90 protein-coding genes, 3 tRNA genes, 1 other RNA gene and 2 pseudogenes (2 of these 96 cut by a window edge) are annotated in these 115,343 nt (G+C 58.3%); 56 read left to right on the forward strand and 40 right to left on the reverse strand.

Features of this window, described 5'->3' with window-relative positions:
* From ACA074_RS03775 to ACA074_RS03795, 5 genes are all read left to right on the forward strand, one after another.
* Nucleotides 1–467 carry the 3' portion of a DEAD/DEAH box helicase gene (locus ACA074_RS03775; RefSeq protein WP_497678473.1) on the forward strand. 3,187 nt of this gene lie to the left of the window's left edge, so only the last 467 of its 3,654 coding nucleotides appear in the window; its start codon lies beyond the left edge, outside the window; its stop codon occupies nucleotides 465–467.
* Between the two features lie 219 nt (nucleotides 468–686).
* A complete protein-coding gene (locus tag ACA074_RS03780) occupies nucleotides 687–2,171 on the forward strand; it encodes a type I restriction-modification system subunit M (RefSeq protein ID WP_497678474.1) in 1,485 nt (494 codons plus the stop codon).
* Entirely contained in the window at nucleotides 2,171–3,373 is a 1,203-nt protein-coding gene (locus tag ACA074_RS03785; protein ID WP_497678475.1) for a restriction endonuclease subunit S, read from the forward strand. The genes ACA074_RS03780 and ACA074_RS03785 overlap by 1 nt, the downstream gene beginning before the upstream one ends.
* Nucleotides 3,374–3,511: 138 nt before the next feature.
* Nucleotides 3,512–3,847, forward strand: coding sequence for a 3'-5' exonuclease (locus ACA074_RS03790; RefSeq protein ID WP_497678476.1), 336 nt, complete (start codon nucleotides 3,512–3,514; stop codon nucleotides 3,845–3,847).
* 1 nt (nucleotide 3,848) lies between these two features.
* Entirely contained in the window at nucleotides 3,849–7,325 is a 3,477-nt protein-coding gene (locus tag ACA074_RS03795; RefSeq protein WP_497678477.1) for a DEAD/DEAH box helicase family protein, read from the forward strand.
* A gap of 361 nt (nucleotides 7,326–7,686) precedes the next feature.
* On the opposite strand, the gene ACA074_RS03800 is transcribed toward ACA074_RS03795, so the two are convergent.
* The 5 genes and pseudogenes from ACA074_RS03800 to ACA074_RS03820 all read right to left on the reverse strand — a co-directional run bounded on the left by ACA074_RS03800 (nucleotide 7,687) and on the right by ACA074_RS03820 (nucleotide 11,369).
* Complete coding sequence (locus ACA074_RS03800; RefSeq protein ID WP_497678478.1) at nucleotides 7,687–7,866, reverse strand: hypothetical protein; 180 nt, start codon at nucleotides 7,864–7,866, stop codon at nucleotides 7,687–7,689.
* A gap of 43 nt (nucleotides 7,867–7,909) precedes the next feature.
* Nucleotides 7,910–8,806 carry a recombination directionality factor gene (locus ACA074_RS03805; protein ID WP_497678479.1) on the reverse strand — a complete coding sequence of 299 codons (897 nt, stop codon included), beginning with the start codon at nucleotides 8,804–8,806 and terminating at the stop codon, nucleotides 7,910–7,912.
* 90 nt (nucleotides 8,807–8,896) lie between these two features.
* Nucleotides 8,897–9,898, reverse strand: a pseudogene (locus tag ACA074_RS03810) (YqaJ viral recombinase family nuclease).
* A 79-nt stretch (nucleotides 9,899–9,977) separates the two neighbouring features.
* Nucleotides 9,978–10,946, reverse strand: a complete 969-nt coding sequence (locus tag ACA074_RS03815; protein ID WP_497678480.1) for a DUF932 domain-containing protein — start codon at nucleotides 10,944–10,946, stop codon at nucleotides 9,978–9,980.
* 72 nt (nucleotides 10,947–11,018) lie between these two features.
* Nucleotides 11,019–11,369, reverse strand: coding sequence for a hypothetical protein (locus ACA074_RS03820; protein WP_497678481.1), 351 nt, complete (start codon nucleotides 11,367–11,369; stop codon nucleotides 11,019–11,021).
* A gap of 258 nt (nucleotides 11,370–11,627) precedes the next feature.
* On the opposite strand from ACA074_RS03820, the gene ACA074_RS03825 reads away from it, so the two are divergent.
* The gene (locus tag ACA074_RS03825; protein WP_497678482.1) at nucleotides 11,628–13,607 is read left to right on the forward strand and encodes an ATP-binding protein; all 1,980 of its coding nucleotides are present in this window, start codon (nucleotides 11,628–11,630) and stop codon (nucleotides 13,605–13,607) included.
* Between the two features lie 240 nt (nucleotides 13,608–13,847).
* Nucleotides 13,848–15,665 carry a hypothetical protein gene (locus tag ACA074_RS03830; RefSeq protein ID WP_497678483.1) on the forward strand — a complete coding sequence of 606 codons (1,818 nt, stop codon included), beginning with the start codon at nucleotides 13,848–13,850 and terminating at the stop codon, nucleotides 15,663–15,665.
* A gap of 380 nt (nucleotides 15,666–16,045) precedes the next feature.
* Here ACA074_RS03830 and ACA074_RS03835 read toward each other — a convergent pair whose 3' ends face one another.
* The 9 genes from ACA074_RS03835 to ACA074_RS03875 form a co-directional block, all read right to left on the reverse strand.
* Complete coding sequence (locus ACA074_RS03835) at nucleotides 16,046–17,302, reverse strand: integrase domain-containing protein (protein WP_497678484.1); 1,257 nt, start codon at nucleotides 17,300–17,302, stop codon at nucleotides 16,046–16,048.
* A gap of 184 nt (nucleotides 17,303–17,486) precedes the next feature.
* Nucleotides 17,487–17,879, reverse strand: a transfer-messenger RNA (tmRNA) gene (gene ssrA, locus ACA074_RS03840).
* 96 nt (nucleotides 17,880–17,975) lie between these two features.
* Nucleotides 17,976–18,251, reverse strand: a complete 276-nt coding sequence (locus ACA074_RS03845) for a PA2433 domain-containing protein (RefSeq protein ID WP_489879272.1) — start codon at nucleotides 18,249–18,251, stop codon at nucleotides 17,976–17,978.
* A gap of 204 nt (nucleotides 18,252–18,455) precedes the next feature.
* Nucleotides 18,456–18,737 (reverse strand): PA2433 domain-containing protein, encoded by a 282-nt coding sequence (locus ACA074_RS03850; protein ID WP_489879271.1) that lies wholly within the window; start codon nucleotides 18,735–18,737, stop codon nucleotides 18,456–18,458.
* Between the two features lie 130 nt (nucleotides 18,738–18,867).
* Complete coding sequence (locus ACA074_RS03855; protein ID WP_497678485.1) at nucleotides 18,868–21,678, reverse strand: FAD-binding and (Fe-S)-binding domain-containing protein; 2,811 nt, start codon at nucleotides 21,676–21,678, stop codon at nucleotides 18,868–18,870.
* Nucleotides 21,675–22,346 carry a LutC/YkgG family protein gene (locus ACA074_RS03860; RefSeq protein WP_497678486.1) on the reverse strand — a complete coding sequence of 224 codons (672 nt, stop codon included), beginning with the start codon at nucleotides 22,344–22,346 and terminating at the stop codon, nucleotides 21,675–21,677. The genes ACA074_RS03855 and ACA074_RS03860 overlap by 4 nt, the downstream gene beginning before the upstream one ends.
* Nucleotides 22,346–23,800, reverse strand: coding sequence for a LutB/LldF family L-lactate oxidation iron-sulfur protein (locus tag ACA074_RS03865; RefSeq protein WP_489879268.1), 1,455 nt, complete (start codon nucleotides 23,798–23,800; stop codon nucleotides 22,346–22,348). Before ACA074_RS03865 ends, ACA074_RS03860 begins: the two co-directional genes overlap by 1 nt.
* Nucleotides 23,797–24,621: a (Fe-S)-binding protein gene (locus tag ACA074_RS03870; RefSeq protein WP_497678487.1), complete on the reverse strand. Its 825-nt coding sequence runs from the start codon at nucleotides 24,619–24,621 to the stop codon at nucleotides 23,797–23,799. The genes ACA074_RS03865 and ACA074_RS03870 overlap by 4 nt, the downstream gene beginning before the upstream one ends.
* A gap of 150 nt (nucleotides 24,622–24,771) precedes the next feature.
* Nucleotides 24,772–26,466: a lactate permease LctP family transporter gene (locus tag ACA074_RS03875; protein ID WP_489879266.1), complete on the reverse strand. Its 1,695-nt coding sequence runs from the start codon at nucleotides 26,464–26,466 to the stop codon at nucleotides 24,772–24,774.
* Between the two features lie 262 nt (nucleotides 26,467–26,728).
* On the opposite strand from ACA074_RS03875, the gene ACA074_RS03880 reads away from it, so the two are divergent.
* Nucleotides 26,729–27,496: an FCD domain-containing protein gene (locus ACA074_RS03880; RefSeq protein WP_187676701.1), complete on the forward strand. Its 768-nt coding sequence runs from the start codon at nucleotides 26,729–26,731 to the stop codon at nucleotides 27,494–27,496.
* A 98-nt stretch (nucleotides 27,497–27,594) separates the two neighbouring features.
* On the opposite strand, the gene smpB is transcribed toward ACA074_RS03880, so the two are convergent.
* Nucleotides 27,595–28,077 carry an SsrA-binding protein SmpB gene (gene smpB / locus ACA074_RS03885; protein WP_007915208.1) on the reverse strand — a complete coding sequence of 161 codons (483 nt, stop codon included), beginning with the start codon at nucleotides 28,075–28,077 and terminating at the stop codon, nucleotides 27,595–27,597.
* A 119-nt stretch (nucleotides 28,078–28,196) separates the two neighbouring features.
* On the opposite strand from smpB, the gene ACA074_RS03890 reads away from it, so the two are divergent.
* From ACA074_RS03890 to ACA074_RS03900, 3 genes are read left to right on the forward strand one after another with little or no spacing between them, the layout of a single operon-like run.
* Nucleotides 28,197–29,600 carry a sodium-dependent transporter gene (locus tag ACA074_RS03890; protein ID WP_401272163.1) on the forward strand — a complete coding sequence of 468 codons (1,404 nt, stop codon included), beginning with the start codon at nucleotides 28,197–28,199 and terminating at the stop codon, nucleotides 29,598–29,600.
* Between the two features lie 7 nt (nucleotides 29,601–29,607).
* Nucleotides 29,608–30,042, forward strand: a complete 435-nt coding sequence (locus ACA074_RS03895) for a type II toxin-antitoxin system RatA family toxin (RefSeq protein ID WP_016986510.1) — start codon at nucleotides 29,608–29,610, stop codon at nucleotides 30,040–30,042.
* Entirely contained in the window at nucleotides 30,035–30,349 is a 315-nt protein-coding gene (locus ACA074_RS03900) for an RnfH family protein (protein ID WP_187676703.1), read from the forward strand. The genes ACA074_RS03895 and ACA074_RS03900 overlap by 8 nt, the downstream gene beginning before the upstream one ends.
* A gap of 60 nt (nucleotides 30,350–30,409) precedes the next feature.
* Here the strand turns inward: ACA074_RS03900 and ACA074_RS03905 are convergent, their stop codons facing one another.
* On the reverse strand, nucleotides 30,410–30,937 hold the full coding sequence (locus ACA074_RS03905; RefSeq protein ID WP_187676704.1) for an outer membrane protein assembly factor BamE: 528 nt from the start codon (nucleotides 30,935–30,937) through the stop codon (nucleotides 30,410–30,412).
* 97 nt (nucleotides 30,938–31,034) lie between these two features.
* Between ACA074_RS03905 and fur the strand changes: the two genes are divergently transcribed.
* Complete coding sequence (gene fur / locus ACA074_RS03910; protein WP_187676705.1) at nucleotides 31,035–31,439, forward strand: ferric iron uptake transcriptional regulator; 405 nt, start codon at nucleotides 31,035–31,037, stop codon at nucleotides 31,437–31,439.
* Between the two features lie 82 nt (nucleotides 31,440–31,521).
* Here the strand turns inward: fur and recN are convergent, their stop codons facing one another.
* On the reverse strand, nucleotides 31,522–33,195 hold the full coding sequence (gene recN / locus ACA074_RS03915; protein ID WP_187676706.1) for a DNA repair protein RecN: 1,674 nt from the start codon (nucleotides 33,193–33,195) through the stop codon (nucleotides 31,522–31,524).
* A gap of 240 nt (nucleotides 33,196–33,435) precedes the next feature.
* Between recN and grpE the strand changes: the two genes are divergently transcribed.
* The 8 genes from grpE to ACA074_RS03955 all read left to right on the forward strand — a co-directional run bounded on the left by grpE (nucleotide 33,436) and on the right by ACA074_RS03955 (nucleotide 43,906).
* Complete coding sequence (grpE, locus tag ACA074_RS03920) at nucleotides 33,436–34,002, forward strand: nucleotide exchange factor GrpE (RefSeq protein ID WP_103303213.1); 567 nt, start codon at nucleotides 33,436–33,438, stop codon at nucleotides 34,000–34,002.
* 102 nt (nucleotides 34,003–34,104) lie between these two features.
* Entirely contained in the window at nucleotides 34,105–36,021 is a 1,917-nt protein-coding gene (dnaK, locus tag ACA074_RS03925; protein WP_497678488.1) for a molecular chaperone DnaK, read from the forward strand.
* 296 nt (nucleotides 36,022–36,317) lie between these two features.
* Nucleotides 36,318–37,442 (forward strand): molecular chaperone DnaJ, encoded by a 1,125-nt coding sequence (dnaJ, locus tag ACA074_RS03930; protein ID WP_038357478.1) that lies wholly within the window; start codon nucleotides 36,318–36,320, stop codon nucleotides 37,440–37,442.
* A 9-nt stretch (nucleotides 37,443–37,451) separates the two neighbouring features.
* Nucleotides 37,452–38,258 (forward strand): 4-hydroxy-tetrahydrodipicolinate reductase, encoded by an 807-nt coding sequence (gene dapB, locus ACA074_RS03935; RefSeq protein WP_497678489.1) that lies wholly within the window; start codon nucleotides 37,452–37,454, stop codon nucleotides 38,256–38,258.
* A 257-nt stretch (nucleotides 38,259–38,515) separates the two neighbouring features.
* The gene (gene carA, locus ACA074_RS03940; RefSeq protein ID WP_187676710.1) at nucleotides 38,516–39,652 is read left to right on the forward strand and encodes a glutamine-hydrolyzing carbamoyl-phosphate synthase small subunit; all 1,137 of its coding nucleotides are present in this window, start codon (nucleotides 38,516–38,518) and stop codon (nucleotides 39,650–39,652) included.
* A 126-nt stretch (nucleotides 39,653–39,778) separates the two neighbouring features.
* Nucleotides 39,779–43,000, forward strand: a complete 3,222-nt coding sequence (gene carB, locus ACA074_RS03945; RefSeq protein WP_497678490.1) for a carbamoyl-phosphate synthase large subunit — start codon at nucleotides 39,779–39,781, stop codon at nucleotides 42,998–43,000.
* Nucleotides 42,997–43,473 carry a transcription elongation factor GreA gene (gene greA / locus ACA074_RS03950; protein WP_187676712.1) on the forward strand — a complete coding sequence of 159 codons (477 nt, stop codon included), beginning with the start codon at nucleotides 42,997–42,999 and terminating at the stop codon, nucleotides 43,471–43,473. The genes carB and greA overlap by 4 nt, the downstream gene beginning before the upstream one ends.
* 28 nt (nucleotides 43,474–43,501) lie before the next feature.
* Nucleotides 43,502–43,906, forward strand: a complete 405-nt coding sequence (locus ACA074_RS03955; RefSeq protein WP_489879263.1) for an MFS transporter — start codon at nucleotides 43,502–43,504, stop codon at nucleotides 43,904–43,906.
* Nucleotides 43,907–43,915: 9 nt separating this feature from the next.
* On the opposite strand, the gene ACA074_RS03960 is transcribed toward ACA074_RS03955, so the two are convergent.
* Nucleotides 43,916–44,224 (reverse strand): YhbY family RNA-binding protein, encoded by a 309-nt coding sequence (locus tag ACA074_RS03960; RefSeq protein WP_016771761.1) that lies wholly within the window; start codon nucleotides 44,222–44,224, stop codon nucleotides 43,916–43,918.
* Between the two features lie 101 nt (nucleotides 44,225–44,325).
* On the opposite strand from ACA074_RS03960, the gene rlmE reads away from it, so the two are divergent.
* The 17 genes from rlmE (at nucleotide 44,326) to ACA074_RS04045 (ending at nucleotide 60,393) form a co-directional block, all read left to right on the forward strand.
* Nucleotides 44,326–44,955, forward strand: coding sequence for a 23S rRNA (uridine(2552)-2'-O)-methyltransferase RlmE (gene rlmE, locus ACA074_RS03965; RefSeq protein WP_401272055.1), 630 nt, complete (start codon nucleotides 44,326–44,328; stop codon nucleotides 44,953–44,955).
* 202 nt (nucleotides 44,956–45,157) lie between these two features.
* Nucleotides 45,158–47,065 carry an ATP-dependent zinc metalloprotease FtsH gene (gene ftsH, locus ACA074_RS03970; protein ID WP_489879283.1) on the forward strand — a complete coding sequence of 636 codons (1,908 nt, stop codon included), beginning with the start codon at nucleotides 45,158–45,160 and terminating at the stop codon, nucleotides 47,063–47,065.
* A gap of 8 nt (nucleotides 47,066–47,073) precedes the next feature.
* Nucleotides 47,074–47,925 (forward strand): dihydropteroate synthase, encoded by an 852-nt coding sequence (folP, locus tag ACA074_RS03975; protein WP_401272057.1) that lies wholly within the window; start codon nucleotides 47,074–47,076, stop codon nucleotides 47,923–47,925.
* A gap of 16 nt (nucleotides 47,926–47,941) precedes the next feature.
* A complete protein-coding gene (gene glmM, locus ACA074_RS03980) occupies nucleotides 47,942–49,279 on the forward strand; it encodes a phosphoglucosamine mutase (protein ID WP_401272058.1) in 1,338 nt (445 codons plus the stop codon).
* A 65-nt stretch (nucleotides 49,280–49,344) separates the two neighbouring features.
* The gene (gene tpiA / locus ACA074_RS03985; protein WP_187676717.1) at nucleotides 49,345–50,100 is read left to right on the forward strand and encodes a triose-phosphate isomerase; all 756 of its coding nucleotides are present in this window, start codon (nucleotides 49,345–49,347) and stop codon (nucleotides 50,098–50,100) included.
* A gap of 4 nt (nucleotides 50,101–50,104) precedes the next feature.
* On the forward strand, nucleotides 50,105–50,491 hold the full coding sequence (gene secG / locus ACA074_RS03990; RefSeq protein WP_027610782.1) for a preprotein translocase subunit SecG: 387 nt from the start codon (nucleotides 50,105–50,107) through the stop codon (nucleotides 50,489–50,491).
* A 22-nt stretch (nucleotides 50,492–50,513) separates the two neighbouring features.
* Nucleotides 50,514–50,599, forward strand: a tRNA-Leu gene (locus tag ACA074_RS03995).
* A 97-nt stretch (nucleotides 50,600–50,696) separates the two neighbouring features.
* Nucleotides 50,697–50,773, forward strand: a tRNA-Met gene (locus ACA074_RS04000).
* Between the two features lie 139 nt (nucleotides 50,774–50,912).
* Nucleotides 50,913–51,371 carry a ribosome maturation factor RimP gene (gene rimP / locus ACA074_RS04005; RefSeq protein WP_305441326.1) on the forward strand — a complete coding sequence of 153 codons (459 nt, stop codon included), beginning with the start codon at nucleotides 50,913–50,915 and terminating at the stop codon, nucleotides 51,369–51,371.
* Between the two features lie 47 nt (nucleotides 51,372–51,418).
* Nucleotides 51,419–52,900 carry a transcription termination factor NusA gene (nusA, locus tag ACA074_RS04010; RefSeq protein ID WP_187676719.1) on the forward strand — a complete coding sequence of 494 codons (1,482 nt, stop codon included), beginning with the start codon at nucleotides 51,419–51,421 and terminating at the stop codon, nucleotides 52,898–52,900.
* Between the two features lie 27 nt (nucleotides 52,901–52,927).
* Nucleotides 52,928–55,456, forward strand: coding sequence for a translation initiation factor IF-2 (gene infB, locus ACA074_RS04015; protein ID WP_187676720.1), 2,529 nt, complete (start codon nucleotides 52,928–52,930; stop codon nucleotides 55,454–55,456).
* A gap of 159 nt (nucleotides 55,457–55,615) precedes the next feature.
* Nucleotides 55,616–56,017, forward strand: coding sequence for a 30S ribosome-binding factor RbfA (gene rbfA / locus ACA074_RS04020; RefSeq protein WP_095191053.1), 402 nt, complete (start codon nucleotides 55,616–55,618; stop codon nucleotides 56,015–56,017).
* A 4-nt stretch (nucleotides 56,018–56,021) separates the two neighbouring features.
* Entirely contained in the window at nucleotides 56,022–56,939 is a 918-nt protein-coding gene (truB, locus tag ACA074_RS04025; RefSeq protein WP_187676721.1) for a tRNA pseudouridine(55) synthase TruB, read from the forward strand.
* Between the two features lie 142 nt (nucleotides 56,940–57,081).
* Nucleotides 57,082–57,351, forward strand: a complete 270-nt coding sequence (rpsO, locus tag ACA074_RS04030) for a 30S ribosomal protein S15 (protein WP_003177875.1) — start codon at nucleotides 57,082–57,084, stop codon at nucleotides 57,349–57,351.
* 194 nt (nucleotides 57,352–57,545) lie between these two features.
* Nucleotides 57,546–59,651, forward strand: a complete 2,106-nt coding sequence (gene pnp / locus ACA074_RS04035; protein ID WP_187676722.1) for a polyribonucleotide nucleotidyltransferase — start codon at nucleotides 57,546–57,548, stop codon at nucleotides 59,649–59,651.
* A 131-nt stretch (nucleotides 59,652–59,782) separates the two neighbouring features.
* Nucleotides 59,783–59,858 (forward strand) — tRNA-Thr (locus tag ACA074_RS04040).
* A 229-nt stretch (nucleotides 59,859–60,087) separates the two neighbouring features.
* Complete coding sequence (locus tag ACA074_RS04045) at nucleotides 60,088–60,393, forward strand: DUF6388 family protein (RefSeq protein ID WP_497616396.1); 306 nt, start codon at nucleotides 60,088–60,090, stop codon at nucleotides 60,391–60,393.
* A 51-nt stretch (nucleotides 60,394–60,444) separates the two neighbouring features.
* On the opposite strand, the gene nadC is transcribed toward ACA074_RS04045, so the two are convergent.
* Complete coding sequence (nadC, locus tag ACA074_RS04050; RefSeq protein WP_489879259.1) at nucleotides 60,445–61,293, reverse strand: carboxylating nicotinate-nucleotide diphosphorylase; 849 nt, start codon at nucleotides 61,291–61,293, stop codon at nucleotides 60,445–60,447.
* Between the two features lie 279 nt (nucleotides 61,294–61,572).
* Between nadC and ACA074_RS04055 the strand changes: the two are divergent.
* The 4 genes and pseudogenes from ACA074_RS04055 (at nucleotide 61,573) to ACA074_RS04070 (ending at nucleotide 67,413) form a co-directional block, all read left to right on the forward strand.
* Nucleotides 61,573–63,756 (forward strand): annotated as a pseudogene (locus ACA074_RS04055) (DUF1631 domain-containing protein).
* Nucleotides 63,757–63,820: 64 nt separating this feature from the next.
* Entirely contained in the window at nucleotides 63,821–64,381 is a 561-nt protein-coding gene (gene ampD / locus ACA074_RS04060) for a 1,6-anhydro-N-acetylmuramyl-L-alanine amidase AmpD (RefSeq protein ID WP_187676726.1), read from the forward strand.
* Nucleotides 64,378–65,217, forward strand: a complete 840-nt coding sequence (gene ampE / locus ACA074_RS04065; RefSeq protein ID WP_489879257.1) for a regulatory signaling modulator protein AmpE — start codon at nucleotides 64,378–64,380, stop codon at nucleotides 65,215–65,217. Before ampD ends, ampE begins: the two co-directional genes overlap by 4 nt.
* Before the next feature lie 1,491 nt (nucleotides 65,218–66,708).
* Nucleotides 66,709–67,413, forward strand: a complete 705-nt coding sequence (locus ACA074_RS04070; RefSeq protein WP_410457990.1) for a methyl-accepting chemotaxis protein — start codon at nucleotides 66,709–66,711, stop codon at nucleotides 67,411–67,413.
* Between the two features lie 16 nt (nucleotides 67,414–67,429).
* Here ACA074_RS04070 and ACA074_RS04075 read toward each other — a convergent pair whose 3' ends face one another.
* Both ACA074_RS04075 and cra read right to left on the reverse strand, forming a co-directional pair.
* Nucleotides 67,430–68,206: a TatD family hydrolase gene (locus ACA074_RS04075; protein WP_497616399.1), complete on the reverse strand. Its 777-nt coding sequence runs from the start codon at nucleotides 68,204–68,206 to the stop codon at nucleotides 67,430–67,432.
* 3 nt (nucleotides 68,207–68,209) lie between these two features.
* Nucleotides 68,210–69,205, reverse strand: coding sequence for a catabolite repressor/activator (gene cra, locus ACA074_RS04080; RefSeq protein WP_497616400.1), 996 nt, complete (start codon nucleotides 69,203–69,205; stop codon nucleotides 68,210–68,212).
* Between the two features lie 305 nt (nucleotides 69,206–69,510).
* Here cra and ptsP point away from each other — a divergent pair, with 305 nt between their 5' ends.
* The 4 genes from ptsP (at nucleotide 69,511) to ACA074_RS04100 (ending at nucleotide 76,769) form a co-directional block, all read left to right on the forward strand.
* Entirely contained in the window at nucleotides 69,511–72,372 is a 2,862-nt protein-coding gene (gene ptsP / locus ACA074_RS04085) for a phosphoenolpyruvate--protein phosphotransferase (protein ID WP_497678491.1), read from the forward strand.
* Nucleotides 72,372–73,313 (forward strand): 1-phosphofructokinase, encoded by a 942-nt coding sequence (pfkB, locus tag ACA074_RS04090; protein WP_187676732.1) that lies wholly within the window; start codon nucleotides 72,372–72,374, stop codon nucleotides 73,311–73,313. Before ptsP ends, pfkB begins: the two co-directional genes overlap by 1 nt.
* 11 nt (nucleotides 73,314–73,324) lie before the next feature.
* Complete coding sequence (locus tag ACA074_RS04095) at nucleotides 73,325–75,058, forward strand: PTS fructose-like transporter subunit IIB (protein WP_497678492.1); 1,734 nt, start codon at nucleotides 73,325–73,327, stop codon at nucleotides 75,056–75,058.
* Nucleotides 75,059–75,227: 169 nt separating this feature from the next.
* On the forward strand, nucleotides 75,228–76,769 hold the full coding sequence (locus ACA074_RS04100) for an alkaline phosphatase D family protein (RefSeq protein ID WP_497678493.1): 1,542 nt from the start codon (nucleotides 75,228–75,230) through the stop codon (nucleotides 76,767–76,769).
* A 263-nt stretch (nucleotides 76,770–77,032) separates the two neighbouring features.
* On the opposite strand, the gene ACA074_RS04105 is transcribed toward ACA074_RS04100, so the two are convergent.
* The 3 genes from ACA074_RS04105 to ACA074_RS04115 all read right to left on the reverse strand — a co-directional run bounded on the left by ACA074_RS04105 (nucleotide 77,033) and on the right by ACA074_RS04115 (nucleotide 82,747).
* On the reverse strand, nucleotides 77,033–77,401 hold the full coding sequence (locus ACA074_RS04105) for an endonuclease domain-containing protein (protein WP_497678494.1): 369 nt from the start codon (nucleotides 77,399–77,401) through the stop codon (nucleotides 77,033–77,035).
* Nucleotides 77,402–77,697: 296 nt separating this feature from the next.
* A complete protein-coding gene (locus ACA074_RS04110) occupies nucleotides 77,698–80,226 on the reverse strand; it encodes a PepSY domain-containing protein (RefSeq protein WP_497679308.1) in 2,529 nt (842 codons plus the stop codon).
* A 217-nt stretch (nucleotides 80,227–80,443) separates the two neighbouring features.
* Nucleotides 80,444–82,747, reverse strand: coding sequence for a TonB-dependent receptor (locus tag ACA074_RS04115; protein WP_497678495.1), 2,304 nt, complete (start codon nucleotides 82,745–82,747; stop codon nucleotides 80,444–80,446).
* Nucleotides 82,748–82,954: 207 nt separating this feature from the next.
* Between ACA074_RS04115 and ACA074_RS04120 the strand changes: the two genes are divergently transcribed.
* Both ACA074_RS04120 and ACA074_RS04125 read left to right on the forward strand, forming a co-directional pair.
* Nucleotides 82,955–83,635: a Fe2+-dependent dioxygenase gene (locus tag ACA074_RS04120; protein WP_497678496.1), complete on the forward strand. Its 681-nt coding sequence runs from the start codon at nucleotides 82,955–82,957 to the stop codon at nucleotides 83,633–83,635.
* A complete protein-coding gene (locus ACA074_RS04125; RefSeq protein WP_497616412.1) occupies nucleotides 83,632–84,381 on the forward strand; it encodes a tetratricopeptide repeat protein in 750 nt (249 codons plus the stop codon). The genes ACA074_RS04120 and ACA074_RS04125 overlap by 4 nt, the downstream gene beginning before the upstream one ends.
* Nucleotides 84,382–84,446: 65 nt before the next feature.
* Here the strand turns inward: ACA074_RS04125 and ACA074_RS04130 are convergent, their stop codons facing one another.
* Nucleotides 84,447–85,610, reverse strand: coding sequence for a type III PLP-dependent enzyme (locus ACA074_RS04130; protein ID WP_010213203.1), 1,164 nt, complete (start codon nucleotides 85,608–85,610; stop codon nucleotides 84,447–84,449).
* 506 nt (nucleotides 85,611–86,116) lie between these two features.
* On the opposite strand from ACA074_RS04130, the gene ACA074_RS04135 reads away from it, so the two are divergent.
* Nucleotides 86,117–87,037 (forward strand): hypothetical protein, encoded by a 921-nt coding sequence (locus tag ACA074_RS04135; protein ID WP_497678497.1) that lies wholly within the window; start codon nucleotides 86,117–86,119, stop codon nucleotides 87,035–87,037.
* A gap of 49 nt (nucleotides 87,038–87,086) precedes the next feature.
* Here ACA074_RS04135 and ACA074_RS04140 read toward each other — a convergent pair whose 3' ends face one another.
* The 4 genes from ACA074_RS04140 to ACA074_RS04155 are packed head-to-tail and all read right to left on the reverse strand — an operon-like array spanning nucleotide 87,087 to nucleotide 90,524.
* Nucleotides 87,087–88,244 (reverse strand): osmoprotectant ABC transporter ATP-binding protein OsmV, encoded by a 1,158-nt coding sequence (locus ACA074_RS04140; RefSeq protein WP_489879249.1) that lies wholly within the window; start codon nucleotides 88,242–88,244, stop codon nucleotides 87,087–87,089.
* Entirely contained in the window at nucleotides 88,241–88,894 is a 654-nt protein-coding gene (locus ACA074_RS04145) for an ABC transporter permease (protein WP_007915307.1), read from the reverse strand. The genes ACA074_RS04140 and ACA074_RS04145 overlap by 4 nt, the downstream gene beginning before the upstream one ends.
* A gap of 13 nt (nucleotides 88,895–88,907) precedes the next feature.
* Nucleotides 88,908–89,813 (reverse strand): glycine betaine ABC transporter substrate-binding protein, encoded by a 906-nt coding sequence (locus tag ACA074_RS04150; RefSeq protein ID WP_497678498.1) that lies wholly within the window; start codon nucleotides 89,811–89,813, stop codon nucleotides 88,908–88,910.
* 21 nt (nucleotides 89,814–89,834) lie between these two features.
* The gene (locus ACA074_RS04155) at nucleotides 89,835–90,524 is read right to left on the reverse strand and encodes an ABC transporter permease (protein ID WP_178120922.1); all 690 of its coding nucleotides are present in this window, start codon (nucleotides 90,522–90,524) and stop codon (nucleotides 89,835–89,837) included.
* Between the two features lie 357 nt (nucleotides 90,525–90,881).
* On the opposite strand from ACA074_RS04155, the gene ACA074_RS04160 reads away from it, so the two are divergent.
* The 3 genes from ACA074_RS04160 (at nucleotide 90,882) to ACA074_RS04170 (ending at nucleotide 94,761) form a co-directional block, all read left to right on the forward strand.
* Complete coding sequence (locus ACA074_RS04160; RefSeq protein WP_187676741.1) at nucleotides 90,882–92,465, forward strand: peptide chain release factor 3; 1,584 nt, start codon at nucleotides 90,882–90,884, stop codon at nucleotides 92,463–92,465.
* 667 nt (nucleotides 92,466–93,132) lie between these two features.
* Complete coding sequence (locus ACA074_RS04165) at nucleotides 93,133–94,326, forward strand: MFS transporter (protein WP_497678499.1); 1,194 nt, start codon at nucleotides 93,133–93,135, stop codon at nucleotides 94,324–94,326.
* Between the two features lie 180 nt (nucleotides 94,327–94,506).
* Nucleotides 94,507–94,761 carry a hypothetical protein gene (locus ACA074_RS04170; RefSeq protein ID WP_497616417.1) on the forward strand — a complete coding sequence of 85 codons (255 nt, stop codon included), beginning with the start codon at nucleotides 94,507–94,509 and terminating at the stop codon, nucleotides 94,759–94,761.
* A gap of 189 nt (nucleotides 94,762–94,950) precedes the next feature.
* Here the strand turns inward: ACA074_RS04170 and ACA074_RS04175 are convergent, their stop codons facing one another.
* From ACA074_RS04175 to ACA074_RS04220, 10 genes are all read right to left on the reverse strand, one after another.
* Complete coding sequence (locus tag ACA074_RS04175) at nucleotides 94,951–95,931, reverse strand: peptide ABC transporter ATP-binding protein (protein ID WP_053117064.1); 981 nt, start codon at nucleotides 95,929–95,931, stop codon at nucleotides 94,951–94,953.
* A complete protein-coding gene (locus tag ACA074_RS04180) occupies nucleotides 95,931–96,899 on the reverse strand; it encodes an ABC transporter ATP-binding protein (protein ID WP_187676744.1) in 969 nt (322 codons plus the stop codon). The genes ACA074_RS04175 and ACA074_RS04180 overlap by 1 nt, the downstream gene beginning before the upstream one ends.
* 10 nt (nucleotides 96,900–96,909) lie before the next feature.
* Nucleotides 96,910–97,821 carry an ABC transporter permease subunit gene (locus ACA074_RS04185; protein WP_187676745.1) on the reverse strand — a complete coding sequence of 304 codons (912 nt, stop codon included), beginning with the start codon at nucleotides 97,819–97,821 and terminating at the stop codon, nucleotides 96,910–96,912.
* A 10-nt stretch (nucleotides 97,822–97,831) separates the two neighbouring features.
* Entirely contained in the window at nucleotides 97,832–98,842 is a 1,011-nt protein-coding gene (locus ACA074_RS04190) for an ABC transporter permease subunit (RefSeq protein ID WP_008085273.1), read from the reverse strand.
* Between the two features lie 73 nt (nucleotides 98,843–98,915).
* The gene (locus tag ACA074_RS04195) at nucleotides 98,916–100,511 is read right to left on the reverse strand and encodes an ABC transporter substrate-binding protein (protein ID WP_497616420.1); all 1,596 of its coding nucleotides are present in this window, start codon (nucleotides 100,509–100,511) and stop codon (nucleotides 98,916–98,918) included.
* Nucleotides 100,512–100,589: 78 nt separating this feature from the next.
* Entirely contained in the window at nucleotides 100,590–102,011 is a 1,422-nt protein-coding gene (locus tag ACA074_RS04200) for an OprD family porin (protein ID WP_187676747.1), read from the reverse strand.
* A 176-nt stretch (nucleotides 102,012–102,187) separates the two neighbouring features.
* Nucleotides 102,188–103,786, reverse strand: coding sequence for an ABC transporter substrate-binding protein (locus ACA074_RS04205; protein ID WP_401268833.1), 1,599 nt, complete (start codon nucleotides 103,784–103,786; stop codon nucleotides 102,188–102,190).
* A gap of 302 nt (nucleotides 103,787–104,088) precedes the next feature.
* Nucleotides 104,089–105,714 (reverse strand): ABC transporter substrate-binding protein, encoded by a 1,626-nt coding sequence (locus ACA074_RS04210; RefSeq protein ID WP_497678500.1) that lies wholly within the window; start codon nucleotides 105,712–105,714, stop codon nucleotides 104,089–104,091.
* Nucleotides 105,715–105,973: 259 nt separating this feature from the next.
* Nucleotides 105,974–107,575 (reverse strand): ABC transporter substrate-binding protein, encoded by a 1,602-nt coding sequence (locus ACA074_RS04215; protein WP_497678501.1) that lies wholly within the window; start codon nucleotides 107,573–107,575, stop codon nucleotides 105,974–105,976.
* Nucleotides 107,576–107,833: 258 nt separating this feature from the next.
* Nucleotides 107,834–108,996 (reverse strand): IS3 family transposase gene (locus ACA074_RS04220; protein ID WP_497677316.1). Its coding sequence is split into 2 segments (ribosomal slippage): nucleotides 107,834–108,741 and nucleotides 108,741–108,996, totalling 1,164 coding nucleotides; the frame shifts between segments, so codons are not numbered across the junction.
* Nucleotides 108,997–109,793: 797 nt separating this feature from the next.
* Between ACA074_RS04220 and ACA074_RS04225 the strand changes: the two genes are divergently transcribed.
* Nucleotides 109,794–110,150 (forward strand): DUF6124 family protein, encoded by a 357-nt coding sequence (locus ACA074_RS04225; RefSeq protein ID WP_489879244.1) that lies wholly within the window; start codon nucleotides 109,794–109,796, stop codon nucleotides 110,148–110,150.
* A gap of 179 nt (nucleotides 110,151–110,329) precedes the next feature.
* Here the strand turns inward: ACA074_RS04225 and ACA074_RS04230 are convergent, their stop codons facing one another.
* The gene (locus tag ACA074_RS04230) at nucleotides 110,330–111,046 is read right to left on the reverse strand and encodes an SIMPL domain-containing protein (protein ID WP_187676752.1); all 717 of its coding nucleotides are present in this window, start codon (nucleotides 111,044–111,046) and stop codon (nucleotides 110,330–110,332) included.
* 410 nt (nucleotides 111,047–111,456) lie between these two features.
* Here ACA074_RS04230 and ACA074_RS04235 point away from each other — a divergent pair, with 410 nt between their 5' ends.
* The 4 genes from ACA074_RS04235 to ACA074_RS04250 all read left to right on the forward strand — a co-directional run.
* Nucleotides 111,457–112,719: an ATP-binding protein gene (locus ACA074_RS04235; protein WP_187676753.1), complete on the forward strand. Its 1,263-nt coding sequence runs from the start codon at nucleotides 111,457–111,459 to the stop codon at nucleotides 112,717–112,719.
* A complete protein-coding gene (locus ACA074_RS04240) occupies nucleotides 112,712–113,272 on the forward strand; it encodes a response regulator transcription factor (protein WP_007942792.1) in 561 nt (186 codons plus the stop codon). Before ACA074_RS04235 ends, ACA074_RS04240 begins: the two co-directional genes overlap by 8 nt.
* A gap of 96 nt (nucleotides 113,273–113,368) precedes the next feature.
* A complete protein-coding gene (locus ACA074_RS04245) occupies nucleotides 113,369–115,096 on the forward strand; it encodes an ABC transporter ATP-binding protein/permease (RefSeq protein WP_497616430.1) in 1,728 nt (575 codons plus the stop codon).
* A 104-nt stretch (nucleotides 115,097–115,200) separates the two neighbouring features.
* On the forward strand, nucleotides 115,201–115,343 hold the 5' portion of the coding sequence (locus ACA074_RS04250; protein WP_187676755.1) for a FadR/GntR family transcriptional regulator. The gene runs 607 nt beyond the window's last position; the window shows 143 of its 750 coding nt (coding positions 1–143); the start codon lies at nucleotides 115,201–115,203; its stop codon lies beyond the right edge, outside the window.

The following is a 115,343-nucleotide window of genomic DNA, read 5'->3' on the forward strand; positions in this document are numbered from 1 at the left end:
TACTTTCCCTGCATGAGGTTGAGATGGCCTTCAATGACCTCAAGCACTTTGCGGACGACCTTGAGACGGCGCTCTATGGTGCCAGCCAGGATCTGAGCCGGAATGATCTGCAGTCTGAGCGTCGGACGGTTGCGGGCGCGCGGTTGTTCAGCGCCGCCGGCAAGCAAGTTCTCGATGAGCTTATCTGGTGCGATGCAGGCAGTGTTCACGGCGGTGTGTCTTCTCTGTCAGAGGTGCTGCCAGCTGGTGCGCTAGAAAAGGCCGCCCGCTCTGCGGCGCTGGAGTTTGTCACGGCGTCTCAGTTTTTCCGTCTGCTGCAGCTCAATCACCACTTCCCCTTTGTCACCTTCCTGAAAGAAGGGGATGCGTTCCGACTGGTACTGAACTTCCCTAAAGATGACTTGCAGCCAGAAGAGCGGCAGCTGCTGGAGCGTTGGTTCCGCTATATGTTGGCTGTTTGTCGATGAGCTGAGGGGCAGGTAGTGGTCAGCACAAAGTGATAGTGCGGGGCTGTTGTCTTGCTCACGAATGCATAACGATGGCCTGTCGGATAAGTAACTCTATTTAGTGCTATTCGTTACACTGCACATACCTTGCCAGGCCGGTATTTTCCCGCTTGGCATACTGCCCGCAACGTAACGAAGCCGGGCAGTAACCCCATTATTCAATTCAGGCAGTCATACACAGTGATCACAGGCGCTATAAAATCCCAAGTTGACCAGATCTGGAATGCGTTCTGGAGCGGCGGTATTTCCAACCCTATGGAAGTCATCGAACAGATGACCTACCTGCTGTTTATCAAGCGCCTCGACGAGTTGCAGACGGTTAAAGAGCGCAAGGCGGCGCGTACCGGGCAGCCGATTGATAAGCCGATTTTCAGCCCCTACCAGGCGCATTTGCGTTGGGCGGCGTTCAAGGTTCTGGGTGATCCGGTCAGCCTGTACGCGCTGATTGCCGACAAAGTGTTCCCCTTTATCAAAACCCTTGGTGGCGAGGATGGCGAGTCCACCTATGCCGGGCATATGAAGGATGCGCGTTTCACCATTCCTAACCCGGCGCTGCTGGTCAAGGTAGTGGACATGCTCGACGCCATCCCCATGGAAGACCGCGACACCAAGGGCGACCTCTACGAATACATGCTCGGCAAAATCGCCAGTGCCGGGCAGAACGGTCAGTTCCGCACGCCCCGGCACATCATCAAACTGATGGTCGAGATGATGGCGCCTAAACCGTCGGACACCATTTGCGATCCAGCCTGCGGCACTGCTGGTTTTCTGGTGACAGCTGCCGAATACCTCAACACCCACCACAGCCACGAGTTGTACCAAGACGCCGCCAGCGCCAAGCGCTTTAACCACGACACCTTCCACGGCTTCGACTTCGACAGCACCATGCTCCGCGTCGGCTCGATGAACATGCTGCTGCACGGCGTGGAAAACCCGGCGATTGAAAACCGCGATTCCCTTAGCGAAGGCCATGCTGGCGTCGAAGGCCAGTTCAGTTTGATTTTGGCCAACCCGCCCTTTGCCGGCAGCCTGGATTACGAGGCTTGCGCCAAAGACTTGCAGCAAATCGTTAAAACAAAAAAAACCGAGTTGCTCTTTCTCGCCCTGTTCCTGCGTCTGATGAAGGCCGGTGGCCGCGCGGCGGTGATCGTCCCGGACGGCGTGCTGTTTGGCGCCAGCAAGGCGCACAAGGCGCTACGGCAGATGCTGGTGGAAGAGCACAAGCTGGACGGCATCGTCTCCATGCCCTCCGGGGTGTTCCGCCCTTATGCCGGGGTGTCCACCGCCATTTTGCTGTTTACCAAAACCAATTCCGGCGGCACCGATAACGTCTGGTTCTACAACATGCAGGCCGACGGTTTCTCGTTGGACGACAAACGTACCGAGCTGGACGCCGGCAAACACGAAACCAACAACCTGCCCGACATCATCAAGCGCTGGCACAACCGCAACACCAGCGTTGACCTGGACCGCACCGCCCAGAGCTTTCTGGTGCCCAAGGCCGAGATCGTCGGCAACGACTACGACCTGTCGATCAACCGCTACAAGCAAGTGGTATACGAGGAGGTGCAGCACGAGTCGCCGCTGAAAATTCTGGTCGAGTTAAAGGTGCTGGAAGCGGAGATTATGCGGGGGATGGATGAGTTGGAGGGGATGTTGAAGTGATGGCTCGTATGGAACATGTCACGCGGCTCGGTGACTTGACGACGCTTATTTCTAGTGGATCAACACCGAAAGGTGGCTCGGAAATCTATCTGAGCGAAGGTCCAGTTATGCTCATCCGAAGTCAGAACGTCAGGATGAATGCGCTTACCCTAAATGACGTGGCCTATGTCACTCATGCGATTGACGCTAAAATGAAGCGCTCTCGCGTCAGGTATGGCGATGTGCTTTTGAATATCACGGGGGCATCAATTGGACGAGTGGCAGCATTCGAGCTGGAGGATGTCAGCGCAAATGTAAATCAGCACGTCTGCATCATTCGGCCTAAATCTGAGAAGCTATTTACCCGCTATCTCACGCACCTCATCAGCAGCCAGGCTTTTCAAGTCGAGATTGATCGGCTCCAGCGTGGCGGGACACGGCAGGCGCTCACATTCAGTCAAATATCTGACTTCAAAATCCCGCTCCCGCCACTCCCCGAACAATGCCGTATCGCGGCGATTCTGGACAAGGCCGACACGCTGCGCGCCAAGCGTCGCGAAGCCATCGCCAAGCTCAATCAACTGCTGCAGTCAGTGTTTCTTGAAATGTTCGGCGACCCGGTGACGAATCCGAAGGGTTGGCCGGAAAAAACCTTATCTGAAGTGGTCAATGAAGGAACGATTGTTACGTATGGGATCGTTCAGGCGGGTGAGGAATATTCTGGTGGCATTCCATATATCCGCACAGGTGATATCACTGCTGGAAAAATAGTTGAATCTGGAATGCGGCGAACCTCTCCAGAAATTGCAAAAAAATTCGGTCGGTCTCGGGTTGAAACAGGCGACATCGTCATGAGTATTCGAGCAACTGTGGGAACAACAGCACTTGTGCCGGCATCCTTGGACGGCGCAAATTTAACGCAGGGAACTGCCCGGATTGCTGTAGGTGAAAAAAACGACAGAAATTTTGTTTTGCATCACCTTCGCACTGCTGGAACTCAACGCTGGATTCAACGACAGGTTAAGGGCGCGACATTTCAAGAAATAACGCTTGGGCGACTGAGAGAGCTGCCTATGGTGATTCCACCGAGAGACCTACAGGATAAATTCGGGTTGATATGCGAACGCTTCAATTGGAGCTCCATCGCCTCCCAATCAAGTTTGGAGAAATTAGATAAGCTGTTTGGCTCTCTGCAATATCGGGCATTTACAGGAACCCTATAAGTCGTGACCCACGAAACCAAAGCTCGGTAGGGTGTATCACGCTTCACCGATCCACCGGCGGCCGATGGTGGATGAAACGCGTCATCCACCCTACAAATTAATCAGTGCCCCTGGCACGCCAAGGAACAGGCAAACCAAATGGCTCAATTCTTCCCCTCTCGCTCCACCTGCCGCTTCGACAAGGGCCATGGCAAGTTGTATGGCCGCGAGGATGCAGTCAAGATCGTCAGCATGCATTCGAGCAAGGGCTTGGAATTCGGCCTGGTGCTGATCACTAACCTGGGTGAAATGCCGAAGAAGGGTGAGGATGAGGCCGAGGAGGCGCCCCTGCTGTATGTGGCCATGACTCGCGCGATCGATCGGCTGGTGATGACTTATCGCGAGCCCTCCAGCTTTACCCGCAGAATTCAGGACTCAATCGGCAGCGTGCGCCAGCACCTAACCGAGATGGACTCACAGAAGGCAGCCGGCTGATATGAGCAACTTTGAATTTCTTATCCCCGAGTTCAAAACCCTGTTTGAGCCGGCCAAGGGCGCAGAGCAGTTGGTGTATTCCGACCCACGTGCCTGCTGCATGCGTACCCGTCATGCCCTGGAGCAAGCCGTACATTGGCTGTACGAGCATGACCGCGACCTGCGCATGCCTTACGACAATGGCCTTAATCTGCTGCTGACTCAGGTTGAGTTCGTGCGCCTGTTGCCGCCGCAGATCCATCAGAAGGCGCGGCTGATTCAAAAATTTGGCAATCAGGCCGTGCACGCCAATCAACCGATTGGCTACAGCGATGCGTTGAAGCTGTTGCGCGAGCTGTTCCATCTGCTGTTCTGGCTGGCGCGCACCTACACTCGCGCCAGCGACCCGAAAAGCATCGACGCCGCGTTCGACGAAAAACGCGTGCCGCATCTGGTCAGCGTCAGCGATGCGGCAGCCTTTACCCGCGATGAGTTGAAAAAGCAGGAAGCCAAATTCCAGCAACAAATTGCCGCCCAGCACGGCACCCTTGAAGCCCGCGAGGCGGCGATTGCTGTGCAGGCCGCAAGCCTGAGCGAGCGCGAGGAGTTGCTGGCGAAGCTGGATGCCGAACTGGTTGCCACCCGTGCGGCGCTGGCCCAGGCCAAGGCAGCCAATATTGCGGTGCCGGACAGTCATGATTACGACGAGGCCGACACCCGCCGTTTGTTTATAGACGTGCTGCTACGCGAGGCCGGTTGGGAGTTGGGCAAGAACGCTGATGTCGAAGTGCCGGTCAGCGGCATGCCTAACACGCAGGGCGAGGGTTTTGTCGATTACGTACTGTGGGGTGCCAACGGCAAACCGCTGGCGGTGGTGGAAGCCAAACGCAGTCTGAAAGACATCACTGCGGGACAGCAACAAGCCAAGTTGTATGCCGATTGCCTGGAGGCCGAGAAGGGCCAGCGCCCGCTGATTTTCTACAGCAACGGCACGCACACCGAGCTGTGGGACGACCGCCGTGCGGGGCCTCGTGAAGTACAGGGCTTTTATTCCCGCGAAGAACTGGAGCTGGCGATTCAGCGGCGCAGCCTGCAAACCGACTTGCGCGAACTGCCGATCAATAGCGAGATTGTTGAACGGGCTTATCAGCACCGGGCGATTCGTGCGATGACTGAATCACTGAGCCAGGGCCATCGCGCAGGTTTGCTGACCATGGCCACCGGTACCGGCAAGACGCGGATGTCGATTGCCTTGATCGAGCTGCTGATGCGTGGCAACTGGGTCAAGCGTGTGCTGTTTTTGGCTGACCGGGTGGCCTTGGTCAAACAAGCTACTAGTGCCTTCAAGGAATTCCTGACGGACTCCAGTCCGGTCAATCTGGTCACCGACAAGAAAGGCCAGGGCCGGGTGTATCTGTGTACCTATCCGACCATGATGGGTTTGATTGAACAGATGGAGGGCGATCGGCGCAAGTACGGTGTTGGCCACTTCGACCTGATCGTCATCGACGAGGCGCACCGCAGCGTGTACCAGAAGTACGGCGCGATTTTCCGTTACTTCGACAGTTATCTAGTCGGCCTAACCGCCACCCCGCGTGACGAAGTGGATCGCGATACTTATCACCTGTTCGGCCTGGAAACCGGCGTGCCAACCGATGCCTACGGCCTGAATGAGGCTGTGGAAGACGGGTATCTGGTGCCGCCCAAGGCGTATTCGGTGCCGATCAAGTTTGTTCGCGAAGGCATTCGCTACGACCAGCTCAGCGATGATGAAAAAGAGCACTGGGAATCGCTGGATTGGGGCGACTACAGCGCCGAGGGCGATGCGCCCACCGAGGTGCTGGCGTCTGAGGTCAACAAGCAGCTGTTCAACGAGCCAACTGTTGACCTGATGCTCAAGCACCTGATGCAGAACGGCCTTAAGGTTGAGGGCGGTGACAAGCTTGGCAAGACCATTATTTTTGCGGTTAACCAAAAACACGCCGAATTTATCGCCCGGCGCTTTAATCATCACTACCCGCATTTTAATGGTGAGTTTGCGCGGGTTATTACCCATGCAGTGAGTTATGCGCAGAGCCTGATCGATGACTTCAGTAGCAAGCTCAACAAGCTGCCACAGATCGCCATTTCGGTGGACATGCTCGACACCGGCATCGACGTGCCGCAGGTGCTGAACCTGGTGTTCTTCAAAGCCGTGCGCTCGAAAGTGAAGTTCTTGCAGATGATCGGGCGTGGCACGCGCCTGTGTCCGGACTTGTTTGCGCCAGGCGAAGATAAGCGCGAGTTCGCCATCTTCGATTTCTGCGCCAACTTTGAATACTTCAACGAAAACCCCAAGGGCGCGTTGGGCGGCATGGCCGAGCCGTTGGGTAAGCGGTTGTTCAAAGCGCGGTTGGATTTGCTGTCGCTGTTGTCTGCCAAGGCGGCCCCTGTGCAGGGCAATCAGGCTGAAACCAGTGGCCAGTACGATGCCTTTGTCGAACTGCGCACGGAGTTGACCAACGAACTGCACGACGAAGTCGCGGCGATGAACCAGGACAACTTCATTGTGCGCACTGAGCTTGAGCACGTGAGCCGCTTTGCCGAGCGTGAAGTGTGGAATGCGCTGGATGAGTCGGCGCTGGGCGATCTGCGCAGCCATGTCGCGGGTCTGCCGAGTGAACGCGCTGCTGAGCACATCACCGCCAAGCTGTTTGATCTGGTCTGCCTGAACCTGCAACTGGCATTGCTGCGTTCAACCAGCGACTTCGTAACCTATCGCGACAAGGTGGTCGAGCTGGCCAGTCAGTTGGAAGTGATGGAGAGTATTCCGGCGGTGCATGCCGAGCTGGCGTTGCTCCAGGACGTGCAAACCGACGAATACTGGCAGGACATCCGCTTGCCGATGCTTGAACAGCTGCGCCACAGGATGCGTGAGCTGATCAAGTTTATTGAGCGCCGCCCAAGTAATCCGGTGTACAGCGTGTTGAGTGATGAGATTGGCGAGCCGACGGTGGTCAACCTGAAAGACTTCAACACTGGTATCAACCTTGGGCAGTACAAGAAAAAAGTCGAAGCTTATATCCGCGCCAACGAAAACCACGTAGCCATCGCCAAGCTCAAATTCAATCGACCACTGACACCGAGCGACCTGAGCGAGCTGGAGCATTTCGTCTACGAATCGGAGCCGGTACAGAGCCGCGAACAGTTCGAACAGTGCTATGGCGCTGACCAGCCGCTGACCTTGCTGATCCGCTCATTGGTAGGCTTGGACCGCAACGCTGCCAAAGAAGCTTTCGGCCAATTCCTCGACGAGAAACGCTACAGCAGCCAGCAAATCCGCTTTGTCGAAATGATCATCGAACGTCTCACCCGGCAGGGCGTGATGGAGGCAGGACAACTCTACGAACCGCCGTTTACCGCACTGCACCACGAGGGATTAGACGGTGCGTTTGGCGACGCTGATGCCAACGCGATTGTTGCGGTGATCGAGGCAATCAAACGTAGTGCGGCGGCGTGATGGTGGGCCAGGCGCACTATCAGCGGCCCTTTACGCTTAACGGCAGCATTCTGTCGTTGGTGGCGGAGATTGCTCAAAGTGTCGGCCGGTTAAGCGGCCAGGCTCTGGGGTAGTTCACGTGGTAGTGCCTGTGTGTACGGTCAGCGAGCATTTGCGCAACATTTATGACTCGGGGGGGGGATTTGCAGCGGGAGGCAACTCTCCGGAAATTCCCGTCGGTTCAAGCGGAGGGTGATATCCGCAAAATCATCATCGAAGAAGACCCTGTTCGCGTGGCAACGGACAAAGCTTATTCAAAAAAATATATGGCTGAACAGCCAGCGTGAGCAAGATTTCGGCTGCTCTCGCTGGTCTGTGCCATTTACCGGGGAGGCTTGCCGGCCTTGTTCAGCAGCCAGCAGAGAAACCAGCACGCCAGCGCCACGACTATCAGCAGCGGTGGAAAGCGCAGCATCAGCACGATACTCACAACCAGCGCCCCGGCTGCCGCAAGCGCGCCGATGAACGCCAACAGACAGAGCAGAAATCGCAATAGCATCATCTCGGTTCACCAAAAAACTGCCTGAAGCCAGGCAGGCGATAGGTCAGTGGGTTTGGGCGGCAAGCACTTCCAGCTTGCCGGCTAGTGAATTGAGGTTGGGTTGTGGCGTTTCGCTTTGAGCGTTGGTGGATACCGCATCTGGGCTGGAAAAGAGCTCCTCGATCACAGCGCCGCTGTCTTCCTCGCTGTCTTCAAAAGCGCCGTTACCAAAGCCACGTCGTGCGGCCTCATCCAGTGCTACCTGATCGAATCCAGCTCCTTGCCGTTGTGCATCAAGATCGTTGGCAGCCTGCAGCGCTTGGGCCATATCCATGCCGCTACGCACGGTGATGTCGACATAGAAGATCGGTGTGCCATGGCTCTGCCGAGTTGACTTGCCACGTAGACGCAGCTCCAGCGGTAGGCAGGCTAGCCGGTTGCCCGAAATAGCCTGGAAGTAATGCAGGCGTGCGGCCAAGGTGCGGATGCTGTTGAAACCGGTGGTGCGGAACACAAAGCTGCCGAGCGGATCGTCATCGCCAATCAGTACATTCAGCCGGCCGTAAGGTTTGCAGGCACCGCTTTTAGCCAGCGGGCAGGCATCCGGCGAGGGGCAGGGCAGCGACTGCATGCCATCCTGGGTAACACGCTTGCAAGTCTCTCCATTGCCCACGCACAGCGGCCTGCCAGTCTGCCGATCAAACAGGGTGTAATCGGCGCGGAAGTTCAACTCGGGCTCGTTGAACAGCAGGCGTACTGGGATGGTGCGCAGCTTGTCCTCCTGTTTTTTGCGCAGTTCCTCATTGAGCGGGTGCAGTAGCCAACCGTCCCGCCCTTGTACCTGCGAAGTAATGGTGAACTGATCATCTTTCTCCGGCAGGCGCTTGCCGTTTTTCTCGATGACCTTACCTATTGAGATTCTGCCCAATACGGGCGGAGTTATTGCCAAACCTTTGAGCATGGTGGTTCTCCTGGAAATGAAAAAAGGCCAGCCATGCAGAACGAACTGCATGGGCTGGCCAAGGGGAGGGAATGGTTAGGTGTGTTGGGATTAACCGACCAGGAAGCGCCTGCTGCCTTCCTTGAGCTTGGTGTAGCGAACCTGCAGGTAGGGTTTGTCCTTCAGCATGCGTTCAACATCGAGCACGTTGCTGTCTTTGGATTTCTTCCAGCTGATAAAGCCGTGGCTGAACTCCGCGCGGGTGGTATCACCCATGGCCTGCTGCAGCAACTGCTTTAGCTGGGCTTCGCGCGTTTCCTTCTCGCTGATGGATTGGCGCACAGCCTTGAGCTCTAGGTAGGCCGCTGCCAAACCAGCGCGGCCACTGAAATCAGCGGTCTGGCCGTTGTCCTCCGGATAGAGCGCGCGCAGTGCCATTTCAGCCGAGGCGGAGCCATCAGCAGGCGGTGGCCTGTCGGTCTCGACGTAGTGCCAGAACTTACGCTCCAGCTCGATCAGGCGGGCAATCATCTGCTCGTCCCGTTCGATGCGGTGAATCTCCAGCGTCTGGCCGCCCAGCAATACAGCGACATCCGCAGCTTGCTTGCCGGTGACTGCAAGCTGATGCATTACCTGCAGTTGCACATACTCGGGCACGCCTTCTTTCCAGAGGCGTGCGCCGTTTATGCCGGCTGTCTTGCATTCGAGGATTTGCACATCGTCAGCCCCGATCACCTCGCGGTCGATGTTGGCGAGCATCCAGGACAACTCAGGGTTTGGGTGCTGCAGTACGGCGTTGATGCGCCGTACGCGTTTGCTGGTGCGCTTGCTGTAATGCCAAGCCACGATCGGCTCCAGCACATTGCCCCAGTACATCGGGCTTTCCTCATCGTGCGGATCGGCCTTAGGCAGGGTGGTATCGCGACCTGTTTTCTCCAGCCACAGCTCTAGCTGCGACTTTTAGGGATTTAGGCCAACTGCAGCGCCAGCATCCGAGCTGCCGATGCCCTGTTTACGCACCATCAACCAATCTTCACGAGGCAGTTCCTTGGTACTGATTAAACGCAGCGCCGGGCGCGGCTTGCTGGCGCGGCTCAACGAAGTAGCTTTCATAGCGTTCACCTTGTGGGCATAGAAACGCCCGATCAGCAACCAGGCTGATCGGGCGTTATGTGGTGGAGGAGGTTAGCGGTCAGGCGACCAGTTGCAGAGCGGTGTCCAGGGCGCGTTGCTTGATCTGCGCGCCTTGGCCGAACCAGGCCGAGTCCATGCGGTACTCGTTGCTGCGGGCGCGGCGCTCGTGATCGACAAACTCGGTCACGGCATTGAGCAGGCCCCAGGCTGTGCCGCGCGCCGAGTCAAGCTGGTTGCCACGTCCACGTCCCTCATACAACTCCTGGACCTTGCGCAGCGCACGCTCGTTAGGCAGCACCTCAGGCAGTGCGCCGGTCGGATTGGTCTCGCACAACACGTTCATAAAGAAACCCAGAGCCTCATGCCACTGCACCTTGCGCTCGGCCAGCGCCCGCATGCGGTACATAAAGTCGTTCCATTGCGAGACGGCGATGCCAAGCTGCTTCTTTACTGCCTTCGGATCGAAGCGCGTGTTGTGCGGAACCTTGATCGCGTGGCTGGTGCCGTCTAAGGCGATGGTCAGTGTGTTATTGCAGACCACGCGAACAGTGGTGGGTGTCGCGGTAGTCGCCAGGGTGCCGTCGCAGGATGTTGCCAGCAGCAGGTAGCCGTTAACCTGGTCGTTACCCTTGAGCGCTGCACCTTGCCCGGTACGCGCCAGCGCCCAGAACTTGCGTCCACCTTTGAGCACGCCGGCTGTTTCCAACTCGTAGCCAGAGACCTCGGTCAGGTCTCGGTAGAACTCCAAAACTTCCCTTGGCTGCACGGTGTGATAGCGATTGGAGACCACCGATAGCGGTGCCTTGGTGTCCGAGCGGAACAGCACCTTCTGTTCGGGGAACGAGTGGATAGCGCCCAGATGGCCGACGGCATCCGACTTGAAATGCACGGGGCTTTCCTGGATTTTCCAGTCCATGCCGGCTTCGCGTTGCCAGACCTCGATGGGTTGTTTCTGAGTGAGCGGATTGCCCAGGCCATGCCATGGGGTTGCGCCAGCGTAGGCCATTGTTTCGACGAGATGAGCCATGGTTGAGATTCCTTTAGGTGCACGCCGGCCTAAAGCGCTGAGCATGCGCAGTCCCGGCAATGATTGATGGGGTTAGAAGTTAGGAGGCTGTTTGGATGTAGGCAGGTTGAAGCGATGACCACAGAGCAGGCAGAGGTTGTGGGCCAGGACGTGGCGGTCGAGCGATTCGCCCAGCTGCGCGCCGAGCGCACAACCACCAACCCCACCGGCCAGACCGCCGAGGATGGCTCCTGACACGGAACCGAGCGTGATACCGACAGGACCGGCAAAAGCGCCAATAAGCGCACCAGCCTGACCGCCAGCCAGTGCAGCACTGACGCCACGCGCAGCACCACCTACGGTACCGATGGCCGCGCCGACTTTCATGGCGTGATGGAAGGATGCAACTTTGGGGGAGTGACAGCGAGGGCACTGCAATGACATGGGATGAACCTTCTTGGTGGTGATGTCATAGCAGTAATGTGTGGTTGAGATTTTTTTGAATCGAATGACTTTGACGCTAGCTAATCGCCCGAGCGTGCGGCAGGCTGCTGTCACCCATAGCTGCCTGTGACGACCGGTTGAATCGGCAGCCCAAAGCAGCCTGTCAGCACATTTTGTTGACTGCCCACTTCGGCTGAAATCGGCCTCCCCTACATTCAAGGAGTTGTGCAAGAATCGTCGCAAAGGGAGAGGGATCGTATGACAAAAAAACTAGTATTCAAGGGCAGTGCTGCCATCGGTAATTCCGGAATTAAAAGGCACTTCAAGAATGCGGTGCCTTGGCAACCTCTGTTCGAGCTGGTTTGGAATGGCTTCGATGCTGCTGCGAGTTTTGTATCGGTCGATGTAGCCGAGAACGAGATGCATGGCCTGGAGCGGGTTGTTGTGTTGGACGATGGTGATGGCATTGAGTTCGACGCACTGACCGACACATTCGGTAGCTTTAACGACTCGGCGAAGAGAACGAACCTCTCGCTGAAGGGCGAGCATGGCCGCGGACGCCTCGCGTTCCATATGATTTGCCGCAACGCATCATGGTTCACTAGATGCAACGGCGTCGACGCAGTTATCTACGTTGCCGAGCCGACCATCAAAGACTTCGAAGGTCGGCTTCTGGAGGGGGCTGAGCAGAACGCGGATCTGTTGAGACAGGGAAAAGGCACTCTAGTAGAGCTCACGGACTTCACGGGCGCTCTACCAGAGTTGGACGCGCTACGCGAAAAGTTCTCCGTTGAGTTCGGTTGGTACCTTGCCGTACATCCCGAGAAACAAGTAGTGCTAAACGGCGTCACTATTCAGATTCCGGAGCATGAAGCCTTCCAGAAAGAGATCGCGACCGACGACGCTATCTTCCAGGCTCAGGTGATTCGCTGGGAGCAACGGCCCACCTCGGAGAAGTCGTACCTATACCTGCTCAATTCTAGCGGCGCGCCAGTCTACAAGGTGTTGAGCTCGCTTAACCAGAAGCCTAACTTCTTCACCAGCGTGTGCGTAACGTCGGCATGGGCTGATACCTTCTCGAGCGAGCAAGATCTGCTGAATCCAGAGGCACATACACTGGCATCGCCAACCTGGAAGAAGTTCAAGTCCGAGTTGGACCGCCTGAGCCAGTCCATCTATGACAAATTCCTGCGCATGCGAGCCGAAGAGGTGGTGCAGGGCTATGAGGATGAAGGCTACTTCCCGAGCTATGTAGGACTGGATGACGCGGAGAAGGCATGGCGACATCAGCACACTCGCGGCTTGGTGCGGAACCTCTACATTGCCGAGCCTCGTGTGTTCAGCAACGCCACCAAGAAGCAGGCAAAGCTCATTATTCGCCTGTTGGACCGGCTCGCTGTTTCAAACGAGAACGACGCGCTGTTTGAGGTGCTAGAAGGTGCGCTCGACCTCGATGCGAAGTCGATGCAAGTCCTCGCGAAGCAGCTGCATCGTACGACCTTAGAGAGCATCGTCGCGAGCATCGAGGTGCTGCAGCGACGAGCCGCTGCAGTGCAGCAGCTGCGACACGTCATGAACGAGCACTACCGCGAAGTTCGTGAGACTCCTGATCTGCAGAAGGTCATCGAGAACAACACGTGGTTGTTCGGAGCACGCTACGAGACTATTGGTGCGGAAGAAGACACCTTTGCAAAGGTTGCTCGTCGAATGCGCGACGAGGTCATGGCTCGAACCTCCCTGAGCATGGATGACGTAGACGATGAGGAAGACCTGCCGGGGGCAAGGCGGCAAGCAGACCTCTTTCTGGCACGTAAGTTTCCCTCTACTGATTCCCTGGGGAATAAGGTCTACAGATGTATCGTGGTGGAGATAAAGCGACCGGCGATTTCCCTGAACAAGAAGCACCTTCGACAGCTGGAAGACTATGCAGACATCATCAAGCGTCAGCCGGAGTTCAAGTCAGAAAAAATGCATTTCGAGCTCATCTTACTCGGGCGCCAAATATCGTCAGCAGACACCATCATTCCTAGTCGCTTGAACAACCTGATTGCACGTAGCGATCCCGGGTTGGTGGCAGACGACCCACGCATGAAGCTATACGTCATGAACTGGTACACGTTGCTCGATGGGTTTGAGTTGACGCACGGTTTCATGCTCGACAACCTCAAGCTCAAGCGAGATGACTACACCGCAGCGTCCAAGGATGACCTAGTTGCGGAGTTGCAGGCAGAACACTGAAAAAAGAGCGCCACACCGAACGAGCGTGACGAGATGGGAGGGTAAACGTCTGCTTCTGGCCGGGAGTACGTGTGGCCTCTGACAGAAAACGGCCAGTAGCGATCCTTCACGACAGCCTGCTATTGCTCGCAAGAAGCCATGCCCTGTTGAGGCGTATTCATCTGGACAGCCTAATGGCACTGGGCTATCGTCCCAGCCTGACGGACTCCACGTTTCACCCCTTGCCGTAGGGAAACGGACATGATCGATGAGCTTCAAGCCAGCAAATCCTGCTACTTCTATCGCCAAAAAGCTCCGATCACAACGGTCGCGATCACGACTTTGTTCCGGGCGGTCAGAGGGGCCCAAACGTCCCCCTCGAACAACCTTTTCTCTTTCATACGGCAGTCCCATGGGGCGTCAATCTGGTCTGCTCTGTGCTTTCAATTCGACAAGACACCAGCTTTTCTGCCTGGCACTGACGATGTCATCGACCGGGTAACCGGATATTTGCTGATAGTCGAGCACCGTGATCATGTCGCCATTTTTAAATCTCAGATCGACGTTCCTGCTGATTTCTCCAAGCGGCACCTGCAGCGCATCGGCGCGCAGGATGTCGACCGTGGACTGACCAGCAAGGACTCGATATTCGCCCGAGTTCGGCTGAGGCATATGACGCTGTCCCACTTTGCTTTGCGCAGCAAGACACTTGAGGGAGAGAACCTACAGAACAACGTGGGCATGGCATCCTCGGCTCGATTTGCCCCACTGGGTTACAGCTTCACTGAGGCGGACGAACACTTTTCAACGACGCCGCGAACTGGACGGATTTCGCTTCGTGCGGATCGTGCTGGCTATCTGGAGCTGGTTGATTATGCCTGCAATATGATTGACCGCTTGCACCCTCGACCCGGAAGGCCATCGTCCTCCCCTTTTCTTGCAGCTTTCGCGCGAGCGCTAGAGCTAGCTGATCTGACGGCTAGCCCTACCCAACTTGCGGTTGATACCGCAATCCTCGGACAGGCCATTTTTGACGATAAAATCATCCGCTTGGTCAAGCGTGACGGAGGGGGCTATCGAGAGCTGCCAAAGCTAGAGGTCGATCCAATACTCGCAGAGCTAACAGATGTCTTGGGGGTCGCCAAAAACGTCGCCGGTAAGCTGCTGGTGTCCCAGCCTGCGACAGGCGTTGAGGTAGGTGAGATAGCGATAAACAAAACGCGAATCGCCTTGAAGCGCCTTACGTTACCTCTGCTCGCCGATGTCTATGTCGAGGATACTGAGTTTGCTCTCGGGGCGGACAATGATCGCATCCCGCTAAAGCAGTTCATCGACAAACAGGACACGTTCATTGTCCTCTTCGACCAGCCGCGCTTTGCCTACTTGGACGGAAGTCTTTATCAGGACGATTCTTTGGTCAACGGTGGCACTCAGTTCCTGGGCTACCTATTCGGCAATGCAGAGCTGGCAACCGTCACGGATGAGAAAGGTGCCTTTACCGCTGCCCATCGTACGTTCGACCCAGACTCAACGTTCGGCGCGGTACTGTCGACAATTGCCCCCGAGGACGATGTCATAGTCTGCGATGATCTCGGTGATGAATGGGCTGATTTCATTGGTTTTCGAACGGATCCAGCCTCCCCGAGAGTTACCTTCTACCATGCCAAGCACGGAGAACTGACTCTCGGCGCCAGCGCGTTTCACGTTTCTGTCAGCCAGGCTATCAAGAACCTGGGTAACCTCACATTGCCTGCTCCGGCCATGACCAAAAAGTTCGCTCGGTGGGGTCGGCTTTATACCAACAACAGGGTAAGGACTGGTATTCATCGCACATGTCGTGGCACACCCGCTGATTCCAGAACTGCGGTGGAGTTTTGCAGGAATGCCCCTCACACCTTCAAGCGGGTGGCCATCGTGACCTCATCACTGAGCAAGGCTGCAGTCGAGCAAGCCTTTCAGAACATCGAAGCGGGCCACACTGCCAGCCCCTACTTCGTCCAGCTCTATTGGTTACTGTCGTCCTTCTTTGCTGCCTGTTCCGAGGTCGGAGCCTTCGGATGCGTGATATGTCAGGAATGATGGAGTAGGCTCAAAGGTACGGACTCATTGCGTCATCCAGTCCCAATCGCTGGCCTTATTCCAGTTCACCGCTTCGAATTACCTGACTTCCCCTCAGCGTGCACAGTTGCTCAGGCGGCGCCTCATTTTTTTGCCTGGTAGGATCTGAGTTCACTATTTACTGGCTAATCTAACGTGTCCACTAGAAGTGTCTTTGCACGACTAAGATATAGGCTTTGCCAGATTCTCAAACCATCGTCCGCTACTGGCAAAAGGTGGACTCTATGGCGTTTTAGACATGTGCTATCCATGAAAGTCGGAGCCATCGCGCACTGCTGAATGGAATCCTGCTCAACGCACGAGCCCGCCAGCGTAGCGATGGGGTGAGTGAGGCCCTTGGATCAACGTATCGAGACGACTTTTCGGTCCCGGTTTTCGGCCAAAGCTGACACAGAGAGGTTGCCGGTGGCAGCCTCCTGGATGTGCTCGCTCCACCAAGCCATCATCGGACGCCTGCGTTCGATATAGTCTGCCCGGTTATAGGCACTGCGAACTTCGTCCTTGTCGACATGGGCAAGCGCCACCTCGATCAACTCCGGCTCCCAACCGTGCTCGTTGAGGATGGTGCTGGCCATTGAGCGCATGCCATGGCTTACCAAGCGTCCCGCGAAGCCCATTCGCTTCAGTGCCATGTTGGCGGTCTGGCTGTTGCAGTGGCTGCGAGGGTTACGGTCGGCAGGAAACACGTATTCCCGATGTCCGCTATAGGGTTTGATCGCCTCCAAAAGCGCCAGTGCTTGATCGGTGAGCGGCACGATATGTATGCGTCGTTTCTTCATGCGCTCAGCAGGGATCATCCAGGTACGCTTTTCGAAGTCGATGTCGGCCCAGCGCACGGTGGCTGCTTCTGCTGGGCGGGTCATGGTGTTGAGCTGCCATTCGATCAGGCAGCGCGTGGTCCTTTTTATGCTGGCATTGGCAATTGCCACCATGAGCTCTTTCAGCTCATCGGGAGCAAGCGCCGCCATATTCTTCTTTTTCGGTTTCTTGAAGACGGAACGAATCCCGCTAAGCGGGTTTGCGTGAATCAGTCCCGAGTTGACCCCGTGAATCATGATCTCGTTGAGTCGCTGACTCAGTCGCTTGACTGTTTCCAGGCTGCCTTTGGTTTCAAGTGGTCGGAGTAAGTTGATGACTTGAGGGGCGCTGATGGCTGCAATCGGTGTGCTGGCCAAGTCCGGGAAAACGTGCAGCGTAAGGGAGCGCCAGATGTCCTCGGCGTAGGCTGGCGTCACTTCATCTTTTTTCAGTTCATGCCAAGCCGTCGCCACGTTTTGAAACGTGTGCTCTGTTGCGGCTTTTTTCACTTGGCGATCAGCATTTCGCTGCTCTTTCGGATCTAGTCCCTGAGCGACAAGCTCCCTAGCTTCAACAGTCCGTTTACGTGCTTGGGCCAGGCTGACTTCGGGAAAGGTACCTAATCCCATGTTGATCCGTTTTTTGGTCACGGGATGTATATAGTTGAAATTCCACAGCCTTGAGCCATTGATTCTCACTCGCATTTGTAGGCCGTTGCCATCCGTGAGCGTGTAGTCCTTTTCCTTAGGCTTGGCGGCTTTGACTTTCATGTCTGAAAGGCGAGTGGCTTGGGCGCACATGGTGTATTCCAATACTGTTTGTGTATTCCAAAAATTACCATCTGGGGGCTTGGAATACCACTTGGAATACACGTTTGCATGGATGTCTATGGACGCTGATGGATCCTGGTGGCGCTGAAAGCCCCGTATTTACTGGATTTAAGGCACAAAAAAAGACGTCCTTGGACGTCTTTAGATGTTGAAGTGGTGGAGCCGGGGGGATTTGAACCCCCGTCCGCCAGTACTCCGCTGTCGGTACTACATGCGTAGCCGTGTCTATTAAGTTAACCCTCAGCGACCCGACGGGCAGGGTGCTTTGGGCGAGTTGTGTAAGTTTTAGCCGCTTCGTCCACAACGTACTGCACGGCGATTCTGTTCTATATGACAATCATTTTGGGTTTACAGACATCCCCTGATGATTGCTGGACCCGAAGGTACCAGAAGGGAAGGCTAAGGCTGCTTACGCAGCGAGAGCGTATTCCCCGTAGGTTTCGTCATTGGCAACTATAAGAAGTTGCAACAGTGGATTTACGAGTTCTGTTACCAACTCGGCATGCACCTAAAGTTTCGCAACCGGCGTCGAATCCTAAACGGCCCCGAACTCATTGCTCAGTACATCTTGGTGAGCAACAAGCCTGCGCAGTGTACGCCAATCGGCGAGCAAGGCCAACCCGAAGGTTGGCCTTGTGGTGGGTCAGTTACGTGTTGGATTGCGAATCTGCATTTTGGTGATCAGGGCAGAGGTGACCTCTACGCAATCTTTGTCATTGCCGGCCGCCTGCGACGCTTGGGCCTTCTCCTGTGCTTCCTTGACGTTGTTCATGGACGATTCAGGAATGGATGGCTGACTGGTCACGAAGTCTTTTATGGTTTGAAGATTCCCGGCACAAAGGTCTTTGTCTGCCGCAAACACCGGCGACGTCAGCAGGGCACCAGCGATGAACAATCCAGCAATTGCAGAAAGCTTCATGGGTATCTCCTTGAACGGTTGGGCTCGGTGCTGCCGGATGATCTGGCGGCGATGCCGAGTTCGTAACAGGCCGCGTTTCGTAGCGGACCTGTTCAATCGACCGCGACGGCACGCAGGAATTCGGTTTTTTTGTAGCGGGTATGAAAAAGTAGGATCACCCCTTCAAACCGATCAGGCCGACTCGAATGTTAGTCGGCTCTTGGGTTATTTGTTGGTGTTCCCCGTCGATTTCTGGATTTCCAGAAGGGTTTGCTGGGTTTCGGCAAGACATTCGTCGGTTTTGCCTTGGGCCCTGAGGGCCTGGGCTTTACTAACACTGGCCGAGACGCGTGCATTCAGATCGGGCGACGTCTGGTATTGCGTCTTGGCACTTTCGATTTGATTCAAATTGGCATCGCACAGGCTTTCTGGCTTGCCTGCGGCGAACGAAATGGAAGCCATCATCGAGGCAGTAACGAACAGACCTAACAGTACAGAACGCTTCATGAGTATCTCCTTGCACTGAAGAATCCAGACTTCGCTGACCGTCAAAGCGGGCCACCGAAAAGAGGACAAGCCCCGAGTGTTCGGGGCTTGTTCTGTGGACTGTCGTCTTGCTCAAGGGTTCTGTTTTTCTTCAACAGGCCTTTGCCTGAGTCACCCGATCGACCAGGTAAACCAATCCGTGATAGTCGATCCCGCCATGCTGCGTCAGGCCGATTTCGCACGTACGGCTGGTGGAAACTCCTTCGCTGCAATGCTGCACCGCGTCCTTGAGTGTGCGCAGCGAGTGGCTGTTCAGCTCTGGAGTGGTAAAGCCCTTGTCGCCTGCAAAACCACAGCAGTGAATGCCCTCCGGAATCACCACGTTTTTACTGCACTTGCGCGCCAGATCAATCAGCGCCTGGCTTTCGCCAAGGTGCTGAGTGCTGCAGGTGACGTGTACGGCAATCGGCGCTTCCTGTGGGGTGAAGTCCAATCGATCAAGAAGATGCGTACGGATGAAACGCACCGGGTCGTACAGGTCCAGGCGAACATCTCCCACATCCTGCACCAGTCGCAACGTGCACGGGCTGGTGTCGCAATAGATCGGATCAAGCCCGCCGCGACTCGCGTGCAGCAGTGCGCTGATCAACTCCTGACGCTTGTGTTCGGCTTGTTCGGCATAGCCTTTGGAAGCGAAGGGTTGGCCGCAGCAAAGGTTGTCCTGATTGTCCGGGAAGATCACTTGATAACCAGCCTTTTCCAGCAATCCACGGGTTTTGTCGTACAGCGACATCTGCTCTTTATCACCCGCCGCCGGGCCCATGACCCGCGATACACAAGCGGCCAGATAGACCACACGCGGGCGCTCATCCGACACGCTCGGGCTGAAGCGAATGGCTTTCTCCGGCTGCGGCATGGCATTCGTCCAAAGCGGTACCTGACCTTTGGACAGGCGAGTCAGTGTTGCCGAAAGTTTCGCCAGACGCGGCGCACCCAGCAACATCCGCGCACCGTTGGCCACGTGCAGGGTGAAGCGCGCCCCTTGCAGGGTCTTGGCGAAATTTCCTTCAATCCAGTCAGCGGTTTTCTGATGCGTCGCGTGTCGGCCACGGAGCTTTTTCACCAGGTCTCCGGTGTTGATGCCTACAGGACAACGTTGTGCGCACAACCCGGTCGCCGCGCAGGTCTCGATGCCTTGATACTCGTAGGCTTTTTCCAGTTCAGTGGTATCGACGCCTGAACGTTTTTTCGCCTGAATGTCGCGCCAGATCACGATGCGCTGGCGTGGGCTGAGGGTCAGGCCTTTCGACGGGCAGACCGGTTCGCAAAAACCGCACTCGATGCACTTATCCACAATCTCGTCGGCTGCCGGCAGCGGCTTCAGGTGCTTGAGGTGGATCTGCGGATCTTCGCTGAGCACCACGTCCGGGTTAAGAATGCCGCTCGGGTCGAGCAGGCGTTTGAGTTGCCACATCAATTGGTAGGCATCGCTGCCCCATTCCAGCTCCACGAACGGCGCCATGTTGCGCCCGGTGCCGTGTTCAGCCTTCAGCGAACCTCCGAATTCCACCGCTACCAGTTGCGCGACGTCGTCCATGAACGCTTGATAGCGTGCGACTTCTTCCGGGCTGTTGAAGCCTTGGGTGAAGACGAAATGCAGATTGCCTTCCAGGGCGTGCCCGAAAAGGATCGCTTCGTCGTAGGAATGTTTGTCGAACAGCTCGATCAAGCGGTTTACACCGATGGCCAGTTGCTCGATCGGGAAGGTCACGTCCTCAATGATCACCGTGGTCCCGGTTTTACGCACGGCACCGACGGCGGGGAAGGTGTCCTTGCGGATTGCCCAGAGTCGGGCGTTCTCGACCGGGTCTTCGGTGAAGTCGACCTGTTTTTCCACCGGGAAGCCGATGAGCGACGTCATGATCTGCGCCAGTTGTTCCTGTAGCAACGTGGAAGACGCCGCGCGGGATTCGATCAGTAACGCACAGGCATTATTCGACAGCTGTTGTACGAAAGAGGGCATGCCCGGTTTGTCCTGCACCGAGCGAAGACTCCGCCGATCCAGCAACTCCACCGCCGACACCGGTTGGCTTTTCAGTACGGTGACGGCGTTGCAGCAGGTCTCCACATCCGGGAATACGATCAGCGCCGAAGCCTTGTTCGGATGATCGATCACCGTGTCGTAAGTCACCGCACTGATGAAGCCAAGGATGCCTTCGGAACCCACCAGCAAGTGGCTCAAGATATCCACAGGGTCGTCGAAATCCACCAAGGCGTTGAGCGACAGGCCGGTGGTATTTTTCAGACGATACTTTTGGCGAATTCTTGCAGCCAGTTCGGCATTGGCGCGGGTCTCGCGGCCCAAAGTCGCCAAGCGTTCCAGCAGATCCGCATGGCTTGCGTGAAACGCCGCAACACTGGCGGCATCTTCCGTATCAAGGCGCGTGCCGTCTGCCAGTACCAGACGAATCCCGGCCAGCGTGTGATAAGTGTTTTGCGCGGTGCCGCAGCACATGCCGCTGGCGTTATTGGCGACGATTCCGCCGATTTTGCAGGCGTTGATCGACGCCGGATCCGGGCCGATCTTGCGCCCGAACGGAGCCAGCCAGGCGTTGGCTTGTGCGCCGATCACTCCCGGTTGCAGACGGATTTGCGTGCCTTCGCCGCGTATCTCGCGAGCGTTCCAGTTATCCCCAAGCACAATCAAAACGGAGTCGCTGATTGCCTGCCCGGACAGGCTGGTGCCTGCGGCGCGGAAGGTCACCGGGACACGGTCGCGCTGGGCCAGTTGCAGCAGCGCCACCACTTCGTCTTCAGACTCGACGCGGATCACCAGTTGCGGAATCAGTCGATAGAAACTGGCGTCGGTGCCGAAGGCCAATGTCGACAGCGGATCATCGAAGCGGCGATCTGCCGGAATCAGTTGTTGCACATCGCGCAGGAAATTCGCCGGTAACGTCATTGGTCCTCCAGAATCAGAACCACCAGGTCTTTCGGGCCGTGGGCACCGTAGGCCAGCACTTGCTCGATGTCAGCGGTTTTCGACGGGCCCGACACCAGCAAGGCATTGGTCGGCATGCCTTGCGCCCATTCGAATTCCTGCTGCACCTGATAGAAATTGTCGCGGGTTTCGCTGGCCTTGAGCAGGGCGAAATGCACTGGCGGCACCAGGCTCATCAGCCGTGGTTCTTCGCGGGTCGGCCAGAGAATCAGGCTGCCAGTGGCGGCAATGGCGCCGAGGGTGCCAGTGAGGCTGGCCGGCGTGTCGTTGAACAACTCGGCTTTCCATTCTTCCATCGGCCGGTCGTAGGATTTCAGTGCCGGCAGATCGGGATTGTTCGCCCAGTGTTGTGTGATGCGTCGCCCGTGGGGTGTTGTCGGTGCGATCAACAGACTCGGCAACTGGCGGTCGCGCAGCAATTGCGCGAGCAGCGCTGGCCACTCTTCGCCAGTGCTCAGGTGAATCTCGGTGTGTACCGATTCCATCAATTTGCGCAGTTGTGGAATGCGTTGTTCGGCGCTGTAGGTGTAAGGCTGGGTCACCAGTTCGATATCGAAGTTGTCGGCTATCGGCGTGGCGCCGATCAGGCTTTTACGTAGCTTGCCGAGGATATTTTGCTTGGCGCTCATCAGCGGTCTCCCTGTTTGGCCAGGTGCTCGCGGGCCATGTCATGCAGTGATCGGGCGGCGGGTTTCGGCGCGCTGTGGTTCTGCGTCCATGGACCGACGTTGCTCGGAGTGAGGGCGCGCAGGCGCGTGGCGAAGAAGCCGAATAGCCGATACAGCGTTGGCGAGCTGTTGAGCTTGGCCCAGGCGTTCCAGATGAAGCGCTCCTTGCGCGAATACTTGCTGCCCTGGCCGCGCATCACTTGATGTGGGCTGTCCGGGGCTTTGACGTTCTCTTCGCGTAGGCGACGCAACAAAGCAGGGATAGGGATTTTTACCGGACACACTTCGCCGCAGGCGCCGCACAAGGAGGAGGCGCTCGGGTGATCCGGGACTTTCGCCAGACCGACCATGTGCGGGGTGATGATTTTGCCGATAGGCCCGGGGTAAACCTCGCCATAGGCGTGGCCACCGATTCGGGTGTAGACCGGGCAATGATTCATGCACGCGCCGCAGCGTATGCAGTTCAGGGTCTGACGCAATTCGCTGTCGGCGAAGGCCTGGGTGCGCCCGTTGTCGAGCAGGACCAGATGCACTTCTTGCGGGCCGTCGAGTTCATGATCCTTGCGTGGTCCGGAGATCATGTTGACGTAGGTGGTGATCGGGATACCCAGCGCCGAACGGGTCAGCAGCGACAGCAGCGGCACCACGTCGCGCAGGTTTTCCACGACTTTTTCGATACCGGTGACAGCGATGTGCACCGGCGGCACGGTGGTGGTCATGCGGCCGTTGCCTTCGTTTTCCACCAGCAGCAGGGTGCCGGTTTCGGCCACGGCGAAGTTGACGCCGGAGACGCCGATGTCCGCTTCGAAGAATTTCTGCCGCAGGACTCTGCGACCGATCTGAATGAGTTGGTCAACGTCCTTGGTGTATTCCACGCCAAGTTTGTCGTGGAACAAGGACGCGACCTGACCGGCATTCTTGTGGATCGCCGGCATAATGATGTGTGAAGGCTTCTCGTGGTCGAGCTGGACGATGTATTCCCCCATGTCGGACTCCAGACATTCAATGTCTTGAGCCTCGAGGAAATGGTTCATCTCCATCTCTTCGCTGACCATCGATTTGCCCTTGATCACTTGCCGCGCCTCGTGAGCGCGGATGATCGATAAGACGATGCCATTGGCTTCGTCCACCGTTTCCGCCCAGTGCACTGTCACACCGTTGCGGGTCAGGTTCTGTTCCAGTTGCTCGAGCAGGTCGGGCAACTTGGAGAGCGCGCGGGCTTTGATCGAGTTGCCCAAAGCACGCAAATGTTCTCTTTCGTGGGCATCGCTGAAAGACGCTGCCCGTTTGGTCATCAGTGAATCCATCGCGGTACGGAAGTTATTCCGTAGCTGCGCATCACCCAAGGCGTTGTGCGCCCGGGTGCGGAAATCTTCTTCTACGGCGACCGTAGGAATAATCGTCGAGGTGCTCATTTCGCACCTCCGGTTCGCTGCCAAAGGAAACTGGCCAGATGTTGGCCGCGCAACGCTTCCTGCTGTTTCTCCAGCGAGCCGTTGATGTTCATCAAACAGCCACAGTCGGCACTCAGCACCTTGTGCGCGCCGGATTCCTTCAACGCGCGGGTCTTGTCAGCCACCATCGCGCCGGAAATGTCTGGCATACGGACGCTGAATGTCCCACCGAAGCCACAGCATTCGCTTTCGTGATCGTGATTGACCCGTTCCACGTTGCTCAGCTGCGCCAACAACTCGCGGCCGTGCAGGTGGGTGTTCATCTCGCGACGTGCCGAACACGACGTGTGCAGCGCCACTTTCACCGGTTCGCCGCTGTCCTTGAGCTGCACCTTGCAGACAAACAGCAGGAACTCGGCCAATTCATAGGTCCGCGCCGCAAGGGCCTGAATCTGTTTCAAGGTTTGCGGCTCGTCCTTGAACAAGTCGGCGTAATGCTCGCGCAACATGCCCGCGCATGAACCCGACGGCACCACCACCGGATAATCCCCGGCAAACAGCGCCAGTTGCGAGCGCGCCACGGTCCGCGCCTGCTCGGTGTAACCCGAGGTGTAGGCCGGTTGTCCGCAACAACTCTGCCCTTGCGGGTATTCAACCCGAATGCCTTCGCGCTCCAGCAAGTGAATCGCGTCCATCCCGGCTTCGGGGTAGAACAGGTCAACCACGCACGTGCCGAACAGATAGACCCGCGACGGTTTCTCGCTGGGGTATTGCCGAGGTTCGGGCAGTGGCGGTGCAACGCGGGTCGCGTTCGGCACAGCGTTGTAATAAAGCTCGCTCATCAGGCGTGTCTCCGGGTGGGCCCGGTTATCCGTCTGTTGCGGCTGCTGAATATAAAGAGCGTTGCTTTCAGCAGCCTTACAGACCGGGTTGTGAATTGCTGACGCCGGAATCACGAACCGGCGTCGGTTATTTCCGTGTTGCCTGTAGGGTTAGTGCACCAGCATGCCGGTGAACCAGTAGGCCTGAGCCAAAGTGATCAGGCCGACAATCGTTGCAAAGAATAGGCTGTGCTTGAGTGTGAAGCGGAACAGATCCGATTCTTTGCCCACCAGACCGGTCGCAGCGCAGGCCACTGCGATCGATTGTGGCGAGATCATCTTGCCGGTCACGCCGCCGCTGGTGTTCGCGGCGACCAATAGAGTGTCGCTGACGCCAATCTGGTGTGCAGTGGTGGCTTGCAAGGAGCTGAACAGGGCGTTGGACGAGGTGTCGGAACCGGTCAGGAAGACGCCGAGCCAACCGAGGAACGGCGAGAAGAACGGGAAGGCTGCGCCGGTTCCCGCCAACACCAGGGCCATGGTCGAAGACATGCCGGAATAGTTGGTGACGAAGGCGAACGCCAACACCATGCCAATCGACAAAATCGGCCAGCGCAGTTCGTAAAAGGTTTCTTTAAAAGTGGTAAGACCAGTTTTGAAATTGATCTTCAGTACCAGCATCGAGATCAGTGCCGAGAAGAAAATCGCGGTGCCGGTCGCGGAAATCGGGTCGAGTTTGAACACCGCCGGGATCGCGGTTGGCGCGGCCACGATCGGTGCGGTTTTGATCACCAGTTGATCAAGGTGTGGGATCGCGAAGTTAAATACCCACGCATACATCGACCCGCCGGCGGCGAACATGGCTTTGAAAGGCTTCAGCGTCCAGATCGTCACCAGCACGGTGAGGATCAGGAACGGCGACCAGGCTTTGAAAATTTCCCCGAGGCTGTAAGGCGACGCCACGGTGGTGCGTTTCTGCCCGAAACCACCGACGCTCGCGGTAATCGCTGCACTGGATGTGGCGCCGGCGATTTGCGCGCCTGCGGTGCGTTTCGGCTGCCAGACTTTGAGGAACAGAGTTAGGGAAATCAGGCTGGCCAGGGCCGAGGTGATGTCCGGCAGTTCCGGGCCGATGAAGTTCGACGTGAAGTATTGAGTGATGGCAAAGCTCAGGCCCGCGACCAGTGCGGCCGGCCAGGTTTCACGCACGCCGCGCATGCCGTCCATCATGAACACCAGCCAGAACGGCACGAACAACGACAGCAGCGGCAGTTGGCGGCCAGTCATCGCGCCGATCTTGAAGGCGTCGATGCCAGTGACTTGTCCGGCAACGATGATCGGAATCCCCAGGGCGCCGAAGGCAACCGGCGCGGTGTTGGCGATCAGGCACAGACCTGCGGCATACAACGGGTTGAAACCGAGTCCGACAAGCAGGGCGGCGGTGATCGCCACCGGCGCACCGAAACCGGCGGCACCTTCCAGGAACGCGCCGAAGCAGAAACCGATCAGCAATACCTGCAAGCGCTGGTCGTCGGTGATCGACAGTACCGAGCTGCGAATAACTTCGAACTGACCACTTTTGACCGTCAGTTTGTAGAGGAATACCGCCGCGACAATGATCCAGGCAATCGGCCAAAGGCCGTAGGCGAAGCCATATCCAGCGGCGGCGAAGGCCATATCGACCGGCATCTGGAACGCGAAGATCGCCACGGCAATCGACAAGGCCAGCGTGATGCTGCCGGCCACATGGCCCTTGAGACGAAACACCGCCAAGGCGAGGAAGAAGAAAACGATGGGGATGACGGCCGCGAGTGCGGAAACGCCGAGACTGCCGAGCGGGCTGTAGAGCTGTTGCCAGGTTTGCATATGGGGTGGCCCCTAATTGTTGTTGGTCAGGCACTGTCAGCGTATTTGGATAATTGGTAATACCAATTTACAATCGCTGTTGGCTAGGGTAAAAGCCTTGATGTCGGTGTGTCAATTTGTCGCCCTGAAACTTTTGTCGAATAAGCGGAGCAGATTGCATCTGATCCGGTTTGAGCGGGTGTCGTCTGGTAGGTGTGGCCAAGGCGCCGATAGGCCAGAATAGAGGCCCCGGCAAGCGATCGGGATCGTGGAGAAATGAGTTATGGGGTTTGATCAGATACGTCAGCGCCGTTTGTCTGACGATATTGTCGAGCGACTCGAGGGGATGATCCTTGAGGGCACGCTGAAGTCCGGTGAGCGGCTTCCGGCGGAGCGCGCGCTGGCCGAGCAATTTGGCGTATCACGTCCGTCATTGCGCGAAGCGATTCAGAAACTGGCGGCCAAAGGTCTGCTGGTCAGCCGTCAGGGTGGCGGCAATTATGTGGTGGAAAGTCTGGGTTCGACGTTCAGCGATCCACTGCTGCAATTGCTCGAAAGCAATCCCGAGGCACAGCGTGACTTGCTGGAGTTTCGCCATACTCTGGAAGCATCGTGCGCCTATTACGCCGCATTACGCGCCACCGACGTGGATCGCGAGCGGCTGACTGCGGCCTTTGAAGAGTTACAGGACTGCTATTCGCGTCACGACGAAGTGAGCCGGACGGAAGAGGGCGCGGCGGATGCGAAGTTTCATCTGGCGATTGCCGAGGCCAGCCATAACGCGGTGTTGCTGCACACCATTCGTGGGTTATTTGATCTGCTCAAGCGTAACGTCGTGACCAACATCGGCGGGATGTACAAACAGCGTACGGAAACCCGCGACATGCTGATCACTCAGCATCGGGAATTGTATCTGGCGATTATCGAAGGGCGTGCAGAGCAGGCGCGTGAAGTTTCCAGTCGACACATTTTGTATGTGCAGGAAGTGCTGGAAGAGGTGCGGCAGGAGGTTCAGCGCATGGCTCGGGCGGAGCGGCGCAAGGGGATGTAGCTTTTTAAAAGCAAAAGATCGCAGCCTGCGTTAGCTCTCTGTGGGAGCTGCCGAAGGCTGCGATCTTTTGCTGGCGTCACACAACTCAAGCAGAAAGATCAGTCTTCCTTGCCCTTGTTGCGCACCGCACGCTGCAGCTCACGACCCGCATCACGTTCGCGCTCGGTGTCACGCTTGTCGTATTCCTTCTTGCCCTTGCCCAGAGCGATCTCGCACTTGACCATGTGCTTGCTCCAGTACCAGGACAGGCATACGCAGGCGTAACCCTTTTGTTGCACAGCGGCGGCGAGCTTTTCCAGTTCGCGGCGGTTGAGCAGCAATTTGCGTGTGCGCACCGGGTCGGCGATGACGTGGGTGCTGGCGGTCATCAGAGGCGTGATGTGACTGCCGAGCAGCCACGCTTCGCCATCCTTGAGCAGCACGTAACTGTCGACCAGTTGCAGCTTGCTTGCCCGCAGACTTTTTACTTCCCAGCCGGCCAGGACCAGACCAGCCTCGAACTTATGCTCGATGAAGTAATCGTGTCGCGCCTTTTTGTTCTGCGCGATGGTCCCTGTTGGGTGTTTCTTCTGTTTAGCCATAGGGGCGGCATTATATGGAGATAAACGGCCGTCGGCTACGGTGATGCTGCGTGCTTGAGCAGGTTGAGTGAATCCCGGACAATGCGGCCTCTTTTTCTAACGCTTGGGCGTGATAAACGATGTCGACAGACAAGGTTTCTGTCCACGGCAGTTGGGCTAGCCGCTGGGTATTCATACTCGCCGCGACCGGTTCGGCCGTGGGACTGGGTAGTATCTGGAAGTTCCCCTACATGGTCGGGGTCTACGGCGGCGGTGCGTTTGTACTGATGTTTCTGGCGTGCATCGCACTGATCGGCATTCCGGTAATGCTGGCTGAAACCCTGATCGGCCGGCGTGCGCGGCAGAGTCCGGCGAATGCCTTGAAGGTGCTGGCACTGGAAGCCGGGCACTCGGCGAAATGGTCGTGGGGCGCCTTTGCCGGGATGATTACGGCGCTGCTGATCCTGTCTTTCTATAGTGTGGTGGGCGGCTGGTCGCTGGACTACATCGTCGATATGGGCCGCGGGGACTTTCAGGGGGTGACCCCGGATCAGGTTGGTGCGTATTTCGGCAATGTCATCGCCGACCCATGGCGCCTGACACTTTGGCACACGATTTTCATGCTGCTATCGGCCGTGGTGATTGCCAAAGGCGTGGTTGCGGGGCTTGAACGCAGTCTGCGGATCATGATGCCGCTACTATTTGTGATGATCCTGGTGTTGCTGGGCTACAGCATGACAACCGGGCACTTCATGGAAGGCGTGCATTTCATGTTCGACTTCCACCCCGAAAAAGTCCTCGACGGACTGCTGCCAGCCATGGGCCACGCGTTCTTTTCCCTGAGCGTGGGTGTCGGCTCGATCATGATCTACGGGGCTTATATGCCCAAGGATGCATCGTTATCCGGTACGGTCGTCGGTGTCGCGCTGCTCGATACTTTCGTTTCGCTGGTGGCTGGTCTGGCCTTGTTTCCGATTGTGTTCGCCGCCGGCCTGAACCCGAGCGAAGGCCCTGGCCTGATGTTCGTCAGCTTGCCATTTGCCTTTGGTAACGTAGCGTTTGGTCAGTTGATGGGCGTGGTGTTCTTCGTGCTGGTCGCGGTTGCGGCCTGGAGTTCGGCCATTTCTCTGCTTGAGCCGATGGTGGCTTATCTGGTCGAACGCACCAAAGTCAGCCGCGCCTGGGTGACTTTCTGGCTGGCATTCGTTTGCTGGTTCGTAGGTTTGGGCACTGTTTTCTCCTTCAATATCTGGAAGGAAGCCAAATTTTTCGTGAACGAAGGCGGGATGTTCCATCTCTACCAATGGGGTGCGGCAAGCGGTCTGGACTTCTTCGGTGTGATCGACTTCTTCACCTCGCGGATCATGTTGCCGCTCGGCGGACTGTGCTTCGTGCTATTCGCCGGATGGGTGATGGGGCGTGAAGCGGTGCGTGACGAGTTGTCGATCCGTAACCCGGTACTGTTTGGTCTGTCCTTGTTCTTGATGCGCTACGTGGCGCCTATCGGCATAGTTGTAGTGTTTGCCGCTCAGCTCTGGAAGTAACGCTTACATGACGACACATATTCAACGATCAGCATTGCTGCCTTACCCGGCCCAGTTCCTTTATGACCTGGTCAACGACGTGGCGCGTTACCCTGAGTTCTTGCCGTGGTGCTCGTCCGCCGAAGTGCTGGAAAGCTCGCCGGAGCATATGCGCGCCAGTGTCGGCGTGGCCAAGGGCGGTCTGAGTCAGCATTTCGTGACGCGCAACACGTTGGTGCCGGGGCAGTCGATCGAGATGAATCTCGAAGAAGGCCCGTTCAATCAGTTGCATGGCGTCTGGGTGTTCAAGGTGTTGAACGAGAAGGCCTGCAAGATCAGTCTGGATCTTTCGTTCGACTACGCGGGCCCTTTGGTGCGTGCCACTCTGGGGCCGCTGTTCAATCAGGCGGCGAATACGCTGGTGGATGCGTTCTGTCAGCGCGCCAAGCAGATGCATGGTTGAGTCAGTGATCGAGATAGAAGTCGTGTATGCGGCCGTTGATCGTCAGGTCTTGCGTGCGGTGAGTGTCCCCGAAGGGAATACTGTGCGTGAGGCATTGATCAAGTCCGGGATTGGTGACGAGTTCCCTGAGCTTGATCTGACTGAATGCCCGTTGGGAATCTTCGGCAAAGTGATTGCCGATCCGCAGGTTCGCCTGATTCGGGCAGGGGATCGCATTGAAATTTATCGTCCTTTGCTCGCTGATCCGAAAGAAGTGCGGCGCCTGCGTGCGGCCAAGGCTGCCGAGGCGAAAGCTAGAAATCAGTAGGTCGGCTAAACGACAGGCAATAAAAAACCCGGAATTCCGGGTTTTTTATTGCGTCGCAAATTACTGCGGCGAGGTGTCCAGCGGCTCTGGTGTCGGAACCGGAACGGTTTCTACACCATCGACGTCCTTCTGGATCTGATCCAGCAAGGAACCTGGCTTAACCGGTTTTTCCGGTGTTGGCTTCTCGGCGTTTTCAGCAGGAGCGGTCACGGTAGTGCCACTGTCCTTGCCGAGAATGGCTTCGTCACGGCTGACGCCCGGCATAAAGTCACCGGACAGGCTGACAAGCTGGTCGTTTGAGTTGAAAATAACGCTGACGCGTTCCTGTTGGCGTTCACCGCCACCCGGTTGCAGGCTGTACAGATAATCCCAGCGATCGGCATGGAACGTGTCGGCAAGCAGGGGGTTGCCCATGATAAACCGTACTTGCGGCCGGGTCATTCCCGGGCGTAACTGGTCTATCATGTCCTGCGTGACGACATTGCCCTGCTGGATGTCGATTTTGTAAACCCCGGGGAATGAACAACCGGCGAGTGCGAGCAGTCCCACAAAGGTGAAACTGGTTAGCAAGAGCTTGGTGTTTTGCATCGGTGGGCGACTTCCACTATCTTGGCTGGGACAACGTAAACGCCGATCATACCCGCATTAAGAGAAGCTGCGAAGCAGCATCGCGAGAAAGCTGACCATGGTTGAAAATAGCGAACTACGCAAAGCCGGCCTCAAAGTGACCCTGCCACGGGTCAAGATCCTGCAAATGCTCGACTCTACCGAGCAGCGTCACATGAGTGCCGAGGACGTCTACAAGGCGTTGATGGAAGCTGGCGAGGACGTCGGTCTGGCCACGGTTTACCGTGTTCTGACCCAGTTCGAAGCGGCTGGCCTCGTGGTCCGTCACAACTTCGACGGTGGCCACGCGGTTTTCGAATTGGCCGACGGTGGACACCACGACCATATGGTCAACGTGGAAACCGGTGAGGTTGTCGAATTCGTCAGCGTTGAAATCGAAAAGCTTCAGAAGGCAATTGCCGACGAGCACGGTGTCGAGTTGGTGGATCACAACCTGGTGCTGTACGTACGCAAGAAAAAGTAAGCATGTCGCGCGAATTTCAGGTTCGCGAAACGAGCGAAGGCGACCCGTGGGTCGCCTTCGTGCTTTCTGCTGTGCGTGAAATTTAAGCTTTTGCGGTAACGACCATCTTTTTGGCGTGAGCCAGGGATTCTTTGGTCAGATCGATTCCGCCCAGCATCCGCGCCACTTCTTCTATACGGTCGTTCTTGCTCAGCTTGGAGACGGCTGTATGCGTCGCCTGTTCGCCGCGTACCTTGTGCACGAACAGATGCTGATGCCCCTGCGCCGCCACTTGCGGCAAGTGCGTCACGGTCAGCACCTGTCCGCGTTCACCTAGTCGGCGCAACAACTGGCCGACAATCTCAGCGGTAGGGCCGCCAATGCCCACGTCGACTTCGTCGAACACCAGTGTCGGAATGCGCGAGGTCTGTGCAGTGATGACCTGAATCGCCAGGCTGATCCGCGACAGCTCGCCACCGGACGCCACTTTCGCCAGTGCCTTGAGTGGCTGGCCAGGGTTGGCGCTGACCAGCAATTCAACCTGTTCGAGTCCGTTGGGCAGCAGTTCATCGCTGCTATTGGCGCGTAGTTCGATAGTGAAGCGACCGCCGGGCATGCCCAAACGTTGAATCTCTTGTTCCACCGCGCTGGCAAGGCTGCCGGCAGCCTGGTGGCGCAAATCACTCAGTTCTCGCGCTTTTTCCTGATAGTGACGGGCATAGGAGGCCAGTTCTTCGCCCAGTCGCTCAATGGACTCGTCATTGGCATTAAGGCTTTCGATTTCATCCAGCAGTTTCTGCTGCATCTCTCCGACTTCGGTCGGCTGGATCCGGTGTTTGCGTGCCAGCGTGTAAATAGCGTCGAGGCGCTCTTCCAGATATTGCAGGCGTGCCGGATCGGCATCGAAGTTGTCGAGGAAACGATTGAGTTCACCGACCGCTTCCTCAACCTGTATTTGTGCGCTGGTCAGCAAGCTGCTGGCTTCGCCAAGCGCACCAACGGAATTGTTCACGCTCGAGAGGCGATTGAGGCTGGCGGTCAGCGCGTTCAGTACATTGCCGGAGTCACTTTCGCTGCACTGCTCGACGACTTGCCGGCAAATGCCAAGCAAGGTTTCAGCGTTGGTCAGGTTTTTGTGTTCCTGCTCCAGCTGTTCGAGTTCGTTATCACCGAGGCCGAGGTTTTCCAGTTCTTCGAGCTGGTAGCTGAGCAGTTGATGGCGGGCGCGTTGTTCATCGCCGGAGTTGGAGAGGCGCTCCAGCTCCTGGCGAGTCTGCCGCCAGCGCTGGGCAGCCAGTTGCACTTGGCGAGCCAGGTCGGTAGCGCCAGCGTATTCGTCGAGCAGGCGACGGTGGGTATCGGTTTTCAGGAGGGACTGGTGCTCATGCTGGCTATGGATGTCGATCATCAGTTCGCCGAGTGCCTTGAGATCGCCAAGCGGGCAGGGCGTGCCGTTGATATAGCCGCGAGAACGTCCTTCAGACGTGATGACCCGACGCAGGATGCACGGGCCGTCGATGTCCAGATCGCGCTCGGCCAGCCAGGCACTGGCCTCGGGGATGTCGGCAAGATCGAAGGTCGCGAGGATATCGGCCTTGTCGGCGCCCGGGCGAACCACGCCACTGTCGGCGCGATCGCCAAGGGTCAGGCCCAGGGCGTCGAGCATGATCGACTTGCCGGCGCCGGTTTCCCCGGTGATCACGCTCATCCCGCGATCAAGTTCGAGATCGAGATGTTCAACGATGGCGTAGTTATGTACGGACAGGTGCACCAGCATAAAGGCCGCTCCCAGGCTTTAGGTCTGGTTATTTATACAGTGTTTTGTTTCGGGCTGACAATGCCCTCCCTTAGCTCGATTTGCTTGAACGCAATTTCTGCTTAGTGCATCGAGGAATGAGAATGCGGCACTTTTTTGTAGGGTTAATCGTTGAAGGCCCTTGAAGCCTGATTTTGCGGCCCCATATATCGGGGCAGAAGCGCGAGTCGAACTCGCGGACGATATTGAAAGGAGAATTCTATGGCTGACGAACAGACAGTAGATAAGCAAAACCCAGAAGCCAATCAGGCGCCCGAGGGTTCGGGTGACGACCTGGCGACCCGTGTACAAGTGCTCGAAGAGCAATTGGCCGCCGCGCAGGATCAGTCTCTGCGTGTCGCTGCCGATCTGCAGAACGTCCGTCGTCGTGCCGAGCAGGACGTGGAAAAGGCGCACAAGTTTGCGCTGGAAAAGTTCGCCGGCGACCTGCTGCCGATCGTCGACAGCCTGGAGCGCGGCCTCGAGCTGTCGAACCCGGACGACGAAAGCATCCGTCCGATGCGTGAAGGCATCGAGCTGACCCTGAAAATGTTCCACGACACCCTCAAGCGTTATCAGCTTGAAGCGATCGATCCGCATGGCGAACCATTCAACGCCGTTCAGCATCAGGCGATGGCCATGCAGGAAAGTGCCGACGTCGAGCCGAACAGTGTCCTGAAGGTGTTCCAAAAGGGCTACCAACTTAACGGTCGCCTGTTGCGTCCGGCCATGGTTGTGGTCAGCAAGGCGCCGGCGCCAATTTCGCCTTCGATTGACGAGAAGGCTTGAAATTAGTCGCAAGGCCCCCATTTAGGAGTCAAGCGTTTAAGTGCTACCGCAGTTAGCCACCACTGCTGCGGCATCCAAATCCAAAGTTTCGGGAGAGTGAACATGGGCAAAATTATCGGTATCGACCTGGGGACTACCAACTCCTGCGTCTCCGTGCTGGAAAACGGCAAAGCAAAAGTTATTGAAAACGCTGAAGGCGCGCGTACCACGCCGTCGATCATCGCTTACGCCAACGATGGCGAAATCCTGGTCGGTCAGTCTGCCAAGCGTCAGGCAGTGACTAACCCGCACAACACTCTGTACGCGGTAAAGCGTCTGATCGGTCGTCGTTTCGACGAAGAAGTTGTGCAGAAAGACATCCAGATGGTGCCTTACAAGATCGTCAAGGCTGACAACAACGACGCCTGGGTTGAAGTGAACGGCCAGAAAATGGCACCGCCACAAATCTCGGCTGAAATTCTGAAAAAGATGAAGAAGACCGCCGAAGACTACCTCGGCGAGCCAGTGACTGAGGCGGTGATCACCGTTCCGGCCTACTTCAACGACAGCCAGCGCCAAGCGACCAAAGACGCCGGCCGCATCGCCGGTCTGGACGTAAAACGTATCATCAACGAACCAACCGCAGCCGCTCTGGCTTACGGTATGGACAAGGCCAAGGGCGATCACACTGTGATCGTTTATGACCTGGGTGGCGGTACTTTCGACGTTTCCGTGATCGAGATCGCTGAAGTTGACGGCGAGCATCAGTTCGAAGTGTTGGCCACCAACGGTGACACGTTCCTGGGCGGTGAAGACTTCGACATTCGTCTGATCGACTACCTCGTTGACGAATTCAAGAAAGAAAGCGGCATGAACCTTAAGGGTGACCCGCTGGCCATGCAGCGCCTGAAAGAAGCCGCTGAAAAAGCCAAGATCGAGCTGTCCTCTGCTCAGTCGACCGACGTCAACCTGCCGTACATCACTGCAGACGCCACCGGTCCTAAGCACCTGAACGTGAAGATCTCGCGTGCCAAGCTCGAAGCGCTGGTTGAAGACCTGGTTCAGCGCACCATCGAACCTTGCCGCATTGCCATGAAAGACGCAGGCCTGGACGTTGGCGCGATCAACGACGTGATCCTGGTCGGCGGTCAGACCCGTATGCCGCTGGTGCAGAAGCTGGTTACCGATTTCTTCGGTAAAGAAGCGCGTAAAGACGTCAACCCGGACGAAGCTGTTGCCATGGGCGCTGCTATCCAGGGCGCTGTTCTGGCCGGTGACGTGAAAGACGTACTGCTGCTCGACGTCAGCCCGCTGACCCTGGGTATCGAAACCATGGGTGGCGTGATGACTGCGCTGATCGAGAAAAACACCACGATTCCTACCAAGAAATCGCAAGTGTTCTCGACTGCCGACGACAACCAGGGCGCCGTGACCATTCACGTCCTGCAGGGCGAGCGTAAGCAAGCCGCACAGAACAAGTCCCTGGGCAAGTTCGACCTGGCCGACATTCCACCTGCTCCACGTGGCGTGCCGCAGATCGAAGTGACCTTTGACATCGACGCCAACGGCATCCTGCACGTCGGTGCGAAAGACAAGGCGACCGGCAAGACCCAGTCGATCGTGATCAAGGCCAACTCCGGTCTGTCCGACGAAGAAATCGAGCGCATGGTGCGTGACGCCGAAGCTAACGCTGACGAAGACCGCAAGTTCGAAGAACTGGCCGCTGCCCGTAACCAGGGTGATGCACTGGTTCACTCGACTCGCAAAATGATCACCGAAGCGGGCGACAAAGTTACCGCCGAAGAGAAGGCTGCGATCGAGGCTGCTGTGGTTGCTCTGGAAGTTGCTGTTAAAGGCGACGACAAGGCTGCCATCGAAGCGAAGGTTGAAGAGCTGTCGAAAGTCTCCGCTCCGGTTGCTCAGAAGATGTACGCCGAACAGGCTCAGCCTGCTGAAGGCGCAGCACCGCACGACGAGAAAGCTGAAAAGACTGACGATGTTGTCGATGCCGAGTTCGAAGAAGTCAAAGACCCCAAGTAAGTTGTTGGTCGGCCGGTTGACTGCCTTTAGGCGGTGACTGGTAGGATGTCGCCGCGCGGGAGCTTGCTCCCGCGTTGGCGTATCTGGAATACGCGAATTTTTACAGTATGCGACAAGGTTCGAATGCTGGTGGTATGGCCGAAAATGCTCCTGCTTTTCGCGCCGAAAGTACCGCATGAATCAAAGACCAGGATCGTTGAATTGACGTGAGTTGGGTCCGGGCCTGTATTGGGGCTCAGCGAGTTTGGCGATCCTCAGGAGGGGTTTGCCGGACGTCCTCAAGAGTGCAAAGACTTATGGCAAAGCGTGACTATTACGAAGTGTTGGGTGTTGAGCGTGGCTCAAGCGATGCGGATCTGAAGAAGGCCTATCGTCGTCTGGCGATGAAGCATCACCCGGACCGTAATCCCGATGACAAAGCATCGGAAGAACTGTTCAAAGAGGCCAACGAGGCCTATGAAGTGCTGTCCGATTCCAGCAAGCGTGCAGCTTACGACCAGTACGGTCATGCCGGTGTCGACCCGAGCATGGGTGGTGGCGGTGCAGGTTTCGGCGGTCAGAACTTCTCTGACATCTTTGGTGATGTCTTCAGTGATTTCTTTGGTGGCGGTCGCGGCGGTTCCCGTGGCGGCGCTCAGCGTGGCAGCGACTTGCGCTACACCCTGGAGCTGAATCTGGAAGAGGCAGTGCGCGGCACGAGCGTGAATATCCGTGTGCCGACGCTGGTCAACTGCAAGCCGTGCGATGGCTCGGGCGCCAAAAAAGGCTCGTCGCCTTCGACGTGCCCGACGTGCGGTGGCATCGGTCAGGTGCGCATGCAGCAAGGCTTCTTCTCGGTGCAGCAGACCTGCCCGCGCTGCCATGGCCAAGGCAAGATCATTTCCGATCCGTGCGATTCCTGCCACGGTGACGGCCGCGTCGAAGAGTACAAAACCCTGTCGGTCAAAGTGCCGGCCGGCGTTGACACCGGCGACCGCATTCGCTTGTCCGGCGAAGGCGAGGCGGGTACTCAAGGCGGCCCGACTGGCGATCTGTACGTGGTCATCAACGTCCGCGAACACGACATCTTCCAGCGTGACGGCAAGCATCTGTTCTGCGAAGTGCCGATCAGCTTCGTTGACGCGGCGCTGGGCGGCGAACTGGAAATCCCGACCCTCGACGGTCGCGTCAAGCTGAAAATCCCTGAAGGCACTCAGACCGGCAAGCAGTTCCGTGTGCGCGGCAAAGGCGTGGCGCCGGTGCGTGGCGGTGGTGCGGGCGATCTGATGTGCCGTGTAGCGGTCGAGACCCCGGTCAACCTGAACCGTCGTCAGCGCGAATTGCTGGAAGAGTTCCGTAGTTCTTTGGCGGACGACAACAGCCATTCCCCGAAAACCACCGGTTGGTTCGACGGTGTGAAGCGCTTCTTCGGCGATTTGTAAGGAGTCGGCATGCGACGTATTGCAGTGATGGGCGCCGCCGGGCGCATGGGCAAGATTCTGGTTGAGGCCGTGCAGCAGCGCGCGCCTCTGACCGGTTTGACTGCCGCTGTCGTCCGTCCTGGCAGCACGCTGATCGGGGTGGATGCCGGTGAGTTGGCTTCGCTGGGGCGAATTGGTGTGCCGCTGTCCGGTCATGTGGAAGCGGTCGCTGATGAGTTTGATGTGTTGATCGACTTCACGCTTCCGGAAGTGATGCTGAAGAACCTGGCGTTCTGCCGTAAGGCGGGCAAGGCCATGGTCATCGGCACTACCGGTCTGGATGCTGCGCAGAAGCAGTTGCTGGTCGAGGCGGGCAAGGATATTCCAATCGTGTTCGCCGCCAACTTCAGTGTTGGCGTCAATCTGTCGCTGAAGTTGCTCGACATGGCGGCACGCGTGTTGGGTGATGAGGCGGACATCGAAATCATCGAAGCGCATCACCGACACAAGATCGATGCGCCGTCGGGGACCGCGTTGCGCATGGGCGAGGTCATTGCCGGTGCGCTGGATCGTGACTTGCAGAAAGTTGCCGTCTACGGTCGGGAAGGTCACACCGGTGTGCGCGAGCGTGAAACCATCGGTTTTGCCACTGTTCGTGGTGGTGATGTCGTCGGTGATCACACCGTGCTGTTTGCCTGCGAAGGCGAGCGCCTGGAGATCACTCACAAGGCTTCCAGTCGCATGACCTTCGCCAAGGGTGCGGTACGTGCAGCCTTGTGGCTGGAGGGTCGTGAGCCGGGTCTTTATGACATGCAGGATGTGCTCGACCTGCGTTGAGCCGTTATTGAATCCGGCGCAAACGCCCTGTTTGCGCTGGTTTTTCTCCGCTTGGCGACTTCCTGTCGCATTCTCCGGCCTTTAAGGCTCTTTAGCGGTGGACCAAAAAAGCCTTTTTCTGTAAGCTACAGCTTTAGTGTGTCCACTAAAAGCGCGCAGAATAATTCAGTGAAGAAGCGGGGTGACGTGTCCATACGTCACTCCGCTTTTTTACAACCTGCGATCGCCCTTTCATGCGTTATTTACGGGAGGTCTTCTTGACTAAGCCAGCCATACTTGCCCTTGCTGATGGCAGCATTTTTCGCGGCGAAGCCATTGGAGCCGACGGTCAAACCGTTGGTGAGGTGGTGTTCAACACCGCAATGACCGGCTATCAGGAAATCCTTACCGATCCTTCCTACGCCCAACAGATCGTTACCCTGACTTACCCGCACATCGGCAACACCGGCACCACGCCGGAAGACGCCGAGTCCGACCGCGTCTGGTCCGCTGGCCTGGTCATCCGTGACCTGCCTCTGGTAGCGAGCAACTGGCGTAACACGATGTCCCTGTCCGACTACCTGAAAGCCAACAACGTTGTGGCAATCGCCGGTATCGACACCCGTCGCCTGACCCGCATCCTGCGTGAGAAAGGCGCACAGAACGGCTGCATCATGGCCGGTGACAACATCTCCGAAGAAGCTGCGATTGCCGCTGCCCAAGGCTTCCCGGGCCTGAAAGGCATGGATCTGGCGAAAGTCGTCAGCACCAAGAAGCAATACGAATGGCGTTCGACTGTCTGGGATCTGAAAACCGACAGCCACGCGACCATCGAAGCTTCCGAGCTGCCATACCACGTGGTTGCCTTCGACTACGGCGTCAAGGTCAACATCCTGCGCATGCTGGTCGAGCGCGGCTGCCGCGTCACCGTCGTGCCGGCACAAACTCCGGCTGCTGACGTGCTGGCACTGAAGCCGGATGGCGTGTTCCTGTCCAACGGTCCTGGTGATCCTGAGCCGTGCGACTACGCGATCCAGGCGATCAAGGACGTGCTGGAAACCGAAATTCCGGTATTCGGCATCTGCCTCGGCCACCAACTGCTGGCTCTGGCCTCCGGTGCCAAGACCCTGAAAATGGGTCACGGCCACCACGGTGCCAATCACCCGGTGCAGGATCTGGACACTGGCGTCGTGATGATCACCAGCCAGAACCACGGTTTCGCGGTAGACGAAGCGACCTTGCCAGCCAACGTTCGGGCGATCCACAAATCGCTGTTCGACGGCACCCTGCAAGGCATCGAGCGCACCGACAAGAGCGCGTTCAGCTTCCAGGGCCACCCTGAAGCGAGCCCGGGCCCGAACGATGTAGCGCCACTGTTCGACCGCTTCATCAACGAGATGGCCAAGCGACGCTAAGCGTTCGCCTTGAGACTGTAGAGAGAAGCCCCTCGAGGGCGGCCCCGAACCCGGCGGCCCCTTCGAGACTTCAGAAATCGATCAAGACGGCTTGCCGACTGACCTGCGGATTTGAGTGACAAACCCATGCCAAAACGTACAGACATTAAAAGCATCCTGATTCTCGGCGCTGGCCCGATCGTTATCGGCCAGGCCTGCGAATTCGACTACTCCGGCGCCCAGGCTTGCAAAGCCCTGCGCGAAGAGGGTTATCGCGTCATCCTGGTGAACTCCAACCCGGCCACCATCATGACCGACCCGGACATGGCTGACGCCACGTACATCGAGCCGATCAAGTGGCAGACTGTTGCCAAGATCATCGAAAAAGAACGTCCGGATGCCATGCTGCCTACCATGGGCGGCCAGACCGCTCTTAACTGCGCCCTGGATCTGGAGCGCGAAGGCGTTCTGGAGAAGTTCGGCGTGGAAATGATCGGCGCCAACGCCGACACCATCGACAAGGCTGAAGACCGTTCGCGTTTCGACAAGGCGATGAAATCCATCGGCCTGGCGTGCCCGCGTTCCGGTATCGCCCATAGCATGGAAGAAGCCAACGCGGTTCTCGAAACCCTGGGCTTCCCGTGCATCATCCGTCCGTCCTTTACCATGGGCGGCACTGGCGGCGGTATCGCTTACAACCGCGAAGAGTTCGAAGAAATCTGCGCACGTGGTCTGGACTTGTCGCCGACCAAAGAGCTGCTGATCGACGAATCGCTGATCGGCTGGAAAGAATATGAAATGGAAGTTGTCCGCGACAAAAAGGACAACTGCATCATCGTCTGCTCGATCGAAAACTTCGACCCGATGGGCGTGCACACCGGTGACTCGATCACCGTGGCTCCGGCTCAGACCCTGACCGACAAGGAATACCAGATCCTGCGTAACGCCTCTCTGGCGGTACTGCGCGAGATCGGCGTCGAGACCGGCGGTTCCAACGTGCAGTTCGGTATCTGCCCTGACACTGGCCGTATGGTCGTGATCGAAATGAACCCGCGCGTATCGCGTTCCTCGGCGCTGGCTTCGAAAGCCACCGGTTTCCCGATCGCCAAAGTCGCGGCCAAACTGGCTGTGGGTTACACCCTCGACGAACTGTCGAACGACATCACCGGCGGCAAGACCCCGGCGTCCTTCGAGCCGTCCATCGACTACGTCGTCACCAAGCTGCCGCGCTTCGCCTTCGAGAAGTTCGCCAAGGCTGACGCACGCCTGACCACTCAGATGAAGTCGGTGGGTGAAGTCATGGCCATCGGCCGTACTTTCCAGGAATCCCTGCAGAAAGCCCTGCGCGGTCTGGAAGTGGGCGTTTGCGGTCTGGACGAGAAACTCGACCTGAGCAACCCGGAAAGCATGAGCGTGCTCAAGCGTGAGCTGACTGTGCCGGGCGCCGAGCGTATCTGGTACGTGGCCGACGCTTTCCGCGCCGGCATGACCGTCGAAGAAATCTTTGGCATGAACATGATCGACCCGTGGTTCCTGGTGCAGATCGAAGATCTGATCAAAGACGAAGAGAAGGTCAAGACCCTCGGTCTGTCCGCTATCGACCGCGACCTGATGTTCAAGCTCAAGCGCAAAGGCTTCTCCGATCAGCGTCTGGCCAAGCTGCTGGGCGTCACCGAGAAAAACCTGCGTACTCACCGCCACAAGCTGGATGTGTTCCCGGTCTACAAGCGCGTTGACACCTGCGCGGCCGAGTTCGCCACCGATACCGCTTACCTGTACTCGACTTACGAGGAAGAGTGCGAAGCTGCGCCGTCCGGTCGCGACAAGATCATGATTCTGGGCGGTGGTCCAAACCGTATCGGTCAGGGTATCGAGTTCGACTACTGCTGCGTTCACGCTGCGCTCGCTCTGCGCGAAGACGGTTACGAGACCATCATGGTCAACTGCAACCCGGAAACCGTTTCCACTGACTACGACACTTCTGACCGTCTGTACTTCGAGCCGGTAACCCTGGAAGACGTGCTGGAAATCGTTCGTGTCGAGAAGCCGAAAGGCGTGATCGTCCAGTACGGTGGCCAGACTCCGCTGAAACTGGCTCGTGCCCTGGAAGCCGCCGGTGTGCCGATCATCGGCACCAGCCCTGATGCCATCGACCGCGCCGAAGACCGTGAGCGCTTCCAGCAAATGGTTGAGCGTCTGAACCTGCGTCAGCCGCCAAACGCCACCGTGCGTAGCGAGGACGAAGCGATCCGTGCCGCCAGCAAGATCGGTTATCCGCTGGTCGTGCGTCCGTCCTACGTACTGGGCGGCCGGGCGATGGAAATCGTTTACGAAGAAGAAGAACTCAAACGCTACTTGCGTGATGCGGTGAAAGTGTCGAACGACAGCCCTGTGCTGCTCGACCACTTCCTCAACTGCGCCATCGAGATGGACGTTGACGCAGTCTGCGACGGTACTGATGTCGTGATCGGCGCGATCATGCAGCACATCGAGCAGGCCGGCGTTCACTCCGGTGACTCCGCGTGCTCGCTGCCGCCGTACTCGCTGCCGCTGCATATCCAGGACGAGATGCGCGAGCAGGTCAAGAAAATGGCCCTGGAGTTGGGTGTTGTCGGCCTGATGAACGTGCAATTGGCGCTGCAAGGCGAAGACATCTACGTCATCGAAGTCAACCCGCGCGCTTCGCGTACCGTGCCGTTTGTCTCCAAGTGCATCGGTGTTTCCCTGGCGATGATCGCGGCTCGCGTGATGGCCGGTAAAACCCTGAAAGAAATCGGCTTCACCAAAGAAATCATTCCGAACTTCTACAGCGTGAAAGAGGCGGTCTTCCCGTTCGCCAAATTCCCTGGCGTTGACCCGATCCTCGGCCCAGAGATGAAGTCGACCGGTGAAGTGATGGGTGTCGGCGACACCTTCGGTGAAGCATTCGCCAAGGCCCAGATGGGCGCGAGCGAAGTGCTGCCGACCGGCGGTACTGCGTTTATCAGTGTGCGCGACGATGACAAACCGCTGGTTGCAGGCGTGGCCCGTGATCTGATCAACTTGGGCTTCGAAGTGGTTGCCACTGCCGGTACTGCCAAGCTGATCGAAGCTGCAGGCCTGAAAGTGCGCCGTGTGAACAAGGTGACCGAGGGTCGTCCGCACGTGGTCGACATGATCAAGAATGACGAAGTCACGCTGATCATCAACACCACTGAAGGTCGTCAGTCGATCGCTGACTCTTACTCCATTCGCCGTAATGCCTTGCAGCACAAGATTTACTGCACCACCACCATTGCGGCGGGCGAAGCTATCTGTGAAGCGCTGAAGTTCGGTCCGGAAAAGACCGTGCGTCGCTTGCAGGATCTACACGCAGGATTGAAGGCATGATCAAGTACCCAATGACCGTCCAGGGCGCGAAAGCCCTGGAAGAAGAACACGCTCACCTGACCAAGGTCGTCCGTCCGAAGCTCAGCCAGGACATCGGTACGGCCCGCGAGTTGGGTGATTTGAAGGAAAACGCTGAATACCATGCCGCCCGCGAACAGCAAGGCATGGTCGAAGCGCGGATTCGTGACATTGAAGGCCGGATTCAGAATCAGGTCGTTATTGATGTCACAACAATTCCTCACACCGGCAAAGTGATTTTCGGTACTACCGTGGAAATCGCTAACGTCGAGACGGATGAAAGCGTCACTTACCACATCGTGGGTGAGGATGAGGCTGACTTCAAACTCGGCAAGATTTCGGTCGGTTCGCCTCTGGCCCGCGCCTTGATCGGCAAGGAAGAGGGCGACGTGGTTGCCGTGAAAACGCCAAGTGGCGTTATCGAGTACGAGATTGTCGAAGTCCGTCACATCTGAAACCGGGCGCCCGCTGCATGCGGGCGCCATGCTTTGGCAGCTGACCCAGATGCTGTGGGTCGGTGGTCTCTGGTTGATTCATTTCGGTTTGCAGCCGGTGTTGGGCAGGATTGGCCTGGCGCCGCTGCTGATCGATGAAGTCGCCAGTGCATTTGAAGTGCTGGTGGTGGGTTTTTCCGCCGCATGCGTTATTTTTCAGGCTTTGGTGCTGGTACAGGCCGAGGGCCTTGGCAGTCTATGGCGGGATTTTCGCGGGCAGGTGCTGTTGATGGCGTTGTATGCGTGCGCGATGTTTATCGCAGTACGAATCGGCTGGCCGGATGCGCAGCGCTGGCAGGTGTTCAGTTATCTGGTTCTGGGGTTTTCCGGGCTGGTGCTGGTGATGCAGCCGGTGCCGGGATGGAGTGGCAGGGTGCGCGAAGCACACCCTTGACCCTTTTCATCACTTGAAGCGATGAACGTTCGACAGTTGCTTGTTGGCGCTGAAGTTCTTGCGGTAAACCAGTGCCATCTTGCCGATGACCTGTACCAGATCCGCTTTGCCGACCTTGCACAGCTCTGCAATGTGCGCGAGGCGTGACTCGCGATCGAGGATGTTGAGCTTGATTTTGATCAGCTCGTGATCCGCCAAGGCGCGTTCAAGTTCGGCTAGCACACCTTCAGTCAAACCGTTGTCAGCCACAGTCAAAACCGGTTTCAGGTGATGGCCAATGGATTTGTACTGTTTCTTCTGCTCTGGAGTGAGCGGCATAATCTGACCCTTTCGTCTGGATTCTGTAAAATGGCGGCCATTTTACCCGAGGGTTCGTGGATCCGCCCAATTAATCACGACCCTTATCATCGAGGTGCCCAATGGCGCGTTCCAAGACAAGCCTTGGTTGGCTGAAAAGACATGTCAATGATCCTTACGTGAAGCAGGCGCAGAAGGATGGCTACCGCTCGCGTGCGAGTTACAAGCTTCTGGAAGTCCAGGAGAAATACAAGCTGATCCGCCCTGGCATGAGCGTTGTCGACCTCGGGGCTGCGCCCGGTGGCTGGTCGCAGGTTACCAGTCGGCTGATCGGTGGTCAGGGGCGTCTGATCGCTTCGGACATCCTGGAAATGGACAGCATTCCGGACGTGACTTTTATCCAGGGTGACTTCACCGAAGACGCAGTGCTCGCGCGGATCCTTGAAGCTGTGGGTAATTCGCAGGTTGACCTTGTGATTTCCGATATGGCCCCCAATATGAGTGGTACGCCTGAGGTGGACATGCCAAAAGCCATGTTTCTTTGCGAGCTGGCGCTTGATCTGGCGGAACGAATACTCAAGCCGGGTGGAAATTTCGTGATCAAGATTTTTCAGGGCGAAGGGTTTGATGTTTACCTGAAGGATGCTCGTCGGAAATTCGACAAGATCCAGATGATCAAGCCTGACTCTTCCCGTGGCAGTTCCCGCGAGCAATACATGTTGGCTTGGGGCTACCGCGGTCGCAGTGAATAAAACGAGGTTTTTGTGCGGGGTGATAGGTTTTTCGTATTTTGCCCTGCGTGCATAAGCGAATATTGTGTAGAAAGTGTTTCACAAAGGGTTACAGACGGCGCCTGCCAGAGTTGTAGGTAATGTAGTAAGTTAGGCCGGTGAATATCATGCGAAGCGCGCGCCAGTAGCGGAGCTTGCTTCAGAGGGTAGTTAATTGAACGATATGGCAAAGAATCTGATCCTGTGGTTGATCATCGCGGCTGTCCTGGTGACAGTGATGAACAACTTCTCCAGCCCTAACGAGCCGCAGACCCTCAACTATTCCGACTTCATCCAGCAGGTCAAGGATGGCAAGGTCGAGCGCGTAGCGGTTGATGGCTATGTGATTACCGGCAAGCGCAACGATGGCGATAGCTTCAAGACCATTCGTCCGGCGATTCAGGACAATGGCCTGATCGGCGACCTGGTCGACAACCATGTTGTGGTCGAAGGCAAGCAGCCTGAGCAGCAAAGCATCTGGACCCAGCTTCTGGTGGCCAGCTTCCCGATCCTGGTGATCATCGCGGTGTTCATGTTCTTTATGCGCCAGATGCAGGGCGGCGCCGGTGGCAAGGGCGGGCCGATGAGCTTTGGCAAGAGCAAGGCGCGTCTGCTGTCCGAAGATCAGGTGAAAACCACTTTGGCTGACGTTGCCGGTTGCGACGAAGCCAAGGAAGAAGTTGGTGAGCTGGTTGAGTTCCTCCGTGATCCGGGCAAGTTCCAGCGTCTGGGCGGTCGCATTCCTCGCGGTGTGCTGATGGTGGGCCCTCCGGGTACCGGTAAAACCTTGCTGGCCAAGGCAATTGCCGGTGAAGCCAAGGTGCCTTTCTTCACCATCTCCGGTTCCGACTTTGTTGAAATGTTCGTGGGTGTCGGCGCGAGCCGCGTTCGCGACATGTTCGAGCAGGCCAAGAAGCACGCGCCATGCATCATCTTCATCGACGAAATCGACGCCGTCGGTCGTCATCGTGGCGCCGGTATGGGTGGTGGGCACGACGAGCGTGAGCAGACCCTCAACCAGTTGCTGGTTGAGATGGACGGCTTCGAAATGAATGACGGCATCATCGTAATCGCTGCGACCAACCGTCCTGACGTACTCGACCCTGCATTGCTGCGTCCGGGCCGTTTCGACCGTCAGGTCGTGGTCGGTTTGCCGGATATTCGTGGTCGCGAACAGATCCTCAAGGTTCACATGCGTAAAGTGCCAATGGGCGACGACGTTGCTCCGGCCGTTATCGCTCGCGGTACTCCGGGCTTCTCCGGTGCCGACCTTGCCAACCTGGTCAACGAAGCCTCGCTGTTTGCGGCTCGCGCCGGCAAGCGCATCGTCGAGATGAAAGAGTTCGAGCTGGCCAAAGACAAGATCATGATGGGCGCCGAGCGCAAATCGATGGTCATGTCCGAGAAAGAGAAGCAGAACACTGCTTACCACGAAGCTGGCCACGCCATTGTTGGTCGTGTTGTGCCTGAGCATGATCCGGTCTACAAGGTTTCGATCATTCCGCGCGGTCGTGCGTTGGGTGTGACCATGTTCCTTCCGGAAGAAGATCGCTACAGCCTGTCCAAGCGTGCGTTGATCAGCCAGATCTGCTCCCTGTATGGCGGCCGTATTGCTGAGGAAATGACCCTTGGCTTCGATGGTGTGACCACGGGTGCTTCCAACGACATCATGCGTGCCAGCCAGATTGCGCGGAACATGGTGACCAAGTGGGGCCTGTCGGAAAAACTCGGTCCGCTGATGTATGCCGAAGAAGAGGGTGAAGTATTCCTTGGTCGCGGCGGCGGTGGCCAGGCTGCAAGCTTCTCCGGTGAGACAGCCAAACTGATCGACTCCGAAGTGCGCAGCATCATTGATCAGTGCTACGGCACTGCCAAGCAGATCCTCACGGACAACCGTGACAAGCTTGATGCCATGGCTGATGCGCTGATGAAGTACGAAACGATTGATGCCGAGCAGATCGACGACATCATGGCTGGTCGTCCGCCTCGCGAGCCTCGCGACTGGTCGGGAGGCACTGGTACGCCGCCGCCTCCGGTTGTTCAGGATGAGCGTCCGGAAACACCGATTGGCGGTCCGGCTGCTGACGTTTAAGGTTTTTAATGACTTCTGTACAGTCCCTGACCCGGTTGCCTTGCGGCAACCGGGTTCTTGATTTGGCCCGGACGCATGTCATGGGTATTCTCAATGTCACTCCCGATTCGTTCTCCGATGGCGGCCGCTACAGCCAACTCGACGCGGCCTTGCGCCATGCCGAGTCTATGGTTGCGGCTGGTGCGACGCTGATCGATGTGGGTGGTGAGTCCACTCGTCCCGGCGCGCGAGCGGTTTCGCCGCTGGAAGAGCTAGAACGCGTGGCGCCAATCGTTGAGCTGATCAATCGCGAACTCGATGTAATTATCTCGGTAGATACGTCGACCCCCGCCGTGATGCGCGAAACTGCGCGGCTGGGCGCGGGTTTGATCAACGATGTGCGGTCGCTCCGGCGCGATGGCGCACTGGATGCGGCGGCGGCAACGGGTTTGCCGGTCTGCCTCATGCATATGCTCGGTGAGCCGGGTGATATGCAGAACAATCCGCAGTATCAGGATGTCACGCGGGAAGTGGGTGAGTTTCTCGCTGAGCGCATGGCTCAATGTGCGCTGGCGGGTATCCCCGCAGACCGGATCGTTCTCGACCCGGGCTTTGGCTTCGCCAAAACCCTGCAGCACAATCTAAGCTTGTTCAAGCATATGGAAGCCCTGCATGCGCTGGGGCGGCCATTGCTGGTCGGTGTTTCACGCAAGAGCATGATCGGCCAGGCGCTTAATCGCCCGGTAGGTGAGCGTCTGCATGGTGGTCTGGCACTCGCGGCACTGGCATCTGTCAAAGGCGCGCGTATATTGCGCGTCCATGATGTAGCGGAGACGGTGGACGTGGTGAGAATGATCGCGGCCGTCGAATCAGCCGAATAAGAATGATGGAGCACTTATGAGCAAGAAATACTTTGGTACTGACGGCATTCGTGGCCGAGTCGGGGTATACCCGATTACTCCTGACTTCATGCTTAAACTCGGTTGGGCTGCTGGCATGGCGTTCCGCAAGATGGGCGCGTGCAAGGTGCTGGTCGGCAAGGACACGCGAATCTCCGGCTACATGTTCGAATCGGCCCTTGAGGCTGGCCTGACATCGGCAGGTGCTGATGTGATGCTGCTCGGCCCGATGCCGACGCCGGCGATTGCTTACCTGTCGCGCACGTTCCAGGCTGAGGCCGGAATTGTAATAAGCGCTTCGCACAATCCGCACGATGATAACGGCATCAAGTTCTTCTCCGGTAAAGGCACCAAGCTGCCGGATGAGCTGGAGCTGATGATTGAGGAGTTGCTCGATACGCCAATGACCGTGGTTGAGTCGAGCAAGATCGGCAAGGTTTCGCGAATCAACGATGCGTCCGGTCGTTACATTGAATTCTGCAAGAGTAGCGTGCCGACAGGGACCAACTTTTCCGGTCTCAAGATTGTCATCGACTGCGCCCACGGTGCTACCTATAAAGTTGCCCCAAGCGTTTTTCGTGAGCTTGGCGCGGAAGTTGTCGTGTTGTCGGCCCAGCCCAATGGTCTGAACATCAACGACAACTGTGGCTCAACCCATATGGGGCAGTTGCAGGCGGCCGTCCTGGCTGAGCACGCTGATCTGGGCATCGCTTTTGATGGCGATGGCGATCGGGTTCTGATGGTCGATCACACTGGCACAATCGTTGATGGTGATGACTTGTTGTTCATCATTGCGCGTGATCTGCATGAGCGTGGCAAGTTGCAGGGTGGCGTGGTCGGTACTCTGATGAGTAACCTCGGTCTGGAATTGGCCCTCGCTGAACTTTCGATTCCATTTATTCGTGCCAATGTCGGCGACCGCTATGTGATAGCCGAGTTGCTGGAGCGCAATTGGCTGGTCGGTGGTGAGAACTCGGGGCACATCGTTTGCTTCAATCACACCACGACTGGCGATGCGATCATCGCTGCACTGCAGGTGCTGATGTCGCTCAAGACGCGTAATCAAGGTCTGGCGCAAGCCCGGCAAGCACTGCGCAAGTGCCCTCAGGTGCTGATCAATGTGCGTTTTGGTGGTGGCGAAAGCCCGCTGGAGCATGCGGCTGTCAAGGAAGCCAGTGCGCGTGTAACCCAGGCAATGGCGGGGCGCGGCCGTGTGCTTTTGCGCAAGTCCGGCACAGAGCCTCTGGTGCGCGTAATGGTCGAAGGCGAGGATGAAGCTCAGGTTCGCAGTTACGCCGAAGAACTGGCAAAACTGGTAACTGAAGTTTCTGCCTGATTCGGCTTGCAAGCCATGATTGTGTTGGGTAACATCTGCGCCCACTTTGACCGACGAGGTACAGCATGCGTCGCCCTATGGTAGCTGGTAACTGGAAGATGCACGGTACCCGCGCCAGCGTCGCTGAGCTGATCAACGGCCTTCGTCATCTGGCCTTGCCTAGCGGTGTTGATGTCGCGGTATTCCCGCCTTGCTTGTATATCAATCAAGTGGTTGATGGCTTGAAAGGCAAGTCGATTTCGGTCGGCGCGCAGAACTCTGCGGTGGAGTCCATGCAAGGTGCGTTGACTGGTGAGATTGCGCCGAGTCAGTTGGTGGATGCAGGTTGTTCCCTGGTACTTGTCGGGCATTCCGAACGCCGTCAGATAATGGGCGAGCGAGACGCAATGCTGAATCGCAAGTTCGCAGCGGCACAGGCATGTGGCTTAATCCCGGTGTTGTGCGTAGGGGAGACCCTCGAGCAGCGCGAAGCTGGTAAAACTCTTGAGGTTGTCGGGCGTCAGCTGGGCAGCATCATCGAGGAGCTGGGTGTAGGTGCCTTTGCCAAGGCAGTCATTGCTTACGAGCCTGTCTGGGCCATTGGTACCGGACTGACTGCAACGCCGCAACAGGCTCAGGATGTGCATAAAGCCATTCGTGAGCAGTTGGCGGCAGAGAATTCTGAAGTCGCACGAGGTGTGCGGCTTCTATACGGCGGCAGCGTGAAGGCGGCCAATGCGGTCGAACTGTTCGGCATGCCGGATATCGATGGGGGGCTCATTGGTGGGGCTTCCCTGAATGCAGATGAGTTCGGTGCGATCTGTCGCGCCGCGGGAAACTGAAAAAATGCTGGAAACAGTCGTAGTCGTTTTTCATCTGCTGGGTGCATTGGGCGTAGTTGCTCTGGTTTTGCTGCAGCAGGGTAAAGGTGCGGATGCTGGTGCGTCTTTCGGAGCAGGTGCTTCAAATACTGTGTTCGGAAGCCAAGGTTCCTCTACCTTTCTTAGTAAGTTTACTGCTATACTTGCCGCCGGTTTCTTCATAACCAGCCTGGGGTTAGGTTACTTTGCTAAAGAGAAGGCTCATCAGCTGACTCAAGCAGGATTGCCAGATCCAGCAGTGTTGGAAGTACCTAAGCAACAACAACCGGCTTCTGATGATGTACCGGTGCTTCAAGAGCAAAAGTCGGCTACTCCAGCGACTGACGTACCTCCAGCTCAAGAGCAGAAGTAAGAAGGGTTTCAAAAGTAGTTTTGCCGAGGTGGTGGAATTGGTAGACACGCAACCTTGAGGTGGTTGTGCCCATAGGGTGTAGGGGTTCGAGTCCCCTTCTCGGTACCAATTAGTCAGGAGAGCCCGCTGTTGCGGGCTTTCTTGCAGGTGGAAGGTTACATTGACCCTATAAGGGATCGGTCGTATACTTCCGCCCCAGCTTTGTCGCGGGGTGGAGCAGTCTGGTAGCTCGTCGGGCTCATAACCCGAAGGTCGTCGGTTCAAATCCGGCCCCCGCAACCAGTTTTAGGAGCCCCTTTTAAGGGGCTTTTTGTTAGCTGGACACTTTCAACGCCGCTGTTCGACGGCGTTTCAAGGATGGGCGTTATGCCCATTTTTTTATTTTGCATAGCATGCACATATCATGCACTAGGGGGTTCAGGTGTCGAGCAAGCTAGAAGAGTTGCAGGCCTTGCTGGCCCCGGTGGTCGTGGCCCTAGGCTATGAATGCTGGGGTATCGAGTTTTCGGCTCAAGGTCGTCACTCGATGTTGCGCGTTTATATCGATAAAGAGGGTGGCGTGCTGGTGGACGATTGCGCCATTGTCAGCCGTCAGATCAGCGGTGTTCTGGATGTTGAAGATCCGATCTCTGTTGAATACACCCTCGAAGTTTCCTCGCCTGGCATGGAGCGCCCACTGTTCACTATTGAGCAGTTTGCAAAATTTGCCGGTGAACAAGTGAAGATCAAGCTGCGCTCGCCTTTTGAAGGTCGACGCAACTTTCAGGGCCTTCTGCGCGGTGTAGAAGAGCAGGACGTCGTGGTGCAGGTAGATGACCATGAGTTCCTGTTGCCGATCGATATGATCGACAAGGCCAACATTATTCCCAGTTTTGACTGAGACGCGGATCCCGCGGATCCAATGGCTTGCGAAAGGCGAGGCGTACGATGAGCAAAGAAGTACTGCTGGTTGTTGAGTCGGTATCCAATGAAAAGGGCGTACCGGCAAGCGTAATTTTTGAAGCGCTGGAGCTGGCCCTAGCCACTGCTACCAAAAAGCGTTTTGAAGACGAAGTTGACCTGCGTGTGGAAATTAACCGCCACACCGGTTCTTACGAAACTTTCCGTCGCTGGACGGTCGTCGAAGAGAATGATCTCGACGATCCGGCTATCGAAACCTGGCCAACCAAGGTTGCCGAAACGCATCCTGGTGCCAAGGTTGGCGACGTCGTTGAAGAAAAAATCGATTCTATCGAGTTCGGCCGCATTGCTGCGCAGACTGCGAAGCAAGTCATCGTGCAGAAAGTGCGTGAAGCCGAGCGCGCTCAAGTGGTTGACGCCTATCGCGAGCGCCTGGGAGAAATCATCTCCGGCACCGTGAAGAAAGTCACCCGCGACAACGTGATCGTCGATCTGGGCAATAACGCTGAAGCGTTGCTGGCCCGTGAAGACATCATCTCTCGCGAAACCTTCCGTGTCGGCGTGCGTCTGCGTGCGCTGCTCAAGGAAATCCGCACCGAGAACCGAGGCCCGCAGTTGATCCTGTCGCGTACCGCGCCGGAAATGCTGATCGAGCTGTTCCGCATCGAAGTGCCGGAAATTGCCGAAGGCCTGATCGAAGTAATGGCTGCGTCCCGTGATCCGGGTTCGCGCGCCAAGATCGCCGTTCGCTCGAAGGACAAACGCATTGACCCGCAGGGCGCTTGCATCGGTATGCGCGGTTCGCGCGTCCAGGCAGTGTCGGGTGAGTTGGGCGGTGAGCGTGTTGATATCGTCCTGTGGGACGACAACCCGGCTCAGTTCGTAATCAACGCCATGTCCCCGGCCGAGGTTGCGGCAATTATCGTTGACGAAGATGCCCACGCCATGGACATCGCCGTTGGCGCAGACAATCTGGCTCAGGCCATCGGTCGTGGTGGTCAGAACGTGCGTCTGGCAAGCCAGTTGACTGGCTGGACCCTGAACGTGATGACCGAATCGGACATCCAGGCTAAGCAGCAAGCAGAAACCGGCGACATCCTGCGCAACTTCATCGACGAGCTGGAAGTCGACGAAGATCTGGCACAGGTGCTGGTAGATGAAGGCTTCACCAGCCTGGAAGAGATTGCCTACGTACCGTTGGAAGAAATGCTCAACATCGACGGCTTTGACGAAGACACCGTCAACGAGCTTCGCGCTCGTGCCAAGGATCGTTTGTTGACCAAAGCCATCGCTACTGAGGAAAAGCTGGCAGACGCCCATCCGGCCGAAGACCTGCTCTCGCTTGAGGGTATGGACAAGGATTTGGCGATGGAACTGGCGGTGCGCGGCGTAATTACCCGCGAAGACCTGGCCGAGCAGTCTATTGACGATCTGCTCGACATCGACGGCATTGACGATGATCGTGCCGGCAAGTTGATCATGGCCGCCCGAGCCCATTGGTTCGAGTAATTAGGCGCGGCCTGAGGAGAGAAGTGCATGACGCAAGTCACGGTGAAACAACTGGCCGATGAGGTCAAAACACCGGTAGAGCGCCTGTTGCAGCAGATGCGTGAGGCAGGTCTGCCGCACACCGCCGCCGAAGAAAATGTGACTGACAGTGAGAAGCAATCCCTGCTGACTCACTTGAAGAGCAGTCACAAGGCGAAAGTGGAAGAACCACGCAAGATCACGCTGCAGCGTAAAACCACCAGCACCCTGCGTGTGGCTGGTAGCAAAAGCATCAGCGTAGAAGTTCGCAAAAAGAAAGTTTTCGTACAGCGCAGCCCGGAAGAAATCGAAGCCGAGCGCAAGCGTGAACTGGATGAGCGTCGCGCAGTAGAAAATGCTACGCGCCAGAAGGCTGAAGAAGAAGCCAAGCAGCGCGCCGAAGAAGAAGCGCGCCGCCAGCCTGCTGCTGCGCAAGCCGCTACTAACGACGCCGCTTCGGCGCCGGCCGCAGTTGCTGAGCCAGTACGCGAAAGCGCACCGGTAGCCGCTGCTCCAGCACCGTCTGCTGACGTTCGTAACAAGCAGAACGAACAGCGCCGTCCGGACAAACCACGTGCCGATGACAACAATCGTCGCAGTGGCGGTGGTGATGGCGAGCGTAAAAACGCTCCGCATCGCGCATCGGTCAAAGAGAAAGCGCCAGCACCACGTGTCGCGCCACGTACTACCGACGAAGAAAGCGATGGCTTCCGTCGTGGTGGTCGCGGCAAGGCCAAGCTGAAGAAGCGCAACGCTCACGGTTTCCAGAGCCCAACCGGCCCTGTCGTGCGTGATGTGCAGATCGGCGAGACCATCACCGTTGGCGATCTCGCCAATCAGATGTCGGTCAAGGCTGCTGAAATCATCAAGTTCATGTTCAAACTGGGTACTCCAGCGACCATCAACCAGGTGCTTGATCAGGAAACTGCTCAGCTGGTAGCCGAAGAGTTGGGCCACAAAGTGACCTTGGTCAGCGACACCGCTCTGGAAGATTCCCTGGCCGAGTCCCTGAAGTTTGAAGGTGAGTCGTTCTCCCGTGCACCAGTCGTGACCGTAATGGGCCACGTTGACCACGGTAAGACCTCGCTGCTCGACTACATCCGTCGTGCCAAGGTTGCTGCTGGCGAAGCCGGCGGTATCACCCAGCACATCGGTGCGTACCACGTTGAAACCGAACGCGGCATGGTCACTTTCCTCGACACCCCGGGTCACGCCGCGTTTACCGCAATGCGTGCCCGTGGTGCCAAGGCGACCGACATCGTGATTCTGGTCGTTGCAGCCGATGACGGCGTAATGCCGCAGACCATTGAAGCTGTTCAGCACGCAGTAGCGGCTGGCGTTCCACTGGTGGTTGCAGTGAACAAGATCGACAAGCCGGGCGCTGATCTTGATCGCATCCGTAGTGAGCTGTCGGTTCACGGCGTGACGTCGGAAGAGTGGGGCGGTGATACGCCGTTCGTACCGGTTTCGGCGAAAGTCGGTACTGGCGTGGACGAACTGCTCGAAGCTGTTCTGCTGCAAGCCGAGGTTCTCGAACTGAAAGCGACCCCATCGGCTCCTGGCCGTGGTGTTGTGGTTGAATCGCGTCTCGACAAAGGTCGTGGCCCGGTTGCAACCGTTCTGGTTCAAGACGGTACCCTGCGCCAAGGCGACATGGTTCTGGTCGGTTCGAACTATGGCCGCGTTCGCGCCATGCTCGATGAGAACGGCAAGCCAATCAAGGAAGCCGGTCCTTCCATCCCTGTCGAGATCCTCGGCCTGGACGGTACCCCGGACGCTGGCGACGAGATGAGCGTAGTTGCAGACGAGAAGAAAGCCCGTGAAGTGGCTCTGTTCCGTCAAGGCAAGTTCCGCGAAGTCAAACTGGCTCGCGCTCACGCCGGCAAGCTGGAAAACATCTTCGAAAACATGGGTCAGGCAGAGAAGAAGACGCTCAACATCGTCCTCAAATCCGACGTCCGTGGTTCGCTGGAAGCTTTGCAGGGCGCTCTGAATGGCCTGGGCAACGACGAAGTGCAAGTGCGGGTAGTCGGCGGCGGTGTCGGTGGTATCACCGAATCCGACGCTAACCTGGCACTGGCTTCCAACGCTGTACTGTTTGGCTTCAACGTGCGTGCCGATGCTGGCGCTCGCAAGATCGTCGAGCAGGAAGGTCTGGATATGCGTTACTACAACGTGATCTACGACATCATCGAAGACGTCAAGAAAGCCCTGACCGGTATGCTCGGCAGCGATGTTCGCGAGAACATCCTGGGTATCGCCGAAGTGCGTGACGTGTTCCGTTCGCCGAAGTTTGGCGCGATCGCAGGCTGCATGGTGATCGAAGGTGTTGTGCACCGTAACCGTCCGATCCGTGTACTGCGTGAAGACATCGTTATCTTCGAAGGCGAGCTGGAATCCCTGCGCCGCTTCAAGGATGACGCTTCCGAAGTACGTGCCGGCATGGAATGCGGTATCGGCGTGAAGAGCTACAACGACGTCAAAGTCGGTGACAAGATCGAAGTCTTCGAGAAGGTTCAGGTTGCTCGCAGCCTCTAACTCGCGCACTTCAAGGGCCACGTCGAGCCGCCGCATGCAGATGCGCGCCACGGCGTCAGGACTCTAAACGCAACGCCCGGTCTGGCTTTTGTCAGGCCGGGCGTTTGCCGCTTTCAGACCTTGCGGGTTTCACCGTGGGGCAGTAACAGGTAACAAGTCATGGCAAAAGAATACAGCCGTACCCAACGTATCGGCGATCAGATGCAGCGTGAGCTGGCCCAGCTGATCCGTCGTGAAGTCAAAGATCCGCGCGTCGGCCTGGTCACCATTACCGCTGTGGAAGTCAGCCGTGACGTCGGTCACGCAAAGATTTTCATCACCGTAATGGGGCAGGACAATGCTGAAGATATCGCGCAAAGCATCAAGGTCCTGAATGCCGCCGCGGGTTTCCTGCGTATGCAACTGGCCCGCGAAATGAAGCTGCGAAGCGTGCCGCAATTGCACTTCCACTACGACGAATCCGTCGTGCGGGGTGCGCACCTGTCGGCCCTGATCGAGCGCGCCGTTGCTGAAGACAATCAGCACCCGGCAGTTGCTGAACCTGAAGACACCAAGGAGTAATTCGGTGGCTCAGGTCAAACGTATCCGTCGTAACGTCAGCGGTATCATCCTGCTCGACAAGCCGCTGGGGTTCACCTCCAACGCCGCGTTGCAGAAGGTTCGCTGGTTGCTCAACGCCGAGAAGGCCGGGCACACCGGAAGTCTCGATCCTCTGGCCAGCGGTGTGTTGCCGTTGTGCTTCGGCGAAGCGACCAAGTTTTCGCAATACCTGCTCGATTCCGACAAGGCTTATGAAACCCTGGCGCAACTGGGCAAGACCACCACCACGGCGGATGCCGAAGGTGAGGTTTTGCAGGAACGCCCGGTGACCGTTGGTCGCGCCGATGTCGAGGCTGTCTTGCCGAAATTTCGCGGCCAAATCAGTCAGATACCGCCGATGTACTCGGCGCTCAAGCGTGATGGCCAGCCGCTGTACAAGCTGGCCCGTGCAGGCGAAGTAGTGGAGCGCGAACCGCGTTCTGTTACTATTGCGCGCTTGGAATTACTGGCCTTCGAAGGCGATACTGCGCGACTTGCGGTGGATTGCAGCAAGGGCACCTATATTCGCACCCTCGTGGAGGATATCGGTGAGCAACTCGGTTGTGGTGCGTACGTCGCAGAATTGCGCCGTACCCAGGCCGGGCCTTTCACCCTGGCGCAGACCGTGACCCTCGAAGAGCTCGAAGCGGTACATGCCGAAGGCGGCAACGAAGCGGTCGACCGCTTCCTGATGCCATCGGACAGCGGCCTGCAGGATTGGCCGCTGTTGCACTTCTCGGAAGCGAGCGCGTTCTACTGGCTCAACGGCCAGCCGGTACGTGCCCCGGATGCTCCGAAGTTCGGCATGGTGCGGGTACAGGATCACAATGGTCGCTTCATCGGTATCGGTGAAGTGAGCGAAGACGGGCGTATCGCGCCACGTCGCTTGATTCGGTCAGAATGACCGGAACCGGCCTGTGTAACAGCAGGTCGGCGAGTGTGGCTGTTAACAGGCACGGTCACGACTCATTTATAGATACAGGGATTTGTCCCTGGCCTGTTGAAGCTGTTTCCCTGAAACAGTTTCCTGATAAAAGGATTGCCTCATGGCTCTCGACGTTCAAGAAAAAGCTCAAATCGTTGCTGACTACCAGCAAGCTGTTGGTGACACTGGTTCGCCAGAAGTGCAAGTTGCACTGCTGACCCACAACATCAACAAACTGCAAGGTCACTTCAAGGCCAACGGTAAAGATCACCACTCCCGTCGTGGTCTGATCCGCATGGTAAACCAGCGCCGTAAGCTGCTGGACTACCTGAAAGGCAAGGATCTGGGTCGTTACCAGACTCTGATCGGTCGCCTGGGTCTGCGTCGCTAATCAGCGATTGCGCTATGAGGTTGGTTGTCTGTCAGGCGTCAGCGGTTTACCGCTGGCGCCTTGCAGGCTCCCAGCCTCAAGTTTTATCTGGATACACGTTTTACCCTGGACAGGCGTTGGGCCGATTCCCGACATTGCCCAAGAATTTCGCAAGAAACCAGTTCCCCCAAGAGCCACAAAGAAGGTAGGACACCGTGAACCCGGTAATCAAAAAATTCCAGTTCGGTCAGTCGACCGTTACCCTCGAGACTGGCCGTATCGCCCGTCAGGCCTCCGGCGCAGTATTGGTCACCGTTGACGACGACGTCAGCGTATTGGTGACCGTTGTTGGTGCCAAGCAAGCCGATCCGGGCAAGGGCTTCTTCCCTCTGTCCGTTCACTACCAGGAAAAGACTTACGCTGCCGGTAAGATCCCTGGCGGTTTCTTCAAGCGTGAAGGCCGTCCCTCCGAGAAAGAAACCCTGACTTCCCGACTGATCGACCGTCCGATCCGTCCGCTGTTCCCAGAAGGCTTCATGAACGAAGTGCAGGTTGTCTGCACCGTCGTTTCCACCAGCAAGAAGACCGATCCGGACATCGCTGCGATGATCGGTACCTCGGCAGCCCTGGCCATCTCGGGTATCCCGTTCGACGGCCCGATCGGCGCCGCTCGTGTCGCTTTCCACGAAAGCACCGGCTACCTGCTGAACCCGACCTACGAGCAGCAAGCTGCCTCGAGCCTGGACATGGTCGTTGCCGGTACTTCCGACGCTGTGCTGATGGTTGAATCGGAAGCCAAAGAGCTGACCGAAGACCAGATGCTGGGCGCGGTACTGTTTGCTCACGACGAGTTCCAGGTTGTGATCAACGCCGTTAAAGAACTGGCTGCTGAAGCTGCCAAGCCAACCTGGACCTGGGCTCCTGCGCCAGAAGCTACCGAACTGCTGAACGCAATCCGTTCCGAGTTCGGCGAAGCGATCTCCCAGGCTTACACCATCACCATCAAGGCCGACCGTTACGCTCGCCTGGGTGAGCTGAAGGATCAGGTGGTTGCCAAGCTGTCCGGTGAAGAAGGCCAGCCTTCGTCCAGCGAAGTCAAAGCTGCATTCGGCGAAATCGAATACCGCACCGTTCGCGAAAACATCGTAAACGGCAAGCCACGTATCGACGGCCGCGACACCCGCACTGTACGTCCGCTGAACATCGAAGTCGGCGTTCTGCCGAAGACTCACGGTTCGGCCCTGTTCACCCGTGGCGAAACCCAGGCTCTGGTAGTCGCGACTCTGGGCACCGCCCGTGACGCACAGTTGCTGGACACCCTGGAAGGCGAGAAAAAAGACCCGTTCATGCTGCACTACAACTTCCCTCCGTTCTCGGTGGGCGAGTGTGGTCGCATGGGTGGTGCTGGTCGCCGTGAAATCGGTCACGGCCGTCTGGCCCGTCGTTCGGTTTCGGCCATGTTGCCTGCCGCTGACGTGTTCCCGTACACCATCCGCGTGGTTTCGGAAATCACCGAATCGAACGGTTCGAGCTCGATGGCTTCCGTTTGCGGCGCGTCCCTGGCTCTGATGGACGCTGGCGTACCGATGAAGGCACCGGTTGCCGGTATCGCGATGGGTCTGGTTAAGGAAGGCGACAAGTTCGCAGTCCTGACCGACATCCTCGGCGACGAAGACCACTTGGGCGACATGGACTTCAAAGTAGCCGGTACCGCCAAAGGCGTGACCGCGCTGCAGATGGACATCAAGATCAAGGGCATCACCGAAGAGATCATGGAAATCGCTCTGGGCCAAGCCCTGGAAGCGCGCCTGAACATCCTCGGTCAGATGAACCAGATCATCGGCCAGTCGCGTACCGAACTGTCGGCCAACGCTCCGACCATGATCGCGATGAAGATCGACACCGACAAGATCCGTGACGTTATCGGTAAAGGTGGCGCGACCATCCGTGCGATCTGCGAAGAAACCAAGGCTTCGATCGACATCGAAGACGACGGTTCGATCAAGATCTTCGGCGAAACCAAGGAAGCGGCTGAAGCAGCTCGTCAGCGCGTTCTGGGTATCACTGCTGAAGCCGAGATCGGCAAGATCTACGTCGGCAAGGTTGAGCGCATCGTCGACTTCGGCGCATTCGTCAACATCCTGCCGGGCAAGGACGGTCTGGTTCACATCTCGATGCTGAGCGACGCTCGTGTTGAGAAAGTGACCGACATCCTGAAAGAAGGCCAGGAAGTGGAAGTGCTGGTACTGGACGTGGACAACCGCGGCCGTATCAAGCTGTCCATCAAAGACGTGGCAGCGGCCAAGGCTTCGGGCGTTTAATCACCCGAACGCTTTAGCGCAATAAAAATGCCCCACCGTGGAAACGGTGGGGCATTTTTTTGTCTGCTGTAAAGCAACAGTGCCCCAGTCAAGTTGCCGGAGTCCAGGACCGGTGCTAGGTTTAGCCCACCGCCCGTGTAGCTCAGCCGGTAGAGCAGCGCACTCGTAACGCGAAGGTCGCAGGTTCGATTCCTGTCTCGGGCACCACCTCCGCAATTTCACCCTCCGATTCATGTTCCGCAGGTCAGCTTTTTGTGCAAGAGATGTAAAGAGCCGTGTAATTCGTCATGCAAACGTCCTATATTCGGTGCCTGCATGAGCATCGCTTAGCAGTTTTCAGATGATCCCGAATGGTTCCGAAGGCCGGGCTAACCGCGTCAGAGAGATCCTTGATGATCCAGATCCATCTTCCATTCCTAAGATCAGCGAGAACGCCATGACCGCGAAAGAATTGACCCAAGAAGCAACACACGAAGAAGCACTCAAAAAGTATCTCCTGGAGTCGCCTCAGTTGGCTGCAGAGATCAAAGACTTGAGTGCCGATGATCAGAAAGACCAGATCCAGTGGGCATTCGAAGATGAAGCCGAGGCCCAGGGTTTGCAGCCGTGGGAACTGACGCTCAAGTACACCAGCACGCCTGAAGAGTTCGAGGCTCAGCGTCTCGTATTGCACAAAGAGGCTGCCGACGTACTGGGCGTCGAGTGGGAAGAGTACTGCGAGATGAACAATCTGGTGGTTTGAAAAAAAAACGCCAGCCTCAACCAGGCTGGCGTTTTTTATGGCGTGCAGTCTTCAGAGGCTCAGACGCATCGACAGATCCACCGCCTTCACATCCTTGGTCATCGCACCAATCGAGATGTAATCCACTCCGGTTTCGGCGATCGGCAACAGTGTGCTTTCGTTGATCCCGCCGCTGGCTTCCAGTTTGGCCTTGCCGCCGTTCAGGCGCACCGCTTCGCGCATGTCGTCCAGGCTCAGTTCGTCGAGCATGATGATGTCGGCGCCGGCCGCCAGAGCTTCTTTCAGCTCATCCAGGCTTTCCACTTCGATTTCCACCGGTTTACCCGGGGCAATCCTGTGCGCGGCTTCAATGGCTTGCGCAATGCCACCGCTGGCAGCGATGTGGTTTTCCTTGATCAGAAACGCGTCGTACAGGCCGATGCGATGGTTGTGGCAGCCACCGCAGGTCACGGCGTATTTCTGCGCCAGACGCAGGCCTGGCAGGGTCTTGCGGGTGTCGAGCAGCTTGACCTGGGTTTCGGCGACGAAGTCCGCCAGATACTGCGCGCGGGTTGCCACGCCCGAGAGTAATTGCAGGAAGTTCAGGGCGCTGCGTTCACCGGTCAACAGCGAACGGGCCGGGCCTTCCAGGTGAAACAGTGGCTGATTGGGTTTGACCCGCTCGCCATCGACCACTTGCCAATGCACCGCCACACGCGGATCGAGCTGGCGAAACACCGTATCTACCCAAGCAGTGCCGCAGATGACGGCGTCGTCGCGCGTGATGATGGTGGCTTTGGCCAGGCGTTCGGCCGGGATCAGTTGCGCGGTGATGTCGCCGCTGCCGATGTCTTCGAGCAACGCACGGCGCACGTTGGCTTCGATTTCGGCGGTCAAATCGGCGAGACGTAGATTCGGCATAACGGGCTCCACAAACAAAGTGATTCGATTATAGGGGCATGGCACGAGCCAACCCAAGGCGATAACTCGCCTGCTTGATTGCATTTGGTCGATTTTCTTTGAGCAAACAGTGTTCGCACGTGGTCAGTGGAAGGTGTCCGGGGCATAGGGGAAACCCTGACGCCTATGGCGCCGGGGATAACTTTTGCAAGATAATTCGCCTTGCGTTTGACGTCATAGCTTTGACGTTGCCATCGATGTTGCTGATCAACGAAAGAATCACCGTTTCAGGAGGCTTGGATGCACAAAGACGGGAAAGTAGTGCCTTTGCACAAGGCCGCTACCGATCAGGCGAATCATTCGCCGCTCGCCCGCCTGCCTGTGATTCTGCTTCAGGTTCGCGACAAGGCTGCTCAGCAATTGCGCCACGGTCTGCAGGAGCTGTTCGACAACGCCGACGACACCCTGTTCGAAATGGCCGACCGGGCGCGCAACGACGTCGAACAGAACATTTTCTTCGAAGCCATGCGCGACCTGCGCCTCAAGCGCAAAAACATCGAGCGCGGCTTTCTTGAGCAGTTCTTCGAGGCTTTTGTCGGCCTCACTCAAAACGATTCTGCGCACAACGCGCTTCCGCGCACTTTGCTATACGAAGAATCCGCGCCGCGCACCGATGACATGGAGCGCAATGTGGCCGTAGAGACCATGGTCGGCCGCGTGCTCAAGCGTGATGGCTTCGCGCTCGATCAACTGACCGCGCGTCTCAGTGCATTGCTCGGCAATCCCCTCCACGACCAGCACAACCCGCTCGGTCCGGCGCTGCTCTGTGAATATTTCCTTTAGGCCGGGCGCAACCTGGGCGTGGAGATCAAGGTCAAGCTGATCCTGCTCAAACTGTTCGAACGCTATGTATTGGCGGACACCGAACAGTTGTATGCCGAAGCCAATCAGTTGCTCAGCGCCACCGGCGTGTTGCCCGAATTGAAACCGGTGCCCGCGCGCCGCGCTATCGATCGCGCAGTGGCCGACGTGAACAGCGAAGAAAGTAACGATCCGCCGCCAGCAGACGAAGGTGTGCAGGAAGTCTTTGCCGCGTTGCAGGAGTTGCTGTTGCACGTGCGCGGCAGCGTTGCGCCGATTCTGGAGTCGAGCGCTGCGGCTCAACCCATCTCCACCCGCGACCTGCTGCGCCTGCTCTCGCACTTGCAGCAATATGTGCCGGCGCTTGCTTCACAGGACGACTTCGACCTGCGTAACCAACTTGAACAACTGCTTACGCGGGTCAGCGTCAAAAGTGGCAAATCGCGGATCGTCGGCGGCGCTGATGAAGACGTGATCAACCTGATTGCCATGGTGTTCGACTGCATTCTTGACGATCGCAATGTCCCGGACTCGCTCAAGGCACTGATCGCCCGTTTGCAGATTCCGATGCTCAAGGTGGCGGTGCTCGACAAGAGTTTCTTCAGTCGCAGCAGCCATCCGGCGCGTCGCTTGCTCAATGAAATTGCCGAAGCGGCGATGGGTTGGGGTGATTGCGACGGTGAGACGCGTGACAGCTTGTACCTGCGAATCGAGCAGGTGGTGCAGCGCTTGCTCACAGACTTTATCGATGATCCGGCGATTTTTTCCGAATTGCTCGCCGACTTCCTCGCCTTCACCAGTGATGAACGCCGTCGCAGCGAGTTGCTCGAACAGCGTCTGCGGGACGCCGAAGAAGGTCGGGCGAAAACCGAGCTGGCCCGTCGACGGGTCGAGCAAGCTTTGAATCAGGCACTGTTGGGCAAAGTCCTGCCACCGTCGGTGGTGACATTCGTCCAGAACGCCTGGAGCAAAGTGCTGCTGCTGACTGGTCTCAAGCATGGCGAGCAGTCTGCCGAGTGGCAGGCTGATGTGCAGACTCTGGAACAACTGATCTGGAGTGTGCAGCGTCATGACGATACCGAGTCCGGCATGCGTTTGTTGGCGCTGGTACCGGGGTTGCTGAAATCGCTGCGTGATGGTTTGAGCAGATCGGCATTCGATCCGTTTGCCACCAGCGAATTCTTCAGCGAGCTGGAAGCGCTTCACGTACGGGTGCTTGAACCTTCAACTGTGGCCGATGAAGCGGCGCCGGCGCTGATCGAGGTGTCGCAGCAGATCCGGTTGCAAACCTCAGATGAAGGCGTGATGGCGCTGGCATCGGCGCGCTCGTCCCGCGACGAAGCAGGCCTGCAACAGGTCGATCAACTGCGTATGGGCAGTTGGGTAGTGTTTCAGGAAGAAGATGAACACACCCTGCGCTGCAAACTCGCGGCGATCATCGACGTCACCGACAAATACGTCTTTGTCGACCGCACCGGGATGAAAGTGCTGGAGCGCAGCCGCATCGGATTGGCCCTTGAATTCCAGCGCGGTGCGGTACGCGCGCTCGATGACACCCTGCTGTTCGACCGCGCGCTGGAGTCGGTGCTCGGCAATCTGCGACGACTCAATCGCGCCAAGTGATCGCGCGCCGGGGGCCGATCACGGCATACTGGGCGCCAACACAGTCGGCGTTGAAGGAATCGGTATGCAGTTGGATCCCGCTAGCGGGTGGTGTCACGGGGTGCAGGCCTGCCCATCGCCCAACTTCAATGAACGCCCTGCGGGCGAAATTTCCCTGTTGGTGATCCACAACATCAGCCTGCCACCAGCGCAGTTCGCCACCGGCAAGGTGCAGGAATTTTTCCAGAATCGTCTGGATGTCACCGAACATCCCTACTTTGCAGGGATTGCCGACCTGCGGGTCTCTGCGCATTTTCTGATCGAACGTGACGGCAAGGTCACCCAGTTTGTCTCCTGTCTTGAGCGGGCGTGGCATGCGGGCGTGTCGATGTTCGAGGGGCGCGAAACCTGTAACGATTTTTCTGTGGGCATCGAGCTTGAAGGCACCGATGATCTGCCGTTCACCGACGCGCAGTATCAGGCGCTGACCGTGCTGACCCGCCAGTTGCAAAGCGCATTTCCGGCCATCACCGGCGCACGTATTTGCGGACACAGCGACATTGCACCCGGGCGCAAGACCGATCCTGGCCCGGCATTCGACTGGGCGCGTTACCGCGCGGCCCTGGCACAAGAGGAAGGACAATGAGTTTTCTGGTGTTACTGCTGGCGGTCTGGATCGAGAAATTCTCGGCCTTGCGCCATCGGGTTCAACGCGATGGCGGATGGATCCGCGAACTGAACAAACTCGAAAGCAGCGAGCGTCTGGCCAAACAGCCCTGGCTGGTGCTGACGATTCTGGTGTTGCTGCCGTTGGCGTTGCTGGGTCTGTTGCTGGTTGTGCTGGAACCCGTGGCATACGGCCTGCTGGCCCTGCCGGTGCATTTGCTGGTGGTGATTTACAGCCTGGGGCGTGGTGACTTGCTCGGCGGGCTCGGGCCGTTCCGCGATGCCTGGCGGCGCGAGGATCTGCAAGCGGCGGCGCATGTGGCCAAGCGTGATCTGGATATCTGTGCCGACAGCGGCGAGCAATTGCTCGACCGGGTGCAGGGGCATCTGTTGTGGCAGGCCTACCAGAGCTTCTTCGCGGTGATCTTCTGGTATTTCGTGCTCGGCCCGGTGGCGGCCCTGGCCTATCGCTTGTTGGCGCTGGCCGAAGAGCACGGTCAGAACCCGGCGCTGGTCGAGCGTGCCGCGCAACTGCGCCACGCCTTCGACTGGGTGCCTGTGCGCTTGCTGGCGGCGAGTTTTGCGTTGGTCGGCAACTTCGTCGCGGTCAGCCGAGTGATGCTGCATGAGTTGCTGAACTGGAACATCAGTGCTGCGCAACTGATCAACAAGGTCGGATTGGCAGCGGGGGAGATCCCGGCTCCTGCCGTTGGGCCTGAAGGCATCAACACCCTCGATTGCCTGTGGGAATTGCTGCTGCGCGCGGCGGTGCTGTGGTATGCCGGGTTTGCCTTGTGGACGGTGCTGATTCACTGATTGATGGTGCCGAGGGAGCAAACTCCCTCGGCACACGCCACCGTTAACCTTAAGTTACAAAACCTCCCTCCGATTTGAGCTATACAGAGATAGCGCCCGATGGTGGCTATCTGCTGTCTCTGCGCGCCTGCCAATAAAAACAAGAAAAACCAAGGGAGACTTCCAGTGAAGAGCTTGCTCTATCCCGCCGTCTCGCTGATGAACCGTCTGAGCTTCGGCATGAAGTTCAGCCTGATCAGCGTGCTGTTCCTGGTGCCGATGCTGGTGACCAATTTCTATCTGGTGCGCGATTCCTATCGCGAATTTCAGGGCACCCGCGTCGAGCTGCAAAGCCTCGAACTGCTGGGCAGCAGCCTGAGCCTGCGTCGGGATCTGGAAACCCTCAACAACCTGGTGCAGATCAACGTCACCCTCGGCCAGTCCGGCAAGGCTGGCAATGTCGAAGCGCAGATCACCACCCTCGAACAAGCTGTTCTGGCGCGCCTGCAAGGGCTGACGGCAATGACCGTCGATCCTGAGCAGATCAAAGTGTTTGACGGTAAACGCGATGAAATGATTGCCGCGTTCAAAGCCCAGCAAGCGGAAAACTCCCTGCAAAGCAAAAGTGCCTTGATCGGCAAGTTGCTGGCCAGTGCGCAGATTTTCAGCCAGATCATCACCGGTCAGGCTGGCCTGAGTCGCGACAATCAGGGTGACATCCGTCAGCTCAGCGAACTCGTTACCTTGATAACACCGGCCGTTACCCAGACCCTCGGCGAAGGCCGGGCGATGGGGTCGTATTCGCTGGGGCAGGGTTTTCTCAACAGTTCGTCGAGCACCCGTTTTGATGAGCTGCTGGTGCAGATCGAAAAGCTTCAAGCTGAATATGGCCTGAAGCTTCAAGACGCCCTCGGTTCCAGCAAAGCGGCGCACGAAACACTCAGCGCTCAGGCCGAGACGAGTAAAGCGTCGCTTAAACAGGCCAGCGAATTGTTCGAAGAGCAAGTGGTGATGGCCGACACCCTCGACGCACCGTGGCAGGCCTTTTACGACCAGATCACCGGGCTGATCGACAAGACCTACCAGCTCGACGAAGCCTCCCTGAAATTCCTCGACACGCAACTGCAGCAGCGTCTGGCGCAAAACCGCACGCACATGGTCTTGCAAGCTGTGGCGTTGTCGGTGGTGTTTGTGCTGATTTTCTATCTCTACGGCGGTTTCTACGCCTCGACTCGCACCACACTCAAACGCCTTGGCGCGATGATGGACAAGGTTGCGGCCGGCGACATGACCGTCAACTTCAAGGCCAGCAGCCGCGATGAGCTGGGTGAATTGGGCGAAGTGTTCAATGGCACGGTGAGGAAAATTCACGACTTGATCGAGCGCGTTGGCCACACCGTTGGCGAAGTCGAACGTCAGGCCGCGCAGGTTGAAAACGTCTCGGCGCAAAGCAATCAGGCCGTTGCCGGGCAGCGCACGCAGATAGAACAAGTGGCGACGGCGATGAACCAGATGTCGGCGACCTCACTGGAGGTGGCGCGCAGTGCCGCAGCGGCGGTGAGCAGCGCCCACAGCGTGAATGACGAGACCGTCAATGGTCGTGGTCTGGTGGAGTCGCAGCAGGGCAGCATTGCCGCGCTGGCCAGCGAGATCGATCAATCGGTGCGGGTGATCAATCAACTCGCGAGTGACAGCCAGTCGATCAGCCGCGTACTGGAAGTGATCAAGAGCATCGCCGAACAGACCAACCTGCTGGCACTCAACGCTGCGATCGAAGCCGCTCGCGCCGGGGAACAGGGGCGCGGTTTTGCCGTGGTCGCGGATGAAGTGCGCACGTTGGCCAAACGCACGCAGCAGTCGACCGAAGAAATCGAGCAGATGATCGCCAAGCTCCACGGCGGCGTCGGTGCGGCGGTGAAGGCCATGGGCATCAGCCATCAGATGGCCAACGGCACGGTCGGGCAGTCGGAGAAGGTTCAGCAGGCGTTGGAAAACATCCTTGGCGCGGTGGGCATGATCGTCGATCAGAACCAGCAGATTGCCGCTGCGGTGGAGCAGCAGACAGCGGTGGCCCATGACATCGACCAGAACATCGTCGAGATCAACCGTGCCGGCGAACGCACGGCGCAGGGCGCGCATCAGACTGAAGATGCGAGTCGGGCGTTGTCGGCGCAGGTGGTGGAACTGAAACAGCTGATCAGCGCCTTCCGCGTGTAGCGTGTACGCAGCTAACTTACCAGCCGAACACTTCGCAGCTGTTGGCAGTGCTGGTAGCAGCCAATTGCTGCGCGCTGATATTCATCAGTTGCGCGAGCACTGCACAAATCGCTCGCAGATGCGCCGGGCTGTTGCGCTGACCGGGAAACATCGCGGGCGCCATGTCCGGTGAATCGGTTTCCAGCACGATCGAATCCAGCGGCAGATCCGCCAGTACCCGATGCATGCGCAGTGCCTGCGGCCAGGTCGGCGCGCCACCTAAACCCAGTTTGAAACCGAGTTTGATGTACTCGCGCGCCTCTTCGCGACTGCCGGCAAAGGCGTGGATGATCCCGGCCCGCTTCAAACGAAAACGTTTGAGCGTGGCAATCACCGCCGCGTGGCTGCGGCGCACATGAATCAGCGCCGGTAATGCAAAGTCCGCCGCCAGTTGCAGTTGCGCTTCGAACAGCGCCTGCTGGCGCTCGCGGTCAAGGGTTTCGATGAAGTAGTCCAGACCGATCTCACCCACCGCACACAACTGCCGATGACCGCGCAGCCGCGTCAGCCAGTCGCCGAGTGCCTTTACATCTTCGGGGCGGTGCTGATCGAGGTAAACCGGGTGCAGACCGAACGTCGCGTACAACTCGGGATCGCTCTGCACCAGATCCCACACCCGCTGCCAATTACCTTCACAGACCCCCAGCACCACCATCCGCCGCACCCCGAGGGCGCGGCTTTCGGCGAGCAACTGCGAACGGTCGGCGTCGAAGTCGGGGAAGTCCAGGTGGGTGTGGCTGTCGATCAGCTCCACGGTTCAGTCCCGGTGAATACGCTGCTTGAAGGTACGCGCGATGGCTTGCACGCCTGGCTTGTATTCCGACTGTTCGACGGCGGCCAGTGCCAGTTCCAGCGCCTTGTCGGCGATCAACTGGTGCTGCTGGGCCATGGCGTTGACCGGCAGCGGCAGGAAGTCGAGCAACTGCGTGTCGCCGAACGTGCCGAGGCGCAGTGGACGGGATTTGAGCGGGAAGTCATGCAACGCGTCGAACACGCCCTGCAACAGCACGTAGGAAGTCGTCACCAGCGCGTCCGGTAAATGCCCCAGACGTTGCAGGAGTTCTTCCATCAATTGCTTGCCACATTCGCGGCTGAAAGATTCGGCATGCTCGACCAGCACTTCGCCTTTGAAATCGACGAGGGCCTGTTTGAAGCCGGCGGTACGTTCCTGGCTGATACTCAGCTCAGGGCGGGCGCCAAGCAGGACGATCTGCTTCAACTGAGGATCGAGCAGGCTCTGGGTCAGGTGCAGGCTGGCCTCGCGGTCGTCGCTGATCACCGAGCAGAAATGCTCGGGTTCCATGACCCGGTCGATGGCGATGATCGGCAGGCCCTTGGCCTGCAACTGGCGGTAACTGTCATCCCCGGCCGGCAGGCAACTGGCGACGATCAGCGCATCGCAACGGCGCGCCTTGAACAGTTGCAGCAGTTGGCGTTCGCTGTCCGGCGCATCGTCGGAGCTGGCAATCAGCAACTGATAGCCGCGCGCCCGCGCACCTTGTTCCAGCAGTTTGGCGATCCGCGCGTAACTGGGGTTTTCCAGATCCGGCAGGATAAAGCCCAGCGTGCGGGTATGCCGACTGCGTAACCCGGCGGCTTGTGGATTGGGCGTGAAGCCGTGTTGCTCAACCACCGCACGCACCCGCTCGACGGTGGCGGTGCTGATGCGTTGCTGTGCGGCCTTGCCATTGATGACGTAGCTGGCGGTGGTCACGGACACTCCGGCCAACCGCGCGATATCACTGAGTTTCAACCCGGTATTTCCTTGTTTTTTCGAGCGTACGGCGAGATTTTCGCCAATCCTACCCGATTCGGGCAGACGACCATTGTCGCAACGCATCCGACAAGTTGGACTTCAACGATGAGACATTATCGAGTAACGTGCCGATCAATCTAGATTAAACGTTTCAGCAAGCGTATTTTCTACGTTTTAGACGCTTTTGGCCGGTTCTGCCGTGAAACCGCCAAAACTGCCCCTGAAAAGGAGGCTGACAAGCGCCTAAGCTGCAACCATCCAAAACAATACCTGGCGCCTTCATGTGCCAAAAAGGAGATCGCATGCTCGAGCTCACTATAGAGCAGATATCCATGGGCCAATCGGCTGTGGATAAACCCGCTGCTCTGCAATTGCTGGCCAATCATCTGGTCGCCGATGGACTGGTCGCCGACGGATACCTCGCCGGATTGCAGGCCCGAGAAGCCCAGGGCTCGACCTTTCTCGGTCAAGGTATTGCCATTCCCCACGGTACGCCCGAAACCCGCGATCAGGTGTTCGCCACAGGCGTGCGCCTGATGCAGTTTCCCGAGGGCGTGGATTGGGGCGACGGCCAGATCGTTTATCTGGCCATCGGTATCGCCGCCAAATCCGACGAACACCTGCGCCTGTTACAACTGCTGACCCGTGCCCTCGGCGAGACCGATCTGGGCCAGGCCCTGCGTCGCGCCAGTTCCCCCGAAGCGCTGCTGAAACTGCTGCAAGGCGCGCCGCAGGAATTGGCGCTGGACGCACAGATGATCGGCCTCGGTGTCGCTGCCGACGATTTCGAAGAGTTGGTCTGGCGGGGGGCGCGTCTGCTGCGTCAGGCTGATTGCGTGAGCAACGGTTTTGCCGGCGTGTTGCAGCAAGTCGAAGCGCTGCCGCTGGGCGATGGTTTGTGGTGGCTGCACAGCGAACAAACCGTGAAGCGTCCGGGGCTGGCCTTCGTCACCCCGGACAAGCCAATACGCTACCTCGGTCAACCGCTGAGCGGTCTGTTCTGCCTGGCCAGCCTTGGCGAAGCCCATCAGGCGCTGCTTGAACGCCTCTGCGCATTGTTGATCGAAGGTCGCGGCCATGAACTGGGCCGCGCCACCAGCAGCCGCAAAGTCCTTGAAGTGCTCGGCGGCGAGTTGCCTGCCGACTGGCCGAGCGCACGCATCGCGCTGGCCAACGCCCATGGTTTGCACGCGCGTCCGGCGAAAATCCTGGCGCAACTGGCGAAGAGTTTTGACGGCGAGATTCGTGTACGCATCGTCGACAGTCAGGACAGCGCCGTGTCGGTGAAGAGCCTGAGCAAACTGCTCAGCCTCGGCGCCCGTCGTGGTCAGGTGCTGGAGCTTATCGCCGAGCCAAGCATCGCTGCCGATGCGTTGCCGGCATTGCTTGCGGCCATCGAAGAAGGTCTTGGCGAAGAGGTCGAGCCATTACCGGCCGTGAGTCAGCAACGCGAAGTCATCGCCGATATCGCCGAAGTCGTGATCGCTCCGGCGTCCGGCACTCAGTTGCAAGCGATTCCCGCTGCGCCGGGCATCGCCATCGGCCCGGCGCACATTCAAGTGCAGCAAACCATCGAATACCCGCTGCGTGGCGAGTCCGCCGCCGTCGAACGCGAGCGCCTCAAGCAAGCGCTGAGCGATGTGCGCAGCGACATTCAAGGCTTGATCGAACGCAGCAAAGCCAGAGCCATTCGCGAGATTTTCATCACCCACCAGGAAATGCTCGACGATCCGGAACTGACCGACGAAGTCGACACGCGCCTCAAGCAAGGCGAAAGCGCCGAAGCGGCGTGGATGGCAGTGATTGAAGCCGCAGCCAAACAGCAGGAATCGCTGCAGGACGCCTTGCTCGCCGAACGGGCGGCGGATCTGCGTGATATCGGCCGCCGGGTGCTGGCGCAACTATGTGGCGTGCAGACGCCGAACGAGCCAGAGCAGCCGTACATTCTGGTGATGGACGAAGTCGGCCCGTCCGACGTGGCGCGGCTCGATCCGGCGCGAGTGGCAGGGATTCTAACTGCTCGCGGCGGCGCCACCGCGCACAGCGCCATCGTCGCCCGTGCCTTGGGCATTCCGGCGCTGGTCGGTGCAGGTGCAGCGGTGTTGCTGCTGGCGCCGGGCACGCCGTTGCTGCTCGACGGCCAACGCGGTCGTCTGCATGTCGACGCCGATGCGGCGACCCTGCAACGCGCCACCGAAGAACGCGACACCCGCGAACAACGCCTCAAGGCTGCTGCCGAACAACGCCATCAACCGGCGCACACCACCGACGGTCACGCGGTAGAAGTGTTCGCCAACATCGGCGAAAGCGCCGGTGTGATCAGTGCGGTGGAGCAGGGCGCCGAAGGCATCGGTCTGCTGCGCACCGAACTGATTTTCATGGCCCACCCGCAGGCGCCGGACGAGGCGACTCAGGAAGCCGAATACCGCCGCGTCCTCGACGGCCTCGCTGGTCGACCGCTGGTGGTGCGCACGCTGGATGTCGGCGGTGACAAACCGCTGCCCTATTGGCCGATTGCCAAGGAAGAAAACCCGTTCCTCGGCGTGCGCGGCATTCGCCTGACCTTGCAGCGTCCGCAGATCATGGAAGCGCAATTGCGTGCCTTGCTGCGTTCGGCGGATAACCGCCCATTGCGGATCATGTTCCCGATGGTCGGCAGTGTCGAAGAGTGGCGTCAGGCCCGCGACATGACCGAACGTCTGCGTCTGGAAATCCCGGTCGCCGATCTGCAACTGGGGATCATGATCGAAGTGCCGTCCGCCGCGTTGCTCGCGCCGGTGCTGGCCAAGGAAGTCGACTTCTTCAGCGTCGGCACCAACGACCTGACTCAATACACCCTGGCCATCGACCGTGGTCACCCGACGCTGTCGGCCCAGGCTGACGGCTTGCACCCGGCGGTGCTGCAACTGATCGACATCACCGTGCGTGCGGCCCATGCCCATGGCAAATGGGTCGGCGTGTGCGGTGAGCTGGCAGCCGATCCGTTGGCAGTACCTGTGCTGGTCGGTCTCGGTGTCGATGAGCTGAGCGTGTCCGGCCGCAGCATTGCCGAAGTGAAAGCACGCATCCGCGAAATCAGCCTGACCCAGGCGCAAACCCTTGCTCAACAAGCCCTCATCGTGGGCAGCGCCAATGAAGTGCGTGCATTAGTGGAGGCCCTGTAATGGCCAAGATTCTCACCCTGACCCTCAACCCGGCGCTGGACCTCACGGTCGAGCTGCCGGTACTGGCTGCCGGTCAGGTCAACCGCAGCGATGAGATGCACACCCATGCTGCCGGTAAAGGCGTGAACGTCGCGCAGGTGCTGGCCGACCTCGGCCATCAACTGACAGTCAGCGGCTTTCTCGGCGAAGACAATCTGCAAGCGTTCGAGACCCTGTTCGCCAAGCGTGGCTTTGTCGATGCGTTTGTCCGTGTACCGGGCGAAACGCGCAGCAACATCAAAGTCGCCGAGCGCGATGGCCGTATCACCGACATCAACGGCCCGGGACCGGTGGTCGATGCAGCGGCGCAGCAGGCATTGCTTGATCGTCTGGTGCAGATTGCGCCGGGGCACGACGCGGTCGTGGTCGCCGGCAGTCTGCCGCGCGGCGTGACTGCACAGTGGTTGCGCGAACTGATCGAACGGCTGAATTCCCTCGGCCTGAAAGTCGCCCTCGATTCCAGCGGCGAAGCATTGCGCGAAGCGCTCAAGGCCAGTCCGTGGCTGATCAAACCGAACACGGAAGAGTTGGCCGATGCGCTCGGTTGCGAAGTGGTTTCCCACGCCGCCGAGGCGCACGCAGCGGCGCAGTTGCATGGGCAAGGCATCGAACACGTGGTGATCTCCCACGGCGCCGACGGCGTGAACTGGTTCAGCGTCGGCTCGGCGCTGCATGCCTCGCCGCCAAAGGTCAGCGTCGCCAGCACCGTGGGTGCCGGTGATTCACTGTTGGCCGGCATGCTCCACGGTTTGCTCAGTGCCGACACGCCGGAGCAAACCTTGCGCACGGCCACGGCGATTGCCGCAATGGCGGTGACTCAGATCGGTTTTGGCATCAACGACGCCGCGCAACTGGCGCAGCTCGAACAGGGCGTGCGCGTGCGCCCCCTGACAGAACAATAAGAGGGTTTGTCATGAAGTTAGCCATTGTTACGGCTTGCCCCAACGGCATGGTCACCAGTGTGCTGTGCGCCCGTTTGCTCGATGCGGCGGCCCAGCGTCAGGGTTGGAGCACCAGCGTCGAAGTGGTCGACGCGGCGCACCCGGAACGTGAATTGTCGGCAGCGACCATCGAAGCGGCGGAGTGGGTGTTGCTGGTCGCCACCGGTAACGTCGACATGACGCGTTTCGTCGGCAAACGGGTCTTTCAGATTGCCCCGGCGCAAGCCCTTCAGGACGTCGAAGCGGTGCTGCGTCGTGGTGCCGAAGAAGCCGAAATTTATGTCGCCAGCGCAGCTGCCCCGGCTGCCGTTGCGCAGCGTGCGCCACGCATCGTCGCCATCACCGCGTGCCCGACCGGCGTCGCCCACACCTTCATGGCGGCCGAGGCGTTGCAGCAAACGGCCAAGCGTCTGGGCTATGAATTGCAGGTCGAAACCCAAGGCTCGGTCGGCGCGAAAACTCCGCTGAGCGCGACAGCGATTGCCGAGGCTGACGTGGTGCTGCTGGCGGCGGATATCGACGTCGCCACCGAGCGATTCGCCGGCAAGAAAATCTACCGCTGCGGCACCGGCATTGCGTTGAAGCAATCCGAAGCCACGCTGAAAAAAGCCCTCGCCGAAGGCCAGCAGGAAAGCGCCGCCAGCGACGGCAAGGCACCGGCCAAGTCGGAGAAAACTGGCGTCTACAAACACCTGTTGACCGGCGTGTCGTACATGCTGCCGATGGTGGTGGCGGGTGGTTTGATGATCGCGTTGTCGTTTGTCTTCGGCATCACCGCGTTCAAAGAGGAAGGTACGCTGGCGGCGGCACTGATGCAGATCGGCGGCGAGACCGCGTTCAAGCTGATGGTGCCGCTGCTGGCCGGTTACATCGCCTACTCGATTGCCGACCGTCCAGGCCTGGCGCCGGGGATGATTGGCGGCCTGTTGGCGAGCACCTTGGGCGCCGGGTTTATCGGTGGGATCGTCGCCGGGTTTATCGCCGGTTATGCGGCCAAGGCGATCAGTCGTTATGTCGCGTTGCCGCAAAGTCTTGAGGCGCTGAAACCGATTCTGATCATCCCGTTGTTCGCCAGTCTGTTCACCGGCCTGGTGATGATCTACGTGGTCGGCAAACCGGTGGCGGGCATGCTCGCGGCGCTCACGCAGTTTCTCGACAGCATGGGCACCACCAACGCGATTCTGCTTGGGATCGTGCTCGGCGGCATGATGTGCGTCGACCTCGGTGGGCCGATCAACAAAGCCGCGTATGCGTTCTCGGTGGGGCTGCTGGCCTCGCAGAGTTACGCGCCGATGGCCGCGACCATGGCGGCCGGGATGGTGCCGCCGATTGGTCTGGGCATTGCCACGTTCATCGCCCGGCGCAAGTTCGCCCAAACCGAACGCGAGGCCGGCAAGGCTGCCTTCGTACTGGGGCTGTGCTTTATCTCCGAAGGGGCGATTCCGTTTGCCGCGAAAGATCCATTGCGGGTGATCCCGGCGAGCATCGCTGGCGGTGCGCTGACCGGTGCGTTGTCGATGTACTTCGGCTGCAAACTGATGGCGCCGCACGGTGGCTTGTTCGTCATGCTGATCCCGAATGCGATCAATCATGCGTTGCTGTATTTGCTGGCGATTGTCGCGGGGAGTTTGTTGACGGCGGTGGTTTACGCGACGGTCAAACGGCCTGAAGCCGTGGAGCTGGCAATGGAACCCGCCAAGGCCTGAAACCACAAAAACTGTGGGAGCGAGCCTGCTCGCGAATGCAATCTGCCAGCGACATGGATGTTGACTGGCACACCGCTTTCGCGAGCAGGCTCGCTCCCACAGGAGGATGTGTTGTCATGCCGGATTCATCATCGCGTGCTTTAGTTTTCCTTTTTTCAGGGAGAACAGCATGAGCGATTTCAATGTGGGCCGCCGGCGTGTCATGCAAGTCGTCGGCGCCGGTATGTTGATGCCGAGCCTGGCGCCGGCGGTGATTGCGTCGGTCAAGGATCGTCCGCAACTCACCGATGGCGTGCAGTCCGGCGACCTGCAAGGCGACCGCGCGATGATCTGGAGCCGCAGCGATCGTCCGGCGCGGATGGTGGTCGAGTGGGACACCCGCAGCCAGTTTCGCAACCCACGCCGCGTCGTCTCGGCGCTGGCCGATGCCCACAGCGATTTCACCGCCCGTATTGAGCTCACCGGGCTGCCCGCCGATCAGGCGATTTTCTATCGCGTGTACTTCAAAGATGCCCGCACCGGTGTGGCCAGCGAACCGTGGCTCGGCCACTTGCGCAGCGCCCCGACGGCGCGGCGCAATATTCGTTTCGTCTGGAGCGGCGACACCGTCGGCCAGGGCTTCGGCATCAACCCGGACATCGGCGGAATGCGCATCTACGAAGCCATGCGCCTGCGCCTGCCGGACTTCTTTATCCACAGCGGCGACACCATCTACGCCGACGGCCCGGTGCCGGCCCAGCTGACCACCGAAAACGGTCGGGTGTGGCGCAACATCACCACCGAAGCCAAGAGCAAAGTCGCCCAGACCCTCGACGACTATCGCGGCAACTACCGCTACAACCTGCTGGACGAAAACATCCGCCGCTTCAACGCCGAAGTGCCGCAGATCTGGCAGTGGGACGACCATGAAGTGGTCAACAACTGGTCACCCGGCAAACAGCTCGACGAGCGTTATCAGGAAAAAGATATCCACACCCTGGTCGGGCGTGCGCGCAAGGCCTGGCTGGAATATTCGCCGATGCGTTTACAGACGGCCGACGGTGGCGGGCGGATTTATCGCAAGATCAGTTATGGGCCGATGCTCGATGTGTTTGTGCTGGATATGCGCAGTTATCGAGAAGCCAACGACGACAACCTCGGGGCGGCGAAACCGTTCTTGGGGCGTGAGCAACTGGACTGGCTCAAGCGTGGCTTGAAGAAATCGAAAGCCCAATGGAAGGTGATTGCCGCCGACATGCCGATTGGTCTTGGTGTGCCTGATGGCGAGGTAAGTCCGGGCGTGGCGCGCTGGGAAGCAGTGGCCAACGGTGACCCGGGGCCGGCGCAGGGACGTGAGTTGGAAATAGCTGAATTGCTCGGTTATCTGCGAGCGCAACAGGTGCGCAATTTTGTCTTCCTGACGGCAGACGTGCATTACTGCGCGGCGCATCACTACCACCCGGATCGTGCGGCGTTTCAGGATTTCGAACCGTTCTGGGAATTTGTCGCGGGGCCGTTGAACGCCGGGAGTTTTGGGCCTAATCCGCTGGATAAGACGTTTGGGCCTGAGGTGGTGTTCGAGAAGGCACCGCCGGCACAGAACACTTCACCATTTGCCGGGTTTCAGTTTTTTGGCGAGGTGAATATTGAAGGGCAGAGCGGGGAGATGAGCGTGGTGTTGCGGGATCTGGATGGGGTGGCGGTGTTTGAGAAGAAGTTGCAGCCGGTTTGAGATGGGGGGAGTCAAAAGCTACCCTCACCCCAGCCCTCTCCCTGAGGGAGAGGGGGCCGACCGGGGTGTCTGGCGTTATACATCGACCTGAGAGACCGAGTCGATTATGGATTTGGTGAAGCAGTTTCAGGTTGATTATGGATTTGACATAGCGCGCGAATGGCGATTATGGATTCGGCACAGAGCTTTCAGGTCGGCGTAACTCTGTAGCATCCCCCAAATCAGTCCCCTCTCCCTTTGGGCGGTCCGACGTTTCGAGAGGGCTAGGGTGAGGGGTTTTTCAGACCCTCCGCAATCCTGATGATCTGCTCCAGCACATCCCCCATCTGCTGAATCACTTCCAGATTGCTAAACCGCACAACCTCAATGCCCTGACGTTGAAGGAACAGCGTCCGACGCTGGTCGTGAATCACACCCGCCGTTTCATAGTGCTGACCGCCGTCCAATTCGATGGCCAGTTTCAATTCGACGCAATAAAAATCCAGCACATAGGGCGGGCAGGGGAATTGCCTGCGGAACTTGAGATTAGCGATTTGGCGCGAACGTATTCTTTGCCAGAGCAGGTGTTCGCAATCGGTTTGGCGGGTGCGTAAATGGCGGGCGAATTGAGCGAGTGTGGGGCGGTTTGGCATGCTTCACGATCCTTGTGAAGGGGCTTGAGATTTCACTGTAGTTCACGACCCTCACCCCAGCCCTCTCCCATGGGGAGAGGGGGACTACGGAGTTGTTTCAGGTTGTACATCGACCTGAAAGACCGAGTCGATTATGGATTTGGTACAGACGCGGATGGCGAAATGGATCTGGCACAGCGCGCGAAGGCGATTATGGATTCGGCACAGAGCGTTCAGGTCGGCGTAACTCTCCGGCATCTCCCAATCAGTCCCCTCTCCCCCGGGAGAGGGTTAGGGTGAGGGGCTTTTCAGTGATTTCAATAAACGTCCCTGCGATAACGGCCCTGTTCGATCAGCCGTTCAACTTCGGCGGCGCCGAGGATTTCGTTGAGTGCCTGGTCCACGCCTGATGCCATTCCCTGCAAGCTGCCACAGATATAGATGACAGCACCGTCGGCCAGCCACTGCTTCAACTCATCAGCCGACTCACGCAACCGATCCTGCACATAAATCTTCTCGGCCTGATCCCGCGAAAACGCAAGATCCAGCCGCTCCAGATCACCATTGATCAACCACTCTTCCAGCTCCGCACGGCACAGGTAATCGTATTCACGATTACGTTCGCCAAACAGCAACCACTGACGCTGTTGACCGTCGGCAATCCGCGCCTTGAGCAAACTGCGCAACCCGGCAAGGCCGGTGCCGTTACCGATCAGAATCATCGGCACCGGTTCATTCGGCTGGTGGAAACCGCTGTTTCGGCGCACCCGCAAGCTGATGCTGCCACCCACCGGCGCATGCTCGGTCAACCAGCCGGAGCCGACGCCGAGGCTGCCGTCGCTGTGTTGTTCCTGACGCACGATCAGCTCCAGCAAGCCGTCGGCGGCAATCGAGGCGATCGAGTATTCGCGCATGGCCAGCGGCACCATGGCATCGACCAGCGCCTGCGCATGCAGACCCACCAGATGCGCGCGATGCTCGGGCAGTTGGCGCGAGGCCAGTGCCACATCAAGCGGTTCTTCGAGGCCGTTGATGTTCACCGTGGTCTCGCCACGAATGCCGAGGCCGTCGAGGAAGTGCTCGATGATCCACGGGCAGTTACGTGGCAGCACTTCCACCAGATCACCGGCCAGCCAACTGCTGGTATTCGGTGCGCTCAGGCCCAACAGATAAACCGGCGAACCGCTGCTGTCCGGGTTCATGAGTTCACGGTGGACCAGCGTCCAGTTGTCGTAGCTCGGCGCCTGCCAGGTGTCGACCGGTGCTTGCCCGGTGAGTTGGCCCAGTTGGGTTTGCCAGTGACGCAGGGCATACGGATCGCCGCTATCGACTTCCACCGGGGCAAACAGGGTCTTGCCGCCGTGCTCGCTCAACCATTGGTGCAGACGACGGGCGAACCCGCAGAAGTGTTGATACTGACGATCGCCCAGACCCAGCACCGCGTAGTTCAGGCTGTCGAGTGTCGAGGCTTTGCCCAGCACCTTGCGTTCGAAACCACGGGCGCTGTCCGGCGCTTCGCCGTCGCCGAAGGTACTGACGACAAACAGCGCGTTGGTTGAATCACGCAGATCCTGTTCGCTGACATTGGCCAGCGGCTGCACCTTCACCGGCAACCCGGCGGCCTGCAATTGGCCGGCGGTCTGCCAGGCCAGTTGCTCGGCAAAACCGCTCTGGCTGGCGAAGCCGATCAGCCACGCCGGAGCATCGCCGGCCGGTTGTGCGAGGCCTTTGCGCGCATCCTTGATCTGCTTCTTCTTGCGCCGACGATCCAGATACAGCAGCCACCCGGTGATGAAAAACAGCGGCATGCATATGGCGGCGACAGTGATGATGATCCGCCCGATGAGACCGAAATAGCTGCCGACGTGCAGTGCATAAATGCTCGTCAGCAGTTGCGCCTTGAAGCTCTTGTCGGCGTAGCGGTCGACGCGTTTGACGATGCCGGTGGCCGGGTCGAGGGTGATCTGGTTCAGCGCACGATCATGGGGCGAGCTGTCGAGCAGGTAGAACACCGTCGCCGGTTGGCCAGCCACGGGCGGCATGCGGATGTTGTAGGCAGACAGGCCTGGACCGGCGGCGCTGTAGATGCTGCTCCACATCGCGGCGTAGTCGGCTGTGGGTGCCGGCCCCTCCGGCGCAGGCCCGCGACCACCGCGCACGCGTTCGTTTTGCGGAGCGTCGGAAAGCAGTTTGGTCAGGCCCTTGTTGTACCACTCGTAAGACCACGACAACCCGGTCAGCGCCAGCAGCAGATACACCAACAGGCACCAGGTGCCGGCTACCGAGTGCAGATCCCAGTTGAAGGCGCGGCCCTTTTTCTTCCAGTCGAGGGTCAGCCACACACGCCAGCTGTTCCACTGGCGCGGCCAGCGCAGGTAAAGGCCCGAGAGGCAGAAGAACAACAGGATCAGGGTGCAGGCGCCGGTGATGTTGCGACCGGTGTCGCCCATGGCGAGGAAACGGTGCAACTGCAGCATCAGGCCGAAGAAGTCCTGACCCACGGCATTGCCCATGAACTCGCCGGTGTATGGATCGAAGTAGCGCATCTCGCCACGGCGCTCGCCTTTGGGCGGGGTGAAGTACACCCGCGCGGCGTTGCCACTGTCGGTCTCGACCCACAGCATCGAGACTTTTTTGCCCGAGGTGGCTTCGATGCGTTCTACCAGTTCAACGGGGGGCAGCACGCCGGCAACTTGTTTTTCCACCTGCAACACCGACGGGTTCAGCGCCCGCAGGATCTCGTCCTGAAACGAATAGGCGGCGCCGGTAATGCCCATCAGGGCCAGCACCAGGCCGGCAGTGATGCCAAAAAACCAGTGCAACTGGAACAGGGTTTTCTTCAACACGTCACTCGCCGTCCGTTCGGAAATTGTCATCACGGCGCACATTATGCCGTGGGTTATCGAGAGCTTCTTTGATTACGCACAAAAGCCCCGTTCAATCTAATGAACGGGGCTTGCTGTTCTGTAGGAGCTGCCGAAGGCTGCGATCTTTTGATCTTTGTTTTTCACCATCAAAAGCAGAATCAAAAGATCGCAGCGTACCGCAGCTCCTACAGGTTCCTTAGAAGTGGAAGTTGGTGCTCAACAGTGCCGTACGGCCCGCCGCCTGGTTGGCGAAGTGGGTCGAGAAGGCTTTGTCGTAATAGGTTTCGTTGGTCAGGTTTTGCACGTTGAGTTGCAGGTCGACGTTCTTGGTCAGCTTGTAAGCGGCCATTGCGTCGTAGCGAACATAGGAGTCGACCATGGTGGTGTTGGCCACGTTGCCGAACACGTCGTCGACATAGAACGCACCGCCACCGATGGTCAGCTTCGGCGTGACTTGGTAAGTGGTCCACAGGCTGGCGCTGTTTTTCGGTGTGTTAGGCAGTTGATTGCCGTCGGTGGCGCGGTTCAAAGCGCCGCCATCAACTTGCTCGCTGTCCATGTAGGCGTAACCGGCGAACACTTGCCATTTGTCGGTGATCTTGCCGCTGGCCGACAGTTCGATACCTTGCACGCGGGTTTTGCCGGCGTTTTCGTACGACGTGGTATCGACTTGCACACGCGCGTTTTCTTTCTCGGTACGGAAGATGTCGGCGGTCAACGACAGGCGATCATTGAGCAGATCCCACTTGGTACCGATTTCGTAGTTCTTGGTGGTTTCCGGCTCCATGTCGCTGCTCAGCAGGTTGCCGCTGCGATCCGGGGTGCCACCCAGTGGGTTGCCTTCCTGACCTTCGCCGAGGGTGTTGCCCGGCGGTGTGGCGGAGGTGGCGTAAGAAGCATAGATGCTGCCGTTTTCCGCCGGCTTGTAGACCACGCCGAACTGACCGGTAACGAACTCGCTGGTGTCATCGCCCTTGGAGGTGGTGGCGCCAGCAGCGGTGTAGGTCTTGTACTCGGTGTCGAAGTGGTCGTAGCGCAGACCCATGTTCACCAGCCACTGCTCGGACAATTCCAGGGTGTCGAACACATACAGCGCGTAGGTGTTGGCCTTGGTGTCGGTGCCGGCGTAGTTGCGCGAGATCGCGCCGTTCCACGGATCGTTCGGGTTCGGATTCGACAGCGAGGTGCAGTTGTAGCCGCTCGATGCGCCGATCATCGAAGGGGTGCAGTTGGTGGACGCGGCAGTGGTGCGCGGCGTGGTATCGGTGTTGACGTTGTACGAGGATTTCTGGCTTTCCTCGCGGGTGTATTCCACGCCGGTGGAGAAGCTGTTCTTGAAGCCGGCGACGTAGAAGTTGCCGAACAAGTCAGTCTGGTTGGTGGTGGTCTCGGTGTTGCTCACGCGAGTGTTCGCACGACGCCAGACGCTACCGTTGTTGACGTTGCCTTTGCTGTCGTCCGGCTGGGTCAGGATGTAGTCCTGCATGCTGGTGCCGTGGCGCAGGGTGTTCTTGATCGTCAGCGAGTCGCTCAGGTCATGCTCGATGGCGAAGGTCGCGGTGTCGGTGCGGCCCTTGCGGAAGTCGCGATCCAGACCGTAGAAGTTGCTGTCATCACCGCCGGCGTAGGGCTTGTCCGGATTGGACTTGGTGCGCGGATTCGACAGCGTGTAAGGCACGCCCGAATCCGGGGTGTCGTTGCTTTCGAGATGGTAGTAATCGAGGTTGACGCGGGTGTCGGTGCCCAGGCCGAAGGCCAGCGATGGCGCGATACCCCAGCGGTCGTAGTCGACCTTGTCGCGACCGGCGACGTTGCTCTCGTGGCTCATCAGGTTCAGACGGCCGGCAGCGGTGTCGCTGAACTGATAGTTGCCGTCGAGGGTGTAGCGCTGGGTCTGGTCGGAGCCCCAGGTGAAGCCACCGTCGAACGAGTTGCCCAGGTGCGCTTTCTTGCTCACCAGGTTGATGCTGCCGCCGGCCGCACCGCGACCGCCGATGGCGGAATTCGGGCCCTTGCTGACTTCGATGTTTTCCACCGCGAAGATTTCGCGGCTCTGCGAACCGGTGTCGCGCACGCCGTCCAGGTAAGTGTCGCCCTGGGCGTCGAAGCCACGGATAAACGGACGGTCGCCCTGCGGGTTGCCGCCTTCACCGGCACCGAAGGTGATGCCCGGCACGGTACGCAGCGCGTCCTGCATGTTCAGGGCGCCGGTATCCTTGAGGACTTGTTGTGGAATCACAGTCACCGAGCGCGGCGTGTCGACCAGCGGTGCGGTGTACTTGGGCGAGGAGGCTTTCTCGACCTGATAGGAAGTCGCGTCCTGGGCTTCGCCGGTGATCGACGTGGCGTCCAGGGCGATGGCATTGCCGGCAGCTTTGCTGTCGGTCTTTTCGGCGGCGAACACCATGTGGCCGGCGGAGCCAGCGGTGATTGCCACGCCGATTGCAGAGGCGAGCAAGCGTGGTGAACTGACCGGTAATTGTGCGTGTTGACGTGCCATTTTTATTCCCCTCCCCAAGGATTTGAGGTCGCGGAATATATGGTAAACAGTTATTCGTATCAATTGCGAAACATTGTTATTCGCACTGAATTTACATTCTTTACAATTTAGCCTTACGGTTTTTACTGATTCATTCGTCTCGCGGGTTTTACTTGGCCAATAAGAATCAATACCATTGGCGCCCCTTTACCATCAGGTACGTTTGCCATGCTGCTGCACATTCCCGGCCTGTTCGCGAAAGAAGAAGTGCAGCGTATCCGCCAGGCGCTGGAAGAAGCGGATTGGGCCGATGGCAAGATCACCGCCGGCTTCCAGTCGGCCAAGGCCAAGCACAATCTGCAACTGCCTGAAGGCCATCCGCTGGCCAAGGAAATCGGCGCGGCAATGCTTGAACGGCTGTGGCAAACCCCGCTGTTCATGTCTGCCGCGCTGCCACACAAAGTGTTCCCGCCGTTACTCAACTGCTACGCGGCTGGCGGCAGTTTCGATTTCCACATCGACAACGCCGTGCGCCAGCCCAAGGGCAGCATCGAGCGGGTGCGTACCGATCTGTCGGCAACACTGTTCTTCAGCGAACCTGAGGATTACGACGGCGGCGAACTGGAAATCCAGGACACCTTCGGCACCCAACGGGTGAAACTGCCCGCCGGTGACATGGTGCTGTACCCCGGCACCAGCCTGCACAAGGTCAATGCAGTCACTCGCGGCGCGCGGTATGCGTCGTTCTTCTGGACGCAAAGTCTGGTGCGCGAAGACAGTCAGCGCGCGTTGCTGTTCGAGATGGACGGGGCGATCCAGCAGCTCACCCAGGACATGCCTGATCACCCGTCGCTGATCCGCCTCACCGGCACCTATCACAACCTGCTGCGTCGCTGGGTCGAGGTATGAGTTTTCATCTGCGCCGCGAAGAAGTCCTCAACGTTGAGCAGCTCAGCGCCATGCTCGAAGAGAGCCCTGCCCGTGCGGCACAGGCGATTTTGCTGGCGGCGGGTGAGGGTGTCCTAGAGGCGCAGGCGTTGCTCGGGCAGATCCTGCTCGACGGCCGAGGCATTGCCCAGGATCAAACGCTGGCGCTGCGCTGGTTCGGCATCGCTGCGGGGCGAGGGCATCTGATGGCGCGCAATATGCTCGGCCGTTGTCACGAGCATGGCTGGGGTTGTGCAGTGGATGCCGCGGTTGCGGCGCAACATTATCGAATGGCCGCCGAGGCAGGGCTGGACTGGGCGATGTATAACCTGGCCAATTTGCTGGCGACCGGACGAGGCGTGGCTGCGGATCATCTTCAGGCGTTTGCGCTTTATCAGCGTGCCGCCGAATCGGGCCATGCGAAATCGATGAACTTGCTCGGGCGATATCTGGAAGAAGGGCAGGTGTGCCCAGCGAATCCGGCAGCGGCGCGTGAGTGGTATCGACGTTCGGCTGAGGGCGGAGATTTTCGTGGGCAGTTCAGTTACGCGGCGGTGTTGGCGGATGAGGGCAATGTCGATGAAGCCATTCTCTGGCTTGAGAAGGCCTTGGCCGGTGGCAACCTGAATTTCCTGCGAGTAGCGAGTCAGACGCTGGCGAGCGCAACGGATCCTAGAATCCAGGCCATGGCCAACCAATATTCTCAACGCTACGCGCAATCCTTGTAGGGGATCGGCGGATACGAAAAAGCCCATGACACGTCATGGGCTTTTTGCATTTCGGCGTGTGTGCGTTACACGTAGAACGATTTCAGCGGCGGAAAGCCATTGAACTCAACTGCGCTGTAACTGGTGGTGTACGCACCGGTCGACAACCAGTACAGACGATCACCGATCGCCAGGTTCAGCGGCAAGCCGTACTTGTAGTTCTCGTACATGATGTCGGCGCTGTCGCAGGTCGGGCCGGCGATGACGACTTCTTCCATCTCGCCTTTTTTCTCGGTCCAGATCGGGAACTTGATCGCCTCGTCCATGGTTTCGATCAGGCCGGAGAACTTGCCCACATCGGTGTACACCCAACGCTCGACGGCGGTGCGGGATTTACGTGCAACCAGCACCACTTCGCTGACCAGAATGCCGGCGTTGGCGATCAGCGAACGGCCCGGCTCCAGAATGATTTCCGGCAGGTCATCACCGAAGTCTTCTTTCAGGAAGCGAATGATTTCTTCCGCGTAGGTTTCCAGGCTGTTGGTGCGGGTGATGTAGTTGGCCGGGAAGCCACCGCCCATGTTGATCAGCTTCAGGTGGATGCCGTCTTCTTCTTTCAGACGTTCGAAGATCACTTTGACCTTGGCGATCGCTGCGTCCCAAACACTGATGTCGCGCTGTTGCGAGCCAACGTGGAACGAGATGCCGTAAGGCACCAGGCCCAGGTCGCGAGCGAGGATCAGCAGATCCATGGCCATGTCGGTCTGGCAACCGAATTTGCGTGACAGTGGCCAGTCGGCCGTGGTCGAGCCTTCGGTAAGGATACGTACATAAACTTTCGAGCCCGGCGCAGCCTTGGCGATGTTGCGCAGGTCGGCTTCGGAGTCGGTGGAGAACAGACGCACGCCCTTCTCATAGAAGTAGCGGATGTCCTTGGATTTCTTGATGGTGTTGCCGTAGCTGATACGGTCGGCGCTGACGCCGCGATCCATCACTTTGTCCAGCTCATAGATCGAGGCGATGTCGAAGCTCGAACCTTTCTCTTTGAGAAGGTCGATGATCTCGACCGCCGGGTTGGCCTTGACCGCGTAGTAGACCTTGGCGAATTCGAAACCGGCGCGCAGGTCATCGTAGGCCTGGCTGATCATCGCGGTGTCGATCACCACGAACGGGGTTTCTTGCTTGTCGGCGAACGCCTTCATTTTGTCAAAAGTGGCGCGCGCGAAATAATCTTCGACGTTGATCGACATGCTGGGAGCTCCTATGGGCAAACGTATAAAAACAATGGGTGCAAATGAACGTCCTCCGTATCCCCACTTTGGTTCGCCTACTTCCCAAGGCATGTCGCCGAAAGCAAAAAGGCCATGGGAAATGCAGCTTCTTTCCCTTGGCCTTGCTGTCTCGTCGTCAGTACTTGAGCCGGATGGATCGTTTCCAGCATGGACGTTCGGCGCGAACTTTAGGGCGTGAGGGGCGTGAGATCAACTAAAAATGTCGCGTTTTTGCACGCTTCCGTCGTGCGGTCTTGCCCCGCTACTGATGTAACCGACCGATATGACAGGCTGATGTTCCCCGGCGCTCCGTTTGACACCCTCCGCGCATCATAGAAAAACAGAAATAAGGCCTGGTTTTTTAATTTCGAATAGGCCTTGAAAAGGGGTGAAACACTAGTATTTCTGACAGGTGTTTACGCCCAGCTTTATTTCTATGATCGACCCGGCAGTTCATTAATCAAACGAGCGCAGGGAGAATCGTAATGAACAGATTATGGCTATGGCTGATTGTGTTTACGCTGTCCGGATGCGTGAGGCATGAGGTCTTGACGCCAACGGTTGCCGTTCATCAAGAGCAACAGATTGGCGCCCAGGCATCGGGGGTGATGGCCGCAGGCACCGGGCCGCAAATCGCGGCCTATCTGACGGAGGCCTACCACAATAAAGTCAACATGTGCCGAGACAACCCGAGAGCACCTGCATTTCTGTGTTCCGGCGTCATGTTGAGAGCTACACAACACTCCACCCAGTTTCATTTCTGGAACCCCAATCCAACGTCTACGGGGGTATCTTTTTCCTACCTTAGAGCTGACGCGAAGTTCAGCAAGCTGGTCTTCGGCTATAACAATGGATTTATCCTGTATCCCTATTTTTTCAAACCGATCGGAAAAATCGAGCCGGAAATACTTTGTTTCTTTCCGGTGGATGGTGCAACGACCGCTCGTACTGATCAGGGCTGTGGCCAAACCCCGGGGTTAGCGTCCAGTCGGCCGTGCCAATCCCAAGGCATTAATACCGCTGCCCAATACCTGGCGCATTACAATCAGCAGTCGAGCAAATATGGCTCGCTCTGCGGTTTTGATGTACGCGATGTTCTGGATCAGGGAGCCACGACCGCCTTTAACGAAGCGGTCAAGGCTCAGGGGCAAGGGGGAGCCTTCGCTTTTAGTACGCAGAATGAGTTCCGTCTGGCCAAGTGGGCACAGAACCTGGGGGCGACATTGCCGATCGAGGCGGTTTTTTATGTGAACGATACGGGCAAGGCCGGCGCGCAGTATGACCAGCGAGATTTCAAGGGGCAGACGGGTATCTGGATTCCAGCGATCAAGATCACGTTGCCGCAGACAACGGCGGCTGATGTGCGGTTCGAGTTCATCCCCGCAGACCAGGCCATTTCTTCCTGATCAGAGCGGACCGCCCGTGCCCCTTGAAAGAGACGCATGCGGCCTTCTGTCAGGCCGGTGCAGTCTCGGCGGGAGAGACGATGCTGGTCTTGCCCCCACGGGATCTGCCCGAGCTCAGATATGCCGCAATCGACTCCTGCGTCACCTCGCCCAAGAACACTCGCTCGGCATCCATCACCGGCAACCACGCACGGTTGAACTCGTACATGCGCGACAGCAGGATGCGCAGGTGTTCGTCGTACGCCGCCGTGGCGTTGAACTCACGCAGGTACTGCGCGCAGGTGCCGGTCTGGCGGTGCAGGTCGCGACGACGCACGTAACCCAGTGCCTTGTTCTCGGCACAGGTAACCACCACGTAACGACGGTCATGCTCGTCCATCAACTCCAGCGCATCGGCCACCGGGGTTTCCGGGCTCACCGACGGCGCGTTGTCCGCCGCGTCTTCAGCCTTGACCAACAGCAAGCGTTTCAGCGTGCTGTCCTGACCGACGAAGCTGCTCACGAAGTCGTCCGCCGGATGCGCGAGCAGTGTGTCCGGGTGATCGATCTGCAGCAGTTTGCCGGCGCGGAAGATCGCGATCTTGTCGCCCAGCTTGATCGCTTCGTCGATGTCGTGGCTGACCATGATCACGGTCTTGTTCAGCGCCCGTTGCATCTCGAAGAACTCGTTCTGGATCATCTCGCGGTTGATCGGGTCGACCGCACCGAACGGCTCGTCCATCAACAACAGCGGTGCATCAGCTGCCAGTGCGCGGATCACGCCGATGCGCTGTTGCTGGCCACCGGACAACTCGCGTGGATAGCGATGCAGATACTGCTTGGGCTCAAGCTTGATCATGCTCATCAGTTCGCGTGCGCGGTCGTGGCACTTCTGTTTGTCCCAGCCGAGCAGTTTCGGCACCACGACGATGTTCTCTTCGATGGTCATGTTCGGGAACAGACCGATCTGCTGGATCACGTAACCGATGTTGCGGCGCAGGGTCACTTCGTCGAGATCGGTGGTGTCTTCGCCGTTGATCAGGATCTTGCCCGAGGTCGGTTTGATCAGGCGGTTGATCATCTTCAGCGTAGTGCTTTTGCCGCAGCCCGATGGCCCGAGGAACACACAGATTTCGCCTTCATTGACGGTCAGGCTCACCGAGTCCACGGCTTTCACATCTTTGCCGTTGCTTTGGAAGGTCTTGCTGAGGTTTTGAAGTTCGATCATTTGAGTAATCCTTTTGGAGTCAGCGAACGTTGCAGCCACTGCAGGAAGAGGTCGGCAAAAATCGCCAGAAGACTGACCAGCAGCGCGCCGACGATAAGCATCGACATGTCGCTGCGGCTGATTGAAGCGAGGATCAACACACCGAGGCCACCGGCGCCGATGGTCGCGGCGATGGTCATCACGCCGATGTTCATCACCACGGCGGTGCGCACACCAGCGAGGATCACCGGCACTGCGATCGGCAGCTCGACCATGCGCAGGCGCTGGCCGAAGGTCATGCCGATGCCGCGTGCGGCTTCACGAATGCCCGGTTCCACACCCGTGAGGGCGAGGTAGGTGTTGCGCATGATCGGCAGCAGTGAATAAAGGAACACGGCGGTGATCGCCGGCATCGGGCCGAGGCCCTGGCCGAACTTGGAGTAGAACGGCAGCAGCAAACCAAACAGGGCAATCGACGGCACGGTCAGCAGCACCGTGGCGCTGGCCTGCAAGGGGCCGGCGAGTGTCGGGAAGCGCGTCATCAGAATGCCAAGTGGTACACCGACGACGATCGCCAGCGTCACAGCGATGCCGACCAGGGTGATGTGCTGCCAGGTCAGGTGCATCACCTGCTGCCAGTCGAGATGGGAAAAGGCGTTCAAGAATTCCATGACTTCTCCTCTCTTAATTCAGTGGATGCTGGCGCAGGAAATCGGCGGCAACCGACGACGGGCTTTCATGATCGACATCGACCCGCGCGTTGAGCTGGCGCATGGTTTCGTCATCGAACAGTTCGGCCAGCGGCTTGAGCTGCTCGGCGAGTTTCGGGTGCGCGTCGAGGTAGGCCTGACGCGCTACGGGAGCTGCGGTGTAGTCGGGGAAGTAGTGCTTGTCGTCTTCCAGCAGCTTGAGGCCGAAGGCATTCAGGCGACCGTCAGTGGTGTAAACCAGACCGGCAAACACCTGACCGTTACGCAGTGCGGTGTAGACCAGCCCCGCATCCATCTGGCGGATGTTCTTGCGGCTCAGGTTCATGTCGTAGAGCTTGACCATGCCGTCCAGACCGTCGGAACGGTTGGCGAACTCGGTGTCCAGCGCCACCAGGTGATTGGTCTTGGCTTCAGCTCGCAGCACTTCGTTCAACTGGCTGATGTTGCTGATCTGCGGATATTCCTCGGCGACGTTTTTCGGCAGGGCGAGGGCGTAGGTGTTGCTGAATTTCGACGGCGTGAGCCAGACCAGTCCCTTCTTCGCGTCGAGTTCTTTGACCCGGGCATAGGACTGGGCGCTGTCGAGTTTTTCGGTGACATGGTTGTAGGCCACCAAGGAGACGCCGGTGTATTCCCAGAGCATGTCCAGTTGCCCGCTTTCGTGGGCGCTGCGGGCAAGGTTGCTGCCCAGACCGCCGGTGACCTGCGCGTCGTAGCCTTTGCTGCGCAGGTATTGCGAGGTGATTTCCGCGAGCAGGGTTTGCTCGGTGAACACCCGGGCACCGATGCGGATAACCGGTTTTTCTGCGGCTTGGGCGATGCCTGCGAACAGCAGGGCACTGCTCAGGATCAGGCCTGAGATCAAGCTAAGTCGTTTCATATTCATTCCTTCGCAAGAGCCTTAAGACGGGCGCAAACCGCGTTCCAGCCAGAGACGGCTGGCGAGGGTGACCACGCCATCGAGCAGCAAGGCCAGCAGCGCGGTACACGCGGCGCCGAGCAGCAGTTGCGGCTGATTGTTCAGGGCGATGCCGGGGAAGATCAGGCTGCCAAGGCTGTTGGCGCCGATCAGGAACGCCAGCGGCGCGGTCCCGACGTTGATCGCCAGCGCGACACGCACGCCACCGACGATGATTGGCACGGCGTTGGGCAACTCGACTCGCCACAGCACCTGACGTGGGGTCATGCCGATGCCGACGGCGGCTTCTTTGAGTGAACCCTGAACGTTCTTCAGGCCTTCGTAGGTGTTGCGCACAATCGGCAGCAACGAGGCGAGGAATAAAGCGAAGATCGCCGGACCACTGCCGATGCCCAGAATCCCCAGGGCAATCGCAAGAACGGCCAGCGGCGGCACGGTGTTACCGATATTGAAAATCTGCATGAAGCGTTCAGCACGGCCGACCATGGTCGGGCGACTGAGGAAGATGCCGGCGGGGATGCCCACGACAAGGGCGGCCAGCATTGAAGCGAGGACGAGAATCAGATGAGCTTGCAGGTAAAACAACAAATCGTCGCGGTAGTGTTCGATCGTGTTGATGCCGATCCAGTGGACCAGCAGGGCCAGGAGCGCGATAACCACCGCACCTCCCATCAGCCCTTTGCCATAGCGGATAGCCACAGGCGGACTCCTTTTTTATAGTCGGCGAGCGCAATCCCGTGTGGCATGCCAAACCTTGGCTGCCGGGAAAAACGTTCGCGAGAAGCAGCTCCCTCAGCACCGGCAAAAAGCGGTCTGAAAGCGAGCCATGAGCGCAGCCTCGTCAGGCTAACTTGCTGATTTTTCAGCCCCTGACGAAATGTCGTAACAGGGGATGGACGTCTCCGTGCTTTAAAAGGTTCCCATCTGAGGCAGCATTTGGCCACCCTTAATGTGCTCAACGGTTCGGTTATTGCACTGACTTGGGCTATAATCGCGGCCCTTTTTTGAATCACCGCCAGGCGATTTCCCATGACCAACCAGGCCGCCGAAGTCGCGAAACGCCGCACTTTCGCCATTATTTCCCACCCCGATGCCGGTAAAACCACGATCACCGAAAAGCTCCTGTTGATGGGCAAGGCGATTGCTGTGGCCGGCACGGTGAAATCCCGTAAATCCGACCGCCATGCGACATCCGACTGGATGGAGATGGAGAAGCAGCGTGGTATTTCCATTACCACGTCGGTCATGCAGTTCCCGTATCGCGACCACATGGTCAACCTGCTCGACACCCCGGGCCACGAAGACTTCTCCGAAGATACCTACCGCACCCTGACGGCGGTGGACTCGGCATTGATGGTTCTCGACGGCGGTAAAGGTGTTGAGCCACGGACCATCGCGCTGATGGACGTCTGCCGTCTGCGTGACACGCCGATCGTCAGCTTCATCAACAAACTCGACCGTGACATCCGCGACCCGATCGAACTGCTCGACGAGATCGAAGCCGTCCTGAAGATCAAGGCTGCGCCGATCACCTGGCCGATCGGTTGCTACCGCGACTTCAAAGGCGTGTATCACCTGGCCGACGACTACATCATTGTCTACACCGCCGGTCACGGTCACGAACGCACCGAAACCAAGATCATCGAGAAGCTCGACTCCGACGAAGCGCGCGCGCATCTGGGCGACGAGTACGAGCGCTTCATCGAACAGCTTGAGCTTGTGCAGGGTGCCTGCCACGAGTTCAATCAGCAGGAATTCCTCGACGGTCAACTGACCCCGGTGTTCTTCGGTACTGCATTGGGCAACTTCGGTGTCGACCACGTGCTTGATGCTGTGGTGGATTGGGCACCGCGTCCACTGGCCCGTGTCGCCAACGAGCGGACTGTCGAGCCGGTGGAAGAGAAGTTCTCGGGCTTTATCTTCAAGATCCAGGCGAACATGGACCCGAAACACCGCGACCGCATCGCTTTCATGCGTATCTGCTCCGGCAAATACGAAAAAGGCATGAAGATGCGCCATGTGCGTACCGGCAAGGACGTGCGCATTGGCGACGCCCTGACGTTCTTCTCTTCCGAGCGTGAGCAACTGGAAGAGGCGTTTGCGGGCGACATCATCGGTTTGCACAACCACGGCACGATCCAGATCGGCGACACCTTCAGCGAAGGCGAAGCCCTGAGCTTCACCGGCATCCCACACTTTGCGCCGGAACTGTTCCGTCGTGTGCGTCTGCGCGATCCGCTGAAATCCAAGCAACTGCGCCAAGGTCTGCAGCAATTGGCCGAAGAGGGCGCGACCCAGGTGTTCTTCCCGGAGCGCAGCAACGACATCATTCTCGGCGCCGTGGGTGTCCTGCAGTTCGATGTGGTCGCCAGTCGTTTGAAAGAGGAATACAAGGTCGAGTGCTCGTATGAGCCGATCACTGTTTACTCGGCGCGCTGGATTGAATGCGACGACAAGAAGAAGCTTGAGGAGTTTTCCAACAAGGCTGTGGAGAACCTGGCATTGGACGGCGGTGGTCACCTGACTTATCTCGCACCGACGCGGGTTAACCTGGCGTTGATGGAAGAGCGTTGGCCGGATGTGAAATTCCGGGCGACGCGTGAGCATCACTAAGCGCTGAGCTGTTTTGTCCGAAGCCCCTGAGGTGTACGCCTCGGGGGCTTTTTTGTTTGGTTTTGGGTGCATATCTGTTTCTGCGGGGGGTGCGGCTGGCGGTTTCGCCCTTACGGCGAGGTACTTTTTCCAAACGCCGAAAAAGTACCCAAAAAGGCTTGCCGCAACGTACGGCCCGCTCGCTGAGGCTCGGGGTTCCTTCGCTCCGGAATTGATCCGGCCGCATCGCTTCCGGTTTGCTTCGCTGCACCTCCTTTCGATGTGTTTGGCTCCGCCAAACGGCGCTTCGCGCCCACCCCCGGATCAATCCCTCCACTCAGCCTGCCGACGCGGCCTGTGGATCAAGATCAAGAGCTGCAGCCGAGCTTGCGCTCATCCTGTGTAGGAGCTGCCGAAGGCTGCGATCTTTTGATCTTGATTTTGCTTTTCTGTGGGCGCTGGCTTGCCAGCGATGGCGGCCTTACAGACGACCATTTTCTAGCTGAGTTCACTCAACAACTGAGCTGCCGAAAGCAGCAAAGTCAAAAGATCGCAGCCTGCGGCAGCTCCTACAGGGGGTTGTAGGGCGACTCCGTTTTTTGTGATCTCGGCATACTTGAGCGCGACAACCAGCGAGCTGGCCGTTAGTGTTTCAGGTTCACGAACGTCGCTTTGAGAGGTCAATGGAATGACGAGTCGACTGACTCACCTGTTACGACTGGACGGCTATTTCGGCGTCATGGCCTGGGTGCTCGCGGCGCTGCTGTTCATCAATCGTCTGAGCAGCATGGTCAAGTTGTTCATGGCGCTGTATCTGCGTCAGGAACTGGGGCTGGCGATTGAGACCGTTGGCTGGCTGCTGTCCGGTTACGGCGCGGGACTGTTGATCGGTTCGATGGTCGGCGGGTTGCTCAGCGACCGCTTTCCCACGGCGCGGCTTACGGCGGCGCTGTTTTTCATGTCGGCCTGGACTCTGCTGTTGTTGGGGCTGGTCACCGATGTGCCTTGGCTCGCGGCGTTGTTGCTGTTCAGTGGCGTACTCGATGGGGCGATCCGCACGCTGCATCAGCGGCTGATCATGGAGTATTGCGAAACCGCGCAACGCTCACGCGCGCAGGCTTTGAGCCGGGTCGCGCGCAACCTTGGGATGGCCGCCGCCGGCATTGCTGGCGGGGTGCTGGCGCAGACTGATTTTCGCTGGGTGTTCTTCGCCAGTGCGGCGATGACGTTGCTGGCCTTGCTGTGGTTTGTCCGCACGACATGGCGCCGTTCGGTGCTCGCACCGGAGCACTCAGCCGACAGCGCTGAATCCCCTGGTGTCCCCTATCGCGACCGGCCATTTCTATGGCTGCTGGCTGCGGCCGTTCTGCTCGGCATGGCCTTCGACACTGTCTACAGCATGCTTGGCAATTACCTCACCGATTACTACCGTTTGAGCACCGAGGCCATCGGCTGGCAGTTCGCCTTGAACGCGGTGCTGGTGGTGACCTTGCAGATTCCGCTGAGCCATTGGGGCGAGCGCTGGGGCGTGCGTGCACAACTGGTCGCCGGTTGCGTGTTGCTGGCCATCGGGCTGGGCATGTTGCCACTGGGGTCCGGGCTGGCTTATGTCTGTTTGTCGACGCTGATCTGGACACTGGGCGAGGCGCTGTTCATGCCGCCGTTGAATGTGCTGGTCATGCAACACGCACAGGGTGGCAAAAGCGGGCAGTACTTCGGCCTGTTCTTCATGTGCTGGAGCGCCAGCGCACTGTTGTCGCCAGTGCTGGGCGGGCAGATCTACGGCCAATTTGGCGGGCACAGTGTCTGGGTGGTCAGTGCCGTACTCGCGCTGGCGGCGATCCCGTTGGCGTGGCGGGCAACCCGTGCGTCCACCCTCTAAATGGCTGCACGTGCTGCTTAGCCGAATCGGTACTAGGGATTATTCGAAAGCGTTCTGCCGGGCGACGGCATTTCTATGGCTTCGATAACGTCCTATCTGGTGAACCCGGCTGATCGGAACTAGATTTCATTCAGCGCCGGATCGGCATTGGTGTTTCACCTGCACAGGATGGAATCGATCATGAAAAACAGGTTTCTACGGGTTTTACTGCTGTTGAAAGTGATGGTCATGCTGTCCCTCGGCACCGCGACGGCCTGGGCCGAGTGCGAGGATCATGATTCCCAGGCCTTTAACGGGCAGGTGGGGCACAGCGGCTTGATGTTGGCCAAGTCCGAGTCCGAGCCGGGTGATCAGGGGCAGGGCGGCAGCGAGGATGATGACGACTCGACAACCGATGAGCCGGACAGCGATGACGAGGGCGACAGCCAGACGTAGATTTCAGGCAAAAGAAAACCCCTTCTACCTCGACCGATGCGCAATCGAGGTGGAAGGGGTTTGCTCAACACTTGAATCACAAACAACTCAATCCCTGTAGGCGCTGCGGCACGCTGCGATCTTTTGATCTTGATTCTAAAAATCAAAAGAAAGATCGCAGCGTGCCGCAGCTCCTACAGGTGTTGTGCCTTACGCCGCGCCGTCGAGGAACTGCTCCGCGTAGTGGCAAGCCACTTGGCGGTTGTCGAGAGGGCGCAGGGCCGGCTCTTCAGTGCTGCAACGCTCGGTGGCATACGGGCAGCGCTTGTGGAACGCACAGCCCGGCGGCGGGTTCAGCGGGTTGGGCAATTCGCCGACGATTTTGATTTTCGGCTTGTTCGGGTCCGGGTGAATGGTCGGGGTCGCCGACAGCAACGCCTGGGTGTACGGGTGCAGAGGGCGTTCGTAGATGTCGTTTTTCGGGCCCATTTCCACCGGGCGACCGAGGTACATCACCATCACGTCATCGGCCACGTGTTGCACTACCGCCAGGTTGTGCGAGATGAACACGTAGGCGGTGTTGAACTCCTGCTGCAGATCCATGAACAGGTTCAGCACCTGCGCCTGAATCGACACGTCCAGCGCCGAGGTCGGCTCGTCCGCCACCAGCACTTTCGGTTGCAGCATCATCGCGCGAGCGAGGGCGATCCGCTGGCGCTGACCGCCGGAGAACATGTGCGGATAACGCTGGTAGTGCTCGGGACGCAAGCCGACCTGCTTCATCATCGCCTGGACTTTTTCGCGACGTTCGGCGGCGGACAGGTTGGTGTTGATCAGCAGCGGCTCGCCGAGTTGGTCACCGACTTTCTGCCGTGGGTTCAACGACGCGTACGGGCTCTGGAACACCATCTGCACGTCTTTGCGCAGTTGCTTGCGCTGGGCCTTGTCGGCACCGGCCACTTCCTGGCCGGCGATTTTCAAGGAACCGGACGACGGTTCTTCAATCAGTGTCAGGGCGCGGGCGAGGGTGGATTTGCCGCAGCCCGACTCGCCGACAACCGCGAGGGTCTTGCCGGCCTCCAGTTCGAACGACACACCGTTGAGGGCGCGCACGGTCGCGTGGCCCTTGAACAGGCCACGGGAGACTTCGTAGTGACGGGTCAGGTCGCGGGCGGTAAGTACGACGGCCATTACGCCACCTCCTGGTTCAGCGGGTAGAAGCAGCGGGCGAGGCTGTTGCTTTTCGGATCAAGGGTCGGACGCTGCGTGCGGCAGCTGTCTTGCACGTACGGGCAGCGTGGCGAGAGCAGGCAACCCTGCGGTCGGTCGTAACGGCCCGGGACGATGCCCGGCAGCGTCGCCAGACGCTCGGCGCCCTGGCTGTGTTCAGGAATCGCCTTGAGCAGCGCTTCGCTGTACGGGTGCGCCGGGATGTCGAACAGTTGTGGCACCTGACCGACTTCAACGGCTTGACCGGCGTACATCACGCACACGCGCTGGGCGGTTTCGGCCACGACGGCGAGGTCGTGGGTGATCAGCACCAGGCCCATGTTCTGTTCTTTCTGCAACGCCAGCAGCAGATCCATGATCTGTGCCTGAATCGTCACGTCGAGTGCCGTGGTCGGCTCATCCGCGATCAGCAGTTTCGGTTCGCCGGCAATCGCCATGGCGATTGCAACACGCTGGCTCATACCGCCCGACAGTTGATGCGGGTAGGCGTCCATACGGCTCGCGGCGCCTGGGATTTCAACTTTTTCCAGCAGTTCGATCGCACGTTTGCGCGCTTGCTTGCCGGACATTTTCAGGTGCAGGCGCAGCACTTCTTCGATCTGGAAACCGACGGTGTAGCTCGGGTTGAGCGCGGTCATCGGGTCCTGGAACACCATCGACAAGTCTTTGCCGACGATTTGCCGACGTTGACGATTGCTCAGTTTGAGCATGTCTTTGCCGTCAAAGCTGAGCGAGTCGGCGGTCACGATGCCGGGATGCTCAATCAGCCCCATCAGCGCCATCATGGTCACGGATTTACCCGAACCCGATTCGCCAACGATGGCCAGCACTTCGCCTTTGTCGACTTTCAGGTCGAGTCCATCAACAACGGGCGTAGCCGTCTTGTCGCCGAAACGAACGTTGAGATTCTTGATTTCTAACAGTGACATTGGAATCTCCTCAGGCGGCGTTCTTGAGTTTCGGGTCCAGCGCATCGCGCAGACCGTCGCCCATCAGGTTGATTGCCAGCACGCTGAGCAAAATGGTCAAACCGGGCAGGCTCACCACCCACCAGGCGCGTTCGATGTAGTCGCGGGCCGAGGCCAGCATGGTGCCCCACTCAGGGGTTGGCGGTTGTACGCCAAGGCCGAGGAAGCCCAGGGCGGCGGCATCGAGAATCGCCGAGGAGAAGCTCAAGGTTGCCTGAACGATCAGCGGCGCCATGCAGTTCGGCAGCACGGTGATGAACATCAGGCGTGGCAGACCGGCACCGGCCAGGCGCGCGGCGGTCACGTAGTCGCGGTTCAGTTCGCCCATCACGGCTGCACGGGTCAGACGTACGTAGGACGGCAAGGACACCACAGCGATAGCGATCACGGTGTTGATCAGGCCAGGGCCGAGGATGGCGACGATCGCCACAGCCAGCAGCAAGGACGGCAGGGCCAGCATGATGTCCATCAGACGCATGATGGTCGGGCCAATCATCTTCGGGAAGAAGCCGGCGAACAGACCAAGCAGAATCCCCGGGATCAGCGACATCACCACCGACGACAAGCCGATCAGCAGCGACAGGCGCGAACCCTGGATCAGACGCGACAGCAGGTCGCGACCCAGTTCATCGGTACCGAGCAAAAACTGCATCTGCCCGCCTTCAAGCCACGCCGGCGGCGTCAGCAGGAAGTCACGGTATTGCTCGCTCGGGTTATGCGGCGCAACCCACGGCGCGAACAGCGCGCAGAAGATGATCAGCAGCATGAACAGCAGGCCGGCAACCGCGCCTTTGTTCTTGGAGAAGGCTTGCCAGAATTCTTTGTACGGGGACGGATACAGCAGGCTTTGATCGACTGCTACCGCTGGAGTTGGAGTGGTCATGGTCATGATCTCAGCGCTGATGACGGATGCGTGGGTTGGCAAAGCCGTAGAGGATGTCCACTACGAAGTTGACCAGAATCACCAGGCAGGCGATTAACAGGATGCCGTTTTGCACAACCGGGTAGTCCCGGGCGCCGATGGCTTCGATCAGCCATTTACCGATGCCGGGCCAGGAGAAAATGGTTTCGGTCAGGACTGCACCGGCCAGCAGGGTGCCGACTTGCAGGCCGACCACGGTGAGTACCGGAATCAGCGCGTTGCGCAGGCCGTGAACGAACACCACGCGCGACGGCGACAGGCCTTTGGCCTTGGCGGTGCGGATGTAGTCTTCGCGCAGCACTTCAAGCATCGACGAACGGGTCATCCGCGCGATCACTGCCAGTGGAATGGTGCCGAGCACGATGGCCGGCAGAATCAGGTGATGCAGCGCATCGAAGAACGCGCCGACGTCATCGGCCAGCAGCGTATCGATCAACATGAAACCGGTACGTGGCTCGATGTCGTAAAGCAGGTCGATCCGCCCGGACACCGGGGTCCAGCCCAGGCTCACCGAGAAGAACATGATCAGGATCAGACCCCACCAGAAGATCGGCATCGAATAACCCGCGAGGGAGATGCCCATCACCCCGTGGTCGAATAAAGATCCTCGTTTGAGTGCCGCGATCACCCCGGCCAAGAGGCCCAGAATGCCGGCGAACAGCAGGGCGGCCATGGACAGTTCCAGGGTCGCCGGGAAAAGGGAGGTGAACTCGGTCCAGACGCTCTCACGGGTACGCAGGGATTCGCCGAGATCGCCGTGGGCCAGTTTGCCGATGTAGTCCAGATACTGGGCATACAACGGTTTGTTCAGACCTAGGCGTTCCATTGCCTGAGCGTGCATTTCGGGGTCGACCCGACGTTCGCCCATCATCACTTCCACGGGGTCGCCCGGAATCATGCGAATCAACGCGAAAGTCAGCAAGGTGATGCCGAAAAACGTGGGGATCAACAACCCCAGTCGGCGGGCAATAAAACTAAACATCTTGTGTGGTACCTCATCAGCCGGTTAGGCGTGCCCGGCTTCCCTGGGGTCAGGGAGGCCGGGAGTTTCTTATCTACTTCACCTGGGTAGTGGCGAAGTTATTAGTTGTCAGGGGGCTGATGTGATAGCCCTCTACGTTGTTGCGCATTGCAGTAAACATCCGCGTGTGGGCCATGCTGATCCATGGTTGATCCTGGTTAAAGATCACCTGGGCTTGTTCATACAGCTTGGCGCGTTCGGCCGGATCTACTTTAGCTCGTGCTTCGTCGATCAGCGCCTGGAACTTCTCGCTGCACCAGCGCGCGTAGTTTTCGCCGTTCTTGGCCGCTTCGCAACTGAGCATAGGCGTCAGGAAGTTATCCGGGTCGCCGTTGTCGCCCGCCCATCCGGCCGAGACCATGTCGTGCTCGCCGGCCTTGGCGCGTTTAAGCATCTCGCCCCATTCCATCACACGGATGTCGATCTTGATCCCGACTTTCGCCAGGTCAGCCTGCATCATTTGTGCGCCGAGCATCGGGTTCGGATTGGTCGGACCACCGCCGTTGCGGGTAAACAGGGTAAACGTGGTGCCTTCTGGAACCCCGGCTTCCTTGAGCAGGGCGCGAGCCTTGTCGAGGTCGCGTGGCGGATTCTTCAGTTCGTTGTTGTAACCGAGCAGGGTATCCGGGTACGGGTTGACCGCGACGGTCGCGTTGCCCTTGCCGAACAGTGCATTGACGTAAGCGGCTTTGTCGAAGGCGATATCGATCGCCTTACGCACGCGCACGTCGCTCATGTATTTGTGTTGGGTGTTCATGGCGATGTACGAAACGGTCATCGCGTTCAGTTCATCGACCTTCAGATTGCTGTCTTTCTTGATGCTCGGGATGTCATCCGGTTTCGGATACAGCGCGATCTGGCACTCGTTGGCCTTGAGCTTTTGCAGGCGCACGTTGTTGTCGGTGGCGATTGCCAGAATCAACGCGTCGGCCGGTGGCTTGCCACGGAAATATTCCGGGTTGGCCTTGAAGCGTACCTGGGCATCCTTGGCGTAACGCTGGAAGATGAACGGGCCGGTGCCGACTGGCTTGTTGTTCAGGTCGGCGGTCTTGTTGGCCTTGAGCAACTGGTCGGCGTATTCGGCGGAGTAGATCGCGGTGAACGGCATGGCCACGTCGGCCAGGAACGGCGCTTCGCGACGGGTCAGGGTGAACTTGACCGTGTAGTCGTCGACCTTTTCCACGTTCTTGAGCAGTTCCTTGAAGCCCATGCTTTCAAAGTACGGGAAGCCCACGCTCGACAGTTTGTGCCACGGGTGATTCGGGTCCAGTTGACGCTGGAAGCTCCAGAGCACGTCGTCGGCATTCATGTCGCGGGTCGGCTTGAAGTATTCGGTGGTGTGGAACTTGACGCCTTTTCGCAGGTGGAACGTGTAGGTCAGGCCGTCTTCACTGATTTCCCAGGTGTCTGCCAGGGCCGGAACGATTTCCGTCGTACCCGGCTTGAAGTCCACCAGGCGGTTGAAGATGGTTTCGGCCACAGCGTCCGCCGTGACTGCAGTTGTGTACTGGACCATGTCGAAGCCTTCCGGACTGGCTTCGGTGCAGACCACCAAGGGTTTGGCCGAGACGCCGATGGCGGCGCTCAACAACGCGGCAGCGACGGCCGCACGTAGGGGAAGCATTTTCATCGATAACCCTCTGCAATCGGTTGAAGACAAAAAACCGAACGGCCGACTCATCATGAGTCAGCCGTCGGTTGGCGTTTTTTACAGGATGTTGAATGGAATCGTGGTCACGAGACGGAACTCGTTGATGTTGCCATCAGCCTGGTTTTCGCTGGCGCGGTGAGTGGTGTATGTCGCACGAATGGCGGTGGCCTTGAGTGGACCGCTTTGTACTGCGTAGGAAGCACCGACGCCGTATTCGTAATGGGTCTCACCATCCATCAGGCTCAGGTCGCCTCGCTTGGCTCCCGGATCGGTGTAGGCAGTGCCGCGGTAGTGAGTACCGTCGATGCCCCAGCCGCGTGCCTGGTAGATGTTGAACTTCAGGCCTGGTACGCCGTACTCGGCCATGTTGATGCCGTAGGCGATCTGGAAGGATTTCTCGTTCGGGCCGTTGAAGTCCGACAGCAGGGAGTTGGCCAGGTAGATGCCGTTGGTTTCGTGCAGGTAGTCGAAGTACTCGTTACCGTTAACTTCCTGGTACGAGAAGGTCAGGCTGTGGGCCTGGTGAGTCAGACCCAACGACAGCGAGTAGGTGTCGTTGTCGATGTTGCCCATCAACTTTTTGCCTTCGTCGACGGTCTTGTAGTAGTTCAGACCGGTGGTCAGGCTCAGCACCTGGCTATCACCCAGTTCGTGGGTGCCGCCGAAGTAGTACTGGTTCCAGAAGTCTTCGACGTTGGCGACGTACAGGCTGGTTTTCAGGCTCTTCAGCGGCTGGTAGTTCACGCCGGCGGTGTAGACCTTGTCGGTCTCAACGCCAGTGGCGGAGTACTCGGAGCGGAATTTCGACAAGCTTTGTTCAGTACGTGGCGAGACGCGGTCAAAACCTGCCAGGTCGAACGACAGGTTGTTGAGCTCTTCGCTGTGCAGGCTGATACCTTCGAAGCTCGAAGGCAGCGGACGGTTACCGATGACGTCGACGATCGGCGTGCTGAAGTTCTGGCGGCCCGCGGTCAGCGTGGTGTTGGACACACGGAACTTGACGTTGGCCAGACCCAGTTTGCTCCACTGGTCTACGGCGTCGCCGTCGGAGTCCGCCAGGGTACGGTTGGAGCCGCCAGCGATGTTCTTGCGATCACCGTCCAGAACGATGGCGTTGTACGCCGCCACTTCAGTGCTGACGCCAACGGTGCCTTGGGTGAAGCCCGAGGTGTAGTTGACGATGGTGCCTTGCACCCAGTTGATACGACGCTGGGTCGGTGTCTTGACCAATGGCGAAGTGTTCTTGTCGCTGTTCTTCACGTAGCTGAAGGTGTCATCACGACGCTTCAGTTCGTTGGCGTACCAGTTACGGGTTGTGCCGCCCAGGCTTTGTCCATCGATAAAACCCTTGGCCTCGCTTTGGGCGCTACTGCCGGCCAATGTGGTAGGGACGAACTCCTGACTTACAGGTTCTGCGTACGCCGTGGCGGTGATGCTGCTGATGGCCAGGGCCAGTATCGCGGTGCTGCTCAGTTTCATGGGTGAAGCTCCTTTACTTTCTTTTTATGCCGGCTTTTTTGGGTTGGCCGGTTATTGGTTTAGAACTTATTCACACACCGCAAACGTTTGCAAAATGCCGGATTGGCGAATTTTGGCAAAGCGCTTGCGTGAGGGGGATAGACGGCCCCCCTCAGTATTGCGGCTAATCGGTTGGGTTAATCGATACTGACACCCGAGAACACGTTGCGCCCGAAGGGGCTCACCTTGAACCCTTCGACCCGAGTGCTTAACGGCTGGTTGACCGTCGAGTGGGCGACAGGCGTGATCGGCACTTGCTGCTTGAGCAACTGCTGGGCCTGTTTATAGAGCGTGGTGCGCTGGTCGCGGTCGGTGACGACCTTGGCTTCTTTGATCAGCTTGTCGTAAGCCGGATCGCACCACATGGAGTAGTTGTTGCCGCCAATGGCGTCGCAGCTGTAAAGCGTGCCGAGCCAGTTGTCCGGGTCACCGTTGTCACCGGTCCAGCCGATCAGGCTGATGTCGTGCTCGCCGTTCTTGGTGCGCTTGATGTACTCGCCCCATTCATAGCTGACGATCTTCACTTTCAGACCGATTTTCGCCCAGTCAGCCTGGAGCATTTCGGCCATCAGTTTGGCGTTCGGGTTGTACGGACGCTGTACCGGCATTGCCCACAGGGTGATCTCGGTGCCTTCTTTGACGCCGGCAGCCTTGAGCAGCTCTTTGGCTTTTTCCGGGTTGTAGGCTGCGTCTTTGATCGTGTCGTCGTAAGACCACTGGGTCGGTGGCATGGCGTTGACGGCCAGTTGGCCGGCGCCTTGATAAACAGCGTTGAGAATCCCCTGTTTATTCACCGCCATGTCCAGCGCCTGACGCACTTCGAGCTGGTCAAACGGTTTGTGCCGAACGTTGTAGGCGATGTAGCCGAGGTTGAAGCCGGGCTTGGAGATCAGTTGCAGCTTTGGATCGGTCTTCAGCGCTTCAACATCGGCAGGGCGCGGATGCAGGGTGACCTGGCATTCACCAGCCTTGAGCTTCTGCACGCGCACCGAAGCGTCGGTGTTGATCGCGAAGATCAGGTTGTCGAGTTTTACCCGGCTCGGATCCCAGTAATGTTTATTAGCTGTGTAACGGATGTTCGAGTCTTTCTGGTAGCTCTTGAACACGAACGGCCCAGTGCCGATCGGCTTCTGGTTGATGTCGCTCGGCTTGCCTTCGGCCAGCAGTTTGTCGGCGTATTCGGCAGACAGGATGGCGGCGAAGCTCATGGCGATGTTCTGGATGAACGCGGCGTCGACGCTGTTGAGCGTGAACTCTACGGTCAGCGGCCCGGTCTTTTCGACCTTGGCGATGTTCTTGTTCAGGCTCATCCCGTTGAAATACGGGAATTCGGTCGGATAAGCCTTACGGAAAGGCTGCTGTGCATCAAGCATGCGATTGAACGTAAACAGCACGTCGTCGGCGTTTAAATCGCGGGTCGGCTTGAAGTACGGCGTTGTATGAAATTTCACACCTTCACGTAGGTGAAAGGTGTACTTGAGACCATCCTCGGAAATATCCCACTTGGTCGCCAGGCCAGGGACGACATTGGTCGCGCCTTTTTCGAACTCGACCAAACGGTTGTACAGCGGCTCGGCGGCATCGTTATCGGTGGCCGTCGTGTATTGCGCGGTATCAAAACCCGCCGGGCTGCCTTCGGAGCAGAAAACCAGGCTTTTGGGTGCGGCGAAACTGGCTGACGAGACGGTCAACAGACCGGCACCCAGCAATGCGGAAAAAACCAAGGTATGGCGCATGACGCTCCCTCTTTTTTAGTGTTGTTCGATGCGCCGCGATCCCGTCCGGGGATGTTGTGGCTGCATCAAGCTCAAACCAGTACGGACAGCAAAACCGTTAGCCCACACAGCCACTGGTCAGAACCCGACGGTAGGGGCCGTGGATCTGGCAGTAAATGCGTTGAGTCCTAAAGACTCGTAGGAAAAGGCAACACATCCTGTACCACTCTGTTAAGGCAGGGCGGAAACGGATGTAGGCAAATTCCTAGCCAATCGGCAGAAAAAAACAGCGGCGACGCTGGAAACGTCGCCGCTGTGTCTTTTTATTTGCTGACGCTGACGCCGTAGAAGGAGTTCAAGCCAAATGGGCTGATCTTGAAGTCCTGCACGTTGGCGCGCATGGGTTGATACACCGTCGAGTGAGCGATAGGTGTCATTGGAACAGCATCTTTGAGGACGTGTTGCGCCTGTTTGTACAGTTCGGTGCGCTTGCCCTGGTCGGTGGTGCGCTTGGCTTCTTTGACGAGGCCGTCGAACTTCTTGTCGCACCATTTGGAGAAGTTGTTGCCGCTCAGCGAATCGCAGCCAAACAGAACGTTGAGCCAGTTGTCCGGATCACCGTTGTCACCGCTCCAGCCAATGATCATGGCCTGGTTCTCGCCACCTTTGGAACGCTTGATGTACTCGCCCCATTCGTAGCTGGTGATCTTCACTTTCAAGCCGATCTTGGCCCAGTCGGACTGGAGCATTTCAGCCATCAGCTTGGCGTTCGGGTTGTACGGACGCTGCACCGGCATCGCCCACAGAACGATCTCGGTACCTTCCTTGACGCCGGCTTCCTTGAGCAGCTGCTTGGCTTTCTCAGGGTCGTACTTGGCATCCTTGATGGTGGTGTCGTAAGACCACTGGGTCGGCGGCATGGCGTTGACGGCCAATTGGCCAGCGCCCTGGTAAACCGAGTCGATGATCTGAGACTTGTTGACAGCCATGTCCAGTGCCTGACGCACGCGCAGGTCGGCCAGCGGGTTCGCTTCGTTGCTGCCCTTGACCTTGTCCATCACGTTGTAGGCGATGTAGCCCAGGTTGAAACCAGCCTGGTCAGGCATCTTCAGCGACTTGTCTTCTTTCAGCGCTTTCAGGTCGGCTGGACGCGGGAACAGGGTGACCTGGCACTCGTTCTTTTTCAGCTTCTGAATGCGTACCGACGGGTCGGTGGTGATAGCGAAGATCAGGTTGTCGATCTTCACGTCTTCAGGCTTCCAGTAGTCCTTGTTCCCGGTGTAGCGGATGTTGGAGTCTTTCTGGTAGCTCTTGAACACGAACGGACCAGTGCCGATCGGCTTCTGGTTGATGTCGGCAGGCTTGCCTTCCTTGAGCAGCTGGGCAGCGTACTCGGCGGACTGAACGGACGCGAAGCTCATGGCCATGTTCTGGATGAACGCAGCATCAACTTCTTTAAGGGTGAACTTGACGGTGTGGTCGTCGACTTTATCGATCTTGGTGATGTTGGTGTCCATCCCCATGTCGGTGAAGTACGGGAATTCGGTCGGGTACGCCTTACGGAACGGGTCATCCTTGTTAATCATGCGATTAAAGGTGAACAGCACGTCGTCGGCGTTGAACTCACGAGTCGGCTTGAAATACGGGGTGGTGTGGAACTTGACGCCTTCACGCAGGTGGAAGGTGTAAGTCAGGCCGTCATCGGAAATGTCCCACTTGGTCGCCAGACCAGGAATCACGGCGGTGCCGCCGCGTTCGAACTGGGTCAGACGGTTGAACATGGTTTCGGCTGAGGCGTCGAAGTCGGTTCCGGTGGTGTACTGGCCCGGATCAAAACCGGCCGGGCTCCCTTCGGAGCAAAACACCAGGTTAGTCGCAGCGGATGCGAAAGGTGCGGAGGCTAACAAGCCTGCGCCGACTAAAAACGGAATGACCGCGTGTTTAAGCATGTTGGCCTCATGATTTGTTGTCATTTTTTGATTTGAGGTACGACCTCGTGAGTCGTGCCTGCGGATACTTATGCAGGCGCCATACCCAATGCAAGATCCAGAGCGGCCGGCGGCCTCAAACGGTGGCACGAACGTACCTTAATGTCGCATCTGTATAACTTTTGACGCATTTGACCGTTTGCGGGTGGTTTTTACGGTGCAAATGAAGCCCCAAAATGGTGCGCGGTTCAGGCTGTGCGCGCCGCCTTGGGGCTCGGTGTTACTTATTTATACCCACGCCGTAAAAGGGGGTTAGACCAAAAGGGCTGATACGGAAATCAGTGACTTCTTTACGCAGTGGTTGGAACACCGTGGAGTTGGCGATCGGGGTGATCGGCACCTGCTGTTTAAGGATCAGTTGCGCCTGTTGATACAGTTTTACCCGCTGCGCTTTGTCAGTGGACACCTTGGCCTGTTGCACCAGTTTGTCGTAGGCCGGGTCGCACCATTTGGCGTAGTTGCTGCCTTTCACCGCCGCGCAGCTGTAAAGCACGCCGAGCCAGTTGTCCGGATCGCCGTTGTCGCCGGTCCAGCCGTAGATCATCGCGTCGTGTTCGCCGTTCTTGGCGCGCTTGATGTACTCGCCCCATTCATAGCTGACGATGTTGGCCTTGATGCCGATCTTCTCCCAATCCTGCTGGATCATCTGCGCCGACATCCGCGCATTCGGGTTCGAGGCGCGCTGCACGGTCATTGCCCAAAGGTTGATGGTTGTACCCGGTGCAACCCCTGCTTCTTTAAGTAGCGCCTTGGCCTTTGCCGGATCGTGCGGCGCGTCCTTGATGTTCGGATCGAACGACCATTGCGCCGGCGGCAAAGCGTTCTGGGCCAACTGACCGGCACTCTGGTAAACGGCTTTGATGATCGCCGGTTTGTCGATGGCCATGTCCAGGGCCTGACGCACCTTGAGCTGGTCCAGCGGCGGGTGAGTGGTGTTGTAGGCGAGGAAGCCAAGGTTGAAACCGGCCTGTTTCAGCACGCGCAGGTTCGGGTCTTTTTCCATCACTTCGATGTCGGCGGGGCGTGGGTAACCGCTGACCTGGCATTCGCCGGTTTTGAGTTTTTGCAGGCGTACGGCGGCGTCCGGGGTGATCGAGAAAATCAGGTTGTCGATCTTTACATCTTCGGGTTTCCAGTAGGCCGTGTTCGCGACGTAGCGGATTTGCGAATCTTTTTGATAGCGCTTGAACACGAACGGGCCGGTGCCGATCGGTTTCTGGTTGAGGTCGGCGGCTTTGCCTTCCTTCAGCAGTTGCGCGGCGTATTCGGCGGATTGCACCGAGGCGAAGCTCATGGCGAGGTTTTGCACGAAGGCGGCGTCGACGTTGTTGAGGTTGAAGCGCACGGTTTGCGCGTCGAGTTTTTCGACTGATTTGATGGTGGTGTTGAGGCCCATGTCGGTGAAATACGGGGACTCGGCGGGGTAGGCCTTGCGGAAGGCGTTTTCCGGGTCGAGCAGGCGTTGGAAGGTGAAGAGGACGTCGTCGGCGTTGAAGTCGCGGGTTGGGGTGAAGTATTCCGTTTTGTGGAATTTCACGCTCTGGCGCAGGTGGAAGGTGTACTGCAGGCCATCCGTTGAGACGTCCCATTTTGTGGCCAGGCCGGGTTCGATGTCGGTGCCGCCGCGTTTGAATTGGGTGAGGCGGTTGAAGACGGTTTCGGCGGAGGCGTCGAAGTCGGTACCGCTGGTGTATTGGCTGGGGTCGAAGCCTGCGGGGCTGGCTTCGGAGCAGTAGACCAGGGTTGTGGCGGCGTTTGCTATCGGGGCGGTTGTGGCCAGGGCCAGCGAGATCAAAAGCGGTTTGAGGGTGGATCTTGGCATGGAGTCCCCGGGGGTATGGAGGTGGTTTTGGGTTGAGATTAGCGGGGAATTGTGGGGGTTCGGAAATATCGTTTTTCTTGGGGGAGTGTCTATCTCGGTATATCTGGCGGGTTGTGTGTATATCCGTTGCTGCGGTTATGGCTGCTTGGGGTTCCGCCCTTACGGCGGGTCACTTTTTCCAGACGCCGAAAAAGTAACCAAAAAGGCTTGCTCCTGCGTGCGGCCCGCTCGCTGGGGCTCGGGGTTCCTTTGTAGTGGTCAACCAATCCCGGACACGACGTTAAGTTCTTCCTCGGCCCGCGCTGGTGCCAACCCCTCGTTGAACTGGTGAGGCCGAATCCAGTTGTAGCGATGCATCAAAAAGTGGCTGATATCGCGCTGTGCTTCCTGCGCAGTTCGATAGCCCACGGTCGGTATCCATTCTGTTTTCAAGCTACGAAATACGCGCTCCATCGGTGCGTTATCCCAGCAGTTTCCTCGTCGACTCATGCTCTGACGCATGCGGTATCGCCACAACCGCTGGCGAAAGAGTCGGCTTGCATATTGCGATCCCTGGTCCGAGTGGAATAGCAGATCCGAAGGCCTGCCACGCTGCTCGTAAGCCATATCCAGCGCTTTGATCACCAACTCAGCGTCTGGCTTTTCCGACAGCGCCCAGCCCACGATCCGACGCGTACAAAGATCCAGGACGACAGCCAGGTAATGCCACTTTCCTTGTGCCCAAATGTAGGTGATATCGCCGCACCAGACTTGATTGGGCGCAGGCACGTCGAACTCGCGATTCAATGTGTTCGGGATATCCAGTCTTTCTACTGTTGCTCGTTTGTAGGCATGGGAGCCGGGTTGTTTGCTGACTAAATCAAGCTCGCGCATCAAGCTACGCACTTTGAATCGACCGAGTTGCTCACCGTCTTCACGCATCAGTGACAGGATGCTGCGACTGCCCGCAGAGCTGCGACTTTGCGAGAACAGCTCACTTACGCGACTACGCAATCGAAGCCGTTCGACATCCGGCGTGCGGCGCCGCAGGCGCTGGGCGTAGTAACACGAGCGAGTGACGTCAAACACCTTGCACAGCCAATCAACCGGCTCATGTGCCCTCAACTGGTCAATCAGCGCGAACGCTCGTGATCTTCCGACATCAAGAGCGCGGTAGCCTTTTTTAGTATTGATTTCTCTCGCTCAAGCCGAGCAATCCGGGCTTCCAGCTCCTGAATTTTTTGCTGTTCCGGAGTCAGTGCCTTGCTCTGCGGAGTGACGCCTTTATGTTCTTTCTGAATCTGGTCAACCCAGCGGCGCAATGCCGACTCACCAATGCCGAGCGAACGGCTGGCTTCGATGTAGCTGTAGTTTTGTTTGAGCACAAGGTCAGCAGCCTCGCGCTTGAATTCAGGAGTAAAGGAGCGGCGTTGTTTAGTCATCTGACACCTCGATCTGGCGAGCATTCTCGCCTAAATGGGTGTCCGGTTTCATTAGACCACTACACTTCGCTCCGGGATCGATCCGGGCGCAGCGTCTCCGGTTTGCTTCGCTGCACCTCCTTTCGCTGTGTTTGGCTTCGCCAAACGGTCGCTGCGCTCCCACCCCCGGATCAATCCCTCCACTCAGCCTTCCGACGTCGCCCGTGGATCAAGATCAAAAGCTGCAGCCGAGCTAACGCTCATCCTGTTGAGTGGTGGAAAAGCGTGCGGTCGGCTTTTGGGTTGTGTTGGGTTTGGCCCTCATCAGGACGCCGCCAGCCCAGCGCTCTCCCGAGGGCGAGGGAGCCGATTTGTGGGCTTTTCAAACCTGAGTTCGACTCGGTATCCCACGTCGGCGTACCTCTCCCAAACACCTCGGTCAGTCCCCTCTCCCTCCGGGAGAGGGCTAGGGTGAGGGTTCGCTTTTGGCTGTTTAAAGAGCTGTCGAATTACCAGAACCTTCCCACAAGGTTTTCAGGTTGTCCGTCGGACGTGCGATCTCTAGGCTTGGGTTGTCGCAGAAGACTCTGCGATCGGGAGGTGAGATTCCCGGTTATTGAATTTGGAAACCTGCGAAAGCCGCTCCATAATCGCCGCCAGCTCATGCTGTCGGCAGTTCTTTATGGCGGCTATGTACGGGCGGACTTCGGTTCGGCCGGGTTGGTTTCCTTACCGGTAATCTCACTCCGTACATAGTTGCCACCTCGTTTCTCGAGTGAGATCGGAAATGAATGGCGTCATTCGTAAGGAAATGCTCCATGGATAAATTGGTCCCCGACCCACCCCTCGAAACCCCCCTCGAAGAAGCCCTCCGCGCCGAAGACCTCGCCCGAAACCGCGAAGCCATCAACCGCGCCCTCGATTTCTATCTCTGTCCCCAACCCAGAAAACCGCGCCAACCGAGCACGATGTTCATGGTTTGCCCCAACGTCGACACCGAAAGCCTGCTCGCCCACGCCTGTGAATCACTGGCCTCTGCCAGCGCAGCGGCCAGCAACTTCGCCAACGAGTTGGGCGGCACGCAGCGCAATACGGTGCTCGGTATTCAGCAGATCATCATGCTGGCCGAACTGGCGGTGAACCGGGCGCTGGATCGGGTTGATCCGCAAACCTGATCCCCAGGGTTACCGCGTCATCGTTCTTCGCGAGCAGGCTCGCTCCCACAGGAGTACGCATTCCAACTGTGGGAGCGAGCCTGCTCGCGATGGCGACAGCTCAAACAACACAAATCCCAGGCACAAAAAAACCGGCGATCATGCTCTGATCGCCGGTTTTTTATTCAGCCCATATCACATCACTGCATCAACACTTCAATCGAGCCATCAGCGGTCATGCTGACCTGGCTGGTGCCCGCTTCAACTTCCGGCGTCACTGGCGCTGAATCCATGCCGGCGGCTTTCATCATCATCGGGGCGCGCAGGTACGGTTGTGGGTAGCCGTTGCTGTTGAGGTTCAGGTTGACGATTTTGTAGCTCTTGCCGCCGAGTGCGTCAGTGGCCAGTTGGGCGCGGGCCTTGAAGGCGGTGACGGCTTCTTTGAGCAACTGGTCTTCACTGGCCTTGCGGGTCGGGTCGGCGATGGCGAAGTCCATGCCGCCCATTTTCAGGTCGGTCAGCAGTTCGCCGGTGAGTTTGGACAGGGCGGCGAAGTCGGCGCTTTCCAGGCGCAGTTCGGCGCGTTCACGCCAGCCAGTGATCTTCTGACCCTTGGTGTCGTAGATCGGGTAGCTGTTACGGCTGCCTTGGCGCAGGGTGATGTCTTTGACTTGCTTGGCCTGGGCCAGTGCCTTGTTCATGGTGGTGCTGACGTCGGCGGCGAGTTTGGCCGGGTCGGTGTTTTGCTCTTCGGTGTAGAGGGTCACGATCATCAGGTCGCGGGCCACTTCCTGGCTGACTTCGGCGCGCAGGGCAATCTGGTTGTAGTGCAGCTCATCGGCGGCCAGGGCCGGAAGGCTGGCGACGCTGCCGATGGTCAGGGCGAGAAGGGCGGCGCTGCGGCGAAATGTGTGCATGAAAGCTCCTTGATGGGGGCGCAGGTTTTTTCAGTTCTGGCCTGCGTGAACCATCAGACTCTAGCTTTTATGATCCGGTTCGCCCAGTTACAACTTCTATACAGATGACAGCGTGCAGTGGGGGAGTGCTTCTGTGGCGAGGGGATTTATCCCCGATCGGCTGCGCAGCAGTCGCCATTCAGCGCATGCGGTATGCCTGACTGAACCGGATTACAAGATTTGGGGCCGCTTCGCAGCCCATCGGGGATAAATCCCCTCGCCACATTGATCCCGAATACCTTCGGAACCTTGTTCGGCATAGCCCAGTTTTCAGGCAACGCCATGTGGTCGTTTGCCGCACTTTCGCCTCTCAAGGGCGCGGCTTGGTTATACTCCGTGCGATCCGCCTGGAGCGCTCATCAGGAGAGCTCATGCTCGCCCCCGTTCAACTGACTTCCGCCACTCGCCAGAACCTTTGGCGACTGACTTTCATCCGCACCCTGGTGCTCGCCGCGCAGGCCGGCTCTGTGGGGCTGGCCTATTGGCTGCAACTGCTGCCGTTGCCGTGGGTGCAACTGGCGATGACGCTCGGCTGTTCGACACTGCTCTGCGTGTTTACCGCCGTGCGTTTGCGCACATCGTGGCCGGTGACCGAACTCGAATACGCGCTGCAACTGGCCTGCGATCTGGTTATCCACAGTGCGCTGCTGTATTTCTCCGGCGGTTCAACCAACCCCTTCGTTTCCTATTATCTGGTGCCGCTGACCATTGCGGCGGTGACGCTGCCGTGGCGTTATTCGGTGATCCTGTCCGGCATCGCGCTGGCGTTGTACACCTTGATGCTGACGCGGTTTTACCCGCTGGAAACTCTGCCGGTCGCCCGCGAAAACCTGCAGATATACGGCATGTGGCTGAGTTTCGCCCTGGCCGCTGCGGTGATCACTTTCTTCGCCGCGCGCATGGCCGAAGAGTTGCGCCGTCAGGAAGAATTGCGTGCGATCCGCCGTGAAGAAGGCCTGCGCGATCAGCAGTTGCTCGCCGTCGCCACCCAAGCCGCCGGCGCCGCCCATGAGCTGGGTACGCCGCTGGCAACCATGAGTGTGCTGCTTAAAGAGATGCAGCAGGATCACCCTGACCCGATGTTGCAGGACGATCTGAAAGTGCTGCAGGATCAGGTCAAACTGTGCAAAGAAACCTTGCAGCAACTGGTGCGCGCCGCCGAAGCCAACCGGCGTCTGGCGGTGGAGATGCAGGACGTCACGGTCTGGCTCGACGAAGCGCTGAACCGCTGGCACCTGATGCGCCCGGAAGCCAGTTATCGCTTCCATCGTCTCGGCCAGGGCACGGTGCCGCGCATGGCGCCGCCGCCGGATCTGACCCAGGCCCTGTTGAATCTGCTCAACAACGCAGCCGACGCCTGCCCGGAAAACCTCAAGGTGACGCTGGACTGGGACGCGGAAAACCTGACCATCAGTATTCGCGACCATGGCGCCGGTGTGCCGCTGGCCATCGCCGAACAGATCGGCAAACCGTTTTTTACCACCAAGGGCAAAGGTTTCGGCCTGGGCCTGTTTTTGAGCAAGGCCAGCGTGACACGCGCCGGCGGCTCAGTGAAACTCTATAGTCATGAGGAAGGCGGCACGCTCACCGAGCTGCGCCTGCCCCACGGCGCCCGAGGAGACCAACATGAGTGACGAAATCCAAGTTGAAGGCGAAGAACTGCCGCATTTGCTGCTGGTCGACGACGACGCGACCTTTACCCGAGTGATGGCCCGCGCCATGGCCCGCCGTGGCTTTCGCGTCAGCACCGCCGGTTCTGCCGAGGAAGGCCTGACCATCGCCCAGGCCGATCTGCCTGACTACGCCGCGCTGGACCTGAAGATGGACGGCGACTCCGGCCTGGTGTTGCTGCCGAAGTTGCTCGAACTCGACCCGGAAATGCGCGTGGTGATCCTCACCGGTTATTCAAGCATTGCCACTGCGGTCGAGGCGATCAAGCGTGGCGCCTGCAACTACCTGTGCAAACCCGCTGATGCCGACGACGTCCTTGCCGCGCTGCTCTCTGAGCACGCCGACCTCGACACGCTGGTGCCGGAAAACCCGATGTCGGTCGACCGCCTGCAATGGGAACACATCCAGCGCGTGCTCACCGAGCACGAAGGCAACATCTCCGCCACTGCCCGCGCCCTGGGCATGCACCGCCGCACGCTGCAGCGCAAACTGCAGAAACGTCCTGTTCGTCGCTGAACCTGCGCTGAACGACTATCGCCAGCCCTCGCGATAAAACGCACCGATCATCTATGATCGGTGCGTGTCTGTTCTTTTCTATATCGAGCCTTTTCCATGAATCAGAACGCTGAATATTCCGCGGTCAACGATGCTGTGCGCGGGCAGTTTTTTCGCAAAGTGTGGGCGATGATCACGCCTTATTGGCGCAGTGAGGAGAAGGTCAAGGCCTGGACGCTGCTGATTGCAGTGATCGCACTCTCGCTGGTCAGCGTGGGCATCTCGGTGTGGTTCAACACCTGGTACAAGGATTTTTACAACGCGCTGCAAAAGAAGGATGAAGCGGCGTTCTGGAATCTGATTCTCTACTTTTGTGCAATCGCAGCGGTGGCGATTGTCGGTGCCGTATACAGACAATATCTGACGCAGATGCTGACGATCCGCTGGCGGGCGTGGCTGACCGAAAAGCATTTCTCCCGCTGGCTCGCCGACAAGAATTATTACCAGCTGGAGCAGGGCGGTTACACCGATAACCCGGATCAGCGGATTTCCGAAGACCTCAACAGCTTTACCTCCAACACCCTTGAACTGGGTATCGGGCTGTTGCGCAATATCGTCAGTCTGGTGTCGTTCTCGATCATTTTGTGGGGTGTGTCGGGCAGCATCGAAATCTATGGCATCACCATTCCCGGCTACATGTTCTGGTGCGTGCTGGTTTACGCCGTGGTGGGTAGCTGGCTGACGCATTTGATCGGTCGTCGCTTGATCGGTCTGAACAACAAGCAACAACGTTTCGAAGCTGACCTGCGTTTCTCTATGGTGCGGATACGTGAGAACGCCGAGAGTATCGCGTTGTACAACGGTGAGCCGAATGAGAACCGCCGGCTGAGTAACCGTTTCGGGATGGTCTGGCACAACTTCTGGGACATCATGAAAGTGTCCAAGCGCCTGACGTTTTTCACCGCCGGTTACAGCCAGGCCGCCATCATCTTTCCGTTCATCGTTGCTTCGCCGCGTTACCTCGCCGGTAAGATCGAACTTGGCGAGCTGATGCAGATCAGCTCGGCATTCGGCAACGTTCAAGAGAGCTTCAGCTGGTTTATCAACGCGTACCAGAGCCTCGCTTCCTGGCGTGCCACCTGTGATCGTCTGCTGAGTTTCCGCCAGGCGATGACCGACAATGAAGAGCGTCCTCCAGCCATCGATGTACAGAATCAGGGCCGCGAATTGAAGGTGCATGACCTCGGACTGGATCTGGCCGATGGTCGTCATCTGCTGACCAGCGCCGACATGACCGTCGAACCGGGTGAGCGCCTGATGCTCAGCGGCCGCTCCGGCAGCGGCAAGTCCACCTTGCTTCGGGCGATGGGCCATTTGTGGCCGGCGGGCCACGGCAGCATTCGACTGCCGGCGGCGCGTTATCTGTTCCTGCCGCAGAAACCCTATCTGCCGATCGGCACTCTGCGAGACGCGCTGAGTTATCCACAACCGGGTGATACGTATTCGTCGGAACGCTACGCCGAGGTGCTGGAAACCTGTCGTTTACCGCATCTGGTCGCCCGTGTAGATGAAGCCAATCACTGGCAGCGCATGCTGTCGCCAGGTGAGCAGCAACGTCTGGCCTTCGCCCGCGCGCTGCTCTATGCGCCGCAATGGCTGTACATGGACGAAGCGACCTCGGCGATGGATGAAGAGGACGAAGCGACGCTGTATCAGGCACTGATCGATCAGTTGCCGGGGTTGAGCATCGTCAGCGTTGGTCATCGCAGCAGCCTCAAACGCTTCCACCCACGGCATGTGCGGATCGACAGCGGTCATTTGGTTGAGCAGACCGTGAACGCCTGATCACCTCCACTCCTACAGAGAAGCGATGTGAGCCGACCAGTGATCGTACAACCCGCTTGAGCTATGATGCCCCCAAGCCGAATTTTCGAGACAAGATACAGACTATGGAAAACGCGATCGAAACCCCGCGGCTGCCGCGCAAGCGCCGCAGTCTGGCTCAGGAACTGGTGACGGTGCTGAGCGAGCAGATCCGCGATGGCCTGCTCAAGCGCGGCGACAAATTGCCCACTGAGTCGGCGATCATGGA

This window comes from Pseudomonas sp. LBUM1655, from assembly GCF_059716085.1.

Excerpts from the sequence above, each read along its gene's own strand:
- ACA074_RS03785 (WP_497678475.1), top strand. The coding sequence starts at position 2,171 with ATGGCTCGTATGGAACATGTCACGCGGCTCGGTGACTTGACGACGCTT.
- ACA074_RS03790 (WP_497678476.1), top strand. The coding sequence starts at position 3,512 with ATGGCTCAATTCTTCCCCTCTCGCTCCACCTGCCGCTTCGACAAGGGC.
- ACA074_RS03795 (WP_497678477.1), top strand. The coding sequence starts at position 3,849 with ATGAGCAACTTTGAATTTCTTATCCCCGAGTTCAAAACCCTGTTTGAG.
- ACA074_RS03800 (WP_497678478.1), bottom strand. The coding sequence starts at position 7,866 with ATGATGCTATTGCGATTTCTGCTCTGTCTGTTGGCGTTCATCGGCGCG.
- ACA074_RS03805 (WP_497678479.1), bottom strand. The coding sequence starts at position 8,806 with ATGCTCAAAGGTTTGGCAATAACTCCGCCCGTATTGGGCAGAATCTCA.
- ACA074_RS03815 (WP_497678480.1), bottom strand. The coding sequence starts at position 10,946 with ATGGCTCATCTCGTCGAAACAATGGCCTACGCTGGCGCAACCCCATGG.
- ACA074_RS03820 (WP_497678481.1), bottom strand. The coding sequence starts at position 11,369 with ATGTCATTGCAGTGCCCTCGCTGTCACTCCCCCAAAGTTGCATCCTTC.
- ACA074_RS03825 (WP_497678482.1), top strand. The coding sequence starts at position 11,628 with ATGACAAAAAAACTAGTATTCAAGGGCAGTGCTGCCATCGGTAATTCC.
- ACA074_RS03830 (WP_497678483.1), top strand. The coding sequence starts at position 13,848 with ATGATCGATGAGCTTCAAGCCAGCAAATCCTGCTACTTCTATCGCCAA.
- ACA074_RS03835 (WP_497678484.1), bottom strand. The coding sequence starts at position 17,302 with ATGTGCGCCCAAGCCACTCGCCTTTCAGACATGAAAGTCAAAGCCGCC.
- ACA074_RS03845 (WP_489879272.1), bottom strand. The coding sequence starts at position 18,251 with ATGAAGCTTTCTGCAATTGCTGGATTGTTCATCGCTGGTGCCCTGCTG.
- ACA074_RS03850 (WP_489879271.1), bottom strand. The coding sequence starts at position 18,737 with ATGAAGCGTTCTGTACTGTTAGGTCTGTTCGTTACTGCCTCGATGATG.
- ACA074_RS03855 (WP_497678485.1), bottom strand. The coding sequence starts at position 21,678 with ATGACGTTACCGGCGAATTTCCTGCGCGATGTGCAACAACTGATTCCG.
- ACA074_RS03860 (WP_497678486.1), bottom strand. The coding sequence starts at position 22,346 with ATGAGCGCCAAGCAAAATATCCTCGGCAAGCTACGTAAAAGCCTGATC.
- ACA074_RS03865 (WP_489879268.1), bottom strand. The coding sequence starts at position 23,800 with ATGAGCACCTCGACGATTATTCCTACGGTCGCCGTAGAAGAAGATTTC.
- ACA074_RS03870 (WP_497678487.1), bottom strand. The coding sequence starts at position 24,621 with ATGAGCGAGCTTTATTACAACGCTGTGCCGAACGCGACCCGCGTTGCA.
- ACA074_RS03875 (WP_489879266.1), bottom strand. The coding sequence starts at position 26,466 with ATGCAAACCTGGCAACAGCTCTACAGCCCGCTCGGCAGTCTCGGCGTT.
- ACA074_RS03880 (WP_187676701.1), top strand. The coding sequence starts at position 26,729 with ATGGGGTTTGATCAGATACGTCAGCGCCGTTTGTCTGACGATATTGTC.
- smpB (WP_007915208.1), bottom strand. The coding sequence starts at position 28,077 with ATGGCTAAACAGAAGAAACACCCAACAGGGACCATCGCGCAGAACAAA.
- ACA074_RS03890 (WP_401272163.1), top strand. The coding sequence starts at position 28,197 with ATGTCGACAGACAAGGTTTCTGTCCACGGCAGTTGGGCTAGCCGCTGG.
- ACA074_RS03895 (WP_016986510.1), top strand. The coding sequence starts at position 29,608 with ATGACGACACATATTCAACGATCAGCATTGCTGCCTTACCCGGCCCAG.
- ACA074_RS03900 (WP_187676703.1), top strand. The coding sequence starts at position 30,035 with ATGGTTGAGTCAGTGATCGAGATAGAAGTCGTGTATGCGGCCGTTGAT.
- ACA074_RS03905 (WP_187676704.1), bottom strand. The coding sequence starts at position 30,937 with ATGCAAAACACCAAGCTCTTGCTAACCAGTTTCACCTTTGTGGGACTG.
- fur (WP_187676705.1), top strand. The coding sequence starts at position 31,035 with ATGGTTGAAAATAGCGAACTACGCAAAGCCGGCCTCAAAGTGACCCTG.
- recN (WP_187676706.1), bottom strand. The coding sequence starts at position 33,195 with ATGCTGGTGCACCTGTCCGTACATAACTACGCCATCGTTGAACATCTC.
- grpE (WP_103303213.1), top strand. The coding sequence starts at position 33,436 with ATGGCTGACGAACAGACAGTAGATAAGCAAAACCCAGAAGCCAATCAG.
- dnaK (WP_497678488.1), top strand. The coding sequence starts at position 34,105 with ATGGGCAAAATTATCGGTATCGACCTGGGGACTACCAACTCCTGCGTC.
- dnaJ (WP_038357478.1), top strand. The coding sequence starts at position 36,318 with ATGGCAAAGCGTGACTATTACGAAGTGTTGGGTGTTGAGCGTGGCTCA.
- dapB (WP_497678489.1), top strand. The coding sequence starts at position 37,452 with ATGCGACGTATTGCAGTGATGGGCGCCGCCGGGCGCATGGGCAAGATT.
- carB (WP_497678490.1), top strand. The coding sequence starts at position 39,779 with ATGCCAAAACGTACAGACATTAAAAGCATCCTGATTCTCGGCGCTGGC.
- greA (WP_187676712.1), top strand. The coding sequence starts at position 42,997 with ATGATCAAGTACCCAATGACCGTCCAGGGCGCGAAAGCCCTGGAAGAA.
- ACA074_RS03955 (WP_489879263.1), top strand. The coding sequence starts at position 43,502 with ATGCTTTGGCAGCTGACCCAGATGCTGTGGGTCGGTGGTCTCTGGTTG.
- ACA074_RS03960 (WP_016771761.1), bottom strand. The coding sequence starts at position 44,224 with ATGCCGCTCACTCCAGAGCAGAAGAAACAGTACAAATCCATTGGCCAT.
- rlmE (WP_401272055.1), top strand. The coding sequence starts at position 44,326 with ATGGCGCGTTCCAAGACAAGCCTTGGTTGGCTGAAAAGACATGTCAAT.
- ftsH (WP_489879283.1), top strand. The coding sequence starts at position 45,158 with ATGGCAAAGAATCTGATCCTGTGGTTGATCATCGCGGCTGTCCTGGTG.
- folP (WP_401272057.1), top strand. The coding sequence starts at position 47,074 with ATGACTTCTGTACAGTCCCTGACCCGGTTGCCTTGCGGCAACCGGGTT.
- glmM (WP_401272058.1), top strand. The coding sequence starts at position 47,942 with ATGAGCAAGAAATACTTTGGTACTGACGGCATTCGTGGCCGAGTCGGG.
- tpiA (WP_187676717.1), top strand. The coding sequence starts at position 49,345 with ATGCGTCGCCCTATGGTAGCTGGTAACTGGAAGATGCACGGTACCCGC.
- secG (WP_027610782.1), top strand. The coding sequence starts at position 50,105 with ATGCTGGAAACAGTCGTAGTCGTTTTTCATCTGCTGGGTGCATTGGGC.
- nusA (WP_187676719.1), top strand. The coding sequence starts at position 51,419 with ATGAGCAAAGAAGTACTGCTGGTTGTTGAGTCGGTATCCAATGAAAAG.
- infB (WP_187676720.1), top strand. The coding sequence starts at position 52,928 with ATGACGCAAGTCACGGTGAAACAACTGGCCGATGAGGTCAAAACACCG.
- rbfA (WP_095191053.1), top strand. The coding sequence starts at position 55,616 with ATGGCAAAAGAATACAGCCGTACCCAACGTATCGGCGATCAGATGCAG.
- rpsO (WP_003177875.1), top strand. The coding sequence starts at position 57,082 with ATGGCTCTCGACGTTCAAGAAAAAGCTCAAATCGTTGCTGACTACCAG.
- ACA074_RS04045 (WP_497616396.1), top strand. The coding sequence starts at position 60,088 with ATGACCGCGAAAGAATTGACCCAAGAAGCAACACACGAAGAAGCACTC.
- nadC (WP_489879259.1), bottom strand. The coding sequence starts at position 61,293 with ATGCCGAATCTACGTCTCGCCGATTTGACCGCCGAAATCGAAGCCAAC.
- ampD (WP_187676726.1), top strand. The coding sequence starts at position 63,821 with ATGCAGTTGGATCCCGCTAGCGGGTGGTGTCACGGGGTGCAGGCCTGC.
- ampE (WP_489879257.1), top strand. The coding sequence starts at position 64,378 with ATGAGTTTTCTGGTGTTACTGCTGGCGGTCTGGATCGAGAAATTCTCG.
- ACA074_RS04070 (WP_410457990.1), top strand. The coding sequence starts at position 66,709 with ATGTCGGCGACCTCACTGGAGGTGGCGCGCAGTGCCGCAGCGGCGGTG.
- ptsP (WP_497678491.1), top strand. The coding sequence starts at position 69,511 with ATGCTCGAGCTCACTATAGAGCAGATATCCATGGGCCAATCGGCTGTG.
- pfkB (WP_187676732.1), top strand. The coding sequence starts at position 72,372 with ATGGCCAAGATTCTCACCCTGACCCTCAACCCGGCGCTGGACCTCACG.
- ACA074_RS04095 (WP_497678492.1), top strand. The coding sequence starts at position 73,325 with ATGAAGTTAGCCATTGTTACGGCTTGCCCCAACGGCATGGTCACCAGT.
- ACA074_RS04100 (WP_497678493.1), top strand. The coding sequence starts at position 75,228 with ATGAGCGATTTCAATGTGGGCCGCCGGCGTGTCATGCAAGTCGTCGGC.
- ACA074_RS04105 (WP_497678494.1), bottom strand. The coding sequence starts at position 77,401 with ATGCCAAACCGCCCCACACTCGCTCAATTCGCCCGCCATTTACGCACC.
- ACA074_RS04115 (WP_497678495.1), bottom strand. The coding sequence starts at position 82,747 with ATGGCACGTCAACACGCACAATTACCGGTCAGTTCACCACGCTTGCTC.
- ACA074_RS04120 (WP_497678496.1), top strand. The coding sequence starts at position 82,955 with ATGCTGCTGCACATTCCCGGCCTGTTCGCGAAAGAAGAAGTGCAGCGT.
- ACA074_RS04125 (WP_497616412.1), top strand. The coding sequence starts at position 83,632 with ATGAGTTTTCATCTGCGCCGCGAAGAAGTCCTCAACGTTGAGCAGCTC.
- ACA074_RS04130 (WP_010213203.1), bottom strand. The coding sequence starts at position 85,610 with ATGTCGATCAACGTCGAAGATTATTTCGCGCGCGCCACTTTTGACAAA.
- ACA074_RS04135 (WP_497678497.1), top strand. The coding sequence starts at position 86,117 with ATGAACAGATTATGGCTATGGCTGATTGTGTTTACGCTGTCCGGATGC.
- ACA074_RS04140 (WP_489879249.1), bottom strand. The coding sequence starts at position 88,244 with ATGATCGAACTTCAAAACCTCAGCAAGACCTTCCAAAGCAACGGCAAA.
- ACA074_RS04145 (WP_007915307.1), bottom strand. The coding sequence starts at position 88,894 with ATGGAATTCTTGAACGCCTTTTCCCATCTCGACTGGCAGCAGGTGATG.
- ACA074_RS04150 (WP_497678498.1), bottom strand. The coding sequence starts at position 89,813 with ATGAAACGACTTAGCTTGATCTCAGGCCTGATCCTGAGCAGTGCCCTG.
- ACA074_RS04155 (WP_178120922.1), bottom strand. The coding sequence starts at position 90,524 with ATGGGAGGTGCGGTGGTTATCGCGCTCCTGGCCCTGCTGGTCCACTGG.
- ACA074_RS04160 (WP_187676741.1), top strand. The coding sequence starts at position 90,882 with ATGACCAACCAGGCCGCCGAAGTCGCGAAACGCCGCACTTTCGCCATT.
- ACA074_RS04165 (WP_497678499.1), top strand. The coding sequence starts at position 93,133 with ATGACGAGTCGACTGACTCACCTGTTACGACTGGACGGCTATTTCGGC.
- ACA074_RS04170 (WP_497616417.1), top strand. The coding sequence starts at position 94,507 with ATGAAAAACAGGTTTCTACGGGTTTTACTGCTGTTGAAAGTGATGGTC.
- ACA074_RS04175 (WP_053117064.1), bottom strand. The coding sequence starts at position 95,931 with ATGGCCGTCGTACTTACCGCCCGCGACCTGACCCGTCACTACGAAGTC.
- ACA074_RS04180 (WP_187676744.1), bottom strand. The coding sequence starts at position 96,899 with ATGTCACTGTTAGAAATCAAGAATCTCAACGTTCGTTTCGGCGACAAG.
- ACA074_RS04185 (WP_187676745.1), bottom strand. The coding sequence starts at position 97,821 with ATGACCACTCCAACTCCAGCGGTAGCAGTCGATCAAAGCCTGCTGTAT.
- ACA074_RS04190 (WP_008085273.1), bottom strand. The coding sequence starts at position 98,842 with ATGTTTAGTTTTATTGCCCGCCGACTGGGGTTGTTGATCCCCACGTTT.
- ACA074_RS04195 (WP_497616420.1), bottom strand. The coding sequence starts at position 100,511 with ATGAAAATGCTTCCCCTACGTGCGGCCGTCGCTGCCGCGTTGTTGAGC.
- ACA074_RS04200 (WP_187676747.1), bottom strand. The coding sequence starts at position 102,011 with ATGAAACTGAGCAGCACCGCGATACTGGCCCTGGCCATCAGCAGCATC.
- ACA074_RS04205 (WP_401268833.1), bottom strand. The coding sequence starts at position 103,786 with ATGCGCCATACCTTGGTTTTTTCCGCATTGCTGGGTGCCGGTCTGTTG.
- ACA074_RS04210 (WP_497678500.1), bottom strand. The coding sequence starts at position 105,714 with ATGCTTAAACACGCGGTCATTCCGTTTTTAGTCGGCGCAGGCTTGTTA.
- ACA074_RS04215 (WP_497678501.1), bottom strand. The coding sequence starts at position 107,575 with ATGCCAAGATCCACCCTCAAACCGCTTTTGATCTCGCTGGCCCTGGCC.
- ACA074_RS04225 (WP_489879244.1), top strand. The coding sequence starts at position 109,794 with ATGGATAAATTGGTCCCCGACCCACCCCTCGAAACCCCCCTCGAAGAA.
- ACA074_RS04230 (WP_187676752.1), bottom strand. The coding sequence starts at position 111,046 with ATGCACACATTTCGCCGCAGCGCCGCCCTTCTCGCCCTGACCATCGGC.
- ACA074_RS04235 (WP_187676753.1), top strand. The coding sequence starts at position 111,457 with ATGCTCGCCCCCGTTCAACTGACTTCCGCCACTCGCCAGAACCTTTGG.
- ACA074_RS04240 (WP_007942792.1), top strand. The coding sequence starts at position 112,712 with ATGAGTGACGAAATCCAAGTTGAAGGCGAAGAACTGCCGCATTTGCTG.
- ACA074_RS04245 (WP_497616430.1), top strand. The coding sequence starts at position 113,369 with ATGAATCAGAACGCTGAATATTCCGCGGTCAACGATGCTGTGCGCGGG.